General features: G+C 59.0%; 80 protein-coding genes, 2 tRNA genes and 6 pseudogenes (1 of these 88 cut by a window edge). 50 read left to right on the forward strand and 38 right to left on the reverse strand.

What is annotated here, in order from left to right:
* A protein-coding gene (locus IC37_RS04960; RefSeq protein WP_030129737.1) for a hypothetical protein crosses the window boundary here: on the forward strand, positions 1-181 show its 3' portion. The gene continues 26 nt to the left of window position 1, outside the view; 181 of the gene's 207 nt are visible here — the last part of the coding sequence; the start codon falls outside the window, past its left edge; its stop codon occupies positions 179-181.
* A gap of 328 nt (positions 182-509) precedes the next feature.
* A complete protein-coding gene (locus IC37_RS04965) occupies positions 510-887 on the forward strand; it encodes a DUF6124 family protein (protein ID WP_030129736.1) in 378 nt (125 codons plus the stop codon).
* Positions 888-1053: 166 nt separating this feature from the next.
* On the opposite strand, the gene IC37_RS04970 is transcribed toward IC37_RS04965, so the two are convergent.
* Positions 1054-1638 (reverse strand): YajG family lipoprotein, encoded by a 585-nt coding sequence (locus IC37_RS04970; protein ID WP_007905851.1) that lies wholly within the window; start codon positions 1636-1638, stop codon positions 1054-1056.
* 205 nt (positions 1639-1843) lie between these two features.
* On the opposite strand from IC37_RS04970, the gene IC37_RS04975 reads away from it, so the two are divergent.
* Together IC37_RS04975 and mqo are read left to right on the forward strand one after the other, a co-directional pair.
* Positions 1844-2077 (forward strand): hypothetical protein, encoded by a 234-nt coding sequence (locus IC37_RS04975; protein WP_030129735.1) that lies wholly within the window; start codon positions 1844-1846, stop codon positions 2075-2077.
* A gap of 739 nt (positions 2078-2816) precedes the next feature.
* Positions 2817-4325, forward strand: a complete 1509-nt coding sequence (gene mqo, locus IC37_RS04980; protein WP_030129734.1) for a malate dehydrogenase (quinone) — start codon at positions 2817-2819, stop codon at positions 4323-4325.
* A 226-nt stretch (positions 4326-4551) separates the two neighbouring features.
* Here the strand turns inward: mqo and IC37_RS04985 are convergent, their stop codons facing one another.
* The 3 genes from IC37_RS04985 to IC37_RS04995 form a co-directional block, all read right to left on the reverse strand.
* The gene (locus tag IC37_RS04985) at positions 4552-4839 is read right to left on the reverse strand and encodes a PA4642 family protein (protein ID WP_030129733.1); all 288 of its coding nucleotides are present in this window, start codon (positions 4837-4839) and stop codon (positions 4552-4554) included.
* 63 nt (positions 4840-4902) lie between these two features.
* Positions 4903-5388, reverse strand: a complete 486-nt coding sequence (locus IC37_RS04990) for a hypothetical protein (protein ID WP_030129732.1) — start codon at positions 5386-5388, stop codon at positions 4903-4905.
* 178 nt (positions 5389-5566) lie between these two features.
* Positions 5567-6124: a hypoxanthine-guanine phosphoribosyltransferase gene (locus tag IC37_RS04995; protein ID WP_030129731.1), complete on the reverse strand. Its 558-nt coding sequence runs from the start codon at positions 6122-6124 to the stop codon at positions 5567-5569.
* A gap of 165 nt (positions 6125-6289) precedes the next feature.
* Between IC37_RS04995 and upp the strand changes: the two genes are divergently transcribed.
* A complete protein-coding gene (gene upp, locus IC37_RS05000; RefSeq protein ID WP_030129730.1) occupies positions 6290-6928 on the forward strand; it encodes a uracil phosphoribosyltransferase in 639 nt (212 codons plus the stop codon).
* Positions 6929-6930: 2 nt separating this feature from the next.
* Entirely contained in the window at positions 6931-8205 is a 1275-nt protein-coding gene (locus IC37_RS05005; protein WP_030129729.1) for a uracil-xanthine permease family protein, read from the forward strand.
* Between the two features lie 139 nt (positions 8206-8344).
* Here the strand turns inward: IC37_RS05005 and hemH are convergent, their stop codons facing one another.
* Together hemH and IC37_RS05015 are read right to left on the reverse strand one after the other, a co-directional pair.
* A complete protein-coding gene (gene hemH / locus IC37_RS05010) occupies positions 8345-9367 on the reverse strand; it encodes a ferrochelatase (protein ID WP_030129728.1) in 1023 nt (340 codons plus the stop codon).
* 8 nt (positions 9368-9375) lie between these two features.
* Complete coding sequence (locus IC37_RS05015; RefSeq protein WP_030129727.1) at positions 9376-10284, reverse strand: TIGR01777 family oxidoreductase; 909 nt, start codon at positions 10282-10284, stop codon at positions 9376-9378.
* A gap of 196 nt (positions 10285-10480) precedes the next feature.
* On the opposite strand from IC37_RS05015, the gene IC37_RS05020 reads away from it, so the two are divergent.
* From IC37_RS05020 to IC37_RS05045, 6 genes are all read left to right on the forward strand, one after another.
* On the forward strand, positions 10481-11467 hold the full coding sequence (locus IC37_RS05020) for an NAD(P)/FAD-dependent oxidoreductase (RefSeq protein ID WP_030129726.1): 987 nt from the start codon (positions 10481-10483) through the stop codon (positions 11465-11467).
* Between the two features lie 155 nt (positions 11468-11622).
* Entirely contained in the window at positions 11623-12585 is a 963-nt protein-coding gene (locus tag IC37_RS05025) for a DUF523 and DUF1722 domain-containing protein (protein WP_030129725.1), read from the forward strand.
* Entirely contained in the window at positions 12585-13526 is a 942-nt protein-coding gene (locus IC37_RS05030) for a MerR family transcriptional regulator (protein ID WP_030129724.1), read from the forward strand. The genes IC37_RS05025 and IC37_RS05030 overlap by 1 nt, the downstream gene beginning before the upstream one ends.
* A 34-nt stretch (positions 13527-13560) precedes the next feature.
* Positions 13561-15003 carry a deoxyribodipyrimidine photo-lyase gene (gene phrB / locus IC37_RS05035; RefSeq protein WP_030129723.1) on the forward strand — a complete coding sequence of 481 codons (1443 nt, stop codon included), beginning with the start codon at positions 13561-13563 and terminating at the stop codon, positions 15001-15003.
* A 73-nt stretch (positions 15004-15076) separates the two neighbouring features.
* Positions 15077-15853, forward strand: coding sequence for an SDR family oxidoreductase (locus IC37_RS05040; protein WP_030129722.1), 777 nt, complete (start codon positions 15077-15079; stop codon positions 15851-15853).
* A 60-nt stretch (positions 15854-15913) separates the two neighbouring features.
* Positions 15914-16219: a YkgJ family cysteine cluster protein gene (locus tag IC37_RS05045; protein WP_030129721.1), complete on the forward strand. Its 306-nt coding sequence runs from the start codon at positions 15914-15916 to the stop codon at positions 16217-16219.
* 131 nt (positions 16220-16350) lie between these two features.
* On the opposite strand, the gene IC37_RS05050 is transcribed toward IC37_RS05045, so the two are convergent.
* From IC37_RS05050 to hemA, 6 genes are all read right to left on the reverse strand, one after another.
* On the reverse strand, positions 16351-16869 hold the full coding sequence (locus tag IC37_RS05050; RefSeq protein WP_030129720.1) for an acyloxyacyl hydrolase: 519 nt from the start codon (positions 16867-16869) through the stop codon (positions 16351-16353).
* 120 nt (positions 16870-16989) lie between these two features.
* On the reverse strand, positions 16990-17781 hold the full coding sequence (gene murI, locus IC37_RS05055; protein WP_030129719.1) for a glutamate racemase: 792 nt from the start codon (positions 17779-17781) through the stop codon (positions 16990-16992).
* A complete protein-coding gene (locus IC37_RS05060; RefSeq protein WP_030129718.1) occupies positions 17774-18529 on the reverse strand; it encodes a molybdopterin-synthase adenylyltransferase MoeB in 756 nt (251 codons plus the stop codon). The genes murI and IC37_RS05060 overlap by 8 nt, the downstream gene beginning before the upstream one ends.
* A complete protein-coding gene (gene prmC / locus IC37_RS05065; RefSeq protein WP_030129717.1) occupies positions 18523-19353 on the reverse strand; it encodes a peptide chain release factor N(5)-glutamine methyltransferase in 831 nt (276 codons plus the stop codon). Before prmC ends, IC37_RS05060 begins: the two co-directional genes overlap by 7 nt.
* Positions 19354-20436: a peptide chain release factor 1 gene (prfA, locus tag IC37_RS05070; RefSeq protein ID WP_030129716.1), complete on the reverse strand. Its 1083-nt coding sequence runs from the start codon at positions 20434-20436 to the stop codon at positions 19354-19356.
* Positions 20433-21722, reverse strand: coding sequence for a glutamyl-tRNA reductase (gene hemA, locus IC37_RS05075; protein ID WP_008074196.1), 1290 nt, complete (start codon positions 21720-21722; stop codon positions 20433-20435). Before hemA ends, prfA begins: the two co-directional genes overlap by 4 nt.
* A 235-nt stretch (positions 21723-21957) precedes the next feature.
* Here hemA and IC37_RS05080 point away from each other — a divergent pair, with 235 nt between their 5' ends.
* From IC37_RS05080 to IC37_RS30840, 9 genes and pseudogenes are all read left to right on the forward strand, one after another.
* The gene (locus tag IC37_RS05080) at positions 21958-23682 is read left to right on the forward strand and encodes a tetratricopeptide repeat protein (protein ID WP_030129715.1); all 1725 of its coding nucleotides are present in this window, start codon (positions 21958-21960) and stop codon (positions 23680-23682) included.
* 4 nt (positions 23683-23686) lie between these two features.
* Positions 23687-24304 (forward strand): lipoprotein insertase outer membrane protein LolB, encoded by a 618-nt coding sequence (gene lolB, locus IC37_RS05085; RefSeq protein ID WP_030129714.1) that lies wholly within the window; start codon positions 23687-23689, stop codon positions 24302-24304.
* 2 nt (positions 24305-24306) lie between these two features.
* Positions 24307-25158 carry a 4-(cytidine 5'-diphospho)-2-C-methyl-D-erythritol kinase gene (gene ispE / locus IC37_RS05090; RefSeq protein ID WP_030129713.1) on the forward strand — a complete coding sequence of 284 codons (852 nt, stop codon included), beginning with the start codon at positions 24307-24309 and terminating at the stop codon, positions 25156-25158.
* Between the two features lie 37 nt (positions 25159-25195).
* A tRNA-Gln gene (locus IC37_RS05095) sits at positions 25196-25270 on the forward strand.
* Between the two features lie 46 nt (positions 25271-25316).
* Entirely contained in the window at positions 25317-26258 is a 942-nt protein-coding gene (locus tag IC37_RS05100; RefSeq protein ID WP_003171603.1) for a ribose-phosphate pyrophosphokinase, read from the forward strand.
* Between the two features lie 142 nt (positions 26259-26400).
* The gene (locus IC37_RS05105; RefSeq protein ID WP_030129712.1) at positions 26401-27000 is read left to right on the forward strand and encodes a 50S ribosomal protein L25/general stress protein Ctc; all 600 of its coding nucleotides are present in this window, start codon (positions 26401-26403) and stop codon (positions 26998-27000) included.
* A gap of 169 nt (positions 27001-27169) precedes the next feature.
* On the forward strand, positions 27170-27754 hold the full coding sequence (gene pth / locus IC37_RS05110) for an aminoacyl-tRNA hydrolase (protein WP_008074178.1): 585 nt from the start codon (positions 27170-27172) through the stop codon (positions 27752-27754).
* 22 nt (positions 27755-27776) lie between these two features.
* Positions 27777-28877 carry a redox-regulated ATPase YchF gene (gene ychF, locus IC37_RS05115; protein WP_030129711.1) on the forward strand — a complete coding sequence of 367 codons (1101 nt, stop codon included), beginning with the start codon at positions 27777-27779 and terminating at the stop codon, positions 28875-28877.
* Between the two features lie 217 nt (positions 28878-29094).
* Positions 29095-29529 (forward strand): annotated as a pseudogene (locus IC37_RS30840) (Arm DNA-binding domain-containing protein).
* Positions 29530-29752: 223 nt separating this feature from the next.
* On the opposite strand, the gene IC37_RS05125 reads toward IC37_RS30840, so the two are convergent.
* The 7 genes and pseudogenes from IC37_RS05125 to IC37_RS30355 form a co-directional block, all read right to left on the reverse strand.
* Positions 29753-30052 carry an antibiotic biosynthesis monooxygenase gene (locus tag IC37_RS05125; protein ID WP_030129709.1) on the reverse strand — a complete coding sequence of 100 codons (300 nt, stop codon included), beginning with the start codon at positions 30050-30052 and terminating at the stop codon, positions 29753-29755.
* Positions 30053-30106: 54 nt separating this feature from the next.
* Positions 30107-30511 (reverse strand): DUF6463 family protein, encoded by a 405-nt coding sequence (locus IC37_RS05130; protein ID WP_051414818.1) that lies wholly within the window; start codon positions 30509-30511, stop codon positions 30107-30109.
* Positions 30504-31856, reverse strand: coding sequence for an AarF/ABC1/UbiB kinase family protein (locus tag IC37_RS05135; protein WP_030129707.1), 1353 nt, complete (start codon positions 31854-31856; stop codon positions 30504-30506). Before IC37_RS05135 ends, IC37_RS05130 begins: the two co-directional genes overlap by 8 nt.
* A gap of 45 nt (positions 31857-31901) precedes the next feature.
* Positions 31902-32348 carry a hypothetical protein gene (locus IC37_RS05140; RefSeq protein WP_030129706.1) on the reverse strand — a complete coding sequence of 149 codons (447 nt, stop codon included), beginning with the start codon at positions 32346-32348 and terminating at the stop codon, positions 31902-31904.
* A gap of 5 nt (positions 32349-32353) precedes the next feature.
* Positions 32354-33070 (reverse strand): TetR/AcrR family transcriptional regulator, encoded by a 717-nt coding sequence (locus IC37_RS05145; protein ID WP_033864875.1) that lies wholly within the window; start codon positions 33068-33070, stop codon positions 32354-32356.
* A 65-nt stretch (positions 33071-33135) separates the two neighbouring features.
* Positions 33136-33291 carry a transcriptional regulator domain-containing protein gene (locus IC37_RS30845; RefSeq protein WP_371916309.1) on the reverse strand — a complete coding sequence of 52 codons (156 nt, stop codon included), beginning with the start codon at positions 33289-33291 and terminating at the stop codon, positions 33136-33138.
* 4 nt (positions 33292-33295) lie between these two features.
* A pseudogene (locus tag IC37_RS30355) lies at positions 33296-33439 on the reverse strand (JAB domain-containing protein); the annotation flags it as partial.
* Positions 33440-33836: 397 nt separating this feature from the next.
* On the opposite strand from IC37_RS30355, the gene IC37_RS05155 reads away from it, so the two are divergent.
* Entirely contained in the window at positions 33837-35237 is a 1401-nt protein-coding gene (locus IC37_RS05155; protein WP_030129704.1) for a PLP-dependent aminotransferase family protein, read from the forward strand.
* 6 nt (positions 35238-35243) lie between these two features.
* Here the strand turns inward: IC37_RS05155 and panB are convergent, their stop codons facing one another.
* The gene (gene panB, locus IC37_RS05160; RefSeq protein ID WP_030129703.1) at positions 35244-36059 is read right to left on the reverse strand and encodes a 3-methyl-2-oxobutanoate hydroxymethyltransferase; all 816 of its coding nucleotides are present in this window, start codon (positions 36057-36059) and stop codon (positions 35244-35246) included.
* 186 nt (positions 36060-36245) lie between these two features.
* Between panB and IC37_RS30850 the strand changes: the two are divergent.
* Positions 36246-36398 (forward strand): annotated as a pseudogene (locus IC37_RS30850) (MFS transporter); the annotation flags it as partial.
* Positions 36399-36483: 85 nt separating this feature from the next.
* On the opposite strand, the gene IC37_RS05165 reads toward IC37_RS30850, so the two are convergent.
* A complete protein-coding gene (locus tag IC37_RS05165) occupies positions 36484-37713 on the reverse strand; it encodes an MFS transporter (RefSeq protein ID WP_030129702.1) in 1230 nt (409 codons plus the stop codon).
* Between the two features lie 324 nt (positions 37714-38037).
* Here IC37_RS05165 and IC37_RS05170 point away from each other — a divergent pair, with 324 nt between their 5' ends.
* The 16 genes from IC37_RS05170 to IC37_RS05240 all read left to right on the forward strand — a co-directional run bounded on the left by IC37_RS05170 (position 38038) and on the right by IC37_RS05240 (position 51460).
* Positions 38038-40095: a methyl-accepting chemotaxis protein gene (locus IC37_RS05170; RefSeq protein ID WP_030129701.1), complete on the forward strand. Its 2058-nt coding sequence runs from the start codon at positions 38038-38040 to the stop codon at positions 40093-40095.
* A gap of 116 nt (positions 40096-40211) precedes the next feature.
* Positions 40212-40288 (forward strand) — tRNA-Met (locus tag IC37_RS05175).
* A 168-nt stretch (positions 40289-40456) separates the two neighbouring features.
* Positions 40457-41698: a tyrosine-type recombinase/integrase gene (locus tag IC37_RS05180; RefSeq protein WP_030129700.1), complete on the forward strand. Its 1242-nt coding sequence runs from the start codon at positions 40457-40459 to the stop codon at positions 41696-41698.
* A gap of 180 nt (positions 41699-41878) precedes the next feature.
* Complete coding sequence (locus tag IC37_RS05185) at positions 41879-42772, forward strand: DUF6387 family protein (protein WP_030129699.1); 894 nt, start codon at positions 41879-41881, stop codon at positions 42770-42772.
* Positions 42773-42873: 101 nt separating this feature from the next.
* Complete coding sequence (locus tag IC37_RS05190) at positions 42874-43143, forward strand: AlpA family transcriptional regulator (protein WP_030129698.1); 270 nt, start codon at positions 42874-42876, stop codon at positions 43141-43143.
* A gap of 1 nt (position 43144) precedes the next feature.
* The gene (locus tag IC37_RS05195) at positions 43145-43447 is read left to right on the forward strand and encodes a helix-turn-helix domain-containing protein (RefSeq protein ID WP_030129697.1); all 303 of its coding nucleotides are present in this window, start codon (positions 43145-43147) and stop codon (positions 43445-43447) included.
* A complete protein-coding gene (locus IC37_RS30855; RefSeq protein ID WP_030129696.1) occupies positions 43444-44091 on the forward strand; it encodes a KilA-N domain-containing protein in 648 nt (215 codons plus the stop codon). Before IC37_RS05195 ends, IC37_RS30855 begins: the two co-directional genes overlap by 4 nt.
* Before the next feature lie 536 nt (positions 44092-44627).
* Positions 44628-44792 (forward strand): hypothetical protein, encoded by a 165-nt coding sequence (locus IC37_RS30055; protein ID WP_177409375.1) that lies wholly within the window; start codon positions 44628-44630, stop codon positions 44790-44792.
* Positions 44789-45313: a hypothetical protein gene (locus tag IC37_RS05205; RefSeq protein WP_030129695.1), complete on the forward strand. Its 525-nt coding sequence runs from the start codon at positions 44789-44791 to the stop codon at positions 45311-45313. The genes IC37_RS30055 and IC37_RS05205 overlap by 4 nt, the downstream gene beginning before the upstream one ends.
* 20 nt (positions 45314-45333) lie before the next feature.
* Complete coding sequence (locus IC37_RS05210) at positions 45334-45609, forward strand: hypothetical protein (protein WP_081729320.1); 276 nt, start codon at positions 45334-45336, stop codon at positions 45607-45609.
* Positions 45602-46483 (forward strand): toprim domain-containing protein, encoded by an 882-nt coding sequence (locus IC37_RS05215; RefSeq protein WP_030129694.1) that lies wholly within the window; start codon positions 45602-45604, stop codon positions 46481-46483. Before IC37_RS05210 ends, IC37_RS05215 begins: the two co-directional genes overlap by 8 nt.
* Positions 46470-47915, forward strand: a complete 1446-nt coding sequence (locus tag IC37_RS05220; protein ID WP_371916307.1) for a DUF927 domain-containing protein — start codon at positions 46470-46472, stop codon at positions 47913-47915. The genes IC37_RS05215 and IC37_RS05220 overlap by 14 nt, the downstream gene beginning before the upstream one ends.
* Positions 47916-48043: 128 nt before the next feature.
* Positions 48044-48448: a helix-turn-helix transcriptional regulator gene (locus IC37_RS05225; RefSeq protein WP_256580664.1), complete on the forward strand. Its 405-nt coding sequence runs from the start codon at positions 48044-48046 to the stop codon at positions 48446-48448.
* Positions 48445-49032, forward strand: coding sequence for a tail assembly protein (locus IC37_RS05230; RefSeq protein ID WP_030129691.1), 588 nt, complete (start codon positions 48445-48447; stop codon positions 49030-49032). The genes IC37_RS05225 and IC37_RS05230 overlap by 4 nt, the downstream gene beginning before the upstream one ends.
* A gap of 110 nt (positions 49033-49142) precedes the next feature.
* The gene (locus tag IC37_RS05235; RefSeq protein ID WP_030129690.1) at positions 49143-49547 is read left to right on the forward strand and encodes a hypothetical protein; all 405 of its coding nucleotides are present in this window, start codon (positions 49143-49145) and stop codon (positions 49545-49547) included.
* 1712 nt (positions 49548-51259) lie between these two features.
* Positions 51260-51460, forward strand: coding sequence for a hypothetical protein (locus IC37_RS05240; protein ID WP_030129689.1), 201 nt, complete (start codon positions 51260-51262; stop codon positions 51458-51460).
* A 70-nt stretch (positions 51461-51530) separates the two neighbouring features.
* Here IC37_RS05240 and IC37_RS05245 read toward each other — a convergent pair whose 3' ends face one another.
* Positions 51531-52586 carry a hypothetical protein gene (locus tag IC37_RS05245; protein WP_256580665.1) on the reverse strand — a complete coding sequence of 352 codons (1056 nt, stop codon included), beginning with the start codon at positions 52584-52586 and terminating at the stop codon, positions 51531-51533.
* 808 nt (positions 52587-53394) lie between these two features.
* Here IC37_RS05245 and IC37_RS05250 point away from each other — a divergent pair.
* Entirely contained in the window at positions 53395-53610 is a 216-nt protein-coding gene (locus IC37_RS05250) for an AlpA family transcriptional regulator (protein WP_030129687.1), read from the forward strand.
* A 76-nt stretch (positions 53611-53686) separates the two neighbouring features.
* On the opposite strand, the gene IC37_RS05255 is transcribed toward IC37_RS05250, so the two are convergent.
* Positions 53687-54025 carry a DNA-binding protein gene (locus IC37_RS05255; RefSeq protein WP_030129686.1) on the reverse strand — a complete coding sequence of 113 codons (339 nt, stop codon included), beginning with the start codon at positions 54023-54025 and terminating at the stop codon, positions 53687-53689.
* Between the two features lie 4 nt (positions 54026-54029).
* A complete protein-coding gene (locus tag IC37_RS05260) occupies positions 54030-54344 on the reverse strand; it encodes a type II toxin-antitoxin system RelE/ParE family toxin (RefSeq protein ID WP_030129685.1) in 315 nt (104 codons plus the stop codon).
* 767 nt (positions 54345-55111) lie between these two features.
* Here IC37_RS05260 and IC37_RS30365 point away from each other — a divergent pair.
* Positions 55112-55232, forward strand: a pseudogene (locus IC37_RS30365) (integrase); the annotation flags it as partial.
* 39 nt (positions 55233-55271) lie between these two features.
* On the opposite strand, the gene glyA reads toward IC37_RS30365, so the two are convergent.
* From glyA to serC, 5 genes are all read right to left on the reverse strand, one after another.
* Positions 55272-56537, reverse strand: coding sequence for a serine hydroxymethyltransferase (gene glyA, locus IC37_RS05275; protein ID WP_030129684.1), 1266 nt, complete (start codon positions 56535-56537; stop codon positions 55272-55274).
* Positions 56538-56571: 34 nt separating this feature from the next.
* Positions 56572-57744 carry an aspartate aminotransferase family protein gene (locus IC37_RS05280; RefSeq protein ID WP_030129683.1) on the reverse strand — a complete coding sequence of 391 codons (1173 nt, stop codon included), beginning with the start codon at positions 57742-57744 and terminating at the stop codon, positions 56572-56574.
* A gap of 54 nt (positions 57745-57798) precedes the next feature.
* Positions 57799-58617, reverse strand: a complete 819-nt coding sequence (locus tag IC37_RS05285) for a YggS family pyridoxal phosphate-dependent enzyme (protein ID WP_030129682.1) — start codon at positions 58615-58617, stop codon at positions 57799-57801.
* The gene (locus IC37_RS05290) at positions 58617-59867 is read right to left on the reverse strand and encodes a benzoate/H(+) symporter BenE family transporter (RefSeq protein ID WP_030129681.1); all 1251 of its coding nucleotides are present in this window, start codon (positions 59865-59867) and stop codon (positions 58617-58619) included. Before IC37_RS05290 ends, IC37_RS05285 begins: the two co-directional genes overlap by 1 nt.
* Before the next feature lie 150 nt (positions 59868-60017).
* Entirely contained in the window at positions 60018-61100 is a 1083-nt protein-coding gene (gene serC / locus IC37_RS05295; protein ID WP_030129680.1) for a 3-phosphoserine/phosphohydroxythreonine transaminase, read from the reverse strand.
* A gap of 133 nt (positions 61101-61233) precedes the next feature.
* Here serC and IC37_RS05300 point away from each other — a divergent pair, with 133 nt between their 5' ends.
* The 3 genes and pseudogenes from IC37_RS05300 to IC37_RS05310 form a co-directional block, all read left to right on the forward strand.
* Complete coding sequence (locus IC37_RS05300) at positions 61234-62733, forward strand: PLP-dependent aminotransferase family protein (RefSeq protein ID WP_030129679.1); 1500 nt, start codon at positions 61234-61236, stop codon at positions 62731-62733.
* A 199-nt stretch (positions 62734-62932) separates the two neighbouring features.
* A complete protein-coding gene (gene ggt, locus IC37_RS05305) occupies positions 62933-64777 on the forward strand; it encodes a gamma-glutamyltransferase (protein ID WP_030129678.1) in 1845 nt (614 codons plus the stop codon).
* A gap of 80 nt (positions 64778-64857) precedes the next feature.
* Positions 64858-65070 (forward strand): annotated as a pseudogene (locus tag IC37_RS05310) (type II toxin-antitoxin system HigA family antitoxin); the annotation flags it as partial.
* Between the two features lie 34 nt (positions 65071-65104).
* Here IC37_RS05310 and IC37_RS30860 read toward each other — a convergent pair.
* The 3 genes and pseudogenes from IC37_RS30860 to IC37_RS05320 form a co-directional block, all read right to left on the reverse strand.
* Positions 65105-65683 carry a methyl-accepting chemotaxis protein gene (locus tag IC37_RS30860; RefSeq protein ID WP_371916310.1) on the reverse strand — a complete coding sequence of 193 codons (579 nt, stop codon included), beginning with the start codon at positions 65681-65683 and terminating at the stop codon, positions 65105-65107.
* 9 nt (positions 65684-65692) lie between these two features.
* Positions 65693-66421, reverse strand: a pseudogene (locus tag IC37_RS30865) (PAS domain-containing protein); the annotation flags it as partial.
* 118 nt (positions 66422-66539) lie between these two features.
* Complete coding sequence (locus tag IC37_RS05320) at positions 66540-67850, reverse strand: MFS transporter (RefSeq protein WP_030129675.1); 1311 nt, start codon at positions 67848-67850, stop codon at positions 66540-66542.
* Positions 67851-68065: 215 nt separating this feature from the next.
* Here IC37_RS05320 and IC37_RS05325 point away from each other — a divergent pair, with 215 nt between their 5' ends.
* Together IC37_RS05325 and IC37_RS05330 are read left to right on the forward strand one after the other, a co-directional pair.
* A complete protein-coding gene (locus IC37_RS05325; protein ID WP_030129674.1) occupies positions 68066-69238 on the forward strand; it encodes a hypothetical protein in 1173 nt (390 codons plus the stop codon).
* Between the two features lie 181 nt (positions 69239-69419).
* Positions 69420-69944, forward strand: a complete 525-nt coding sequence (locus IC37_RS05330; RefSeq protein WP_030129673.1) for an SET domain-containing protein — start codon at positions 69420-69422, stop codon at positions 69942-69944.
* Positions 69945-69951: 7 nt separating this feature from the next.
* On the opposite strand, the gene can is transcribed toward IC37_RS05330, so the two are convergent.
* Entirely contained in the window at positions 69952-70596 is a 645-nt protein-coding gene (gene can, locus IC37_RS05335) for a carbonate dehydratase (RefSeq protein WP_030129672.1), read from the reverse strand.
* 161 nt (positions 70597-70757) lie between these two features.
* Between can and IC37_RS05340 the strand changes: the two genes are divergently transcribed.
* Complete coding sequence (locus IC37_RS05340; RefSeq protein ID WP_030129671.1) at positions 70758-71162, forward strand: hypothetical protein; 405 nt, start codon at positions 70758-70760, stop codon at positions 71160-71162.
* Between the two features lie 128 nt (positions 71163-71290).
* On the opposite strand, the gene rimI is transcribed toward IC37_RS05340, so the two are convergent.
* Positions 71291-71743, reverse strand: coding sequence for a ribosomal protein S18-alanine N-acetyltransferase (gene rimI, locus IC37_RS05345; protein ID WP_007896888.1), 453 nt, complete (start codon positions 71741-71743; stop codon positions 71291-71293).
* A complete protein-coding gene (locus IC37_RS05350; protein ID WP_030129670.1) occupies positions 71736-72476 on the reverse strand; it encodes a hypothetical protein in 741 nt (246 codons plus the stop codon). Before IC37_RS05350 ends, rimI begins: the two co-directional genes overlap by 8 nt.
* 206 nt (positions 72477-72682) lie before the next feature.
* On the opposite strand from IC37_RS05350, the gene mksB reads away from it, so the two are divergent.
* The 3 genes from mksB to mksF are packed head-to-tail and all read left to right on the forward strand — an operon-like array spanning position 72683 to position 77488.
* Positions 72683-73960: an Mks condensin complex protein MksB gene (mksB, locus tag IC37_RS05355; protein ID WP_033864873.1), complete on the forward strand. Its 1278-nt coding sequence runs from the start codon at positions 72683-72685 to the stop codon at positions 73958-73960.
* Positions 73950-74651, forward strand: coding sequence for an Mks condensin complex protein MksE (mksE, locus tag IC37_RS05360; RefSeq protein WP_030129668.1), 702 nt, complete (start codon positions 73950-73952; stop codon positions 74649-74651). Before mksB ends, mksE begins: the two co-directional genes overlap by 11 nt.
* Complete coding sequence (gene mksF, locus IC37_RS05365; protein WP_030129667.1) at positions 74648-77488, forward strand: Mks condensin complex protein MksF; 2841 nt, start codon at positions 74648-74650, stop codon at positions 77486-77488. The genes mksE and mksF overlap by 4 nt, the downstream gene beginning before the upstream one ends.
* Positions 77489-77698: 210 nt before the next feature.
* Here the strand turns inward: mksF and IC37_RS05370 are convergent, their stop codons facing one another.
* Genes IC37_RS05370 through IC37_RS05380 form a run of 3 tightly spaced genes read right to left on the reverse strand, consistent with a single transcriptional unit; the run spans position 77699 to position 81264 of the window.
* The gene (locus IC37_RS05370; RefSeq protein ID WP_030129666.1) at positions 77699-80002 is read right to left on the reverse strand and encodes a PqiB family protein; all 2304 of its coding nucleotides are present in this window, start codon (positions 80000-80002) and stop codon (positions 77699-77701) included.
* Positions 79995-80618, reverse strand: a complete 624-nt coding sequence (locus tag IC37_RS05375; protein ID WP_030129665.1) for a paraquat-inducible protein A — start codon at positions 80616-80618, stop codon at positions 79995-79997. The genes IC37_RS05370 and IC37_RS05375 overlap by 8 nt, the downstream gene beginning before the upstream one ends.
* On the reverse strand, positions 80605-81264 hold the full coding sequence (locus tag IC37_RS05380; protein ID WP_030129664.1) for a paraquat-inducible protein A: 660 nt from the start codon (positions 81262-81264) through the stop codon (positions 80605-80607). Before IC37_RS05380 ends, IC37_RS05375 begins: the two co-directional genes overlap by 14 nt.
* Positions 81265-81384: the final 120 nt, after the last annotated feature.

The raw sequence follows: 81384 nt of genomic DNA on the forward strand, positions 1-81384 counted from the left end.
CCTCTACCTCATTGCCCAAAGCGACGAACAACAAACCTTAGTCGGCAGCCTCGCCTTCAACGTTCAGGACCGGCATTGGCTGGTGTATTGCGCGCTGGGTGGGCATCAACATGCGGATTTGCCAGAGGCGGATTTGCTGACGGGGGTGAGTGTTCTGGATTTTTATTCGGAGGCGGCTTGAGCGTCCTACAAACGCGGTGATTGAAAGGGAAGATTCCGACAGGTTTTGAAGGTTGTCGCTCGGAAATGGGGTGGATAGTCTTGGGGGGTCGCTGCACATCAGCGACCGGGCGTCGCAGTCCGTTCAGTTCAGCTCATTTGGTGCATAATCGCCGGCCCAAACCGGAGCGCTTCGGTGCTAGTCGTTTGGTTTAATGGTGGCTGTGCGCGGGATACCTTCGGGTATGCCGGGTTTCCGAATGGCTCGGTCTGCGACCCCGCGTACAGCTGCCTCCTTCAATCGCGTCGCAGCGATCGTGGCAGCTAAACCTTTCATTCGGAGCGTCACCATGTTCAAAGAAACACCAAATCCGCCCGAAGCGGACAGCACTTCCCCTTACGAATCCCTCGATTCAAAAAAACTCCACGACGCCGCTAACCGCGCGCTCGATCACTACCTCAACCCAGCCGCCCTCAAATCACCCGTGGCCCGCAAACCGAGCACGATGTATATGGTTGCGCCGGATATCAAAGACGAAGACCTGTTGGCCCACACCTGTGAATCGTTGGCCCAGGCCAGTGTGATGGCGAGTGATTTTGCGGGGTACCTGGAAGGGCCGCACCGGCACACGGCGATGGCAATTCAACAGATTGTCATGCTGGCAGAACTGGCGGTGAACCGGATGCTGGATAACGTTGCCATCCCAAAACCTGCGCCACACAGCTGATTTAATGTGGGAGCGGGCTTGCTCGCGAAAGCGGCCTGACATTCAACATTGATGTCGCCTGGCACGCCGCCTTCGCGAGCAGACTCGCTCCAACAATGAATCTGCGGACACGAAAAAAAACCGGTGCCATCGCTGACACCGGGTTCTTTAAACAAGAAGCAAACCGTTACTCGGCAAGCACCTGACCAATCGTCGGGTCCTTGAACAAGCGGGTCAATGCATCACTCAACACATCACTGACCAGCTTGGTATTGGTTTCCTGATTCGGCGCCATGCCAAAACGCTGATCCAGCGACGCACCGTAACGACCGCTGTAACGACGGTTGGCATTCTGAACATCGGAACGGAACGTCGCGCCAATCGTTGCCTCAGTCACATACAGGCCTTCTTTGGGCGACTGATACTTCAGCTCGGCCAGTGTCACCGTCAATTGCGGCGCATTCAGCGCGTTGGCCGTCGGGGTAAAGCCCAGCAAGCGCACGGCCGCTTCAGCCTGAGCCTGCAGCTTCGGCAGAATCTGTGCACCCTGAACGGTGATCGCACTGGTCTCCGGGTACAGACCGCCACGGGTCCCCAACGTTGGCGACGGACGACCGTCCACCACACGCACCACCACCGGCTGGCCACGGCCGACCGGCGCCAGCTGAGCTGTCAGTTTGGGTTCCGGGTTCAGTTGTTGCGGGCTGTGGGCGCAGCCGACGAGGGTCAAACTGGTCACAGTGATCAAACCGAACAACAGGCGTTGCAACATGCTCTTCTCTCCAGAATCAGGCACAAACAGGCCCGCAGTATAGCGGTGCGCCACTGCGGCAAACTAGCTTCGCACAACGATTACTAAAATCTCTGACAAACCCGGCGCAGCGCGGTTCCTGTCACACATCTGTCACCGACCTTACACATGCACGTCATGGCTCACTGGCAACCTTCATAGCAGTCACCCCACAAGGTACTTTGCCATGCGTTTTCTCATCTCGATGTTCGCGCCACGTCCACTGCATCGCTGTTTTGCCCTGCTCGACCGCGATGGCCGTTGCCAGGCATTCAAACAGTGCAGCCTCCAGCCGATGGGCGATGGCTGGGTCGAAATCGAAGAAATCCGCCTCAACTGGCTGCACCATCCCCTGCCCGCCAGCGCCCGTGTCAGTCAGCGCCAGCCACGTGTGCGCGCGCAACAACTGTTGACCACCTGACCGGACGCCTAATAAAAGTCATTAAACACGACCATTTCCCTGCGTTTCTTAGATACAATCTCCCCCCGATTATAAGGACGTCTCCTGATCGGGCCTCGCAGCATCGTCAATGCCTCGGTATTGACACCCCCGCACCGCCCACAGAGAGCCGCCCACACAGATCGAGTGAAGCTGGCGCGCTTGCTGTTCCTCAAGCAAATCACCACTTTTCGCGAATCTGCAGAGCTGTCATTACGCTCGGTCACTGAGCTGTTTGCCCGTTTTGTCTGTCATGTACCCCATGGCGGCAATCCATCCGGGCACGGTGCCAGGCTGGGACAGCCCTTTTTTGAGGTTCACGTCTTCAAAAGAGCGTGAAAAAAACGGGTTTTCACAACTTCACAAGAGTGTGGCGAGCAAATGAATAGTTTTGCGTCTGAACATGCACCATTAGCGTCTACAACAGCCCAACGACACAGGACCGAGTATTCCTCGAACACCGGAGCCTGAAGCCTGTCCGCTACGGATTTGGTTGCACAAACGGATGTCTCGACCATAAGTCGAATTGCCAGCCGCGTGCCGAAATGAGTTCATGTGACTCTTGAAGCCAGGCCGCATGCATCCGTCGAAGTTGCGAAAAATTGCGAAGATTCGGACATGGCGATCCTGGCCATGGGTACCTGGGGCATCACTGACACGCCCCGGAACGCCTGGCAGCTATGCCGACAATTTGGTGCTGCAGATTTTGGAGACGCGTTAAATGGCGCATAACGAAGCAGTCGACGTAGTACTGGTTGGGGCCGGCATCATGAGTGCCACCCTTGCGGTACTGCTCAAAGAGCTCGACCCCGCGATCAAGCTGGAAGTCGTCGAGCTGATGGATTCCGGTGCCGCGGAGAGTTCCAATCCGTGGAACAACGCCGGTACCGGTCACGCCGGGCTGTGTGAGCTGAACTACACGCCACAGACCGCCGACGGCACCGTCGACATCAAGAAAGCCGTGCACATCAACACTCAGTTCGAGGTGTCGAAGCAGTTCTGGTCCTACCTGACCAAAAAAGGCACGTTCGGCTCGTGCAAGTCGTTCATCAGCCCGGTGCCGCACCTGAGCTTCGTGCAGGGCGACGACGGCGTCTCCTTCCTCAAGGAACGTTTCAAGACGCTGAGCGAACACCACGCTTTCTCGGACATGGAATACACCGAAGACAAGGCCAAAATGGCCGAGTGGATGCCGTTGATGATGCCTGGTCGGGATCCTGGCGAAACCCTCGCCGCCACCCGCGTGCTCAATGGCACCGACGTCAACTTCGGCGCCCTGACCAACCAATTGCTCAAGCACCTGACCAGCGCCCCCGATGCCCAGGTCAAGTACTGCAAGCGTGTGACCGGCCTGAAGCGTAACAACGGTGGCTGGACTGTCAGCATCAAGGACGTCAACAGCGGCAATACCCGTGACATCGATGCGAAATTCGTGTTCCTCGGCGCCGGCGGTGCGGCATTGCCACTGCTGCAAGCTTCGGGCATCGAAGAAAGCAAAGGCTTCGGCGGTTTCCCGATCAGCGGCCAATGGCTGCGTTGCGACAACCCGGAAGTGGTCAAGCACCACCAGGCCAAGGTCTACAGCCAGGCTGCGGTAGGTTCGCCACCGATGTCCGTGCCACACCTGGACACCCGCGTGGTCGATGGCAAGAAGTCCCTGCTGTTCGGACCTTACGCCGGTTTCACCACCAAGTTCCTCAAGCACGGTTCGTTCATGGACCTGCCGATGTCGGTTCGCGCCGGCAACATCGGCCCGATGCTGGCCGTGGCCAAAAACAACATGGACCTGACCAAGTACCTGGTCAGCGAAGTGATGCAGTCGATGGAGCAGCGTCTGGAGTCCCTGCGTCGCTTTTATCCACAGGCGAAAGCCGAAGACTGGCGCCTGGAAGTGGCCGGCCAACGGGTGCAGATCATCAAGAAAGACCCGAAAAAAGGCGGCGTTCTGCAGTTCGGTACCGAACTGGTCGCGGCCAAGGACGGTTCCCTTGCCGCTCTGCTCGGCGCATCCCCAGGCGCTTCGGTGACTGTTTCGATCATGCTTGAGCTGATCGAAAAATGCTTCCCGAATAAAGCGTCCGGTGAATGGGCTGCCAAACTGGCGGAAATCTTCCCGGCTCGGGAAAAGGTTCTGGAAACCGACGCTGCGCTGTATCGCAAGATCAATGCGCACAACAACGTCGCGCTGGAACTGGTTGAAGCCAGTAACGAGACCGAAAGCTACGCTTGATTCGGCCGCATAAAAAACGCCCCGTCCTCATTGAGGGCGGGGCGTTTTTTTATGGGCTGTGCAACAGATGGCCTTAAGACCCTCGGTGTTAGTTACACCGCCTTCGCGAGCAAGCCCGCTCCCACAGTGGATCGGCGTACACAAATCAAATGTGGGAGCGGGCTTGCTCGCGAAGGGGCCAGCACAAGCACCAACCAACTCAGGGCAACAACCGGTGTGTCTGAGGTTAACCGCGAGCCTTGTTGATCAGCTCGATGTACTCGGCTGCGTTGCGCTGATCCTTGATCAGGGCGACGAAGTCATTGCCGTGCTCATCCTTGCCATCCAGGTCCAGGCAAGCTTCGACAAAGAACGTCAGAAAACGCTCGAAGTCATCAATGCGCAGGCCACGGTACGCCTTGATCAGTTTGTGCAGCGACGGTGAAGTGGCGTCGACCGGCTCGAAATCGAGGAACAGTTTGATCTGCGCATCGCCGATCTCGTCACCAATCACTTGCTTCTTATCTTTACGCATTGCCGACTCCAGCTCGCAGACATTTCACGGGGCGGGCAGTTTACCCTTCCCTTGGCGCCGGGCTCAACGCGGACGCACGGCCCCGGTGTGCAGATCGGCCCAGATATGGCCGTTGGCGTAACTCAAAAACTGGCAATACACCGTGTCGTTGCGCAGCAAGTCGATGACCACCCGGTACTGGGCCAGCGGGTAAAAGAGGGTCAGGGTTTTGTTTTTTTCGTCGTAGATCGGCTTTTTCAGGCTTTTGCTTTCGCCATCGAAGTTGACGAGCACCTGGCTGATGGTCGCACCCTTGTTCAAGGATTTGCCCTTGAGGCGGATCAGCAGTGGCGATGTGACGGGGATCGGCTGTTGGTTGGACTGGCGCTGGCTGCCGATCACCACGGAATACTCGGTGACCTGCAGCAGTTGTTGCTGCTCGGGTTCGGCGTCACGCAGGGTCAGGTCGTCTGGAGGCAAAAACTGCGAATGCATTGGCGACGGGGCGGCGGCCAGGGGCAGGCTGAGGGTCAGCAACAGGGCGGCGCAGCTGCGGATCAAAAGGCTCATGGATGGCTCCGGGGGCGGGGCCGAGCACTCTAGCATGTGTGCATGGAAGTGGATCTGTGAACACATACCGTGTGGGAGCGGGCTTGCTCGCGAAAGCGGTCTGACTGACACATTTATGTTGAATGTGCCGACGCTTTCGCGAGCAAGCCCGCTCCCACAGGGGGATTAGCGCTGGGTCTTACATGCCTTTAACAGCAAAAATCCCGTTGGCGTTACGCCAGTAACCTTTGTAGTCCATGCCGTAACCGAAGATGTAACGGTCAATGCACGGCAGGCCGACGAAATCGGCTTTCAGGTCCGGGCGAGCCTTGCGGTCGTGGTCCTTGTCGATCAGCACGGCGGTGTGCACAGCACGGGCACCGGCGTGTTTGCAGAAGTCGATGATCGCGCCCAGGGTGTGACCTTCATCGAGGATGTCATCGATGATCAGTACGTCGCGGTCAATGAACGAGACTTCCGGCTTGGCTTTCCAGAACAGCTCGCCGCCGCTGGTTTCGTTGCGATAACGGGTGGCATGCAGGTAGGACGCTTCCAGCGGGAAGTTCAGATGCGTCAGCAGTTTGCCGGAGAAAATCAGCCCGCCGTTCATCACGCAGAACACCACCGGGTTGCTGTCCGCCAGTTGATCGTTGATGTGTGCACCGACGCGGGCGATGGCCGCCTCGACTTCAGCTTCGGTGTACAGGCAGTCAGCCTCTCGCATGATTTGACGGATATGCTCGAGATCAGCGGACATGGTGCTCTCCAAGGGGGGGTGGCGGATTCGGAAAAACGGGCAAAGGTACGCATCAAGCGAGGCCAGATCAAGCGTTTGTGGACTAACGTTCTATATGTCTATAGGACAACACCCTCGGATAGATTAATCTAGGCCGGTTTTTTTGCCCGCCGCCGGAGCCTTCCCATGCCCATCCTCGAGATCCGCCATCCGCTGATCCGTCATAAACTTGGCCTCATGCGCCGCGCCGACATTAGCACGAAGAATTTCCGTGAGCTCGCTCAGGAAGTCGGTGCCCTGCTGACTTATGAAGCCACCAAAGACCTGCCGCTGGAAAGCTACGACATCGAAGGCTGGTGCGGCACGGTGTCGGTCGAGAAAATCGCCGGCAAGAAAATTACCGTGGTGCCGATCCTGCGTGCCGGTATCGGCATGCTCGAAGGCGTGCTGAGCCTGATCCCGGGCGCCAAAGTCAGCGCCGTGGGCGTGGCCCGCAACGAGGAAACCCTCGAAGCCCACACCTACCTTGAGAAACTGGTACCGGAAATCGACGAACGCCTGGCGATGATCATCGACCCGATGCTCGCCACCGGTGGTTCGATGGTCGCCACCATCGACCTGCTGAAAAAGGCCGGCTGCAAGGACATCCGCGCGATGGTGCTGGTCGCCGCGCCAGAAGGCATTGCCGTGGTTGAGAAGGCTCACCCGGACGTGATCATTTACACCGCTTCCATCGATCAAAAACTGAACGAACACGGTTACATCATCCCAGGCTTGGGCGATGCCGGTGACAAGATCTTCGGCACCAAGCAGAAGGACGCTTGAGCATGCAGGAAGAGTTCAACGATCCGCTCTGGCGCACAGTGCTGTCGGGTGCGCAGATGCTGTTCGTGGCCTTTGGCGCGCTGGTGTTGATGCCGTTGATTACCGGCCTCGACCCGAACGTCGCGCTATTCACCGCAGGCCTTGGGACGATTCTGTTCCAGATCGTCACCGGGCGTCAGGTGCCAGTGTTCCTCGCCTCGAGCTTCGCCTTCATCACGCCGATCATTCTCGCCAAGGGCCAGTTTGGCCTGGCGGCGACCATGGGCGGTGTGATGGCGGCCGGTTTCGTCTACACCTTCCTCGGTCTAGCCGTGAAGATCAAAGGCACCGGGTTCATCGACCGTTTGCTGCCACCGGTGGTGATTGGCCCGGTGATCATCTCCATCGGCCTGGCCATGGCGCCGATCGCCGCCAACATGGCGATGGGCAAGGCCGGCGACGGCACGGAGCTGATTCCTTACCAGACGGCGATGTTGATCTCGATGCCGGCGCTGCTGACCACTCTGATCGTCGCGGTGTTCGGCAAAGGCATTTTCCGCCTGGTGCCGATAATCTCTGGCGTGCTGGTGGGTTTTGCCATGGCGTTCTATTTCGGGGTGGTCGACACCGCGAAGATTGCCGTTGCACCGTGGTTCGCGATTCCCCAGTTCACGGCGCCGGAATTCAACTGGCAGGCGATTCTGTTCATCGTTCCGGTAGCCTTGGCCCCGGCGATCGAGCATATCGGCGGCGTAATTGCGGTCGGCAGCGTGACCGGCCGCGATTACCTGAAAAAACCCGGCCTGCACCGCACCCTGCTCGGCGATGGCATTGCCACCACCGCAGCCGGCTTATTCGGCGGCCCGCCCAACACCACCTATGCCGAAGTGACTGGCGCGGTGATGCTGACCAAAAACTACAACCCGAAAATCATGACCTGGGCGGCGATCTTTGCGATCAGCCTGGCGTTCATTGGCAAGTTCGGCGCCCTGCTGCAAAGCATCCCGGTGCCGGTAATGGGCGGGATTCTCTGCCTGTTGTTCGGTTCGATCGCTGCGGTGGGGATGAACACAATGATTCGCCACAAGATCGACCTGGGCGAAGCACGCAATCTGGTGATTGTCTCGGTGACGCTGGTGTTCGGGATTGGCGGCGTGCTGGTCGGTACAGGAACTGGCCCGGACGATTTCGGCCTCAAAGGCATCGCGCTGTGCGCGGTGGTGGCGATTGCGCTGAACCTGTTGCTGCCGGGCCATGACAGCTGGAAGCACAAGCAGGCGGATGAGCCGTTGTTGTAGTGGTTTGAAGTCTTTGTTGTTTGTGAGATAGCTTTCGCGAGCAAGCCCGCTCCCACATTTGGTCGGTGCCGAACACAAAATCTGTGTTCACCGAATATCTAATGTGGGAGCGGGCTTGCTCGCGAATGGCCGTCAAATCTTACAACGCTATCGGGGCCCTTTCGCACAACGCGTTCAACGCCTTGGCCCACTGTGGATCATCATTGAGGCACGGCACTAACACCAACTCCTCCCCTCCCGCTTCGCGGAATTGCTCCTTCCCTCGATCACCGATCTCTTCCAGGGTTTCGATGCAATCGGCGACGAATGCCGGGCACATTACCAAGACCTTTTTCACGCCGCTTTTGGCCAACTCATCGAGGCGCGCTTCGGTGTAGGGTTCGATCCACTTGGCACGCCCCAGACGCGACTGAAACGACACCGACCATTTGCCGTCCGGTATGCCCATGCGCTTGGCAAACTCCGCGGCGGTGCGTAGACACTGACCGCGGTAACAGGTCGCGACCACTTCCGGCGGCGCACCGGCGCAGCAATCACCGCCACCTTCGAAGCTGTGTCCCGGGTTGAGCTTCTTCAGATGCCGCTCCGGCAAACCATGAAAGCTCAGCAAAAGGTGATCGTAATCCTGTTGCAAATAAGGCTTGGCACTGGCCACCAACGCATCGAGGTATTCCGGCTGATCGTAGAACGGCTGGAGAATCGAGAACTGCACGTCGAGTTTCTTCTCCCGCACCACTCGCCTGGCCTCTTCGATCACCGTGGTCACTGTGCTGTCGGCGAACTGCGGGTAGAGCGGCGCCAAAGTAACTTTTTTGTGCCCTTGGGCAGCCAGCCGCACCAGAGTCGATTCAATCGACGGCTCGCCGTAACGCATCGCCAGTTCAACCGGCCCGTGAGTCCACTGCGCGGTCATCGCCCGCTGCAGACGACGGCTGAGCACCACCAGTGGCGAGCCGTCCGCCCACCAGATCGACGCATAAGCGTGGGCCGATTGCTCCGGGCGCTTGATCAGAATCAACGACACCAGCAAACGCCGCACCGGCCACGGCAGGTCGATCACATACGGGTCCATCAGAAATTGATTGAGGTAGCTGCGCACATCCGCCACCGAGGTGGAAGCAGGTGAACCCAGGTTGACCAGAAGCAACGCGTGATCGGTCATGCAACGTCCTATTTCTTAAGGCGGCTGGACAGATCGTCCAACGCCGCGCGCAAATCGGTGAACTGGAAAGTGAAGCCCGCTTCCAGCAAGCGAGCCGGCATGGCCTTCTGGCCACCCAGCAGCAACAATGACAACTCGCCCAGGCCCACCTTCAACACGAGGGTCGGCATCGGCATGAACGCCGGACGATGCAACACGCTACCCAACGTTTGGGCGAATTCGCGATTGCGTACCGGCTTGGGCGCGCAGGCATTATATGGACCGCTGGCCTCATTGCGGTGCAGAAGAAAATCAATCAGGGCGATTTGATCCTTGATATGAATCCACGGCATCCACTGCCGACCGTTGCCGATCGGCCCGCCCAGCCCCAGTTTGAACGGCAACAACAGCCGCGACATAAAGCCGCCCTCGGCGGACAGCACCAATCCGGTACGGATGAGGATCACACGAATGCCCAAGGCTTCGGCGCGCTGCGCGGTTTCCTCCCAGGCGACGCACAACTGGCTGGCGAAATCATCGATGACCGGTGGAGATTCTTCAGTCAACTCCCGCTCACCACCGTCGCCGTACCAACCGATCGCGGAGCCGGAAATCAGCACCTGCGGTTTCTGCTCACGGCTTTCGAGCCAGGCCAGCAGGGTTTCGGTCAGGGTGATCCGGCTGCTCCACAACAAGGCTTTGCGTTTATGAGTCCAGAGCCGATCTGCAATCGGCGCACCCGCGAGATTGATAATGGCATCCACCGGTTCTTGACCCAGGTCATCAAGCCGTGCGATTCCACGTACCTGAGTGCCACAGACTTGGGCGACTTTTGCAGGCGTGCGACTCCAGACCGTCAGGCGATGTCCCTGGCTCAACCAGTGTCGGCAGAGTTGACGTCCTATCAAACCAGTACCGCCGGTCAGCAATATGTGCATGACATCTTCCTCGCGTGGCGTTTTACCCTGATCACTAGTCTATTTTTATAAGCAGGGATCTTTGGTATTGGGCAGGCTCTGTGCTTAACAATAGGCCAAGCTGTCAGAACGAGGACGCTAAAAGTTATACCAAAAAACAATATTGTACAGGTTTGAACCACGGCGTAGTCTGTACAGAAAGGTAAACGAGGCCCCTATGACTGTACCTATCGCAATCATCGGCACCGGCATCGCCGGACTCTCAGCCGCCCAGGCCCTGACGGAGGCCGGGCATGTCGTTCAACTTTTCGATAAAAGCCGCGGCAGTGGCGGACGCATGTCGAGCAAGCGCAGCGATGCGGGTGCTCTGGACATGGGCGCGCAATATTTCACTGCCCGCGACCGTCGCTTCGTCACCGAAGTCCAGCGCTGGCAAGCCAACGGCTGGGTCGCCGTGTGGACGCCGCAGCTCTATACCTTTCACGGTGGCCAGCTCAGGCCTTCGCCGGACGAACAGACTCGCTGGGTCGGCACGCCACGCATGAGCGCGATCACGCGCGGCCTGCTCGGTGATCTGGAAGTGCATTTCGCCTGCCGCATCACCGAGGTCTATCGCGGTGAAGAACATTGGCATCTGCAAGACGCCGAGGGCTTCACCCACGGCCCGTTCAGTCATGTCGTTATCGCCACGCCAGCCCCTCAGGCGACCGCGCTGCTGGCGACCGCACCGAAACTCGCCGGAGCCGCCGCCGGGGTAAAAATGGAGCCGACCTGGGCCGTCGCCCTGGCGTTCGACACGCCACTGGAAACCCCCATCGAAGGTTGCTTCGTGCAGGACAGTCCTCTCGACTGGCTGGCACGCAACCGTAGCAAACCGGGACGCGATACCACCCTCGACACTTGGGTACTACACGCCACCAGCACCTGGAGCCGGCAACATATCGACCTGTCCAAGGAAGCGGTGATCGAGCAATTGCACGGTGCCTTTGCCGAACTGCTGCACGACGCCATGCCTGCTCCGACTTTCAGCCTCGCTCACCGTTGGCTATACGCCCGGCCGGCCAGCAGCCATGAGTGGGGTGCCTTGGCCGATGCTGATCTGGGCCTGTATGTGTGCGGCGACTGGTGCCTGTCCGGCCGTGTCGAGGGCGCCTGGCTCAGTGGTCAGGAAGCAGCCCGCCGGCTGCACGAACATCTGCAGTGAATTGAATCAAGTCCAGCCCATCGCTGCTGTCGACATTGGCAGCAGCCTCGCAAAAAACCTATACAAAAAAATTGACTTGTACACCTTTGAATCTATGATGAAGTCATGTTGTACAGACCTAATAATCTGTACAGATCTGGATTCGAGGCGCGCCTATGCCCACACAGTCAACGACCCAACCGAAAATCGCCATCAGCGCCTGCCTGATGGGCGCCGAGGTGCGCTACAACGGCGGGCACAAGGCATCACCGCTGTGCAGCCGCATCCTCTCTGATTATTTCGATTTCGTCCCGGTGTGCCCGGAAGTCGCCATTGGCTTGGGGATCCCTCGCGAACCGATCCGCCTGGTCGGCAACCCCGAACATCCGGAGGCTGTTGGCACCGTCCACCCTGAGGTCATCGTCACCCGGCCGCTGGCCGAGTATGGTCAAAAAATGGCGATGGAGTTGGGTGACATCTGCGGCTATATCTTCATGCAGAAATCCCCTTCGTGCGGGCTGGAACGGGTAAAGGTCTACCGCGCCAACGGCGCGCCAGTGGACGGTGGTAGCCGTGGTATCTACGCCCAAGCCTTCTGTGCATTGCATCCTGATCTACCGGTGGAAGAAGACGGCCGCCTCAACGACCCGGTGCTACGGGAAAACTTTCTCACCCGCGTGTTCGCCTACAGCGCCTGGCACCAGTTGCTGCAAACAGGCCTGACCCGTCACGGCCTCACTGACTTTCACTCGCGCTACAAATACCTGCTGATGGCCCACAACCCGGTGCAATACAAAACCCTGGGCAACTTGCTGGGCAACATGGGCCAGACTGATCCAGAAGTGCTTGGACCGCGCTATTTCAGCGAGCTGATGACAGCCCTGAAAAAATGCGCCACACGCCGCACCCACACCAACGTGCTGCAGCACCTCAGCGGCTATCTCAAACAAGTCATCAGCCCTGAAGACAAACAGGAAGTGCAGCAGATCATCGGCCAGTATCGCCAGGGCATCGTGCCGCTGGTGGTGCCACTGACGCTGCTCAAACACTACTTTCGCCAACACCCGGATCCATACATTGCGCAGCAGGTTTATCTGCAACCGCACCCGGAAAACCTCAGCCTGCGAAACGCGATTTAATGAAAAATCCACCGGACACCAGCGCCAGCGAAGACCTCGGCACAGACTTCAAGAAGGCCCTGGATGCTGGTTGGCTGCCCATTCGTGAAGTGGCCCGGCAGACCGGGGTCAATGCCGTCACCTTGCGCGCCTGGGAACGCCGCTATGGGCTGATCGTGCCTCAGCGCACGCCCAAGGGGCATCGGCTGTTCTGTGCCGAACACATTCAACGGATCCTGACGATCCTCACCTGGCTCAATCGCGGCGTGGCTGTCAGTCAGGTCAAACAACTGCTCGACACGCCTTCGGGGCTTACCGACCCCGTCGGGAACGATTGGCTGGTGCTGCGCCAGACGCTGCTGCAAGCGGTCACTCAGCTGGCCGAACGCACCCTCGATGACACGGTGAATCAGGCGATGGCGCTGTATCCGCCACGCACCTTGTGTGAAAAATTGTTGATGCCGTTGCTGGCGGAACTGGAACAACGCTGGCAAGGCCAGTTCGGCGCGCAGATGGAGCGGGTGTTTGTTTATTCCTGGTTACGCAGCAAATTCGGCGCGAGGATCTACCATAACAACCGTCAGTTACGCACCGCGCCGCTGTTGCTGATCAATCACTCAGACCTGCCGCTGGAACCTCATTTGTGGCTCACCGCCTGGCTGATCAGCAGCGTCGATTGCCCGGTGGAAGTCTTCGACTGGCCGCTCCCCGCTGGCGAACTTGCCCTGGCGGTCGATCACCTGCAAGCCCGCGGCGTACTGCTGTATTCCAGCAAAGCCATGAATCTTTCGCAGCTGACGAAACTTTTGAATGGCGTCAGCTGCCCAAAAATGATTGCCGGACCGACGGTGTGCATTCACCACGCCGAGTTATCCGCAAGAACCGCCACCATTGCTGACTTGTCCCTGGCCGAAGACCCGTTGTCGGCCCATCTGGGCCTGATTCAGCGTGGGCTCATTTAATGACGTTTTTTTAATGGATCGTGCGGATACCACCATGCAATTGATCTGGCTGCGCAGCGACTTGCGTCTACATGACAACACCGCCCTCTCGGCCGCCGCAGCCCACGGCCCGAGTGTGGCGGTGTATTTGCTGAGTCCACAGCAATGGCTGGCGCATGATGACGCGCCGTGCAAAGTGGATTTCTGGCTGCGCAACCTGAGCGAATTACGCCATGCGCTGGACGCCCTGAACATCCCGCTGCTGATTCGCAAAGCGTCTCGCTGGGATGAGGCACCGAAGGTCCTGCTCGAGCTGTGCCAGCAATTGAAGATCGACGCAGTGCACGTCAACGAGGAATACGGCATTCATGAAACCCGTCGTGATGCCGCGGTGGCCCAAGCCCTGAAAGCCCAAGGCATCGACTTTTACAGCTACCTCGATCAATTGCTGTTCAAACCGGGCACCGTACTGACCAGAGCCGGCACCTATTTCCAGGTCTTCAGCCAGTTTCGCAAGGTCTGCTACGAACGCTTGCACGCATCATTGCCGAGATTGGTTACTGCCCCCGCCATTCAGGCGCCGTTGGGTATCGCCAGCGACGAACCGCCCTCTCGCGTCGAGGGTTTCGACACGCCCAGCGACAGTTTGCGTGCTCTCTGGCCGGCCGGCGAAGCCGAAGCCCAACGCCGCCTTGAGACCTTTACCGACACACAGATCGACTATTACCACAGCGAGCGCGATTTCCCGGCAAAACCCGGCACCAGCCAGCTCTCGGCCTATCTTACCGCCGGGGTCATCTCCCCTCGCCAGTGTCTGCACGCCGCGTTGCGAAGCAATCAGGGGGAGTTCGAAAGCGGCAAGGTCGGCGCCGTTACCTGGATCAACGAGTTGCTGTGGCGCGAATTCTACAAACACATTCTGGTGGGCTACCCACGGGTCTCCCGACACCGCGCCTTCCGCCCGGAAACCGAAGCCCTGGCCTGGCGTGATGCCCCGGAAGACCTCCAGGCCTGGCAACAAGGCCGTACCGGCCTGCCGATCATTGATGCCGCCATGCGCCAATTGCTGGAAACCGGCTGGATGCACAACCGCTTGCGCATGGTCGTGGCAATGTTCCTGACCAAAAACCTGCTGATCGACTGGCGTGAAGGCGAGCGTTTCTTCATGCGGCATCTGATTGACGGCGATCTGGCGGCGAACAATGGTGGCTGGCAGTGGAGTTCGTCCACCGGCCCCGATTCGGCGCCCTACTTCCGGATTTTCAACCCCCTGAGCCAGTCGGAAAAATTCGACGCCGAAGGGATTTTCATCAAGCATTGGTTGCCGCAGATCAATGAAATGAGCAAAAAAGACCTGCACAATCCCGCGAGACTCGACGGATTATTCGGTGTGACGGATTATCCATCGCCTATCGTCAATCTGAACAGTTCCCGCGAACGGGCCTTGGCGGCGTTCAAGAACCTGCCGTCGCGACATGGTTTACCGCTACCGGAATGATCCTGATGCCGCAACGTTGCGTTATGAACACGGTATTGAGCCGGGAAATCATCTGGTTAAAAAGGGAATGGCGATGAATCTTAAACCTCCAAGGCGATACTGGCTGACCGGTACGAGCAACGGTATTGGTGCCGCGCTGGCCGAAGAAATCCTGAAAACCGGTGCCCACCTGGCTGCCAGCTCCCGCTCGCTGGCGCCATTGAAAGCCCTGTCTCAGCGTTATCCCGGACAGGTACTGGTGGTCGCGGGGGATTTGACCAACGGTCAAAGAGTGCGCGAAATCGGCGAGCAGATTGCCAAGGAATGGGGGTCTCTGGACACCATGATCCTCAATGCAGGCACCTGCGAATACGTCGATGCCAATCAGTCCGACGCGTCAATCATCGAGCACATCGTGCGGACCAATCTGCTTGCCAGCAGCTATTGCATCGAAGCTGCCCGACCCCTGCTGCGGGCGGGCACTGCGCCGCATCTGGTGGGCATGGCCAGCTTAGTGACCTGGCTGCCCCTGCCACGAGCCGAATCCTACGATGATTCAAAGCCCGGGTTGCGTCATCTATTCGAGTCCTTGCGCATCGAAGTGGCGCCTGAAAACATCGAAATGACCATAGTCAGCCCAGGACTTATCGATATCCCCTTGAGCAACGACGCTCCCAAGCACCTCCACTGGTCGGCGGACAAAGCTGCGCGATACCTCTTCGACATGCTCAAGCATCGTCCACTGGAGCTCCCCTTACCGGAACTGCTCATGCCTGTCCTTTGGCCTCTGCCGCAAAAGCCCGGCCAGACGGGACTGGAAATCGGCAAGCGCATGGAACGAAACAATCCACCGATCGAGGATCTGCCGTGAAGCCTGAGCGTCCGTCAGGCCTTTCACACAGCGCGGGCACACTGCCTTACACTGCGCGCCATGAAAACCATTCCCCACACGCAGATCGCCGAACCGGCGGTCACCTGCTCAACCTGCGCGGCCTGCTGCTGCCAGCTTGAAGTCATGCTGATCACCGACACCGGCGTGCCCGAGCGTTTTATCGATACCGACGATTGGGGCGGGGAAGTCATGCTGCGACTGGATGACGGCTGGTGCGCCGCGCTGGATCGCAACAGCATGATGTGCACCATTTACGATAAACGTCCGCTGATCTGCCGGGAGTTCGAAATGGGCGCGTCGGAATGCATTACCGAACGCCAGGGGATTGCGACGGCGTATCGGTGAACCTCAGGCCACCGAAGATTCAATGTGGGAGCGGGCTTGCTCGCGAAAGCGGATTGTCAGTCAACATCAGTGTTGAATGTTAAATCGCATTCGCGAGCAAGCCCGCTCCCACATTAAAGGTGCAGCACTGCTTACAACGGCATTGTGTAATGCAGCGAGTAACTCTCTACGCCATCGTTCGGGCTGCTGATCCCGGCATTGGAATAGTGCGTGGCGCGAATCCCGACTTCATGTCCGCCGGTAAAGCGCAGGCCAAACCCGAAACGGTCTTCGAACTGAAAGGCACTGCCCAGTTTGTTGTCTTCGACTTCGGTGTTGGCAAACACCGCGATGCCGATACCCGCTTCAACGTAGGGTTTGATGGTCTGACCGGCAAACTCGTACACCAGCACCGGCGAGAACGACAAACTGTGATTGCTCGACGTTTCATCGCCATCCCAATAGGTGTAAGCGCCGCTCCAGTAGCCGGTCAAGCGACCGATGTCACTCTGCAGCCAGCTTTTGTCCCAATCGAATTGCATCCCCAATCGGTAGGTCATGGTCGAATCGCTGGTCTGGCCTACCCCGAATTCCACCCCTGCTGCCTGCGCGGTAAAACTGTGCCCCATCAATGCGGTCGCAATCGCGGCCAAGCAGAATAGTCGCCTCATTAGAAACATCCTTTTCCGAACAATTTCGTATGGTTTTTATGCTGTCCAACAGACAAAGCTAAGGAAGTTGACGCTTGATCAGAAGTTCAGCTCAATTATTCGTTCCATCACATTTTTTATCTACAAGTCGAAGCTTTGCACAACCCCCGTCGAATGCCATAAAACCGGCAAGATATTTCTGAAATGCTCCGGATCCGCACTCGTCCAGAACCGGGCAGCGCGAGCGGGTCCCTCGGCCAGCAACTCACGCTCGGCCAACAATCGTTGAAGCTGCCGTGCCACAGCGGCACCGGTATCGATCAGGCTGATGCTCTGGGGGAGCATCTGCTTAAGCAGTGGCTTTAGAAAGGGATAATGCGTGCAGCCAAGAATGATCGTGTCTGCACCAGCAGCCAGCAGCGGATCAACATACCCTTGCAGCAACTGACGCAATGCCTCGCTGTGCAAATCGCCATTCTCAATCAGCTCTACCAGCCCGGGGCATGGCTGGGTAATGACTCGCACATCGGCGGCGAAACGGTCGAGCAAGGCGGCGAACTTGGCACTCTGTAATGTGCCGGTGGTGGCGAGCACGCCAACTACACCGCTGCGCGTCGCCGCTGCAGCCGGCTTGACCGCGGGCTCCATGCCGACGATGGGCCACTCGGGGAAATCGCGCCGCAAGTCCGCAACACCCGCGACGGTCGCGGTGTTGCAAGCGAGCACCAGCGCCTTGGCGCCCTGCTGCTGAAAGAACTGCGCCATGACACTGCAACGCTGACTGATGAATGCCGGTGATTTCTCACCGTAGGGAATATTCCCGCAATCGCCGAGGTACAAAAGAGACTCGTTGGGCAACAGACGCTGGATCTCGGCCAGCACCGACAGCCCACCGACACCGGAATCGAACACTCCAATCGGCGCTTCACGCATGGCTCGACCCGCAGACACTGCAACCCGGATCACGCTTGACCCGCAATTCACGGAAGCGCGTGCCCAAGGCATCGATCAATAACAGACGCCCCACCAGCGGTTCACCGAACCCCACCAGCAATTTCAGCGCTTCGAGGGCTTGCAGGCTACCGACCAGGCCCACCAGCGGACCGAGTACGCCGGCTTCGCTGCAGGTCAGCTCGGCTTCGCTGCCGTGCCCGTATAAACAGTGGTAGCACGGGCTTTCCGGACGACGGGAGTCGAAGACCGACAATTGCCCTTCCAGCCGAATCGCCGCACCACTGACCAGCGGTTTGCGCGCAGCCACACACGCGGCGTTGACCGCTTCGCGGGTGCAAAAATTATCGGAACAGTCCAGCACCAGATCCACCGCCGCCACTGCCGCCGCCAAAGAATCTTCGTCCAGGGCGGTGCGATGGGCGATCAGCTGAATCTGGGGATTGATCGCGGTCAGGCGACGGATCGCCGAATCGACTTTGCTCAGGCCGACGCTGTCGCTGTCGTGAACGATCTGGCGTTGCAGATTGGTCAGGTCAACCGTGTCGAAGTCCGCCAGATGCAACTCACCAATACCGGCTGCAGCCAGGTACAGCGCCACCGGTGAGCCGAGGCCGCCGAGGCCGACAATCAGCACGCGGCTTTCCTTGAGCCGCAACTGGCCGTCGATGTCGACGTGTTGCAACAGAATCTGTCGGCTGTAGCGCAGCAACTCCTGATCGTTCAGCACGGCAAGCGCCCCAGACTGATGCGTTGGTGACCGCCCAGATCGGCGCGGCTGTGGACCTCTTCAAAGCCGCGGGCCAGTAGCAAATCGCGCACGGCCTCAGCTTGATCGTAACCATGTTCGAGCATCAACCAGCCACCCGCCTCAAGATGATCCGGTGCCTGGGCGACGATCAGACGCAAATCGTCGAGCCCATCGATGCCGGCCACCAGGGCACTGGCCGGTTCGAAGCGCACGTCGCCCTCCGCCAGATGCGGATCGGTCGAAGCAATGTAGGGCGGATTGCTGATGATCAGCTGAAAACGCTGGCCTTCCAACGCGCTGAACCAATGGCTACTCAGCACCGTGGCGTTGTTCAGGTTCAGCCGCTGGCGATTGCGCTCGGCCAGGGCCACGGCTTCCAGCACGCGATCCACGGCGGTGACGTTCCAGGCCGGACGTTCGCTGGCCAGGGCCAGGGCGATGGCGCCGCTGCCGGTGCCCAGATCGAGCACCTTGGCCGGTTTGGCCGGCAACAGTTCCAGCGCGGTTTCTACCAGCAATTCGGTGTCGGGACGCGGAATCAACGTATGGGGCGCGACTTCCAGATCGAGTTTCCAGAAGCCTTGCTGCCCCAGAATGTAGGCCACTGGCTCACCGCTACGGCGGCGTTGCAGGTACTCGGCAAACTTCAATGCTGCTTCGCTCGGGACGATACGCTCAGGCCAGGTGTGCAAAAAACTGCGGGACTTGCCCAAGGCAGCCGCCAGCAGCAATTCGGCATCCAGACGCGCGGTGGGCGAGTCGGGCAAATCAGCGGCGCGCAACAAACTGGCAATGATCGTCATTTATTCACCTATCGCTGCCAATTGGTCGGCCTGGTACTCGGCCAGCAGCGGTTCGATCACCGCATCCACACCGCCCGCGAGAATTTCGTCGAGGGAGTACAGCGTCAGGTTGACCCGATGGTCGGTGACCCGGCCCTGGGCAAAATTATAGGTACGGATCCGCTCGGAGCGATCCCCCGAACCCACCAGCAATTTACGCTCGCTGGCGATGGCATTGGCCGCCGCGCTGGTCTGTTGGTCGTTGAGTTTGGCCGACAGCCAGGACATCGCTCGGGCACGGTTCTTGTGCTGGGAACGTTCTTCCTGGCACTCGACGACAATACCGGACGGCAAGTGCGTAATACGGATGGCCGAATCGGTCTTGTTGACGTGCTGACCACCGGCACCGGAGGAACGATAGGTGTCGACTCGCAGATCTGCCGGGTTGATCTCAATGGCTTCCTGCTCGTCCGGTTCGGGCAACACCGCCACGGTACAGGCCGAGGTGTGGATGCGGCCCTGGGATTCAGTGGCCGGAACCCGTTGTACGCGGTGCGCGCCGGATTCGAACTTCAATTTACCGTAAACGTTCTCGCCTTCGACCCGGGCGATGACTTCTTTATAGCCGCCATGTTCGCCTTCGTTCTCCGAAAGAATCTCTACCCGCCAACCACGTCGCTCAGCGTAACGCGAATACATGCGAAACAGATCGCCGGAGAAGATTGCCGCTTCGTCACCACCAGTGCCGGCACGGATTTCGAGGAATACGTTGCGCCCGTCGTTCGGATCCTTGGGCAGCAGCATGCGTTGCAGGCTGGCTTCGATTTCGATCAGTTGCTCTTTGGCTTCGCGGACTTCTTCCACGGCCATTTCGCGCATGTCCGGGTCGCTGTCCTTGAGCAGCGCCTGAGCCCCTTCGAGGTCGCCCTGCACTTTAAGCAGCTGTTTATAGGTGCCAACGATCGGCTCGACTTCCGCATATTCCTTGGAATAGGTGCGGAACTTGTTTTGATCGGAAATGACCTCGCCGTCGCCAAGCAGGGCGGTCAATTCCTCGAAACGGTCCTGGAGGATGTCCAGCTTATTGAGCAGTGACGCTTTCATTGCGGTTTCTTATCCGAAAAGCTATCCGATGAGCCCTCACCGAGGGCAAAGAGTTCCTGGGCCATGGCCAGCGCATCGAGGCGGCCTTCGGCAGAGAGCTTTTTCAATTGCACGCTCGGGGCGTGCAAGAGTTTGTTGGTCAGGCCACGGGCCAATTGCACCAGCACGTCTTCAGCGCTGCTGCCATTGGCGAGCATGCGCTGGGCTTTCTGCAATTCTTCGTCGCGCAGGCGCTCGCTTTGTTGACGATAGGCCTTGAGCACATCCACCGCCGCCAGTTCGCGCAGGCGAACCATGAAATCTTCGGCACCGACCGACACCATCTCTTCGGCGGCTTGGGCAGCGCCCTGTCGGCTCTTGAGGTTTTCGGCGACCACTTCATGGAGATCGTCGACGCTATACAGATAAACGTCGTCCAATTCGCCGACTTCCGGCTCGATATCCCGAGGAACGGCGATATCCACCATGAAAATCGGCTTGTGCTTGCGCAATTTCAATGCACTTTCCACCGCCCCTTTACCGAGAATCGGCAACTGGCTGGCGGTGGAACTGATGACGATGTCACTGCGCACCAGTTCTGCCGGGATGTCCGAGAGCAGCACTGCGTGGGCGCCGAACTGCTCGGCCAGGATGCTTGCGCGCTCCAGGGTGCGGTTGGCGACGACGATTCGCTTCACCCCCAGCTCATGCAGATGGCGGGCGACCAGGGTAATGGTCTCGCCGGCGCCGATCAGCAAAGCCTGGCTGCGTTGCAAATCACTGAAAATCTGTTTCGCCAGGCTGACCGCGGCAAACGCCACGGATACCGGGTTTTCGCCGATGGCGGTATCGGTTCGCACCTGTTTGGCCGCATTGAACGTGGCCTGGAACAGCCGTCCGAGCAGCGGACCGATGGTGCCAGCCTCGCGAGCGACAGCGTAGGCCGATTTCATCTGACCGAGAATCTGCGGTTCACCCAACACCAGCGAATCGAGCCCCGAGGCCACGCGCATCATGTGACGAACTGCCGCATCATCTTCATGCACATAAGCGCTCGCGCGCAGCTCGTCGAGGCTCAAATGATGATAATCGGCCAGCCAGCGCAACACGATGTCAGCCGAAAGGTGATCCTGTTCTATATACAGTTCACTGCGATTGCAGGTGGAGAGGATCGCAGCTTCGCGGCTGTCGGTGAGTCGGCAGAGCTGCTGCAAGGCCTCAACCAGCTGCTCAGGGGTAAAGGCCACGCGCTCGCGGACGTCTACTGAAGCAGTCTTGTGGTTAATACCGAGTGCAAGGAAGGCCATTCAAGGTCGCTGATGGTGACGTGAAGCCGACAATTGTCCTACTTCGACAGAGCCAGAACAACCACTCGATATCTATCGCTCCTGTAAGAGCTGCCGAAGGCTGCGATCCGTTCGCGTTTACAAGGGCGCCGCGCCTATGGGGATTGCCCGCGCGGGTAAATTGGCCGGGCGGTTATGTTTGGCCCAAGGCTTGTGTCATGATGATCCGACCGCAGGTTAGTCGTCCTCTTCCTATATGAATAGATCTTCCGCGTTGCTCCTCGCTTTTGTCTTCCTCAGCGGCTGCCAGGCCTTGGCGCCCGTTTCGTCGGACGGTACGCCGCCGGTCGAAGACAGCACTCCGGCCCCTGAAAAGCCCAAGGTTTACAGCTCGTTCAGTGAAGAAGCCGTCTTCAGTCTGTTGAGCGCCGAATTGGCTGGCCAGCGCAATCGCTACGACATTGCCCTGGACAACTACGTGACCCAGGCCATCAATACCCAGGATCCGGGCGTCTCCGAGCGGGCATTTCGCATTGCCGAGTATCTGGGTGCCGATCAGGCTGCCCTCGACACCGCACTGGTCTGGGCGAAAAACGCCCCGGACGATCTCGAGGCGCAACGGGCGGCGGCGGTGCAACTCGCCCGCGCCGGGCGTTACGACGACTCCATGGTCTATATGGAGAAAGTCCTGCAAGGCAAAGGCGACACACATTTCGATTTTCTCGCCCTGTCCGCAGCCGATACCGACCAGGACACGCGCAACGGTCTGATGAAAGGTTTTGACCGCTTGCTGCAGCGCCATCCGCACAACAACCAGCTGATTTTCGGCAAGGCCTTGCTGCTGCAACAGGACGGCGATGCCAAGGGCGCCCTGACCCTGCTCGAAGACAATCCGCCGGACGAGGGCGAAATAGCGCCGATCCTCCTGCGCGCGCGCCTGCTGCAAGGGCTCAACCGTGGCGATGAGGCCTTGCCGCTGCTGCAAAAAAGCATCAAGAAATACCCGGACGACAAACGCCTGCGCCTGACCTACGCGCGCATGCTGGTTGAGCAGGACCGTATGGACGATGCCAAGGTCGAATTTTCGAGCCTGGTGCAGCAATACCCCGAAGACGACGAACTGCGTTATTCCCTGGCCCTGGTCTGCCTGGAAGCCAAGGCGTGGGACGAGGCCAAAGGCTACCTGGAAGATTTGATCGCTCGGGAAAGCCATGTCGACTCGGCACACCTGAACCTGGGGCGCATTGCTGAAGAGCGTAACGATCCGCAGGGCGCACTGATCGAATACGCCCAAGTCGGGGCTGGCAACGATTACCTGCCGGCGCAATTGCGTCAGGCCGATATTCTGATGAGCAATGGCAAGACCGCCGAAGCCCAAAGCCGTCTGGCGGCGGAGCGCGGTGAGCAACCCGATTACGCGATCCAGTTGTATCTGATCGAAGCCGAAACCTTGTCTGCGAACAAACAGGGCGACACGGCCTGGAAAGTCTTGCAGCAAGCCTTGCAGCAATTCCCGGACGATCTGAATCTGCTGTATACCCGGGCCATGCTGGCAGAAAAACGCAATGACCTGGCGCAGATGGAAAAAGATCTGCGACTGATCATCAAGCGCGACCCGAACAATGCGATGGCGTTGAACGCCCTCGGCTACACCCTGTCCGACCGCACCACACGCTACGCCGAAGCCAAGGCCTTGATCGAACAGGCGCACCAGATCAACCCGGAAGACCCGGCAGTCCTCGACAGCCTCGGATGGGTCAATTTCCGCCTGGGTAACCTTGATGAAGCCGAGCGGTATTTGCGCCAGGCGCTGGAGCGCTTTCCCGATCAGGAAGTGGCCGCGCACCTGGGCGAAGTCCTGTGGGCCAATGGCAAACAACGCGAAGCCAAGCAAATCTGGAGCAAGTTCCTCAAGGAACAGCCCGACAGCCCTACCCTGCGCAGCACCATCAAGCGCCTGACCGGATCAGAGACTCTTTAAGATTATGTTTTTGCGCCACCTGATTATTTTCAGCTTTATCGCCCTGCTCGCCGGTTGCGCGGGCTTCGTTGCCCGCGAATCGGTCCAGGGTCAAGGCAACAAGGCCCAATGGCGCGAGCACAAACAGCAACTGACCGGCCTCGACGGCTGGCAGATCAACGGCAAAATCGGCATCCGCGCGCCAAAGGATTCGGGCAGCGGCACGTTGTTCTGGCTGCAACGCCAGGATTACTACGACATCCGCCTCTCCGGCCCGCTGGGTCGTGGCGCGGCCCGCTTGACCGGTCGCCCGGGCAAAGTCTCGCTGGAAGTGGCCAATCAGGGTCGCTATGACGCGCCGACCCCGGAAGCCCTGGTTGAAGAACAACTGGGCTGGAAATTGCCGGTGTCCCATCTGGCGTGGTGGGTTCGCGGGCTCCCGGCCCCGGGCAGCAAAAGTCGCCTGACCCTCGACGTCGACAGCCGCCTGGCCAATCTCGAACAGGATGGCTGGCAGGTTGAGTACCTCAGTTATGCCGAGCAAAACGGCTACTGGCTGCCCGAGCGGATCAAACTGCACGGCACCGACCTTGATGTCACGTTGGTGATCAAGGAATGGCTACCACGCAAACTGGGGCAGTGAACATGACCGCGCCACGCCTGACATTGCCCTCGCCCGCCAAGCTCAACTTGATGCTGCACATCCTCGGTCGCCGTGAAGACGGTTACCACGAGTTGCAGACGATTTTTCAGTTCCTCGATTACGGCGATGAAATCACCTTCGCGGTTCGCGACGATGGCGTGATTCGGTTGCACACCGAATTCGCCGACGTCCCTCACGACAGCAACCTGATCGTCAAAGCGGCAAAAAAACTTCAGGAACAATCCGGTTGTTCGCTGGGTGTCGACATCTGGATCGAAAAAATCCTGCCCATGGGCGGTGGAATCGGTGGCGGAAGTTCGAATGCGGCGACCACATTGCTGGGCCTCAATCATCTCTGGCAACTGGGTTGGGATGAGGATCGGCTGGCTGCGGTGGGCCTTACGCTTGGCGCCGACGTCCCGGTTTTCGTGCGTGGCCACGCGGCTTTCGCCGAGGGCGTGGGGGAGAAACTCACCCCTGTAGAGCCCGAAGAACCGTGGTATCTCGTGCTGGTGCCGCAAGTATCTGTAAGTACAGCAGAAATTTTTTCAGATCCACTGTTGACACGTAACACTCCTCCCATTAAAGTGCGCCCCGTTCCCAAGGGAAACAGTCGAAATGACTGCTTGCCGGTGGTAGCAAGGCGTTATCCAGATGTACGTAACGCATTGAATTTGTTAGGTAAATTTACCGAAGCAAAACTCACCGGAACTGGAAGTTGTGTGTTTGGGGGCTTCCCAAGCAAAGCTGAAGCTGATAAAGTCTCGGCCCTTCTGACAGAGACCCTTACAGGGTTTGTAGCAAAAGGAAGCAACATTTCGATGTTGCATCGCAAGCTGCAAGGCCTGCTCTAAAAGGAATCGAGTACTGGGTACTCGTTGCAACAGATACAGGGGCGTCGCCAAGCGGTAAGGCAGCAGGTTTTGATCCTGCCATGCGTTGGTTCGAATCCAGCCGCCCCTGCCATTTTCCTATACTCATCCAGGTTACCCTCAGCCTTCAGGTACTGCGCGTGTCCAAGATGATGGTCTTTACGGGGAACGCTAACCCCGATCTGGCTCGGCGTGTTGTACGTCAGCTGCATATCCCTCTCGGTGACATCTCTGTCGGTAAGTTTTCCGACGGCGAAATTACTGCCGAGATCAATGAAAACGTTCGCGGTAAAGACGTCTTCATTATTCAGCCGACTTGCGCTCCGACCAACGATAACCTGATGGAACTGGTAGTGATGGCTGATGCCTTCCGCCGCTCCTCGGCTACTCGTATCACTGCTGTTATTCCTTACTTTGGTTATGCCCGTCAGGATCGCCGTCCGCGTTCCGCACGTGTGGCTATCAGCGCGAAAGTCGTTGCTGACATGCTTACCGTAGTCGGCATCGACCGTGTTCTCACGGTTGATCTGCATGCTGACCAGATTCAGGGCTTCTTCGATATTCCGGTAGATAACATCTACGGCTCCCCGGTACTGGTGGATGACATTGAAGATCAGCGCTTCGAAAACCTGATGATCGTGTCCCCGGACATTGGTGGCGTCGTGCGTGCACGGGCTGTTGCCAAATCCCTGGGCGTGGATCTCGGGATCATCGACAAACGCCGTGAAAAAGCCAATCACTCTGAAGTGATGCATATCATCGGTGATGTCGAAGGGCGTACCTGTATTCTGGTCGATGACATGGTCGATACCGCCGGCACTCTGTGCCACGCGGCCAAGGCCTTGAAAGAGCATGGCGCTGCCAAGGTTTTCGCCTACTGCACGCACCCTGTGCTGTCGGGTCGGGCGATCGAAAACATTGAAAATTCCGTGCTGGACGAGCTGGTGGTGACGAACACCATCCCGCTGTCCGCTGCAGCACAAGCCTGCGCGCGTATCCGCCAACTGGATATCGCACCGGTAGTTGCCGAGGCGGTCCGCCGCATCAGCAATGAAGAATCGATCAGCGCGATGTTCCGTTAAGGGCCCTGCCCTTTTCATTACATCTCGTTGACGAAAAGCGCCCCGCCCCGGCATTCCTGTCGGGGCGGGGCTTTTTTGCCCATATCGCCTTTAGCGCTGGTCGCAAACGCTGGGGCGAATGTGGTTATTTTGGAGATACAACATGAACGATTTTACTCTGAATGCTGAAGTGCGTTCCGACCTGGGGAAAGGTGCGAGCCGCCGCCTGCGTCGTCTCGCAAGCCTGGTTCCAGCTGTAGTTTACGGTGGCGAAAAAGCCCCTGAATCCATCAGCATGCTGGCTAAAGAAGTTGCCAAACTGCTCGAAAACGAAGCGGCTTACAGCCACATCATCGAGCTGAACGTTGGCGGCACCAAGCAAAACGTAATCATCAAAGCTCTGCAGCGTCACCCGGCCAAAGGCCACGTGATGCACGCTGACTTCGTACGTGTAGTTGCCGGCCAAAAGCTGACCGCTATCGTTCCTGTGCACTTCATCAACGAAGCTGCTCCAGTGAAGAAAGGCGGCGAAATCTCGCACGTTGTTTCTGAAATCGAAGTGACCTGCCTGCCAAAAGACCTGCCTGAATTCATCGAAGTTGACCTGGCTAACGCCGAAGTCGGCTCGATCATTCACCTGTCCGACCTCAAAGCCCCTAAAGGCGTTGAGTTTGTTGCTCTGGCTCACGGTAACGACCTGGCTGTTGCCAACGTTCACGCTCCACGTGTTGCTCCAGAAGCTACTGAAGGCGCAGCAGAGTAATTTCACTCTGTTCGCCGGAGTGACCGGAAACATCGCGGACTAGAGCGTAGCGAGAAAGCGGGCGAGAACGCGGAGTTTACATAATGGTAAATGAGCACTTGTCGTCCACTTTCGCCGCACTCCCTGATTGCGGCGATGTTATCCACCACTCCAAGGAAGGGCCCCTATCGTGACTGCCATCAAACTGATCGTTGGCCTGGGAAATCCAGGCGCTGAATACGAACAGACCCGGCATAACGCAGGGGCCCTTTTTGTTGAGCGCATCGCGCAAGCACAAGGTGTAAACCTTGTGGCCGATCGCAAATATTTCGGCCTGACCGGGCGCTATTCGCATCAGGGTCAGGATGTTCGTCTGCTGATTCCCACCACCTACATGAACCGCAGCGGCCAAGCCGTCGCGGCACTTGCCGGTTTCTTCCGCATCAAGCCTGAAGAAATCCTGGTGGCACATGACGAACTCGACCTGCCTCCGGGCGTTGCCAAGCTCAAACAGGGCGGCGGCCATGGCGGTCACAACGGGTTGCGCGACATCATTGCGCAACTGGGTAATCAGAATACCTTTCACCGCTTGCGGCTTGGCATTGGCCACCCGGGCGTTGCCAGTATGGTTTCAAATTTCGTCCTGGGTCGTGCGCCACGCGCCGAACAGGAAAAACTCGATGCCAGCATCGACTTTGCCCTCGGCGTGCTGCCGGATATCCTCGCCGGTGAATGGAACCGCGCGATGAAAAACCTGCACAGCCAGAAGGCCTGACTCTTACCCGAGGGGAAACACCATGGGATTCAATTGCGGCATCGTCGGCCTGCCTAACGTCGGCAAGTCCACCCTGTTCAACGCCCTGACCAAATCCGGGATCGCGGCCGAGAACTTCCCCTTCTGCACCATCGAGCCGAACACCGGTATCGTGCCGATGCCGGATCCGCGCCTGGAAGCCCTGGCGGCCATCGTCAATCCCAAGCGCATCCTGCCGACTACCATGGAATTCGTCGACATCGCTGGCCTGGTTGCCGGCGCCTCGAAAGGTGAAGGCCTGGGTAACAAATTTCTCGCCAACATCCGCGAAACCGATGCCATCGCCCACGTGGTCCGCTGCTTCGAAGACGAGAACGTGATTCACGTCTCCAACAGCGTCGACCCGAAACGTGACATCGAAATCATCGACCTGGAGCTGATCTTCGCCGACCTCGACAGCTGCGAGAAGCAACTGCAGAAAGTTGCCCGCAACGCCAAGGGTGGTGACAAGGACGCGGTGGTCCAGAAAGGCCTGCTGGAACAACTGATCGCTCACTTCACCCTCGGCAAGCCAGCGCGCACGCTGATGAAGAACATGGGCGCCGACGACAAAGCGGTGATTCGTGGTTTCCATTTGCTGACCACCAAGCCGGTCATGTACATCGCCAACGTCGCTGAAGACGGTTTCGAGAACAACCCGCTGCTGGACATCGTCAAAGCCATCGCCGAAGAAGAAGGCGCCATGGTGGTTCCGGTCTGCAACAAGATCGAAGCCGAAATCGCCGAGCTGGATGATGGCGAAGAAAAAGACATGTTCCTCGAAGCCCTGGGTCTTGAAGAGCCTGGCCTGAACCGCGTAATCCGCGCTGGCTACGAAATGCTGCACCTGCAGACCTACTTCACCGCCGGCGTCGAAGAAGTCCGCGCCTGGACCGTCCGCGTGGGTGCTACCGCACCACAAGCCGCCGGCGTGATCCACACCGACTTCGAAAAAGGCTTCATCCGCGCCGAAGTCATCGCCTACGACGACTTCATTCAGTACAAGGGCGAAGCCGGCACCAAGGAAGCCGGTAAGTGGCGTCTGGAAGGCAAGGACTACATCGTTAAAGACGGCGACGTGATGCACTTCCGTTTCAACGTGTAAAGGCTTCTACTGAACCTGAAACTGGCCTGAAGCCCTTGTTTTTACAGGGGGCTGCCAAATATCTAGAGCTCAGTGCGGTTCAGCAAGGGTGATAGTGTTCTAGAGAAAAGCGGGGTAGCATCAGGGGTATCACGATTTCTGGATGGGGGTATTTTCTTCATCTCTCACGGATGCCTAAAGGCCTAAAGGCCTAAAGGCCTAAAGACCTAAAGACCTAATCACAGACGCTAAAGTACGCACTGCAAAGCCCGCTGCCGCCCCTTACAAGCTTGGGGATGGCGGCGGGCTTTTTCTTTTGGTGCAGCCAAGCGGTAGCAAGCTATGGCGATGGAAATTTTGACTCGATGGCAAGGAAAATGTTTTTGCTATCGACTCTTACCCAGAGATTGGTCTTGCCGAGGCGCGCTCAGAACGTGACGCAGCTCGCAAACTGACGAAGCTTGGAATCAACCCAGCCCAACACAGAAAAGACGGCAAAAAGCGCAATATTGACGCTGCTGCCGAGCGTAAAAGGGCCATGGAAAGCTCCTTTGCAAAGGTTTCAGCTGCTTACCTTGACCATGTTAAGTCGAGCTACACACCGGGCTCCTTCCGCTGCAAAGAGTTCAAGCACCTGAATTCGCGTCGCTTCCGTCACCGGTCGCATGCCTGAGCGTGACGTGATGCTTCTGTACTTCACCCACACCACCGGCATCCGCGTGACTGAACTGGTCTTGCTGGAGGTGGGCAATGTGCTCTATCCAAGGGGGGCGATCAGGCCAGAGGTTTACTTGCGGGCCGAGATAACCAAAGGCTGCCGCCCTCGACATATCTGCCTGACGCATCTAACGGTCTCCGGTGGCTGCCCACCCCCGGAGCCCCTCGCATTGTCGGTTTCAGCTGTAGGTGTGCACGCTGACTTCGAACGCCTCCTGGGTCGGCGGGGCGACTATCAGGGTGCCGATCCTGGCCAGCTCGCGTTGGATATAGCCGTTGGCCGCATCGGCATTCTGGTTGGCCTCCGTCTCCCAGACGGTGGTCGAAACGGCTTTTCCGGTCCTCGCATCGGTCAACAGCAAGGCGCTGACGAAACCCTTCTGCTGCCTGGCTACCGGGAGCACGTAGTCGCGGTAGACGGCGGTGGCTTCCTCAAGCTTCCCGGATTGGATCTGAATACTCATGACTCTGGCGAACATGTTGGATTTCCTGTGAAGTTGAAAAATGAATGACTGAGATACAAAAAAACTTGCTCATGCACCCCTCGGCGACACGCCGGCCGCCTCGACGCGACGCCTCGTCAGCAAGGCGATGCCCGGCGGGATGGCCAGCCAGACGCCGGACATGGGCATCAGCACGATGCCCAGGGCCGCGAGCAGCAGCAGGCCGACACCCACCGCATGCAGCGTGGCCGTGTCATCGCGCCGTTCGAGCGACGTCACGGTCAGCGCCAGCAGGGCAAGCAGCGCACCGAACATCACGAACCACACTGCCACTCCCTTGCGCGGATCGCGGTTGATGCTGTCGAAAATCCCAAGGTGGAGGATGTCGAGCAGTGGGTCGGCAAACATGAATCCGGCGGCGAGGGTGTGCAGGACGGCAACCCCCATCAAACAATGGCCGATCCAGGCCCTGGGGGTGTGAGAGCGTTCAGACATGACGTGACTCCTTGAAGGATGAATGGATCCAGGGGGTTAGGGTGACCACCTCGGCGCCCAGGGCTTTCAACAGCTGGCTGATGCCCAGGAATGCCCGGTCGAAATACGGCAGCTCCGGTGGCACGGCGATCAGGGACTGTGTGAGGACCTGGCGATGTGCGGCCGTCAAGACCGGAAAGGCAGAGCGGTTCGCGAAGTCGAAGCGGGCCTGCCGGAACGGCTCGATCTGCCAGGTCCGTATCGCGGCGAGGGCCGGCATCAGCTGCTGTTCGAAATCGGCATCCGACAGGCTGGGCGAGATCAGGCCGAGATCGACATAGGCCTGGCGCAGCGGTGTGCTGTCGCCACCCGCCACCTCACTCAGGCCTATACACCAGACCCGGGCGATCCTGTCGGTAAAGGCCGACGACAACGGCTTGGTGCAGCCGAAATCGATCACCCCTAACTGGCCATCCGGCATAAACAGGAAATTGCCGGGATGAGGATCGGCATTCAACCGGTGCCATCCGAACACGCTGTGCATAAACCAGTCGAATAGGCACTGGCCCGCACGGTTGCGCGCCGCCTGGCCGGGTTGGGTGGCCAGCCAGGCATCGAGGTGCAGGCCGCCCACCGCCTGCATGGTCAGCACGCGCCGGGTGGTGTGGCTGAGCACCGGCTGCGGCACCACCACATCCGCCAGCCGCGCATGCTCGCCGAACCATTGCAACTGCCCGGCCTCATGGGTGTAGTCGACTTCCTCGGCCAGCCTGTGTTCGATGTCGGTCATGATCCGGTCGACGATGTCGTGGCCGGGCAGCAGGTCGGACGTCAGCCGCAGGCCCTGCAGCAGGTGGCGGATCAGGCCCATGTCGCTGCCGATGGAGGCCGCGATGCCGGGGTATTGCACCTTGACCACCACCCGTTCGCCACCGTGCAGCTCGGCATGGTGGACCTGGCCGAGACTGGCCGCGGCGAAGGCCTGCGGGTCGAAGCGCTGGAACAGGTCGTCGGCGTCCCGCGAGAACTCCTGGCGGAAGACTTTATGCACCAGGGCTCGGTTGAGTGGCGTGGCCTGGTGGAAGCCGCGCGCCAACTCGCGGCGCACCCCCTCCGGCAGCAGGCTGGCTTCCATGCTCAGCAGTTGCGAGGCCTTGAGCGCCGTGCCCTTGAGCTGGTTGAGGGCACCAAAGAGGATGCGGCCCAGTTCGGCTTCATGTTCGGCTTGGCGCGCATCGACTTCACCCGGTGCCGGTTTTCGGCGCACCAGGTGACCCAGGTGGGCCACGCCGGCCTGGGCGACGGCCAGGCCGGTGATGGCGCCCCGGGCCATACGCCCGGTGCGGAGTTTGGGATCAGTGGCCATGGGACTTCCTTCGGTGCGGCATGTCAGTGAGGGTGCGACGGCAGCTCATACAGAAGCCCCCATCATCCGCGGCCAGGCCTGGTACAACCCGACCAGATGCACCAGCCCGACCAGCATGCACACCCCCGAGCTCCACAGCAGGAACGGCGTGACAGCGGCCCGGGTGAACAGTATCAGCGGAACTATGGCCAGGCCGCGCACCAGGTAGACGGCCGTCAGCGCGCACATCACCTGGGGCACCCAGGGCAGCGCCAGACGGAGTCCACCTGCCGCCAGGGCATAGGCCGCCCACAGCCCCGGCACCGCCGCGATGCCGGCCGTCACCAGGGACGGATACACCCGGCCGGCGTCGGCCGCACGGGCAAAACGTTCGCCTGCGCCGAAAAACCGGTACCAGGGCCCGCCACCGAGGATGATCATCAGGTGCAGCAACGAGGCCACTGCACTGAGGCCGGCGGCCAGCACCAGCATCGGGTTGAGGGGATTTCCCATGTCCATCAGCGCTTGACCAGCGGACGGGCGAGCTTGACCAACTCGATCAGCGACGAGCCGTTCTGCATCAGGCGCGAGAACTGGCTGCGCAGCAGAAACCCGCCCAGCTCCGACAGCTTGTTGAGCAGGCCGCTTTCCAGGGTCTGCGCCAGCACCGCCAGGGTGAGGTCGACCAGCCGGGTGGTGTCGGAGAACTCGTCCGAGCTGTCGTTGAGCCAATAGACCACCACCGTGAACAGGTAGTCGGCGAAAAGGCCGCCAATAAGCGGCTTGAAGTCGCAGGCGGCGATGCTGCCGTCGGCCTCGGCGGCCTCGAGAAACCCGGCCACGGCCTCCTTGATGGCGCGCTTGCCCGGCAGGGTATCGCCCATCAGCAACATCGGCGACTTGCCCACCAGGGCTCGGGCGAGGGCCACGAACTCGCGATCGGGCAGCAGCAGTTCCAACAGCGCATCGACGAGACGCTGCAGGCGTTCTTGCAGGCTGAAACTGTCGAACCCAGCCGTGGCCAGGGTCTCGGCGAGGGCGTCGGCCAGGACCTGCTCGAAATAGCCCAGTACCAGCTTTTCCTTCGTGGAGAAGTACTTGTAGATGGTGGCATCGCCCAGGCCGGCAGCACGGGCGATCTGCTTCATGCTGGTGCCGTCGAAGCCGTGCACCGACATCAACTCGACGGCGGCCTGCAGGAGAAGCCGCTGGTTTTGCTGCTGCTTGGGTTTCATAGATTTATGTACTCACTATCATTTAAACGAGAATATACACGTGATTATCGATAGTTCGTATCGTTTTATCTGAAAGGCCAATCGCAGACCACACCCTGCAGACGATGTTTCTCAAGACTGCGCAGGCCCCACTGACGCGCGTGAAAGTCGCTTCTTTGCTGTCGGTGGCGTCGCCAGTCCTGCTGATAATCGGGATTGCGGCGCAGGTATTTCCAGGCCAGCGGGGGACGGCACGTCCACCAAGCTGAGCGTGTCCTTGCGCCGTTGGCTCAAGGCGCGGTCCGCCACGCTCGGTTCGGTGCGGCCCGAAGGGTGGTTATGGGCGAAGATCACTGCAGCAGCGTTGTGCGCCGGCGCGGCTTTCACCACCTATCCGCCGATTTGGCATCGTTGCCATGCCCTTGGAGTTGCTGGCCAGCTAATGTTCCGCGAAGGAGTAGAGGTTTTGGAGACGAAAGGCGCTTGGGTCCGCGTTACCAAGCCCTACTCGGTGTGATCCGGAATATCGATAGGGTGGGACTCCTCAACAGCCTGTTCGGAATCTGGGGGTATGCTGCCGAGCTATGCAAGAATGATTGTATTGGCAATCATTACAGGGATTGAAGAGCATGCCATTTCCTCTCAAACGTCGTCTGGTTTTGCTTGATGTCATTGCCATGAGGTCCAGGATCATCGCAGGGCTTGAACACCTGGAAAGACATACGTCAGGCATGGCACGCCAGGTCGCCAGCGTTGTCGTGAAGTGGGCACACAGGATTTTCAGCACGTGAGCCTGGATACAACCAAAGACGCTTCCTTCGCCTATCAGGCGGTGTACCGCTATCTGGTCGAGTTGATCGAGACCGCCAATTCGGAACGTGAGCAAAAATTACCGTCCTTACGGCAACTGGCTCGGCGCCTGAACGTGTCGGTGTCGACGACCAAGTACGCCTATTCCCTTCTCGAAGACGAGGGGCGGATTTATGCCAAACCCAAATTCGGTTATTTCACCAAGGCGAGGCCGGCCCCTTTATTAAGGGAGGGCTCGCCCAATCTGTTGGACAACGTATTCTCCAACGCACGCCAGCCGGGGATGCTGGCCCTTAGCAGCGACGCGCCGGCTATGCTGTTGTCGCTGGAAAACCCACTGTTGATGATGGAGCGCGAACTGGCTCGGCAATATCCGCGCTCCCATGCGCCACTCTATCAGCCGTTCGGCGAGCCCGAGTTGCGCAGCGCTCTGGCCGATCGCTACACCAGTTCCACGTACCGCTACTGGCAGGCCGAGCATGTGTATATCGGCTCGGACCTGCGCAGTGTGCTGGAGTTGTCCCTCAGTGCCCTGAATCTGGGTGGCACTGTGGCGCTGGTGGAATCGCCGTGCTCGTGGGCGATCCTGCGCCAGTTGCAGGCGGCAAAGATTCGCGTGATCGAAGTGCCCCTCGGCGAGGATGGACGTTTCAACCTGCCCGCACTCAATGAGCTGCTCAGGCGTGAGCCCATCCGGCTGGCGGTGCTGTCATCGACCGTGAATATTCCCCAGGGCAACTTGATGCCGGCGCAGGATAAACAACAGATCTGTCGCTGGCTGGCGGAGCGGGATGTCTGGCTGTTCGAAAACGATAGTTACGGCGAGTTCTATTTTTCCCCCATGCCTGCCCGCTATCGCGATTTTGCCGATCCGGAAAAAGTGCTGGTGTTCTCGACCTTCGACAAGATCATCGGCTCGGAAGCGCCCTACGGTTATGTACTGTGTCGCCAACATGGGCCTCAGTTACATCGGCTATTCCTGGAACGGGCATTTCGCCTGTCGCCGATCCGTCAGAAAGCGATCGCCAAGCTCTTCAGTTCCAAGCGCATCGACCAGCATCTGATAGTGCTGCGGGCCATGCTGCTGGACCGTATGAAACGGATGAAGGTCCTGCTGGAGGAACAGGGTGATGGCCAGTTACGAATTGTCGCCCCGCAAGGCGGCGCGACCTTCTGGCTCGAGGCCATACATCCTGTGGATATGCGACGGGTGTTCGAGCGCTTGCTGGCCCAGCGCATCGTTATCGCCCCCGGGGAAATCTTCAGCCAGCAAGGGGCCTGGCGGCATCACGTGCGCCTGAGCTACACCCTCGACTGGAGCAAGGATATTCCCTTGGCCCTGAAGAAACTGACCCAGGCTATCAATGATGAGTCCTAGCCATGCCTAGAGCCCATAGCAATGCCGTGACTCAGGGAATCGGCCATCGCGCACCTCTTCGGCAAAACGCTCACAAGCGTCGCGAATCACCGCGCCGACATCGGCGTACTGTTTGACGAATCGCGGTACCTGCTCGCCGCCCAAACCCAGCACGTCTTCGGTCACCAGCACCTGGCCGTCGCAGGCCGGTGAGGCGCCGATGCCAATGGTGGGCATTTTCGAATCCAGAGTAATTTGCCGGGCTACGCCTTCGGCCACACCCTCGAGCAACAGGCTGAAAGCTCCGGCTTCGAGATTAGCCCGAGCATCTTCGGCAATTACCGCGCCGGTTTCGGCGGTCAGGCCCTGAGCCTTGAATCCCCCCATGACATTGACAAACTGCGGCATCAGCCCGACGTGGGCCATGACCGGAATACCGCGCGCCACCAGAAATTCGATGGTACCCGCCAGAGACTTGTTGGCTTCCAGCTTGACGGCATCGCAACCGGTACGCGCCAGGACCTGGGCGCAATTGCGAAAGGCCTGCTCGTTAGATTCCTGATAGCTGCCAAAAGGCATGTCGGCGATGACACAAGACAGACGTGTGCTGTCGACCACGGCCCGGGTGTGGCCGATGATTTCTTCGAGCTGCATGCTCAGCGTCGAGGCCCGACCATAGCCCACCATTGCAGTAGAGTCACCGACCAGAATGAAGTCGACGATAGGGTCGATCAGCCTGGCAATAGAGCTGGAGTACGCCGTCAGGGATACGATTTTCTGTTGGCCCTTCATTGCGACCAGTTGCGGAACCGTCAATCGTTTAGTGCGGGTATGAGTGCTCATAAGTGTCTTCCTGTGGTGATTGCCCCCCCCCCGGGGATTGGGGCGCCTATCGTTACTACCGACCGTGGAAAACTCAATGTACAGATCTGCGCTAAAAAGCAACCCAGATGCATTGTCTGGTTGTCCCGCCCGGTAATTGGATGGACCTGCCAGCTCATACCTGATGGCATCATTCGAACGCATGCAGAAAGCTTCGGCATAAGTGCCAGCCACACCCCTTCGCGCCGAGCAGCCTGGGCATAGTGTTCCTGAATATCGGCTGTGTGTCGGCTGGATTGGGTGTACCGGACCGACGCTTGGCGCGCGGTGCTGCCTCATCGTCTGCGGCTGTCGGCAGGAACGGCGGCGCCCTGCGGCAGCCTGACCAACACCATTCGAATGGGGAAGTGGCGGGCGGCGTCCGACTTGCCCGCTTTGCTCAGGATTAGACTGAGGGTGAGGCTTTTCTGGTTCTGGGCAGGAAGATCGCCAACACCCCAAGCAACGGCAAGAACGAACACAGAAAGTACACGTACTCGATGCCGTGAATATCCGCCAGATGCCCAAGCAGCGCCGCGCCAATCCCGCCGAAGCCGAACATCAGGCCGAAGAACACTCCGGCAATCATCCCGACATTCCCCGGCACCAGTTCTTGCGCATACACCACGATGGCCGAGAATGCCGAGGCGAGGATGAAACCGATCACCACGCTCAAGACGCTGGTCCAGAACAGATCGACGTGGGGCAGCATCAGGGTGAACGGTGCGACGCCAAGGATCGAGAACCAGATCACCGCCTTGCGCCCGATCTTGTCGCCGATCGGCCCACCGAAGAAGGTCCCCGCCGCCACTGCGCCGAGAAACAGGAACAGGTGCAACTGCGAACTGGCCACCGACAGGTCGAATTTTTCAATCAGGTAGAACGTGAAGTAACTGGTGAGGCTGGCCATGTAGAAATACTTGGAGAACACCAGTAACCCAAGTACCACCAGTGCGCTGATCACCCGGCCTTTCGACAAGCCGTGAGTCGCTGCCTGACCTTGTTTGAGCTTGAACAGGTTCAGGTGGTTGGCGTACCAGCGACTGATCCGATACAGCACGAACAACGCAAACAGCGCGAACAATCCGAACCAGGCCACATGACCCTGACCGTAGGGAATGATAATCGCCGCCGCCAGCAGCGGACCGAAAGCCGAGCCCGCATTACCGCCGACCTGAAATGTCGACTGCGCCAAGCCGAAACGTCCACCCGAAGCCAATCGCGCCACACGAGAAGCTTCCGGGTGAAAGGTCGATGAGCCGACGCCGATCAACCCCGCCGCCAGTAGAATCATCGGGAAGCTACTGGCCACGGACATCATCAGAATGCCGATCAATGTGCAGACTGTACCGGCCGGCAATAACCAGGGTTTGGGATGACGATCCGTGTGGTAACCGACCCACGGCTGCAACAGCGAGGCCGTCAGTTGGAAAGTCAGGGTGATCAGACCGACCTGGGTGAAGGTCAGGCCATAGCTGGCCTTGAGCATCGGATAGATCGACGGCAATACCGCCTGAATCAGGTCGTTGATCAAATGTGCCAGCGCCACCGCGCCGATGATGCGCATGACCAGCGGGCTGCCTTGTGAAGTGGCGGGCGCCGACGTGGCGGCGGACTGAGTGTTGCTGATAGCCATGAGAGTTTCCGTACTGCGGATGGGTGCGCACTGGCAGGTCGGTCAATGTGCCATTTTCCGGTGCAGTAGCGCCATCCCCTTAGCCTGCTAACGACTTCAAAAAAAGAAGGTGATAGCGCAAAGCCATGGTCTGAATCTTGCCTTGTTTATCCGCTTCAACGCGGCCCCTTACAAAGGGAACCGAGAATGGGAAGTTTCGCTACAGAGTCGGCCTACAGAGCGGACCAAGGTGAACTTTCGAGGCCTTTTAGAAGGGCACAAGTCGCGGTCGCAATGACCTCGACGCACGCTAATGATGCGTGGTGTCCAGAGGAGTCATGGGGCATGCAGGCTTTTTTATCACCGGGGATCGGGCTGCTGGGGCGATTCGGCTTCGCCCGCAAATTTCAGTTGCTGTTTCTGCTGTTTATCCTGCCACTCGCGGGCAGTCTGTGGATGATCGGTCAGGATTATCGTGACAAGTTGAACCTGATCTCCGGCGAACGCGCCGGAGTTCGTCAATTGCTCGCCCTGGATGCGCTCGACAATCTGCTCACCGCCCAGCGTGACCGCGCCGCTCGTTGGCGCGCCACCGAAACCAATCGCCAGCCGACACCCGCAACCATCGCGGCGATGGCAGCGTTCGACGCGGTTCAGCCGGCCGTCGCCCAAGCCACCACGGACTTGGGCAATGCCCTGAAAACCGAAGGCGCCGAGGGCCAAACCCTCACCCGCTATCAGGCCCTGCAAACCGCCCTCACCGGCCTGGACTCGAAAAGCCTGAGCAGCGTCGGTTGGTGGCCGGACGGTTACGATCGCTTCACCAATGCCTTGAGTGCTCTGCAAGCCTTGCGCGAACAAATCGCCATGGACAGTCGCCTGACCCTCGCGCCCTGGCTGGAAACCTGGCTGCTGACGCAGATTTCCACCCAACACGCACCGGACCTGATCGAACGGGTCGGTCGCCTCGCCGCCGTCGGTCAGGCCTCAGTAGTGTCCGGGCAGTTCACCCTGCAAAGCCGCTTGCAACTGCGGGACTTGCGCAGCCGCATCGGCGATGCCCGGGAGCAGCTTGTTAAAACGGCTGGCCTGCTGGAAGCGCGTCTGCCCAGCGCCTTGCAAACCTGGGCCGGGCAATACCACGACAGCCTCAAACACCTGGACGCCGGTTTGAAAGTGCTGGACGAGGGCGTCTTCGGCGGCAGCATCAACCTCAAGCCGGAAGACTTTGAACGCAGTCTCGACGCCCTCCTCGGCGACCTCGCCTCGTTGCGCCAGCAATCGTTGGTTTCGCTGGATCAACGGCTGGATTATTACCACGGCTCGGCCATCCGCCAGTTCATCCTGGTGGCGACAGTTTTTGGCTGCCTGCTACTGGCTGCGTTGTACCTGTTCATCTGTTTGCAAGCTTCGATCCGTCGCAGCGCCAGCGGCATCACGCTACTGGCCGAAGCACTGCGTGACGGCAACCTGAGCCTGCAAGTACCGGTGCAGGGCCGCGACGAACTGGCGGCGATCAGCACCGCCCTGAATGTCGCCGTGGTGCAACTGCGCAACAGTCTGTTGGGGGTCGATCATGAAACCCTGCAACTGAGCAACGCGGTGCGCACCCTCAACGATCACTCCAGCGGCGCTCTCGGCGAAGTCGAGGCTCAGCAGTTGCAAATCAGCCAGATCGCCGCTGCGGCCACGCAACTGGCGGCCACCTCTCAAGGTGTCGCTCAGAGCTGCGAACAGGCCTCAGGCAGCGCTCAGCACACCCAGCGCATCGCCGCAGACAGCAGCCGCGACAGTCAACGCACGACGGCGAGTATTCAGCAGCTCAATCAGCGCTTGAACGACACTGCGGCGGCACTGGGTCGGGTCAGCGAGCAAGGGCAGCAGATTCAATTGGTGGTCGATACCATTCGCGGCGTGGCCGAGCAGACCAATCTGCTCGCCCTTAACGCCGCCATCGAGGCCGCACGGGCCGGCGAGCAAGGTCGTGGCTTTGCCGTAGTGGCCGATGAAGTGCGCAGCCTGTCGCAACGCACCCAGTCCTCCACCGCGCAAATCGCCGGCACCGTCGATAGCCTGCGCAGCACCGTCAATGAAGCCGTAAGCCTGATGGAAGCAGCCTGCGGCCAGGCCCAATCGGATGCGCAAGCTGTCACCGGTCTCGGCGAGCGACTGGGGCAAATCGCCAGCGCGGTGCAGAGCGTCACCGATACCCTGGCGCACATCGCCACCGCCGTCGAAGAGCAAGCGAACACCGCCGATGAAGTCAGCGGCAACATCCAGCAAGTCGATCAGGCCGCGGTGCGCTTACTTGAAGGCGCACGGGCGGTGAATCTGGCTGCGGACACCTTGAGCCAGGGCAGCAAGGCTTTGAGTGCGAATACCGGGAGATTTCAGCTTGGTTGACGCCCTCTCCTGGCCCGATTTTTCGGGTCAGCGGGATAAGCGGTTGAAAGTGTGGAGAAATATTTTAAATTTGCGCTTGACGCATCTTCGTTCCAGGTGAATAATGCGCGCCACTTGGCTACATAGCTCAGTTGGTTAGAGCATAGCATTCATAATGCTGGGGTCCGGGGTTCAAGTCCCTGTGTAGCCACCAAGTACCTGTTTCGTGATGTCTCTGGATGTCTACGAAGCTAACAAGAAGCCCGCCTAGTGCGGGCTTTCTTGTTTCTGGCTGTTCCTCCTTGTATCCCCCTATCCCTTCCCTCCGTGTATCCCACTGTGTATCCTCGACAAATAATTGAACCGAGGGGATACAAGTCAAATGAAGCGTTCAGAGATAAAGCGCCGCCCCCTATCCGACACCGCGCTGGCCGGGCTAGAGCCTGACGCCAAGGAATATCGCGAGCTCGATGGGAACAGTCTTTATTTCCGCGTGAAAACTGACGGTCAGAAATCCTGGCAGCTTCGCTACAAGAAGCCCGACGGAAAATGGTCATGGCTTGGGCTGGGCGGTTATCCCGATGTGAGCGGATCGGTGGCTAGGCAGAAAGCTGCCGAGCTGCGCGCCGACGCCGCTGACGGCAAGAACCCGATAGTCACAAAGCAGGCTCGCAAGAAAGCGGAAAGGAACATTGCCAGCGAGACATTCGAGCCGCTGGCGCGGGAGTGGTACACCTCACGGCTCACCAACTGGGACGCAGGCACGTCGAAGCGAATCATGGGCGCCTTCGAGCGTCATGTTTTCCCCGTGTTCGGTAAGCGCCCCTATGCAGAGATCACCCCGCTCGAATGGATGGAGTTTCTTCGTGGCATGGAGCAGCAGGGAATCCTCGAGCAGATGAGCCGGGTTCGCTCGTACTGCAGAGACGTCTACGACTTGGCCAGAGTGACCGGTCGCGCAACTCACAACCCGCTTGAAGGCCTTCAAAAATACCTCCAGTCAGGCAAGGCAGAGAACTACGCCCACGTGTCGCCGGATGAACTGCCGGGCCTGATCCGCGCCATCGCAGCTTATCCCCATGCCCACGACGTGCGCCTCGGCCTGCGCTTGCTGAGCCTGTTCGCTGTACGCCCCAGTGAGTTGCGCGAAGCACAGTGGTCTGAGTTCGACTTTGCCAAGAAGGTTTGGACAATCCCCGTCGAGCGCAAAGGCCGCAAGAAAGGACTTGAGCACCTGGTGCCGCTTTCGTCGCAAGCGATCGAGGCTCTGGAGGAACTACGCCAGTACACAGGCAGTTATCCACTCCTGTTTCCAGGCCGCAGCGACCACACCAAGCCGCGTAGTGACACCGTGTTTCTGATGGCGCTTCGTCGGATGGGATATGAGGGCCGACAAACTGGCCACGGCTTCCGGCATATCGCGTCGACGGTGCTCAATGAAAATGGATTTGATGAAAACCACGTCGAGGCCCAGCTATCGCACAAGAAGCCAGGCGTTGCGGGCGTCTACAACAAGGCCCAGTACCTGCCGCAGCGCGCGACGATGATGCAATGGTATGCAAACTACCTCGACGGCTTGGCCGGTGGAGTGGTTGTTCAAGGCGACTTTGGCAAGAGGGCCTGAACCGGGCCTTCCACTGTTCTCGTAGACGCATATAGACTGAAATCCGTTGCTGTTCGAATATCCAGTGATCGGGCAGACATAGCGTTTTGGCTGGCCTAGCTCGACGGAGCGAAAAGCGGACTTCCCATCCGCCTGGCCAGCCGATCTATTTTGCACGGGATCGCCTGGGAGGGTGTGAGGATGGCAAAGATTGATCGTGTAGAGGATTTGCCGGAGTGGTTCGACCTGGAGAAGTACCAAGGGTGTGAATTATTCGGCGCGGCAGAGTGGCTAGAACAGCTAGATCGTCGTCGCGATTTGCTAACACTGCACCCTGATTACAATTCGAGAGTAGTACACGACGGTTCGGCAACCTGGCTTGAATTTGTAATCGATTTCTGGAGGTCGGCAGTGTTGGAGCCGGCACGGGCGATTAGAGATGAACCCATAGGCAGCCCATCCAAAGGTAAATTCCGCGATTGGATGTCGCACGCTAGTAACCAGCCGATACGCTCTGTGTTCGTCATGGACCTATTCTGGCAAGCAGACAGAGATCTTGCTGCGGAGAGCGTCGGTTTGGCCACAAAGGGGATCAGTAGACGATGGAATGCCATCAACGGGTATACAATTTCTGACTTGGCGGAACATGCAAACACCCCGCTTTCGATAAATTATTACGATAACGAAGGTCGCCATTTCGGCGGTGGAAATACTGAAATTCCCATCTTACAGGTTGACCTTGGCGCATCTGACGCGGTGTTGAAAGAAGCATTTTCCATGTGGCTAAAGGACGCCCGATCAACCCATAAGCCTGTCAGCACAAAGCGCACCAAGCCTTTGTACGATCGCTGGGTACGCTATGGATTGCTCCCATATGTTGATTTGCTGATTTGGGAAATGGAAACGAACAGCCATATTCCTGATCGAGTGATGTCAACAGCCATAAGCCGTTATGACGCGGGCGAAGCAAATTTGAGAAAGACCGTTGCCCCGCTTGGCGACAGCTTAATGCGCGACCTATCAGAGATTCAGGCACTGGCTGCCGTCGAAGCCGCCATCAGAGCACAAGCCAAAACGGAAAGTTCCAGCGACTGAAACCTTCCGGAAAGTTCCGAGCGCAGGAACTCGGATCGAAAGCACTCACTTACATCCATAACCTGTCTCCCGTCGTCTACTGCTATTACGGGAAACAAAACATGCACGCACTCCACGCGCCTCAACTGCAGTCTGCTACTACCGCGAAGAACTTCGATCCAACCATCACCCTGATCCGCATGCCGGATCTTGAAGCCATCACAGGCCTCGCCCGCCCCACCGTATACAAACGCCTCAAGGACGATCCGACCTTCCCCCGCCCGGTGCCCCTGAGCAACAGCAAGTCACGCGGTTCGCCGGTGGGCTTCGTGCTGGCCGAGGTCCAAGCCTGGGTGCGCCAGCGCATCGCCCTGCGAGGGGAGGCTGCATAACATGAGCTCAAAAAAAATGGCCGACCAACAGGCCAGCCACGAAAATACTCACGTAGAGAATACCAGCGGAACAGCACAGCGCGCTCGTCTTTTGGAGTGGCTGCAAGTCAGGCCGATTGATACATTCACGGCAATCCGCGAGCTGAATATCGTTCGCCCTGGTGCTCGCATTAACGAGCTGCGCAGCCTGGGTCACAAGATCCTAACCCACCGACTCGACTTGACCGACGACCAAGGCCGCAGGCATCCACGCATTGCCCTTTACTACCTCAGCACCAACCCGCCAGCCGGGGTGACTGTATGAGCGCCCGCATCATTCCCTTCGCCTACGAAGGCCAGGCTGTGCGCTTCAATGCTGACGGCTGGATCAACGCCACTGAAGCTGCCACACGCTTCGGCAAACTGCCTCACGAATGGCTGCGCCTTCCCGAAACAGTTGCCTACCTGGAGGCCTTAGCTAAATGCGGGAAAATCCCGCAATTAGTCCGCACCCAGCGTGGCCGCAACGGTGGCACCTGGCTCCATCCCAAGCTGGCAGTAGCCTTTGCCCGGTGGCTTTCCGTGGACTTCGCCGTCTGGTGTGACGATCAGATCGACGCCCTGCTCCGCGGCGATCAAAGCACTTGGCAGCAGGCCCGTCAGCAATCGGCCGTCGGGTATCGCGGTCTGTGTGATGCGTTGGCGTTTGCCTGCGAAGAAAGCGGTAAAACTCCCCAGCGCCACCACTTCATCAACGAAGCCAGGCTTATCAATCTGGTAATCACTGGGCAGTTCGCCGGCCGCGACCGCGATCAACTCACGGCACATGAACTGGTGTTGGTTTCACTGATCGAGATCCGCGACGTACTGCTGATCGGCCAAGGCAAAGACTTCGCAGCCCGCAAATCCTCGCTGCTGCGCTACATCCAGAGCCTGCGCGCCAAGCATCTTCGGAGTGATGCCGCATGACGACTATCCTCATGCCCCACGATGAATGGTCTATAACTTCTCTTGCCAGCAGTCGTAGTCGTCGGTATGGTTTGCCCGTCGCTGCAAATTCAGCGACCGGGCGTAGGAACCCGATGAGCAAAAGGCGCAACAGCGCCCAGATAACCACTGCCGGCGTTTTTTTTCGTCTGCAGTTCTGTGTTATGGCGGCTGTGTGCGGGCAGGCTTCGGCCTGGCCGGGTTCCTTTTGCCCCGGTATTCCTACCCCGTGCACAGCTGCCACCCAATCCCGTAGGAAGGATCGTGGCAGCTCCTCTAAAGCAAAAGGAGCTCCGCATATGCACGCCCTCATTCCGTCCAAAATTCGCGCCTTTGCTCACCGCCGCATGGCGCTGAGCGCACTCCGCGCAAACTCGTCCCTGTCTGTCCGCCTCACTCAATACAACGCCCACATGGCCATTGTCCGGACCTTGGAAGCTGTAGGGGGTGCCGTATGACTTACCCTACCCAACCCCTCCGCGTCGTCCGCCGACAGTCCGCTTAATGAGTTGCGTGATGTGCAAGACATCCTTGTACTGCTGAGCCTGGCGCTTGCCATCATTGCCTCACCCTCCACGCCAATCCTTGTCGCCCGTGTCGCCGCTGTGATGGCCCAGCACACCGCCATGGCCTGGGCGGAACTCCTCGACGACGCGATCGCCGAGCAAGGGGGTGAAAAATGACCCGCCAGCTTTTGTCTTCGCTCTTCGCCGAGCGCGAGCACGCATCTTCGTGGTGGAGTGTCCTCAATCAATTGCGCATCTCCAACCAGCTGCCAGAGTGGGTTCGCACCAAAGTAGTTGGTAGTGATACCGACTATGAAGAGTCGATGCTCGAAAGAAGCATCGTCAATCATGCGCTGTTTGGCATCGACGAAATTCGAGCGGGAGACGACCTCCGGCCATGCGCCTTTGAGTATCAGAGTCTCATTGACCTGATGGAGTTGGAGCGCACCCGTTATCTGACCTGGTGGACCATGCTCAATGAAATGCGGGCGCGTAAACAGCTGCCGGAATGGGTTGTGACTAACCGCATAGGTCACGGCCCGGACCATGAGCAGTGGTCTGACAAAGCGGCCAAGGTCAACCACATGCTGTTTGGCCAACCACATGTTCGCCACTTGGCGACGCAGCTTCGGGTGCCTGAGGGGCCACGACCAGATTCTCGCCAGCGCACAGCGTCGCTGACTCCCGTGAATTGCTGATTCGATAAAGGTTTAAGCACATGAAGATTCAAAATGGCGCGCCAGCGTCAACGGGATCGGCTTGCCCGAAAAAAGCCACAGAGCTGTTTTATGTGACTCATCCAAAAGCGCTGAAGGCATTGCTTGGCCCGTTCCTCACGGAGTCTGACGCAGAGTGTGGCCGGATAGTGATGCGCAGTGCTGACGCCCAAGTGACGGCCTGTCTCGTTGAATCAATCGACGAGATCACTCACTGGCACGGCGTGAACAATGGTCGGGTTTGCCGGGCATTCGCTGGGAGCGCCAGTCATGGATGACGCGACGATCCTATTCCGTGAAGCGCTCCAGACCGTCTATGGCTCAATCGACTGGCTTCCCATAGCTGACGGCACCATCCACCGGTTCCGCGTTCCGGACGACAAGCCCGGCACTCTCAATGGTTGGTATGTCCTGTACCTGGACGGTATCGCCTCTGGTGCGTTTGGCAGTTGGAAGTCCGGAGGCGCCAGCACATGGTGTAGTCGGGAGCCTGTGGACGCCCAGGAGGCCGCACAGATCCGCGAGCGAGTTGATCATGCCAGGCGCCAGCGCGAGGCCGAGCAGCACCGGCGCCAGCAGCAGGCCGCTGAGCTGGCCAACCGCTGGTGGCGCAACGCACGTCGCGCCGCACCCGATCACCCCTATCTCGCCGCCAAAGGAGTTCGCTCCCACAGCCTGCGCCAGCGTGGCGCTGATCTGCTGGTACCGCTGTACCTCGATGGTCGCCTGGTCAATCTGCAGAGAATCGCCCCGGACGGCGCCAAGCGTTTCTTGCCTGGCGGCCGCGTGAAGGGCACCTACTCGCCGCTAGGCATCATCGAGCCCGGTTCCGTGCTCTGCATCTGCGAAGGGTGGGCGACGGGCGCCAGCCTCCACCAACACGGAGGCTATGTCGTCGCCGCTGCCATGAACGCGGGCAACCTGATTTCGGCGGCAATGGGCCTTCGCTCGCGCTACCCGGGCCAGTCAATCGTTGTCGCTGGCGACGATGACCGGCTCACCGACGGCAACCCGGGACGCACAGCGGCAAACGCAGCCGCGGCGGCAGTCGGCGGCCAAGTGGCTTTCCCCGAGTGGCCAGAAGATGCGCCCGATAACCTCACCGACTTCAACGACCTCGCAAACTGGAAGCTCGCCAATGGCCAAGCCTGATACCAACGTTATCAACCTTCGGCCAGAAGCCGCGACCATCGCACCTGCTCGTCCTTGCTGGGCGGTGTACGAGCACTGGGTGACCAACGAGAACGGCCGTAAGCTGCGCCCGGGCGTGTACTGGCACAGCTTCAAGCGCACCGCCGCCGATCAGGACGACGCAGGTAACGACGCCGCCGACCGTCCGATCACCGATGAGTGGATCTCCAGCCCTGTCACGGTTGTGGCCCGCACCACCAACAGTGACGACGGCAGCGAGGGACGGCTCCTGCGCCTGGTCACAGAGGGCGGCATCAAGGAATGGATCATCGCCATGGAGGTCTTCGGCGGCAGCGGCGAGGACGCCCGGCGAGCTCTGTTCGGCATGGGCGTCATCATCGCCCTCAAGAAGCGTGGCACGTTCATGGAGTACCTGCTCGATCAGCACCCCGCCGAAGTGTTCGCGACTACCTGCCGGCCGGGCTGGCATGAGTCGGGGGCGTTCGTGTTGCCCGGGCGGACGATCGGCAGTGCCAATGTGCGGTACCAGGCCAGCAACAAGGCGCAGGTACTTTTCAGTCAGCGCGGCGAGTTGGCGCTATGGCAGTCGGATGTGGCCGCCAAGTGCGCTGGCAACCCGGTACTGACATTGGCGATCGGCTGCTCGCTCGCCGGCCCGCTGTTGAGCTTGGTCGGCGTCCTGGGGGGCGGCGTTCACTTGGTGGGCGACAGCTCGAGCGGCAAGTCGCTGGCGCAACTGATCGGTTCGTCGGTGTGGGGTGACCCGGGAGTGTTCGCCGCCAGTTGGGACATGACCAAGGGCGGGCTGGAGATCGAAGCGTCGAGCCGTAACGACACCATCCTGCCGCTGGACGAGATCAAGCGCGCCGACCCGAAACGTGTGCAAGAAATGGCCTACTCCCTCGCCAATGGCCAGGGCAAAGGCACCATGACCCGCGAGCGTGAAGCCCGGGGCAAACTGAGCTGGCGCCTGCTGACGCTCTCCAGTGGCGAGCGCTCCCTATCTGAGCACGCCGCCATTTCCGGCAATGCCGCCCACGCTGGCGCCGAGTTGCGCATGGGCGACGTAAACGCCGGTACCCGAACGCACATTTGGGATGTATGGCAATCCGGGCGAGGTGGCGCAATGAGCCTACTTTCCTGCCTGCTCGATCACATCCCGCCGACCATCGCTGGCGCCGACAAACCGAGCATGGCGAATCGCACCACGGATCGTCCACGTTTGGTGTTGGTCGAGCGCGCAGCCCAGTTACCGGCAAGCACCTACACCAACTCCGCCACAGCCACACCCGAGTGGCGACAGGCCCGCGACCAATACCTGAACCACGTCTTGGTTTGCAGCGCCTGTTATGCGCCTACAGGACGCCATTGCACGGCTGGCGCCAGCCTGCGCGCCAGATATGACAGCACGCCAATGGAGAGCAACCCATGAGCCTCGTTCGGCACGAAGCTGCCGCCCACCCTGAGCATCGTCGGCAAGTAAGCGACCTGTCACGCGACACGTTTTGCGGATAAAGAAAACGTGTCGTGGCATCGAGCAACAACACCGGGCATCAGCCCATGACCAGCGCCAGCGGCGCACCAGAGGTACACATGACAGAACAGGACAGCAACACAGCGAGCAAACCGCCAACGCATCGTGATCGCTTCACGGAGGCATGCAACGCCACGGATTTTGCCAATGAGCCGCGCGTCATCGGTGGCTATGTCGTCTGGGAGGTTCGGCATATGCGTGACGGTCAGAAGGTCATCGTCGACGGGCCATTCTTCACCGGAGAAGAAGCTCAGATTTCCGCGGAGTTGCTGCGGGGAACGTTCCGAGGCGCTCGCGCTTATCACGCCACCCATTGCACGGCCTGGAATCCAGATCTCAACCGAGAAAAGGCCATCAGGGAGCAAGCCCATATGTCCAGAATTGCGCTGGCTCGCCAGCTTGGCGTCGATACGTCGGAGATTTCGAAATGACCATGACCACGATCAAGCTGTCCGGCAGCCTTGCTCAAAGATTCTTCCGGCAGCGCGAATACCTGCTCGAAACAGGTACGACCCAAGAAGTTTTCAGCGCCCTGAAGCATACCGTTGATGGGTTTGAGGATTTTATCCGTGACCAGGCTCGGCTTGGCATGCGGTACGCGATCTTCCGCAACAGGGTTAACGTTGGAGAGACTGAATTCACGCTGAGCGGGACAACCGAAATTCGCATCGTCCCTGTCATCGCTGGCAGTAAGAGCGGCGGAATACTTCAGGTAGTGCTGGGTGCCGTCCTGATTGTCGCCGGTGCGTTTCTTTGGGCTACTCCTATGGGTGGGCCGTTAGTTGCCATGGGAATTTCAATGGTTCTCGGCGGCGTCGTCCAGATGCTCACCCCTGTGCCGAAAGCGCCAAGCCAGCAGGAACAAGCGGCCACCGAGAACAAGCCAAGCTACCTGTTCAACGGGGCGGTCAACTCAACCCAGCAAGGCCTGCCGGTGCCGATCGTATACGGTCAGGTTCTGGTCGGCTCCAGCGTTGTCGCAGTAGGTACATGGGCGGAGGCCTTGCCGGTATGAGTGAGGTCATTGTTGGCCGTAGGACGTCCTAGGCCGACTACACTTTCAAATCTCACACAGGAGCGTGGTAGTTTCCATGCTTCTGTCTATCGTGAATGGATGACGAGACTATGCGTTTAATAGGACTGCTGGCGATCTCTTCGATACTTCTGGTGGGCTGCTCAACCTCCCCCATTTCCGCTGGTGATGCCGATCCGGTACCTCCATCAAGGCTTTATGCTTTTCCCTCCGATGGCGGCACCCAACTTGTTGTTACGCGTGACAGCGGTATGTTCGGGGCCGGCTGCAACCACCGGCTCTACATCGACGGAACGCTGGCTGCCGAGCTTTCTTCTGGTGAGGTAGCTCGGTTCGGGCTCGCTCCAGGCAAGCATGTGGTGGGCGTCAAACCGAGCTCCGCGTGCGGTGGCGGCGGCCTTGTGGAAACCGAGGTTGATTTGAAGTCCGGCGAATCAGTTCGTCGACGCATTTCGGTAACTCTTGGCGGGCTCGCCATTACGCCAACCGCGTTCTAAACGAAAACAGACGATTTTTGTCCAAGACCACCCCAGACACTAACTTTTACTAACAGGGGTGCTTTGACAGCGGTGATGGGCCGATCTGATGTCAACATTTGTCAGCATCCCGCCAAGCCGATACGCTCGATCCAACGTTAGGTTTTGTTAGGTACTGGCGTGCGCGCGATGACAGGTTCTGACAGGTTATCGCGACGACTAAACGTTAAGTTTTGATAAGTCGCTATCGCTCACCAAGTCGCCCGGTATCCATTCTGGTATCCATGGATTGAGGGCATTCCGTAGTGGTACCAGCGATGGTTACCAGGTGCGGTTGCCACCACTGGGTGCCACTTTTCACCGGTCACAAAACCATCAAAACACCGTTTGCGAAAACCAACCCCATGGAAGGCCTGCGTCAAGTATCGACTGGCATGTTTTCGCGCAGTGTTTCACGCACGACCGTCACGCACCTGGAGTGCGCGGAAACCTCCTCTGCAGTAGGGTGGTCCGGCATTGGTACGCAGACTGGTACGCACCATCAGTACGCGCTCGCAAATGCGTACCGGCAGCAAGTTCGCACCGGTAGTTCGCACGATAAGTTCGCACTTCTGGATCGCAACCACCAAGGCGCGAACCTGGCAGTCTGCCTGTTATCAAAAGCTATGGTTGCCAGTCACTGTTTCCACTGTGGTTTCCACGGTATTACAGTGTTTTTCACTGACCAAACGCAGGTTTGCGAAACAACCCCATGGATTAGGTGCGAAGGACGCGAAAGCGACGTTGAATGAGCGTTGCGAAAACAAACCCCATGAATGAAACCAGCTCTGCGAAAACCAAACCCCATGAATGAGGCTGATCTAGGTCGAATGCCCCCTTTGCGGAAACACCCCATGAATGACCCACGCCAGCCGTTCCAATGTCAGGCTTTATCAGGTTCCTGCGTGTTGAAAACAACACATTGTGTAGGAATCAACGGTGTCGAGTGCCCGCTACTTTGACCACGCTTTGACGGAATGTGAGACAGGCATGAGACGAAACCGGCGCTGGGTGTGCGTCTGAGGCTGATTCCTCGCGGGAGCCGTCAAACAAGCCGCCCTGGCCGTCTCATACCCCTGACAGACCCCAGACAAATTCTGGACAGGCACTGGACAGATTCTGACCCTGCCGAACAGTCAAACCGCCCGGACAGCCGCGCCCCACCTGATGCGCGGAGGATCACACCGCATCCGAGCGCCCCACACCGTCCAAAATGGCTAAAACCTTGACCAGCCTTGACGAAATTTTTGACAGGGTTGGACGGATTTATCCAGAACCACCACCGGCTGGCGCGCTGAAAGCCAGGCAGGGCAATGCTTGCGAGCATTCGCGCAGCTTGGCCAGCACCAGCCCCGTCTAAAATTCCTCAGATGGTTGTCAAGGAAACGGCTCTATCGCTTGCCAGCCCGCGGCGGCGAGCTGGGGAGGTGAATACCGTGGCAGGTAAAACCTTAGCGCATCAAGCAGTACTAGACAGGCCCTAGACGGATTCCCGCCAACAGATACCCTCGGAATCGTCCACAGCCCAAGCACTGCGCCGCCGCCAGCGTGATACCTGCGCGCCGGGGCTCGATACTCGTCAAGTATTAACTGGGGCGTCTGATGACCTGATAGCAGGCCAGAACAGGTAATCTGCCTACAATAGTTGGCGTCATCCAAATAGCGTTTTTCAGCCGCACACCGAGGATTAACCCATGTCCGTTATCGACTGTGATTACCTGCCCGCCGACAAGGTGGTGTTTCCACCCGAGCTGGCGCTGCTGATAATCAGGAAGGCCAGCGTCATGGCGGCAGCCTTTGAAGAGCAAGCACTTGACCAGCTCACCAAGGATGCTAGGCGTGCGCTCTCACAGGGCACGGAGCCTCGGCGAGTCATCAGGGAAATGCGTCTGTAATCGTCCCAGCCTAACTTCCGGGATCTCGGTAGTTACCAGCACCTGACCGGGGCAGTTGTCATAGCGTTATTTAGTCGGGCGGTTTCGGTGGAGGCGACACCCATGACATCAGCGCTTCAATACTGTCAGAGCTTGCAAGCAGACACTTCGCCTCCTCAACCTTTGCTAAAAGCTCCGCGCGAGCTTCGCCATTCATATCAGCTGAATGGGTGGAGATGTCGTCGAAAAAATCTTGTAGCTTCCTATCAGAACTCCACTTGTCGATGATCTTCAGTAGGTTGCGTAGCGAGTCTTCCCGGGCCTGGATAATCAGCGAGCGCTCGTAGCGAGCAGTCGCTATTGCGCGCTCTGCATCCCACCTCTTTCGCTCCTCTGCCGCCTGCCGGTCAGCCTCAGCAATCTGAGGCCCCAATATTTTCGACCGCTCCACCAAAGCCAACACAATGCCGTCGAGTTGTTTCGAAAGACTTACTTTGTCCTCAGTCCAGGTATGAGCCCAGTCCACCCGCCCATACGGGCTGTAAGCCCTAAGGCAAAGTCGTTTGGAAGCAACACGCTGAGTACTTCGCGGGTAAAACGTCTTCGACTTTCGATCCCACAGCCCTGGCTTGAGCTCTTTAGCCTCCTTGACGGGCCAATACTGGCCATCGAGATAGACCATCTCCTTTTCAACCGTAGCCTCGTAGACAGTCAGCCCTATCGCTACCTCGCCGATGAAGACGATTGTTGGCCGAGCTGGCGCCCAAACATCTGTCTCGAAAGCCGATCGCTTCAGCCGCCCGTCCTCATTTCCAAGCGCCTTACGTGTGAAGCCGCTTTCACCGCATGCGATTGAAATTCGAAAGTTCGTTTCACGGAAACAGTTCGCAAGTTTCAGCAGAACTGACGCTGCCCTCTGAAGCGTGGGCTCAGTGACTACAAGGTCGGGGAGGTTACGCTTTGCGGGTTTGAGGTAGCCGTCGCCAGCGACTCTGCCGCTCGTGAATGAATCCAAAGACCCCATCACCATCGTCCGTCTGGCACCAGCTTTTTTCGGAGCGGCCTCAGCCAGTTCAGTACCCGTTTTAGACGGCAATTGGTCACCCTTCCGCCACTCGACAGGATCGCCAGGTTGGGACTTAGGCAAAGGCGGTGTCTTTAGTTTCTGTCCCGATTGCTTCCTTGCCCAATAGCCTCTTGGCGGACAAGGTATGTTCAGGCGGGCGCAAACCCGCTTCAGGAACACCGCGAAAACTCCGTACTTGGGAGCGAGGGAGACCATAGGGGTGGTCCAAACCTCGGAGTACAGGGTGTCTCTGTGGACGCGATCTTGATCCATCTCCAGCAGCCTCTGAATTTTTGCCCAGGAGTGGGGATCACGCTGACAGTTTTCCTTGGGGTGGTCAAAACGGCAGCCAAGAAATAATCCGGTTTAGTCCTTCTATCGCCTCGGCCGGCACCTGCGACGAGGCTGCGCTAAGGTTTCACAGCCGCGACCTAGTGCCCGGCCGGCCAGCTTGGTATCCATTAACCATGGCCGCTCGCTGCGCCAGGCTGACCGTTACCTTCATCGAGTGTTGAAATCTACACTCTGTGTAGATCCCAACACACTGGCGCCGGCTCTCATTCGTGAAAACAATCCTCCAGAAATGAACTGAGTCATTTGTCGACCGCGCCCCGAAACAGGGTGGCGGGAACGCCACTGTGTGGCACTGGGACCACACTCGCAATCATGTGCAATCGGTCAACCAGGCTCTCTTTGGATTAACTCCTACGCCGGCTATACACACCCCCCTGGGCATCGCTTAAACGGCTATACACAACCCCCCAGGCATCGCGCATTTTCACCGGTTGAAAATGCCCCCGAGCAGTGAGCAGCTTGTGTCACGCGCTGAGTGTCAATGCCAATGAACCAACGCTGCTACGCTTTCATTTTCTCGAATGGAGTCGAAGCGATGCCTTCCACGAACAGACCAGGAACCGAGAACATTGATCGCTTCCTGCGCCTCGACGAGGTGCTGCACACCACTGGCCTGGGCCGAAATACGGTATACCGGCGGATCAGGGAAGGCACCTTCCCAAAACAGGTCAGGATAGGCCCCAACTCGGTGGCTTGGCGTCAGTCGGCAATCGCTCAATGGATGTTCGATCTAAACCCAGTCGGAGATTGAAGTGCTGGAGCGCGGGACACATAGACCAGAATCGAAAAGCCCGGCGCTGGGCCGGGCTTCTATTTGCAATTGCTGATCAGGCTGCTGCGTGTTCTTGATCATCCTGGCTGTGAGTTACCACTTTCGACAGTCCAAGTCCTACAGCGGACAATACCTTCAGTAGCGTAGACAGGCCTGGGTTTCCATCTGCTGAAAATTGTCTATAGAGGTTCCCTCTATTCAGTCCGGTTGTGTTGGAAACAGCGGCAAAACCGCCTCTCGCCTCTACTACACGGCGTACCGCGGTAAGAAAAACAGACTCACCGCCCTCTTCGTCAATTTCCTCTAGTGCTGCAACGAGATACTCAAGAGCAAAGTCCTCGTCTGTGCGCAGCATTTCGAGAACACTGTCCTCGTGATTGCTTACGCTTTTCATTGTGCTACCCCTTCAGCGCCTTCCAAATTTCTATTGATTGATCGATGTCGTTTTGCTGTCTTTGCTTCGTTCCGCCGCCCAGCAAAAGTAAAACCAACGTGCCGGAAATGACGTAATACACCCGATAACCGGGACCGTAATCGATGCGCAACTCGTAGACTGAATCACCTACGGGGGCGTGATCACCAAAATTCCCTAGGGCGGCCCGCTCCACTCTAGTGGTGATGCGCGCTTTTGCCCTGGAGTCTCGAAGTGAATCAAGCCAGCACTGGTACAGATCGACATCGTTGTCAGTGTGGGCGTGCTTCACTTCATACATGCAGTGTACCTTTAAAGGGACAAATTACTAATTGATAAAGTTCATCGAGTGGATTGGGTCGATGGGTGTCCATTTGTACAGTGAAAAACTTTCTTCCACCTAGGTCTCGCGCTCTCAGGACCAAGTGGCGCGCCATTCTCGCGCTCGCGGGTGAGCCGAAATGTAGACGATCAAGCTGAGGAATGCGAAAAATGCGTTATGTGACTGTCAGAAAGTTTTCCAGCGACTCTGGGTACACTGAGGCCGCGATTCGATCAAAGATCGCTGACGGCACATGGGGCAAAGATCACGTTTGGCGAAAGGCACCTGATGGGCGGGTGCTGATCGATGTAAAGGGTTACGAAACCTGGGTGGAAATTGGCAAACCATCAACGGCTATTCGAGAAGGTAGGTTCCCGTCAGGACATAGCCCCGCGCCGCTGATGAGCAAAGGACCAAGACTCGGAAGTCCAAAGCCGCTTGTGTGATGCCATTCGTCGGAGCGACCCACCTCATATAATGGTCACTTTGAGCGCCTTCCCTGCCGAAGAGAAAACGGCAAAAATCCACCTAGCAGCGAGCGCCGTGTATCCCCACATGTATCCCTCGCACAAACTAAAAAATAAATACCAAGCAAATACAGCATGTTAGGAAGCCAGTTCAAATGTCTGTGTACCACCAAGTACCGATTTATAGATGTCTACAGCAGTCTATAAATCACCTCAAGAAGCCCGCCTCGTGCGGGCTTTCTTGTATCTGGATATCCATCCTGATCTACCTGCATTCTTCAGATGAGTCGCGTAAGGGCTTACTGCAAAGACATCCACGACCCGGCCCGTGTAACCGGCAGAGCGATGAACAACCCCTTGAGGGGTTCATAAGTTTCTGCCATCGGGAAAGGCCGTGAATTAGGCCCATGTCTCGCAAGAAGAACTGCCCGCTAGAGGGTTAACGATAGACCGGATGACGACGGCAGAGCGCCACCACTTGTTCGCGCACCTGGTGCCTGACCTTCTCGCTATCGCCGTTTTCCAAGGCGCCCAGTACGTCGCACAACCAGCCCGCCACTTGCTCGCATTCGACCACGCCGAAACCTCGGGTGGTAACCGCCGGGGTACCGATGCGCAGCCCGGAGGTCACGAACGGTGAGCGCGGGTCGTTGGGCACCGAGTTCTTGTTAGCGGTGATGTAGGCCTTGCTCAGGGCCGCATCGGCTTCCTTGCCGGTGTAAGGCCTGCCGGTCAGGTCGATTAGCATCATGTGGTTATCGGTGCCACCGGAGACGATCTTGTAACCCCGCTCTTGCAGCACGGCCGCCATGGCCCGGGCGTTGATCACCACCTGTGTCTGATAGGTTTTGAACTCGGGCCTCAGTGCTTCCTTGAAAGCGACGGCCTTGGCAGCGATCTGATGCATCAATGGGCCGCCCTGGACGCCCGGGAATACCGCGGAATCGAGCTTTTTGTAGAACACTTCGTCTTGCCCCTTGGACAAAATCAAGCCGCCCCGTGGGCCGCGCAGGGTTTTGTGAGTGGTGCTGGTGACCACGTGGGCGTGCGGCAATGGGTCCGGGTATTCGCCGGCGGCGACCAGCCCCGCGACGTGGGCCATGTCGACCCAGAAAATGGCCCCGACCTTGTCGGCAATGGTCCGCATACGCGCCCAGTCTTTGCACCGGGAGTAGGCAGAAAAGCCACCGATCAGCATTTTCGGTCGCGTTTCCAGGGCGATGCGTTCCATCTCGTCGTAATCGAGAAAGCCCGTTTTCGGGTCCAGCCCATAAGGGACGATCTTGTAATGACGGCCCGAGAAATTTGAAGGGTTACCGTGGGTCAGGTGACCACCTTGGGCCAGGTTCATGCCCATCACCGTGTCACCGGGATTGATCAATGCCAGGAATACCGCGGCGTTCGCCTGAGCGCCCGCATGTGGCTGCACGTTGGCGTAATCGCAGTTGAACAACGTCTTGACTCGCTCGATGGCCAGTTGCTCAGCCACGTCAACATATTCACAGCCGCTGTAGTAGCGCTTACCCGGATAGCCTTCGGCGTATTTGTTGGTGAGCACGGTGCTCTGAATTTTCATGACCAGAGGGCTGGCGTAGTTCTCGGAGGCGATCAGTTCGACGTGGTCTTCCTGACGATGTTCTTCGTTATGAATCGCCTCACACAGCTCGGCGTCGAATGCTTTAAGGGTCAGCGTGGAGTCGTACATGATGAAAAGGTCCTTGGTTGGAAGGTAAGTCGGTTTACGACAAGAGCCGAATGACACGCGCGGCGATGTCGTCGATCTGCGAGTCCTCACAGATCAACGGTGGCAGCAGTCGCAGGGTCGTGCCGCGAGTCACCGTTATCAGCAGGCGTTGTTCATCCCGCGCCCGGCCGACCAGTTCGGCACACTGACGGTTCAGTTCGATGCCGACCATCAGGCCCAGGCCGCGAATGGAAACGACCTCACTGTGATTGCCAAGCGCCTCCTGCAGCGCAGCCAGCAGCCGACGGCCAGATGTGGCTGCGCGCTGCGGGATGTGATCGCGCTCCATGATGTCGAGTACGGTGCATCCCACGCGGCAGGCCAGGGGATTGCCGCCGAAAGTGGAGGCATGATGGCCCGGGGAAAACAGTTCAGCGGCCTTGCCCCGAGCCAGGCATGCGCCAATGGGAAAGCCATTGCCCAGTGCCTTGGCCAGCGTGATGACATCCGGCACTATCCCCGCGTGTTGGAAGCCAAACCAGGCGCCGGTGCGGCCCATCCCGGTTTGCACTTCATCGACCATCATCAACCAATCGTGCTCGTCGCACAGTTGCCGCAGAGCCTGCAGATAACCGGTGGACGCGGCATGCACACCGCCCTCACCCTGCACGGGCTCGACCAGTACCGCGACGATGTTGGGTGATTGCGCCGCCACCTCGCGGATCGCCTCGATATTGTCGTAAGGCACCCGTAGAAAGCCTGGCATCAAAGGCTCAAAGCCACGCTGCACGGCGGGGTTGCCGGTGGCCGCGAGGGTGGCCAAAGTGCGACCGTGAAAGCTGTTTTCCATCACCAGCACTTGTGGCTGCACCACATTCCTGGCGTTGGCGTGGAGCCGGGCCAACTTGAGCGCCGCTTCGTTGGCTTCAGCCCCCGAGTTGCAAAAAAAGGCGCGTTGCATGCCCGACAAGACGCACAAGCGCTCACTCAATTGCTCCTGCCATTCGATGCGAAACATGTTGGTGGTGTGCAGTAACTGGCTCGCTTGCTCGGCAATGGCGGCGGCAATTTCGGGGTTGGCATGCCCGAGGCTGGTCACCGCCACACCGGCGATTGCATCCAGGTATTCGACCCCGTGCATGTCCCACAGAGATGCCCCTTGGCCTCGACTGAAGGAGACCGGCTGGCGAGCATAGTTGTGCATGAGGTACGAGGGTGCAGAGGACATCGGATGGCTTCCTGTAGAGCTGGATCAAGATGTTAAGGGGGTTGTCAGCGGCGACTACTCATCACTTCCCGGACAGGCATCCGCGGTCGGCCAGTAGTAGGCATCCGGCATGGCACGTGCGCCGAAGATGGCCTGACCGACACGCACCACGGTGGCCCCCTCTTCAATGGCGACTTCAAAATCGCCGGACATGCCCATGGACAGTTCTTCCAGCCCGACGCCCGCCGGGGCGTGCTGGCGCAAGCGCTCGCGCAGTTCGCGCAACCGTACAAAGCAAGGGCGCACACGGGCTACGTCAGCCGAAAACAGCGCCAGCGTCATCAAACCGCGCACCCGTAACGCCGAGAACGATGGCAGCGCAGATATAAAATCCGCGACGGCTTCGGGCTCCAGACCGTACTTGCTGGCTTCGCAAGAGGTATTAACCTGGACGAACACATCCAGTTGACGCCCCTCGATGTGCAGGCGACGATCCAGGGCCTCGGCCACTCGCAGGCTGTCCAACGCCTGAAATTCACTGGCAAAACGCGCCACCTGCTTGGCCTTGTTGGTTTGCAGGTGGCCGATAACCGACCATTGCAGGCCGGCAAGGTCGGTCATGGCCTGCCATTTGCGCTGCGCTTCCTGCACCTTGTTCTCACCGAGTAGACGGCAGCCGGCGGCGTAGGCCAGACGCAGATGAGCTTCGTCAAAGGTCTTGCTGACCGGCAGCAGACGCACACTCGCCGGATCACGTCCGACCCGCTGACAGGCATTAGCGATACGCTGCTGCACGGCTGCCAGATTGCGACGAAAGTCCTCGACGCTGGTGGCCTGTGGGTAACGGCCATGACGCTCGTGCAGGGTGACGGTTTCTTCCAGTTGATCGAGCATCAGTGGGTGGCTCCTTGGGTCGTCACAACAGCGTCGACAGCCGGAATGACCACCGCCTTACGACGCGGCCAGCGGCCATTGAGTAAGGCGTAGGCCGCCAGACCGATCAGCAACCCCCAGAACGCCCCACCAATCCCCAGCAAGGTGATGTTCGCGGCGGACGCCAGAAAGGTGATCAGCGAAGCTTCGCGGGATTTGACGTCAGCCATGGCGCTGGCCAGGCTGGCGCCGATAGTGCCGAGCAGGGCCAGCCCGGCCAGCGTCGTAATGAAGGTGGCCGGGAACGCCATGAACACTGCGGCGAGGGTCACCCCGAAAACCCCGACGAGGATGTAGAACACACCCGCGGCAACCCCGGCGATCCAGCGCTTGGACGGATCCTCCGAGGCTTCCTTGCCGGTGCAGATGGCCGCCGTGATGGCGGCGACGTTGAAGGCGTGCGACCCGAAGGGCGCCATCAGCAAGGAGCCCAGCCCCGTGACAGTCACGATAGGGTTGGCGCTGGTGCTGAAGCCATCGTTGCGCAGCACCAGCATGCCCGGCATGTACTGACCGGTGAGGGTGATCAGAAACAGCGGCAGCGCCACGCTGAGCAACGCATTGATCGAGAACTCAGGTCGGGTGAATACCGGTGCCGCGAATTGCAGCGCCAACCCCGAAAGATCCACACGACCCTGCGTCAGAAGAAACGCCAGCCCCAGCACCAGAATGCCCACCACCGCGTAGCGCGCGGTAAAGCGCTTTAGCACCACGTAAGCGGCAATCAGCAACCCGACCAACAGTGGGTCAAGACTCATACCACCAAACGCGCCGATACCGAACTGCAGCAGGATACCGGCCAGCAGACCCGCAGCCACGCCCGGCGGAATCAGGCGGATGACTTTTTCGAAGCAGCCAGACAAACCCAGCAGCACGAAGGCGGCGGCCGAAATGATGTACGCACCTACCGCCTCGGCGTACGGCGTGGTGGACAGCGCGACAACGAGAAAGGCTGCGGCGGGTGTCGACCAGGCGGTAATGATCGGCTCACGGCTCACCCAACTGAGAAACAGCCCGGTAATACCCACGCCAATCGACACAGACCATACCCACGACGCCGTCAGCTCGGGGCTGAGCCCGGCGATCTTGGCGGCCTGAAAGACCAGGATGAACGTACCGCCATAGTTGACGATGACTGAAATCAGCCCGGCGACAATCGGATGCAGAAGGTCGCGTAGACGCAGGGGCGACGGGGATGCTGAAGAAGACATGGTTGCTTTGCTCCTTGCAAAACAAGGTGTTTGGCCTCGGATGAGGGGTAATTTATAGCGCTGAAATGGCATGTTTTTCCCCTGCATTTTTTCGCAGAAGGCCAGACCACTTACCGGACCGCTTGCTGTGACTGAAAAGCGATCCCTGCCTCAGCCATAAACGCGGGCAAAATTCTTCATGAAGTCGCTCAATGCTTCCACGGCCTGCAGCGTGACCGCGTTATAGAGGCTGGCTCGCATCCCGCCGACCGAGGCGTGCCCTTTCAGCCCGTTGAGACCGGCCTGTTCGGCCTGTTGCACAAAGGTCTTCTCCAGCGCCGCATCGGCGAGCACGAACGGCACGTTGTTGATCGAACGAAACGGCGCTTGCACGCTGTTGCGGTAAAACCCGTCACTGTCGTCGAGGGTGCGATACAGCAACTCGGCCTTGGCCTGGTTAAGCCGGTGAAGGGCGTCGAGGCCGCCGCTGCGCTTGATCCATTTGAGCGTCAGGCCGGTGAGGTACCAAGGAAAGGTCGCCGGGGTGTTGAGCATCGACTGGGCGTCGGTGATGCGCGCGTAGTTGAGTATGTCGGGGGTAAACGCCTGCGCGGCATCCAGCAACGCCGGGTCAGCGATGACCACTGTCAGCCCGGCCACTCCCATGTTTTTTTGCGCGGCAGCATACACAAGGCCATGCCTGGCCACGTCAATCGGCTTGGAAAGCAGGCTTGAACAGGCGTCGCACACCAAAGGCGCCAAGCCATCAGGCGCGTCGACGAATTGCACGCCGTGTACGGTTTCGTTTTCGGTGTAGTGCAGGTAGGCGGCGTTCGGATTGAGGTTCCAGTCCGACACCTCGGGGATGCGATCAAAACCGGACGCCTTGCTGCTGGCGACGATGCGAACGTCGCAGTAGCGCTGGGCGGCCTCAATGGCCTTGCCTGACCAGAGGCCGGTATGCAGATAGTCCGCCGTGCGTTTATCCCCCAACAGGTTCATCGGCACCTGGGCAAATTGCAGCGAGGCGCCCCCTTGCAAGAACAGCACCTTGTACTCGCCGGGTACCTGCAGAATTTCCCGCAGGTCGTGTTCGGCCTGGTAGGCAACCTCCATGAAAACCTCGGAGCGGTGGCTGATTTCCATCACCGACATGCCCGTACCCGCGAAGTCAAAAAACTCCTCGTGCGCTTGCCGAAGTACTTCCATCGGCACCGCGGTCGGCCCTGCGCTGAAGTTGTGTGACCTGGCCATAGCTGAGTCCCCCCTGTTCAAAATCGTTCGCAACGCGCCTGCTCGCCGCGCACAAAGGCAGTGGCGAGGGGCAGATTCTACGGATAAACTGGCCTGCCTTTACAGGCCAATTTATTAAGGACAGGCAGACCGCATGGCGAAAACGTTCGAGCTCGAAACGCTGAAAATGCGCCTCAACGATGCTGAGTTTCAGCTGCTGGATCTGCACCAGCGGATTCAGCGCGCACTGCGTGAGCTGATCCTCGATGGCGCTCTTGACCCGGGTTTGAAGCTCCCCGCGACTCGGGTGTTGGCCAAATCACTCGGGATTGCCCGCGACACCGTAGAGAACGCCTATGTGCAACTGCACCGGGACGGTTTTATCGTGCGGCGCGAGGGGGCCGGCAGTTATGTCTGCGAAACGGTGGGCACCGAATTGCGCGGCGCGGCACGCCGCCGCATCAAGGCGCAAGAGGTCAAAAGCAGCCAGGCGGCACCGGGGGCAGGCTTGAGCCAGCGCGGACGGATGATCTTCGACAGTGGCGGTGTAAACGATCAGCAGGTGATCAAGGCATTTGCGACTGGCCTGCCGGAAACCCGCACCTTCCCCACCGATGTCTGGGAGCGCCTGCAACGCCAGGTCATGAAGGACCATCGCGCCAACGTGCTGTTGCATGGCGACCCGCAAGGAGCCGAGCCGCTGCGCAAGGCGATTGCCACCTACTTGAACCTCGAACGCGGGGCCAAATGCTCCCCCGACCAGATCATGGTGTTGAGCAGCACTCGCCAGGCCCTCTTTCTGTGTGCGCAGTTGTTGGTGGATGCCGGCAAACCGATCCTGTTGGAAAACCCGGGCTACTATGGCGCCAAGAAAGCCTTTGAAACCGCCGAGACCAAAGTCCTGCCCGTCGATGTCGATGAGCTGGGTATACGCACGGACTTGCTGTACGCCGACCGCAGCGGCGCCAACTGCGTCTATGTCACCCCTTCTCATCAATACCCCACCGGCGCGACCTTGCCGCTGGAACGTCGTCTTGAGCTGATCAACTGGGCCGCGGAGAAAGGCAAGTGGGTCATCGAGGATGACTACGACAGCGAATTTCACTACGACGGGCAGCCGACCGCCTGCGTACAGGGCCTGGACAAGTACCAGCGTACGCTCTACATCGGCACCTTCAGCAAGACCCTCTACCCTGGGTTGCGAATGGGCTACATGGTATTGCCCCACGAGTTGATCAAAGCCTTCACCTACGCGCGCAGCATGATGGACGGCCACACGCCACAAATCCTGCAACTGACCCTGGCGCGCTTTATGGAGGACGGCCATTACAACGCCCATGTCCGGGCCATGCGCAAGCTGTATGCCGGGCGCCGTTCCATCATGCTCGAGGCGATCGGCAAGCACTTGGAAGGCATCGTTACCGCCTTGCGCCCTCCCGGCGGGCTACAAATTCCCTGCCTGCTGCACGATGGCTGGTCTGAGGAAAAAACCATCCGCCAAGCGGCCAGCGCCGGCGTACAGCTTTCCGGCCTGAGCCGGTTGTACGCCGGCGAGGAGAAGAAACGAGGCTGGCTTTTGGGTTACTCGTCCTTGACCGCTTATGAAATCGAAGCGGCCATGCTGCGCCTGGCCAATGCACTGAAAACACGGTAAGGAAATGTCTGGCGGTTAGTGGCCCAAGGCATAGTTCATCAACAGGCGATACAGGGCACCACAAACCTTGAGGCTCAAGCCGTTTTTTATGCCTCGAGAAAAGTGGCATTCATTTCAGGACGGCAGACCTGATTTGCGTCGCTCCCCCTCAGGCCGATAAAGTCCCCAGACCTTTTATCCCATGGACGGAGTGCCCCGCGTGTTCTCAGCCTTTCACTTGAGCCGCTATCGCCTGTCAGCCTTTTCGCTGATTGCCACCGCTTTAACCCTCGCCGCGTGTAATACCCTGCCCTCTTCGTCGTCAGTTTCTACTCTGCCGGTCGCCCCGGAAGTCGCCTCCGGTTATCGCACCGACCTGCAGACCCGGCATGCCTCGAAACACATGGCCGCAGCCGCCAACCCGCTGGCAGCCGAAGCCGGACGGGAGATGCTGCGTCAGGGCGGCTCGGCGATTGATGCCGCCATTGCCATGCAAGCGGTGTTGACGCTGGTCGAACCGCAATCGTCGGGCATTGGCGGTGGCGCGTTGATTGTGCTGTGGGATGGCAAGGCTGTGCGCACTTACGACGGTCGCGAAACCGCTCCGGCCGGCGCCACCGAGAAACTGTTCCTGCAAGCCGACGGTACACCGATGCCGTTCACCCAAGCACAGATCGGCGGGCGCTCAGTGGGGACGCCGGGTGTGTTGCGGGCCTTGGAGCTGGCCCATCAGAAGCACGGTCGCCTGCCGTGGGCGAAGTTGTTCGAGCCCGCCATCAAACTCGCGGAACAAGGCTTCGCCCTCTCGCCACGACTGCATCGGCTGATCGCAGCGGACTCGTTCATACCGCGCTCACCGGATATGGCCGCCTACTTTCTGAATGCCGATGGCAGCCCAAAAGCCGTCGGTACACAACTGAAAAACCCGGCACTCGCCGCTGTATTGAAACGCATCGCCAAGGAAGGTCCCGACGCGCTGTACGCAGGCCCGATCGCAAAAGAGATCGTCGCCAGGGTTCAGGGCCATGGCAACCCCGGCAGCCTGTCGCTGGACGACCTCCAAGGCTATAAGGCCAAGGAACGTGCGCCACTGTGCACCGACTACAAGCGCTGGCAAGTCTGCGGCATGCCGCCGCCGGCGTCGGGTGGGATCGCCGTGGCGCAGATCCTCGGCACCTTGCAGGCACTGGAATCCCGCGACCCGCGTTTTGCCCTGGCGCCACTCAAACCGGTCCAGACCCACAAACCGGCGGGCATCGAACCGGCGCCTGAAGCCGTGCACCTGATCGCCGAAGCCGAGCGCCTGGCTTACGCCGACCGCGCACTGTACGTCGCCGACACCGACTTCGTACCCGTGCCGGTAAAAGGTCTGATCGACCCGACTTATCTGGCCAGCCGCGCCGCGTTGATTGGCGACCGTAGCATGGGCCTGGCCAACCCCGGCACCCCGCCGGGGATTCAGGTTGCCCATGCGCCAGACCGCTCGCCGCTGCGCATCTCTACCTCGCAAGTGGTGGCGGTCGATGACGAAGGCGGCGCCGTGTCCATGACCACCACCGTGGAGGCAGCGTTTGGCTCACACCTGATGGTCCAGGGTTTTCTGCTCAACAACCAGATGACCGACTTCTCGTTCATTCCCGAAGAGAACGGGCAAAAAGTCGCCAACCGCGTCGAACCGGGTAAACGCCCGCGCTCGTCCATGGCGCCAACGCTGATTTTCGACCGCCAGAGCGGCGAATTCCTCGCCACCATTGGCTCCCCTGGCGGCTCGCAAATCATCGAATACGTCGCCAAATCCACCATCGGCCTGCTCGACTGGAACCTCGACCCGCAAGCGGCCATCAACCTGCCCAACTTCGGCAGCCGCAACGGCCCGACCGAACTGGAACAGGGGCAGTTCAGCGCTGAGCTGATTCAGACGCTGACGGACAAAGGGCACAACGTGAGCGAGATCGACATGACCAGCGGAACTCAGGCGATTGTTCGGGTCAAGGATGCGCAGGCGAAAGCGGCGCTGGCCGGCGGGGCCGATCCGCGGCGTGAGGGGGAAGCGTTGGGGGATTAGTCGTACGCAGGAATGAGAAAAGGCTTACCGGGAGGTAGGCCTTTTTTATTAGCGAAGAATCCTGATCAGGTATCTCGCGGGTCGACCTGCCTACGCCGATCGATGCGATCAAATTTCGCATGGAGCAGTCCGGTCTGTCCGCCGCTGATCTGGCACCTGCCATTGGCCGGACAAACCGGGTTTATGAAGTGCTCAACGGCAAGCGCGCATTGACGCTTCCGATGATCTGGAAGCTTCATGAGCTATTCGGGATACCCGCTGAAAGTCTGATCAAGCCGCAGAAGCAGGCCTGACCTTTTTGCGCAACTCACGCCGGATAGATGAGCATCAAGTCGCCAATTGATTGGCAAACTGTCCGACCGCGTCCACCACTTTCTGCGCACCGTCCTGGATCTCGACGATCACCGTCCCTGCCTCCGCCGCCAGCGCCAGACCTTGTTCAGCCTGGAGTTTACCCTCGGTCATGAGTGCCACCGCGTTGCGCGCCATGTCCTGGTTCTGGCGCACAACGCCCACAATTTCATCGGTCGCCTGGCTGGTGCGCGAGGCCAGTTGCCGGACTTCGTCAGCCACCACAGCAAACCCCCGCCCCTGTTCACCGGCGCGAGCTGCTTCGATGGCCGCGTTGAGCGCCAGCAGGTTGGTCTGCTCGGCGATACCACTGATGGTTTTGACGATGGTGCCGATCACCAATGATTGCTCGTTCAGCGCCTCGATGCCTTCGCCCGCGGTTTGCATGTGTTTGGCCAAGTCACGCATGACGTCCACCGCTTGAGTCACCACAGTGGTCCCGCGCTGGGCGCTGCTGTCGGTTTGCTGCGAGGTGCTGTAGGCGATGTTGGCCGCTTCGGCGACAGCCTGCTCCTGATTGACCTGATCGGTAATCACCGTGGCGAATTTCACCACTTTGTAGAGCTTGTTGTTGGCGTCGGCTACCGGGTTGTAGGAAGCCTCGAGCCAGATCACACGACCGTGGCTGTCGATACGCTTGAAACGGTCGGCCACGAACTCACCGGCGTTCAGGCGGCGCCAGAAGTTCTGATACTCGGCGCTGTTATATTCCTCTGGCGCGCAGAAGGTGCGGTGATGTTTGCCCTGGATCTGCGCCAGACTGTAACCCATACCATTGAGAAACCGCTCGTTGGCCGTCAGAACGTTGCCATTGAGGTCGAATTCGATGACTGCGGTCGAACGCACCAGTGCGCCGATCAGGTTCTCATGTTCGCGGGACGCCTCGATGGTGCGGGTCAGGTCGCTGGAGTAAATCGAGAAGTGTTTGATCCGGCCATCCGGGGACCGTATCGGTTGCATGATCGACCGCAGCCAGGCTTCGGCACCATTGCCCCGCAATAAACGAACCGTGCCGGCAAAGTGCTCGCCACGGGTCAGCGAGGCCTTGAAGCGGCGGTGGAATTCGTCCGATTTCACATGGACGGGGACGATGTCTTCGATGTGCCGGCCGACCAGATCGTTGCCCTTGTAGAGCATCTCACCCATGAAGTTCTGGTTGGCCGACTGAATCCTGCCATCGGAATCAAGGGTCAGGACCAGCATCTCGCTTTCCAGGCTCTCCTTGATTTGCTGAAGGCTGGAGAGTTCTTCGCGAAGAGCCGACAGCTCCTGCTTCAAGCGTTTGTTGAACATGGAAAAGCACCGATGGACAGAAGTAGGAAGCGGCTTACAGCCTAAACATCGGCATTAGGGATATTTTCTGAAGAGTGTTTCAGGATTTCCCTAAAAAATAGTCGCGGTACGAACACCCTCATATCGCGCCAGCCACCGAACAGCGCCCCATTCTTGGCATCCGCGCGCCGAAATACGCCGCGCTGCCAATGCCCACCGCCCCCATCACCGCGCAGAAGATCACACAAATCCATGGGCTCCACGGCATCAGTCCGATCAACAGCAATGGTGTGATACTCGCCCACGCCGCGTAGGCAATGTTGTAGGTGAAGGAAATTCCCGAAACGCGAATACGCGCCGGAAACAGGCTGACCATCACCGATGGCACCGCGCCGACCACCCCGCAACCGAGGCCGGCCACCGCATAGGCCAACCCGATCCACTGACCCTCAATGAGGCAGGCGTAGAGCACGCCAATGCCCAAAGGCAGCAGCAGGCTATACAGCATTACCGTGCGCCAGGCACCGATGCGGTCGACAAGCAGCCCCGCGAGTACGCAGCCGATGTTCAGAAAGACGATGCCCAAGGCACTCAGGGCGAAGGTATGGCTGGCGGTCATTCCGAAGGTTTTTTGCATCATGGTCGGGGTAATGACCACAAAGACCACCACGGCCGAGGTCAGCACACAGGTGAGGATCATCGCCGGCAGCATCGCCAGGCGATGCTCACGCAGGACCGTGCTCAGCGGCAGTTCGACCGCGGCCTCGCGCTGGGCCTGCATCGCCATGAACACCGGGGTTTCACTGAGCCAGCGACGCAGCCAGACACCGATGACGCCAAACACACCGCCCAGCAGAAACGGATAGCGCCAGGCGTAATCGAGGATCTCCGCCGGGGTGAACGTCTGCGCCAGAAATGTCGCCGTCAGGGCTCCGATCAAGTAGCCAAACGTCAACCCCGCCTGTAGGAAACCCAAAGCATAACCGCGATGCCCAACCGGCGCATGCTCGGCGACGAACACCCAGGCACTTGGCACTTCACCGCCCACCGCCGCGCCTTGCAGGACCCTCAGGGCCAGCAGTAGGAGTGGAGCGAAATAACCGATCTGGGCGTAGGTCGGCATGATCCCGATCAACAGGCACGGCAACGCCATCATCAGGATGCTCAGGCTGAAAACCTTCTTGCGTCCCAGTCGGTCAGCGAAATGCGCCATTAGAATCCCGCCCAATGGGCGCGCCAGGTAGCCGGTGACGAAGATCCCGAAGCTTTGCAGCAGACGCAGCCACTCGGGCATTTCCGGCGGGAAGAACAGTTGGCTGAGGGTCAGCGCGAAAAATACGAAAATGATGAAGTCGTAGATTTCCAGCGCGCCCCCAAGGGCTGCAAGCCCCAGGGTCTTGTAGTCCGAGCGGGTGAAGGGCGCCGGGCGCGCAGCGGTATTGGCAGTCATGGCAAAGAACTCTGGCAGGCAAAAAACCAAGGCGCCCATGGTCTACGCAAATACACTTGCGGACAACCCGTCAGACCCTCGTAGTGCGGGAGTGAGCAACTCTCACATTGGAGAACCGTTACACCTTTCACATGAGCACTAGACCGCTCGACACAAGTAGTTTCAGTATGTACCCCGCCCCACCTCCGAGGGCTCACGCTGAAAAGGATCTGAGCATGTTCAAACTCGCAGGACTTACTCTCGCCGCACTCACCCTGAGTACCGCCGCCCACGCCGACGTCGATCTGAAACTGGGCAGTACCGAACGCATCACCCGACTGTTCGCCTATCCCAACAACTGCAACGTCATCTGTTTTCGCAACTGGACACTGGAGCAGACAGTCGAGCACTACCTGACCCAAAGCGTACAACGCGATGGCTACAAAACCGCAAAAGTTCAAGTCAAAACCGATAACGATCAGCTCTACGCCTCAATCAGTGGCGTGCCTGCTGGCTATGAAAAACCACTGACCGCATTGCTCGATGCCGGCGATCTGGCTTACAACGGCGCCAGCAAGCTAAGTACTGACGGTAAATGGACCTATAACTGGTACCTGTTCCTGCCGCTGGGCATGGCGCTGGAAAACCGCAAAAGCGTCGAACTGCTGCACTTCCCGCCGGATTACTCGCTGACCCAGGCCCAAGACTACCTGGAGTCCAAGACCACCGATCGCTGGGCCACGCTGCTGACCGCTAACGGCATCCCCGTTGACCAGACACCGGGCTATCAGACCATCATCGACATCGCGCCGATTGCCGCGCCATCCAGCGCCGGCAAGGACCTGGAAGGCGTCTATGACTACTTCAAGGATTACCAGACCACCATGGTCAAGGAAGTCAGCCAGAACGCCAGCGGCGCTGCGTTGCCGATGGTTGCCTTCGGCGCACCGGTGCGTAACTGGATCAAGCAGCAATACGGGCCGACCGTGGACGTGCTGGGCCTGGCAACCATCAGCCCGAGCGAGGGTGTGAAGGTGCCAGTACTGGGTTCCAACCATCCGAGCTACATCTGGTACGCCGCCGATCCCGAGGCCTACAGCGGCAGCGATGCCCAGGCCAAGGCTGACGCCGCTGGGCTGAAAGTCATGGGGCAGGATTTGAGCGCCGCATGCTGGCAGGCCGGGATGGGCAGCAAACCGGGTACTGACCCTACCGTTCAGCTGAAAAGCTGTACTCAGACCTGGCAAGTGACCCAAAAAGAAAAAACCTGCGAGCTGTTCTACACCTCGATCCGCAACCTGACGCCCGAACAGGCCGTGGCCAAATGCGCAACAACGACGGTCAAATCTCAGCTGAAACAGCTGAAGAGTCCGTCTCTTGCGACCTCTGCCCCTGCGCCACACCTGTAAACGATGAAAGCCTTTCCCCGCGTGAGCCATGGCTGACGCGGGAAAGAGCCTTTTTCGCCTGTCATATCTGACAGTAGACCGGTTGTTTCATTTGCGAGAGGCTTGGGACGTACCCATGTGCTGCAGAGCTGACAGGAGGTCAGCTGATAGAAGTCGCAGCACCCTGCTAACAAGGATTGTTATGAGAGCCCATGCCGAACAAGGAATAACCCCACCGTCATTCAATGGCATCTATCCATTTAAAGAGTTGTCTCTTCGCCTTGGATTCCCCTCCGAAGCCGACTTTAAAATCATCTCCAACGCTCGGGGATCGGCAATGGCTGTCGAGGCGCAGCGCGAGTTCCCTCGCATCAGCCGAATCTGCCGGATTTCCGGACATCTGTTGCCCTACCGCAACCGACACACCCGGCAGCTGGCGCCGGGAATCCACGTCTATGATCCGCGTTTCTGCAGTCTGCTGAACCATTCCTGCGACCCCAACGTTTTTCTCGACATGAGCGAGCTGTGGTTATGGGCGCTCAAAGACATCAAAAAGGGTGACCGGCTGACGATGGATTTCGCCACGACAGAAGACAAGCTGCTGCGGCAGTTCGCCTGCCGCTGCGGTTGTTCCTGCTGCCGTGGCTGGATCATCGGCTATGACGAGTCGCCGAATGCCAATGGAGAACAGTTTTTTCAACACTGGCGTCGACGAAGTCACGGCTGAAAGGCTTTTACAACGCCTCGACCGGACGCAAACGGTACTGCGGCGGCAACTGTTCGAAACCGCTGATGGTGGCGTTCAGGCTTTTCCAGCGTCCATCCTTGATGCCATAGATGCAACCATGGATCGACAGGCTCTGCCCGCGGTGCCAGGCGTTTTGCACAATGCTGGTATGGCCGACGTTGGCCACCTGCTGGATCACATTGAGTTCGCAGAGGCGGTCGACCCTTTCTTCTTCGGTGGACAACTTGGCCAGTTCGTCGCGTTTTTCATAATAGAGATCGCGAATCGAGCGCAGCCAACCGTCGATCAGGCCCAACTGACGGTCCTGCATCGAGGCGCGTACACCGCCGCAACCGTAGTGGCCGGTGACCAGGATGTGTTTGACTTTGAGTACGTCGACCGCGTACTGAATCACCGATAGGCAGTTGAGGTCGGTGTGCAATACAACGTTGGCCACGTTACGGTGCACGAACAGATCGCCCGGCAACATACCGACGATTTCATTAGCCGGCACGCGGGCATCGGAGCAACCGATCCACAGATACTCCGGGGTTTGTTGGCGGGCCAGCTTGGCGAAGAAATCAGGATCTTCCTGGGTGATCGCGTCGGCCCAGCGCTCATTGTTATCAATCAGATCTTGTAAGTCGTTCATGCAATGAAGCCTCGATAATGATGCGCTGCTTTGACAGACAACCTCCTGTCGGGGTCACGCGCGAAATGCAGACAGCCATGATGCCCGGCACTCCATGCCGGTGGAATTCTCGCAAGCCCAGTGGGTCAACTGTAGCAAGGCCTACAGTATGAGGAAATGCCATGACTGATACACGACGCCCGTTCGATGAGGCGCAACCCGAGCCCATCGACGACAACGAAGACCGCATGGGCTCAGTGCATGAGCTGGATTTCGACAAGGAAGAACCTGGCGCCAGAATCGGCGACTTGATCCCCGAACGCGAGCGTGCGCAGAAGATGCCCGACGAACGCGTCCGTGAAGCTGGCATGACCGGCGGCTCGACCGATGACCATGAATCCACCGACGATGACATGAGCCCGGAAACCTTGATCCGTGAAGACGGCGCACGGGACGCCCGCGAAGAGGGTGAAGGCGACCAGGCGGATTGGGATTTGAGCATTGTCGATGAGGACGACATCGGCGGGGGCAATGGGCTGGATGAAGAAGAGATGGCGCGGCGCGATCCAATGGATGGCAAGCGTTGATCGTTTTCGTCAGTGAGAACGCCTTCGCGGGCAAGCCTCGCACCTACAGGTTTTGTGTTGATCACGACATGTATGACCGACACAAAACCTGTAGGAGCGAGGCTTGCCCGCGAAGCTTTTAAAGCGAATCAGTCAACCAAAGTGCAGGCCATAACGACCGCATCTTCACGCCCGCCAACCGCGGGGTAATAGTCCCGCCGACGCCCAATCTCATTGAACCCATACCGCTCATACAACCGAAACGCCGCCCGGTTGCTGTCGCGCACTTCCAGAAAACACTCCCGCGCCTCTGCCTTGTAGGCAATCGACATCAAATGCTCCAACAGCGTCAAACCCAAGCCGCGGCCCTGATTTTCCGGTTTGACGGTGATGTTCAGCAAATGCGCCTCGTCGAGAATGATCTGCACCACGCCATGACCGACCTGCTGCTGCCCTTCGAACATCAGCCAGATCTGATACTTGCCCAGGCCATCGAGAAAAATCCCGCGGGTCCAGGGGTGGCTGTAAGCCGCGTATTCAATTTTCAGTACAGTGTCCAGGTCCGCCTCGGTCATCGGGCGGAACGATACAGCGTCACTCATTCGATTCTTTCCAGCGCGCCATCAGCCGACGCATGGCTTGCCAGACATCAGCCTTACGCTGTGGCTCTTCCATTAATAATTCCAGACCCGGCAGGGACCAGACCGAACCCAGGCCTTCGACCTGAAGTTCACGGTTGAAGGATTCGGCGTTGGCCTCACCGGCAAAACGCACCGCCGGCAAGCCGATCAGCCACAGGCAGACGCATGGAGCGTCTTCCAGACGGGCCGACAGAAAGCCTTGTACGAAATCCCGAGCCGCTTCCGGCCCTTGATCCATGGTGCCGCGAGCCAGCAGCGGCCAGCGCACCGGTTCGCCGATGATCTGCGGGCTGTCTGGCAGGCCGGCGGCGCGCAGCATGTCCTTGAGCAACAGATAGGCCGGATCGCGGGTCTGGAAGCTTTCGCCTGTGGGTAACTCCACCAGCAACAGGCAACGACCGGCGCGCAGCAATTGCAGGGCGAAACGCGGCGGCGGAACGACCGGCGCCTTGACCGCGACCGGGGCCTCTTCTTCTTCGACCTTGGCGTTCGTGCGGGTGCTGGCCAACGATGGCCGTGGCACCTCGATCTTCACCCGTTCGGCGGGGTTGGCCGCAGGTTCAACGGGCGCTTGCGCCTGCGGAACAGGCGCAACCGGGGCGACGACCAACGGTTCGGGCATCTCCAGCAGTTCGGGCCGCGACGGCGCAGCAAAGGGCAATTCGGTGCGCGGCAGCCAGTTGACCACCTGCATGGCGGTCAAATAAGCGCGGCGACGGGACTCGATAAGCAAAGGTCGGCCACTTGTGGATAACTAAAGTGCGGTGATTCTACCGCCCTTCGCTCAAGATCGCCCGCGCTTGATCGATAGAAAACCGACTGTCCATCCCGAGAGTGAATCGACACGGCTGCGATGCAGTACAATCGCGGCTTTTAATCGCCAACCAGCCGGCCATTCCGATGATCGAACCCAAGCGCGTCTTGCGCGCCCTCGCTGAACACTGGGCACTTCTGGAGCCACTGTGCGAGCACTTCGACCAAGGCACATTGAGCCTCAACGAACTGCGCACGCAACTGGCCGCCCAGCAACTCGACAGTACGCCGCAGGACATCACCAGCCTGCTGGACGTGTGGATCCGCCTCGACATTCTGGTTCCCGTGGCGAAAAGCCCGAACCGTTTCGAGCTCAACGCGCAGATCCACGACTTCCTCGCTTACCTGCGCCGTGAGCACCGTCTGGGCCTGTGCCTGGAAATCGAAGCCTATTTGCGCCATCTCGAGCGCTTGGCCGGTTACATTCAGGATGCCTTCGACATTCGCGACGGCCACGACCTGGCGCGCCAGTTGCGTCTGCTCGACATGCGTGTGCGGGACGTTCTGAAGAAACTCGCCAACGACGAACAGGCCCTGGTGGCCGTCGCCGAGCGGGCCAAGACCAGCGACCGGCAGATCCCGCTGCGTCAGCGCTACGCTGAGGTACTGGCGACCTGGGATGAATACGTCGAACCGATGATTCAGTTGGTGAACGCCGACGGCGCCTTCGAACAAGGCGTGCGCAAGGTCGAAAACGTCCTGCTGAAGATGCTCACTGAACAGCAGCGCCTCGGCCATCTGGTCGACGACGACATGCTGCTGCGCACCCACGCGCGCATCCTCGAAATGCAGACCAGCGCCCAGTTGACCCTGCGTCATGCCCGTGAACTGCTCCTGCCGCTGCGTGAAGAAGCGCGCCGGCACAACGCCGTGACCCGTGGCGCGGCGCTGGCCTTGTCGGCCATTCGTCGTAAAGGTATCGATGCGGTGCCACAAGCGGCAATGCCGATGTTCACCCGGCCGCAAAGCACCTTCCTCGGCAGCGCCAGTCAGGTCGAAGCCTACGTGTACGCGCTGGCCCGTTTCGAGCCGAAACCAGCGCGGTTCCCCAAGGCTCACAAAACCCAGAAAGGCGAAGCCCCGCGCGCGCCACGCACGGTTCGCGAAATGCTCGAACGCTGCGAAGACGCCCTGCCGATGCCGGACCTGATGACTTGGCTGCTCGAGCAGGAGCCGGACGGCGCTACCGACGAATTGCTCTATTGGTTCTCGCGCCTGTCCCGTGAGAAACGCTTCAAACGCGAGCGTCTGGAACGCCGCGATTACCACACTCACGAGCATCAGGTCAGCCTGCGCTCCTTCGCCCTACTCTCGGCCGGTGACACCACCGCCGAGAATTCTGCGAGCATTCCACATGCATCTTGATCTATCCGAACTGTCCCAACTGGCGCCGATCTTTCGCGAGCTGTTCAAGGGCTACCACGTCAGCCGCCGCGATCCGGAGCTCTACGCGCAACTGTCGAACTTCCAGGACCAGTACCGCACGCTGTTCAAGGCACTGGGCTTTGAACTGGTCTGCGACACCCGTGGTTTCTACTACTTTGTGCCGGACCTGGCCGCTGCTGCGGTGAACAAGACTGCACAACGTCTGGCGCTGTTCACCTTCATCCTCGTCGAGCACCTGGCCGATCAGGGCCGCGACCCGGTCGCCGTGCTCGACGGTGGCAGCCTTGGCCGTGATGAATTGCCGTCGTTGCTGGAAAAGTACCGCGACCTGTTTATCCAGGCCGAAGTGCAGACGGTTGAAGAACTCGAAGAAAAAATCATGCGCCGCATGACTCAGCTCGGTTTCGCCGGCGAAGAAAACGGCATCTACCGTTTCCTGCCGCCGATGCACCGCTTCCTCGATGTCTGCCTGTCTGTCCAGCAAGACCGTGATCTGGCCGCCAGCCTGCACAGCGTGTTGCCATTGCCGGTGCCAGTGCTGATCGATGACGACAGCGACGAAAAACTTTTGGAAACCGATGACCCGCTGGACCTTAGTGACTTCGAAGAAGAAAGCGAAGAAGACGCCATGGCCCGTGCCATTGCCGAAGAACAGGAGACCGACGCATGAGCAAGGAACGCTACGGCATTCGCCGCTTTGCCCTTTTGAACACCGCCGGTTACAGCCTCGGCCTGTTCCCGCTGGAAGAGCCGCTGTCGGTTTACGGCGCGAACAACCTTGGCAAATCCGCCTCGATCAACGCCTTGCAGTTCCCGATTCTGGCGCGTATGTCGGACATGAGTTTCGGCAAGTACAGCCTGGAGCAATCCCGGCGTTTCTACTTCGCCTCGGACACCAGTTACATCCTCGTCGAAGTTTCATTGCCGCACGGTCCACACGTGATCGGCGTGGTCGGTCGCGGTCCCGGTGGCGGTTTCGGTCACCAGTTCTTCGCCTACGCCGGCAAACTGGATCTTGCCCATTACCAAAAAAATGACACCTGCCTGCGTCAGAAAGAACTGTTCACCAACCTTGAACGCGAAGGCCTGAAAGCCTACGAGCTCAAGCCGGATGAACTGCGTCGTTTGCTGGTCGGCGGTCACACCTCGATTCCACTCGACCTGACCCTGATCCCGCTGCGCTCCACCAGCGAGCAGAGCTTGAAGACCTTCCGCGCGCTGTTCATCAACTTGCTGCACATGCGCGAAATCACGGCTGCGAAACTCAAGCAGTTGTTCCTCGATGCGTTCGAACACAGCCTGCGTTCCGGCAGTGTCGATTACATTGCCGCGTGCGAAGAAGCCTTCCGCGACGTACGCCGTATGGAGCAGGACTACAACTCCCTGGTCGCTGCCGGCCCATTGGTCGAAGCCTTGGCCAACGGCGTGAAACAGCGGGACATCCTGCGCGGCAAACTGCATCGCCTGTCGCCGCTGCTCGATTCCCTGCTCGGCACCTGGTCGGACTATGCCAGTGCGCGTAAGGAAGAACTGACGATTCAGGCCGAGCACTATCGCAACGAGCAGGACGCGCTGCAAAACGATCAACGCGGCGGCACTCAGGAGCTGATGCGTCTGGAGCGGGAAATCACCGGCATCCAGCGCTGGCTCGGCGAGTTGTCGGTGCTCAAGCATCGCTTCGCGCTGGTCGATGACGTCAAAGTCCTTGAGCAGCAACTGCTCGCCGCCAAGGACGCGCACGACGAACTGGCCGGTGCACTGGCCCAGTCGCGACAGTTCAGCGCCGAAGACCTGGAAGAGCGTCTGCGGGATCTGGAAAAACGCCTGAAGTCGGTCAAACAGCAACTCGATCACGCCGACAACAATAGCTATGCCCGTTTGCGCGAAGAGTTCTCGCAACAAGACGTCGAGCGCCTTATGCGGTTGTTCAACAGCGCATTGTTCAGCCTGCCATTGGGCGAGCACGGCATTACGCTGGACGAGGACGGTCAGTGGGTCAAATCCATGGAACTGATCCTCGATGGTTTCAAAGGCGAGCGCTTCGAAGTGCCGGGCCTGTCCATCGACATTTCGCACATCGAGCCGCCAGCGCTGCAAGCCCTGGCTGACCGCGCGGCGCTGCGCGATCAGAAAGAGCGTCTGGAAAAAGAACTCAAGCAGCTGAAAACTCAAGCTGCCGTGGCGGCAGACCGCGCGGCCAGCAAGACCCAGACCGAAGCGCTGTACCAGCAAGTGCTGGATGCGCAGAAAGCCCTGGAAGACTTCCGCCGCACGCAAACCCTGAGCGCCGAGGAAGGCGACAAGCTGGAACAGCTTGAACAACTGGAGGCCGCTCAGGACGAGTTGAAGCGTTCCAGCGACGCCTTCACCGAACGCGTCCAGCAACTGTCGGCCAAGCTGCAACTGGTCGGCCGGCAGATCGGCGACATGGAAGCCAAGCAACGCACCCTCGACGACGCCCTGCGCCGCCGTCAGTTGTTGCCAGCCGATCTGCCATTCGGCACGCCGTTCATGGACCCGGTCGACGATTCCATGGACAACCTGCTGCCGTTGCTCAATGACTATCAGGACAGTTGGCAAGGCCTGCTGCGGGCCGACGGCCAGATCGAAGCGCTATACGCTCAGGTGCGCCTCAAGGGGGTGGCCAAGTTCGACAGCGAAGACGATATGGAGCGTCGCCTGCAACTGTTGATCAATGCGTACGCACACCGCACCGACGAAGCCCTGACCCTCGGCAAGGCCCGCCGTGCGGCGGTCACCGACATCGCCCGGACCCTGCGTAACATTCGCAGCGACTATGACAGCCTCGAACATCAACTGGCGCTGTTCAACCGCGAGATCAACAAGCGTCAGGTCTCCAACCTGCAAAGCTTCCGCATCGTGCTCGCACCGAACAAGGAAGCGCTCAAGCACATTGACCAGATCATCCACAGCGCCGGTCAGTACGAAGAAGGCGAAACCCTTTCCGTCTTCGACCTGAGCCAAAGCGCCGATCAGGACAACAAAAACGAAGAAGCCAAGGAATACCTGGCGCGCCTGGTGGCGGCCAACCACAACCAGCTCGGTCTCAAGGATCTGTTCGAGCTGGCGTTCGAGATCACCAAGGTCAATGGCCAACCGGTGATCCACACCGACATCGACGGCGCGGCGTCCAACGGCACCACCATGACCATCAAGGCGCTGACCAACATGTACTTGTTGCTGCACTTGATGGACCGCGACCAGGCCGGTCGCGTGCGCCTGCCGTACTACCTCGACGAGGCGGCGGACATCGACGAGAAGAACCAGGCAGCACTGCTGGAAACCAGTCTGCAATTGGGCTTCGTGCCGATCCTGGCGAGTGTGAAGCCGCAAGTTTGCGCCAGTGTCGCCATCGACCTGGAAGGCGGCAGCGGCCCGAACGGTATCTACATCGACGAGGCGGACTGGAAGTACATCCGTCGCCACGATGAAGTGAAGGCTACCGTTGTTGTACAAGCTGATGAGCCAGAGCTGGATGCGGTCTGACGCTTAAACCGAAGCAAAAAAAGGCCGCGATCCAAATGGATCGCGGCCTTTTTTATGCAATGACTAGAGACTTTCTGTGAGTTTGATGCCGTCTTCGCGAGCAAGCCCGCTCCCACACTGGATCTTTGTCGTTCATAACATTTGCGTACGACACCGATTAAGTGTGGGAGCGGGCTTGCTCGCGAAAGCGGCATCACAGGCGCCGATAAACTACTTGCCGATTGCGATCTTCGGCGCCCAGGTCAGCCACTCATCTTCGAACTGATCGAACAACGGGAAGGTTTGCTCAGGCCGCGCCGGGACACCCATGCGGTCGCCATCCGGCGTGGCAAAAGCAATACCGCCCTGAACCAGCGTCTCCAGCGATTCAGTGCGTATTGTCGCGCCTTTGAACAAGCCGTAGTCCAAGCCAAAACCACTGGTATTCCAGAACCGCGTGCCCCTGCGCACCAGTGGTGCATACTTCGGCTCGATCAGAATGTGCACCAACACTCGATCGGCCGTTTGGCCCAGTTCATAGCCGGTCACCTTGCCTACCGTGATTTCGCGATAGGTGACGGGAACGCCGGTCTTCAGCGAACCCCGACGAGCAGCGCTCAACACCAGGCTTAAACCAGCCTCTTCCTTGGCGGTTTCCGGGGGATTGGTCAACGCCACGAAAGTCTTCTGCGGGCCGAGGTTCTTCGGTGCCGGTTGCACTTCGATGTATTGCCCGGTGACCAAAGTTTCGAGGTTCGAAGTTTTAAGCAGACCGAGCTCAGGTTTGACGACCCAGAACTGACTGCCGACCCGAGCGATACGCTCCGGCACTTCTGTGATCCGCGCGGTCAGCAGTACTGATTGCAGGTCATCACTGAGGTCGACGTCCTCAATCTTGCCAACGTCCAGGCCTTTGAATCGAACCGGCGTGCCACTGCGCAGGCCATCGGCTCGATCGACCTTGATTGTCACCATAGTACCTTTCTGCGTTGCCTCATCATGGTTGGCATGCAAGCGGAAACGTGGAATACGCTTTTGCAACGGCGCCTTGGCTTCCGGGGTTTCGAAGGCGATACCTCCGGCCATCAGGCTTTGCAATGATTCACTTTTGACCTGGATGCCGCCGGTTAACCCACCCGTGAGCGTAATGCCGCTGGCATTCCAGAAACGCGTCGAGGCGTTGACCAGCCCTTCGTATTCCTTCTCGATATGCACCCCGATCACCAGCTGCTTTTTGGTGCGGGAGAATTGATAGCTCTGAACCGAACCGACCTTGACCTGTTTGTAGAGAATCGGACTGCCGACTTCCAGAGAACCAAGGTTGTCGGTGAACAACACCAAGTGCAGGCCTGGCGAACGCAAATCCAGCGGCGGCGCCTTGGGCCGTGCTTCGAACTCGCGCTGCGGTGCACCGCCCTTGTCGCCTGGGCGCACGGCGATGTAGTTACCTTTGACCAGCGCTTCCAGGCCCGTAATACCGGCGAGTGAAATTGATGGTTTCACCACCCAGAACTGAGTGCCGGTGACCAGGTAGTCCTCGGCCAACGGGTCGAGAGTCAATTCGGCGCTGGCACTGGCCAGATCCGGGTCAACCTTGAGTGTTTTCAAATTGCCGACCTGGATGCCTTTGTACATCACCGGCGTACGACCGGCCTGCAGGCCTTCGAAATCGCTGAGTTTGACCTTGACCCGAATACCCGCTGCGGCTGCATCGAAATCCTCGTAGAGACGGAACGGCAGGCTTGGATCGGTGGGCGGGCTGTCCTTGCGGTTCTCCGGAGTGGCGAACGCAATACCACCGGCGACGATGCTGGCGAGGGACTCGCTACGCACTTTCACACCAGAAAGGTTGGCGTCGATACTGATGCCGCTGGCATTCCAGAAACGCGTGTGTTTACGCACAAGGTTGGCGTAAGTCGGCTCGATGAAGACTTTGAGTTCGACAGTATTCTGGTCTGCGGACAGCACGTAGCTTTTGATCTGACCGACCTGAATCTGCTTGTAGAACACCGGGCTGCCGCGATTCAGCGAGCCAAGGCGATCAGCCTTGATGGTCAAGTGCAGGCCGGGTTGGGCGTCCGACAGCGGAGGCTCTTGGGCAAGGGCCTTGAACTTGCGGGTCGGCTCGCCTTCACCTGGGCTGACGGCCACATAGTTGCCCGAGACCAGCGTCTCCAGGCCCGTGATACCGGCCAGGCTCACGCTCGGTTTGACCAGCCAGAAACGCGTGCTGGTCTTGAGGTATTGCTCCACGTCCTTGTTCATCTCGATGGTCGCGATCACTCCTTTGGAGCTGCCTTCGTCATCGAGCTTGAGGGCTTTTACCTTACCGACCGACATGCCTTTGTAGACGACTTCGGTCTTGTTGGCCTGAATACCTTCACCGCTTTCGAAGCGCACCTGAATCTCGATGCCCGTCTCGCTGTAGGCACGCCAGCCGAGCCAACCGCCGATGATCAAGGCAATCAGGGGCAACGCCCAGATAGCAGACCAGTTCGAGGCCGGTCGGGTTTTCGCTTTAGGCAAATCAGTCATGGTCGTCGTCCGACTCCGTGTTATCCCAAATCAGTCGGGGATCGAAAGTTACTGCGGCAAGCATCGTCAAAATCACCACACTGGCGAAGGCGATGGCGCCAGGATTGGCTTCGATACTGGCAAGCCGTCCGAAATTCACAACCGCCACCAAGATGGCGATCACAAAGATATCCAGCATCGACCAGCGGCCGATGAACTCGATAAAGCGGTACATCAGAATGCGCTGGCGTGCCGAAAGCGGCTGGCGGCGCTGCACCGAAAACAGCAGCAATGCGATACCCACCAACTTGAACGTGGGGACCAGGATGCTGGCGATAAAGACCACGGCGGCGATTGGAATCATGCCGTGCTGAACCAGTTGAATCACACCGGACATGATGGTGCTCGGATCGCCCTGCCCCAGGGAATTGACGGTCATGATCGGTAGCACATTGGCCGGGATGTAGAGAATCGCGCCCGTGATCAATAATGCCCAGGTACGCATCAGACTGTTCGGGCGGCGGGCGTGAACCAGCGCACCGCAGCGGGTGCAAACCTGCTCGTCGGTATCGGCTTCCTGCTTGTTCAACTCATGGCATTCAGCACAAATCAGAATGCCTGCATCAATCGCCCGCATGGGCATCTTCTCCTGATAGAGCCTGCCAGATCTGGTGCGGTGACATCACCACTTCCAGCCAGACCTGAACCAACAACAAACTGATGAAGCACGCCAGACCAAAACCTACGGTGATCGCCGCCATATCGGCCAATTTAACGATCGCAACCAGTACGCCCATGAGGTAAACCTCGAGCATCCCCCAGTCCCGTAGATGGTGATAAATGCGGTAGAGCAGCAAGCCGTAACTGCGTCCAATATCGAAGCGAATACTCAGTAACACGACCAGTTGGCAAAGCAGCTTGAGCAGCGGAATCCCCATACTGCAAAGGAATACCACTGCCGCTACGCCTCGCATACCGGTATCGAACAGACCGACAACGCCACTCCAGACAGTATCGTGCGACGACTGTCCGAGTAGATGGAGTTGCATGATGGGTAAGAAGTTCGCCGGGATGTACAACAATAGTGCGGCAGTGACCAAGGCGAGACTGCGCTGCACGACATTGTGTCGATGGGCATACAGCTCATAACCGCAGCGTACACAGACGGCTTTCTCACCATGAGCAAGCTCAGGCTTGCGCATCAGCAAGTCGCACTCATGACACGCTACCAAGTCGTCCAGCGGTAAATCTGACAGCCCAGGGGCGTCAACCGGATCTGGCATAAAGGCTCTGGCTCCAAAAAAGTTGGACCTATTCTAGTGTCCTGACTCGAAAACTGTGCAATTTTGTGCTGACGTCGAAGTGTTCTTTTCCTGCGGACAAAACAAAACCCCTACCTGCAT

The sequence above is a fragment of the Pseudomonas sp. QTF5 genome (assembly GCF_000512695.2).
GTDB lineage: Bacteria > Pseudomonadota > Gammaproteobacteria > Pseudomonadales > Pseudomonadaceae > Aquipseudomonas.

Coding starts and splice junctions, on each gene's coding strand:
- IC37_RS04965 (WP_030129736.1), top strand. CDS start 510: ATGTTCAAAGAAACACCAAATCCGCCCGAAGCGGACAGCACTTCCCCT.
- IC37_RS04970 (WP_007905851.1), bottom strand. CDS start 1,638: ATGTTGCAACGCCTGTTGTTCGGTTTGATCACTGTGACCAGTTTGACC.
- IC37_RS04975 (WP_030129735.1), top strand. CDS start 1,844: ATGCGTTTTCTCATCTCGATGTTCGCGCCACGTCCACTGCATCGCTGT.
- mqo (WP_030129734.1), top strand. CDS start 2,817: ATGGCGCATAACGAAGCAGTCGACGTAGTACTGGTTGGGGCCGGCATC.
- IC37_RS04985 (WP_030129733.1), bottom strand. CDS start 4,839: ATGCGTAAAGATAAGAAGCAAGTGATTGGTGACGAGATCGGCGATGCG.
- IC37_RS04990 (WP_030129732.1), bottom strand. CDS start 5,388: ATGAGCCTTTTGATCCGCAGCTGCGCCGCCCTGTTGCTGACCCTCAGC.
- IC37_RS04995 (WP_030129731.1), bottom strand. CDS start 6,124: ATGTCCGCTGATCTCGAGCATATCCGTCAAATCATGCGAGAGGCTGAC.
- upp (WP_030129730.1), top strand. CDS start 6,290: ATGCCCATCCTCGAGATCCGCCATCCGCTGATCCGTCATAAACTTGGC.
- IC37_RS05005 (WP_030129729.1), top strand. CDS start 6,931: ATGCAGGAAGAGTTCAACGATCCGCTCTGGCGCACAGTGCTGTCGGGT.
- hemH (WP_030129728.1), bottom strand. CDS start 9,367: ATGACCGATCACGCGTTGCTTCTGGTCAACCTGGGTTCACCTGCTTCC.
- IC37_RS05015 (WP_030129727.1), bottom strand. CDS start 10,284: ATGCACATATTGCTGACCGGCGGTACTGGTTTGATAGGACGTCAACTC.
- IC37_RS05020 (WP_030129726.1), top strand. CDS start 10,481: ATGACTGTACCTATCGCAATCATCGGCACCGGCATCGCCGGACTCTCA.
- IC37_RS05025 (WP_030129725.1), top strand. CDS start 11,623: ATGCCCACACAGTCAACGACCCAACCGAAAATCGCCATCAGCGCCTGC.
- IC37_RS05030 (WP_030129724.1), top strand. CDS start 12,585: ATGAAAAATCCACCGGACACCAGCGCCAGCGAAGACCTCGGCACAGAC.
- phrB (WP_030129723.1), top strand. CDS start 13,561: ATGCAATTGATCTGGCTGCGCAGCGACTTGCGTCTACATGACAACACC.
- IC37_RS05040 (WP_030129722.1), top strand. CDS start 15,077: ATGAATCTTAAACCTCCAAGGCGATACTGGCTGACCGGTACGAGCAAC.
- IC37_RS05045 (WP_030129721.1), top strand. CDS start 15,914: ATGAAAACCATTCCCCACACGCAGATCGCCGAACCGGCGGTCACCTGC.
- IC37_RS05050 (WP_030129720.1), bottom strand. CDS start 16,869: ATGAGGCGACTATTCTGCTTGGCCGCGATTGCGACCGCATTGATGGGG.
- murI (WP_030129719.1), bottom strand. CDS start 17,781: ATGCGTGAAGCGCCGATTGGAGTGTTCGATTCCGGTGTCGGTGGGCTG.
- prmC (WP_030129717.1), bottom strand. CDS start 19,353: ATGACGATCATTGCCAGTTTGTTGCGCGCCGCTGATTTGCCCGACTCG.
- prfA (WP_030129716.1), bottom strand. CDS start 20,436: ATGAAAGCGTCACTGCTCAATAAGCTGGACATCCTCCAGGACCGTTTC.
- hemA (WP_008074196.1), bottom strand. CDS start 21,722: ATGGCCTTCCTTGCACTCGGTATTAACCACAAGACTGCTTCAGTAGAC.
- IC37_RS05080 (WP_030129715.1), top strand. CDS start 21,958: ATGAATAGATCTTCCGCGTTGCTCCTCGCTTTTGTCTTCCTCAGCGGC.
- lolB (WP_030129714.1), top strand. CDS start 23,687: ATGTTTTTGCGCCACCTGATTATTTTCAGCTTTATCGCCCTGCTCGCC.
- ispE (WP_030129713.1), top strand. CDS start 24,307: ATGACCGCGCCACGCCTGACATTGCCCTCGCCCGCCAAGCTCAACTTG.
- IC37_RS05105 (WP_030129712.1), top strand. CDS start 26,401: ATGAACGATTTTACTCTGAATGCTGAAGTGCGTTCCGACCTGGGGAAA.
- ychF (WP_030129711.1), top strand. CDS start 27,777: ATGGGATTCAATTGCGGCATCGTCGGCCTGCCTAACGTCGGCAAGTCC.
- IC37_RS05125 (WP_030129709.1), bottom strand. CDS start 30,052: ATGTTCGCCAGAGTCATGAGTATTCAGATCCAATCCGGGAAGCTTGAG.
- IC37_RS05130 (WP_051414818.1), bottom strand. CDS start 30,511: ATGTCTGAACGCTCTCACACCCCCAGGGCCTGGATCGGCCATTGTTTG.
- IC37_RS05135 (WP_030129707.1), bottom strand. CDS start 31,856: ATGGCCACTGATCCCAAACTCCGCACCGGGCGTATGGCCCGGGGCGCC.
- IC37_RS05140 (WP_030129706.1), bottom strand. CDS start 32,348: ATGGGAAATCCCCTCAACCCGATGCTGGTGCTGGCCGCCGGCCTCAGT.
- IC37_RS05145 (WP_033864875.1), bottom strand. CDS start 33,070: ATGAAACCCAAGCAGCAGCAAAACCAGCGGCTTCTCCTGCAGGCCGCC.
- panB (WP_030129703.1), bottom strand. CDS start 36,059: ATGAGCACTCATACCCGCACTAAACGATTGACGGTTCCGCAACTGGTC.
- IC37_RS05165 (WP_030129702.1), bottom strand. CDS start 37,713: ATGGCTATCAGCAACACTCAGTCCGCCGCCACGTCGGCGCCCGCCACT.
- IC37_RS05170 (WP_030129701.1), top strand. CDS start 38,038: ATGCAGGCTTTTTTATCACCGGGGATCGGGCTGCTGGGGCGATTCGGC.
- IC37_RS05180 (WP_030129700.1), top strand. CDS start 40,457: ATGAAGCGTTCAGAGATAAAGCGCCGCCCCCTATCCGACACCGCGCTG.
- IC37_RS05185 (WP_030129699.1), top strand. CDS start 41,879: ATGGCAAAGATTGATCGTGTAGAGGATTTGCCGGAGTGGTTCGACCTG.
- IC37_RS05190 (WP_030129698.1), top strand. CDS start 42,874: ATGCACGCACTCCACGCGCCTCAACTGCAGTCTGCTACTACCGCGAAG.
- IC37_RS05195 (WP_030129697.1), top strand. CDS start 43,145: ATGAGCTCAAAAAAAATGGCCGACCAACAGGCCAGCCACGAAAATACT.
- IC37_RS30855 (WP_030129696.1), top strand. CDS start 43,444: ATGAGCGCCCGCATCATTCCCTTCGCCTACGAAGGCCAGGCTGTGCGC.
- IC37_RS05205 (WP_030129695.1), top strand. CDS start 44,789: ATGACCCGCCAGCTTTTGTCTTCGCTCTTCGCCGAGCGCGAGCACGCA.
- IC37_RS05210 (WP_081729320.1), top strand. CDS start 45,334: ATGAAGATTCAAAATGGCGCGCCAGCGTCAACGGGATCGGCTTGCCCG.
- IC37_RS05215 (WP_030129694.1), top strand. CDS start 45,602: ATGGATGACGCGACGATCCTATTCCGTGAAGCGCTCCAGACCGTCTAT.
- IC37_RS05220 (WP_371916307.1), top strand. CDS start 46,470: ATGGCCAAGCCTGATACCAACGTTATCAACCTTCGGCCAGAAGCCGCG.
- IC37_RS05225 (WP_256580664.1), top strand. CDS start 48,044: ATGACCAGCGCCAGCGGCGCACCAGAGGTACACATGACAGAACAGGAC.
- IC37_RS05230 (WP_030129691.1), top strand. CDS start 48,445: ATGACCATGACCACGATCAAGCTGTCCGGCAGCCTTGCTCAAAGATTC.
- IC37_RS05235 (WP_030129690.1), top strand. CDS start 49,143: ATGCGTTTAATAGGACTGCTGGCGATCTCTTCGATACTTCTGGTGGGC.
- IC37_RS05240 (WP_030129689.1), top strand. CDS start 51,260: ATGTCCGTTATCGACTGTGATTACCTGCCCGCCGACAAGGTGGTGTTT.
- IC37_RS05250 (WP_030129687.1), top strand. CDS start 53,395: ATGCCTTCCACGAACAGACCAGGAACCGAGAACATTGATCGCTTCCTG.
- IC37_RS05255 (WP_030129686.1), bottom strand. CDS start 54,025: ATGAAAAGCGTAAGCAATCACGAGGACAGTGTTCTCGAAATGCTGCGC.
- IC37_RS05260 (WP_030129685.1), bottom strand. CDS start 54,344: ATGTATGAAGTGAAGCACGCCCACACTGACAACGATGTCGATCTGTAC.
- glyA (WP_030129684.1), bottom strand. CDS start 56,537: ATGTACGACTCCACGCTGACCCTTAAAGCATTCGACGCCGAGCTGTGT.
- IC37_RS05280 (WP_030129683.1), bottom strand. CDS start 57,744: ATGTCCTCTGCACCCTCGTACCTCATGCACAACTATGCTCGCCAGCCG.
- IC37_RS05285 (WP_030129682.1), bottom strand. CDS start 58,617: ATGCTCGATCAACTGGAAGAAACCGTCACCCTGCACGAGCGTCATGGC.
- IC37_RS05290 (WP_030129681.1), bottom strand. CDS start 59,867: ATGTCTTCTTCAGCATCCCCGTCGCCCCTGCGTCTACGCGACCTTCTG.
- serC (WP_030129680.1), bottom strand. CDS start 61,100: ATGGCCAGGTCACACAACTTCAGCGCAGGGCCGACCGCGGTGCCGATG.
- IC37_RS05300 (WP_030129679.1), top strand. CDS start 61,234: ATGGCGAAAACGTTCGAGCTCGAAACGCTGAAAATGCGCCTCAACGAT.
- IC37_RS05320 (WP_030129675.1), bottom strand. CDS start 67,850: ATGACTGCCAATACCGCTGCGCGCCCGGCGCCCTTCACCCGCTCGGAC.
- IC37_RS05325 (WP_030129674.1), top strand. CDS start 68,066: ATGTTCAAACTCGCAGGACTTACTCTCGCCGCACTCACCCTGAGTACC.
- IC37_RS05330 (WP_030129673.1), top strand. CDS start 69,420: ATGAGAGCCCATGCCGAACAAGGAATAACCCCACCGTCATTCAATGGC.
- can (WP_030129672.1), bottom strand. CDS start 70,596: ATGAACGACTTACAAGATCTGATTGATAACAATGAGCGCTGGGCCGAC.
- IC37_RS05340 (WP_030129671.1), top strand. CDS start 70,758: ATGACTGATACACGACGCCCGTTCGATGAGGCGCAACCCGAGCCCATC.
- rimI (WP_007896888.1), bottom strand. CDS start 71,743: ATGAGTGACGCTGTATCGTTCCGCCCGATGACCGAGGCGGACCTGGAC.
- IC37_RS05350 (WP_030129670.1), bottom strand. CDS start 72,476: ATGCAGGTGGTCAACTGGCTGCCGCGCACCGAATTGCCCTTTGCTGCG.
- mksB (WP_033864873.1), top strand. CDS start 72,683: ATGATCGAACCCAAGCGCGTCTTGCGCGCCCTCGCTGAACACTGGGCA.
- mksE (WP_030129668.1), top strand. CDS start 73,950: ATGCATCTTGATCTATCCGAACTGTCCCAACTGGCGCCGATCTTTCGC.
- mksF (WP_030129667.1), top strand. CDS start 74,648: ATGAGCAAGGAACGCTACGGCATTCGCCGCTTTGCCCTTTTGAACACC.
- IC37_RS05370 (WP_030129666.1), bottom strand. CDS start 80,002: ATGACTGATTTGCCTAAAGCGAAAACCCGACCGGCCTCGAACTGGTCT.
- IC37_RS05375 (WP_030129665.1), bottom strand. CDS start 80,618: ATGCGGGCGATTGATGCAGGCATTCTGATTTGTGCTGAATGCCATGAG.
- IC37_RS05380 (WP_030129664.1), bottom strand. CDS start 81,264: ATGCCAGATCCGGTTGACGCCCCTGGGCTGTCAGATTTACCGCTGGAC.